The sequence below is a fragment of the Amycolatopsis sp. NPDC004368 genome (assembly GCF_053602515.1).
Genome location: NZ_JBSGDT010000021.1, coordinates 1 through 109733, shown reverse-complemented (window position 1 = coordinate 109733; position 109733 = coordinate 1). Strand labels below are relative to the sequence as shown.

At 71.9% G+C, this 109733-nt stretch carries 117 protein-coding genes and 2 pseudogenes (1 of these 119 running past the window's edge); 48 read left to right on the top strand and 71 right to left on the bottom strand.

What is annotated here, in order from left to right; all coding sequences use genetic code 11:
* On the bottom strand, nucleotides 1-1059 hold the 5' portion of the coding sequence (locus tag ACWEOE_RS26760; RefSeq protein WP_452013740.1) for a polyprenyl synthetase family protein. 36 nt of this gene lie to the left of the window's left edge; 1059 of the gene's 1095 nt are visible here — the first part of the coding sequence; its start codon is at nucleotides 1057-1059; its stop codon lies off the left edge, out of view.
* 83 nt (nucleotides 1060-1142) lie between these two features.
* Here ACWEOE_RS26760 and ACWEOE_RS26755 point away from each other — a divergent pair, with 83 nt between their 5' ends.
* The 4 genes from ACWEOE_RS26755 to ACWEOE_RS26740 all read left to right on the top strand — a co-directional run bounded on the left by ACWEOE_RS26755 (nucleotide 1143) and on the right by ACWEOE_RS26740 (nucleotide 4793).
* Nucleotides 1143-2156 (top strand): DUF5914 domain-containing protein, encoded by a 1014-nt coding sequence (locus ACWEOE_RS26755; RefSeq protein WP_452013738.1) that lies wholly within the window; start codon nucleotides 1143-1145, stop codon nucleotides 2154-2156.
* Between the two features lie 177 nt (nucleotides 2157-2333).
* A complete protein-coding gene (locus ACWEOE_RS26750; protein WP_452013736.1) occupies nucleotides 2334-3323 on the top strand; it encodes a YihY/virulence factor BrkB family protein in 990 nt (329 codons plus the stop codon).
* 128 nt (nucleotides 3324-3451) lie between these two features.
* Entirely contained in the window at nucleotides 3452-3619 is a 168-nt protein-coding gene (locus tag ACWEOE_RS26745; RefSeq protein WP_452013734.1) for a hypothetical protein, read from the top strand.
* Nucleotides 3620-3656: 37 nt separating this feature from the next.
* Nucleotides 3657-4793 (top strand): NUDIX domain-containing protein, encoded by a 1137-nt coding sequence (locus ACWEOE_RS26740; protein WP_452013732.1) that lies wholly within the window; start codon nucleotides 3657-3659, stop codon nucleotides 4791-4793.
* Nucleotides 4794-4887: 94 nt separating this feature from the next.
* Here the strand turns inward: ACWEOE_RS26740 and ACWEOE_RS26735 are convergent, their stop codons facing one another.
* A complete protein-coding gene (locus tag ACWEOE_RS26735) occupies nucleotides 4888-5493 on the bottom strand; it encodes an HSP18 transcriptional regulator (protein WP_452013730.1) in 606 nt (201 codons plus the stop codon).
* Between the two features lie 104 nt (nucleotides 5494-5597).
* Between ACWEOE_RS26735 and ACWEOE_RS26730 the strand changes: the two genes are divergently transcribed.
* The 5 genes from ACWEOE_RS26730 to ACWEOE_RS26710 all read left to right on the top strand — a co-directional run bounded on the left by ACWEOE_RS26730 (nucleotide 5598) and on the right by ACWEOE_RS26710 (nucleotide 11623).
* Nucleotides 5598-6038: an Hsp20/alpha crystallin family protein gene (locus ACWEOE_RS26730; protein ID WP_452013728.1), complete on the top strand. Its 441-nt coding sequence runs from the start codon at nucleotides 5598-5600 to the stop codon at nucleotides 6036-6038.
* A gap of 109 nt (nucleotides 6039-6147) precedes the next feature.
* On the top strand, nucleotides 6148-6576 hold the full coding sequence (locus ACWEOE_RS26725; RefSeq protein ID WP_452013726.1) for a DUF6292 family protein: 429 nt from the start codon (nucleotides 6148-6150) through the stop codon (nucleotides 6574-6576).
* Nucleotides 6573-7046 carry a hypothetical protein gene (locus ACWEOE_RS26720; RefSeq protein ID WP_452013724.1) on the top strand — a complete coding sequence of 158 codons (474 nt, stop codon included), beginning with the start codon at nucleotides 6573-6575 and terminating at the stop codon, nucleotides 7044-7046. Before ACWEOE_RS26725 ends, ACWEOE_RS26720 begins: the two co-directional genes overlap by 4 nt.
* A 491-nt stretch (nucleotides 7047-7537) precedes the next feature.
* Nucleotides 7538-10186 (top strand): bifunctional YncE family protein/alkaline phosphatase family protein, encoded by a 2649-nt coding sequence (locus tag ACWEOE_RS26715; protein ID WP_452013722.1) that lies wholly within the window; start codon nucleotides 7538-7540, stop codon nucleotides 10184-10186.
* A 207-nt stretch (nucleotides 10187-10393) separates the two neighbouring features.
* Complete coding sequence (locus ACWEOE_RS26710) at nucleotides 10394-11623, top strand: PucR family transcriptional regulator (RefSeq protein WP_452013720.1); 1230 nt, start codon at nucleotides 10394-10396, stop codon at nucleotides 11621-11623.
* 262 nt (nucleotides 11624-11885) lie between these two features.
* On the opposite strand, the gene ACWEOE_RS26705 is transcribed toward ACWEOE_RS26710, so the two are convergent.
* The 15 genes from ACWEOE_RS26705 to ACWEOE_RS26635 form a co-directional block, all read right to left on the bottom strand.
* Complete coding sequence (locus ACWEOE_RS26705) at nucleotides 11886-12407, bottom strand: hypothetical protein (protein WP_452013718.1); 522 nt, start codon at nucleotides 12405-12407, stop codon at nucleotides 11886-11888.
* Nucleotides 12404-13108, bottom strand: coding sequence for an SHOCT domain-containing protein (locus tag ACWEOE_RS26700; protein ID WP_452013716.1), 705 nt, complete (start codon nucleotides 13106-13108; stop codon nucleotides 12404-12406). The genes ACWEOE_RS26705 and ACWEOE_RS26700 overlap by 4 nt, the downstream gene beginning before the upstream one ends.
* 431 nt (nucleotides 13109-13539) lie before the next feature.
* Nucleotides 13540-13731 (bottom strand): hypothetical protein, encoded by a 192-nt coding sequence (locus ACWEOE_RS26695; protein WP_452013714.1) that lies wholly within the window; start codon nucleotides 13729-13731, stop codon nucleotides 13540-13542.
* Complete coding sequence (locus tag ACWEOE_RS26690; RefSeq protein WP_452013712.1) at nucleotides 13728-14156, bottom strand: RidA family protein; 429 nt, start codon at nucleotides 14154-14156, stop codon at nucleotides 13728-13730. Before ACWEOE_RS26690 ends, ACWEOE_RS26695 begins: the two co-directional genes overlap by 4 nt.
* A gap of 188 nt (nucleotides 14157-14344) precedes the next feature.
* Nucleotides 14345-16144 carry a complex I subunit 5 family protein gene (locus tag ACWEOE_RS26685; protein ID WP_452013710.1) on the bottom strand — a complete coding sequence of 600 codons (1800 nt, stop codon included), beginning with the start codon at nucleotides 16142-16144 and terminating at the stop codon, nucleotides 14345-14347.
* A gap of 5 nt (nucleotides 16145-16149) precedes the next feature.
* On the bottom strand, nucleotides 16150-16503 hold the full coding sequence (locus ACWEOE_RS26680; RefSeq protein WP_452013708.1) for a sodium:proton antiporter: 354 nt from the start codon (nucleotides 16501-16503) through the stop codon (nucleotides 16150-16152).
* Nucleotides 16500-17234, bottom strand: coding sequence for an MnhB domain-containing protein (locus ACWEOE_RS26675; protein WP_452013706.1), 735 nt, complete (start codon nucleotides 17232-17234; stop codon nucleotides 16500-16502). The genes ACWEOE_RS26680 and ACWEOE_RS26675 overlap by 4 nt, the downstream gene beginning before the upstream one ends.
* Complete coding sequence (locus ACWEOE_RS26670) at nucleotides 17231-17461, bottom strand: hydrogenase subunit MbhD domain-containing protein (protein WP_452013704.1); 231 nt, start codon at nucleotides 17459-17461, stop codon at nucleotides 17231-17233. Before ACWEOE_RS26670 ends, ACWEOE_RS26675 begins: the two co-directional genes overlap by 4 nt.
* Nucleotides 17458-17757, bottom strand: coding sequence for a cation:proton antiporter (locus ACWEOE_RS26665; protein ID WP_452013702.1), 300 nt, complete (start codon nucleotides 17755-17757; stop codon nucleotides 17458-17460). The genes ACWEOE_RS26670 and ACWEOE_RS26665 overlap by 4 nt, the downstream gene beginning before the upstream one ends.
* The gene (locus tag ACWEOE_RS26660; protein ID WP_452013700.1) at nucleotides 17754-18008 is read right to left on the bottom strand and encodes a hypothetical protein; all 255 of its coding nucleotides are present in this window, start codon (nucleotides 18006-18008) and stop codon (nucleotides 17754-17756) included. The genes ACWEOE_RS26665 and ACWEOE_RS26660 overlap by 4 nt, the downstream gene beginning before the upstream one ends.
* Nucleotides 18005-18451 (bottom strand): Na+/H+ antiporter subunit E, encoded by a 447-nt coding sequence (locus tag ACWEOE_RS26655; RefSeq protein ID WP_452013698.1) that lies wholly within the window; start codon nucleotides 18449-18451, stop codon nucleotides 18005-18007. The genes ACWEOE_RS26660 and ACWEOE_RS26655 overlap by 4 nt, the downstream gene beginning before the upstream one ends.
* Nucleotides 18452-18480: 29 nt before the next feature.
* Nucleotides 18481-19542 (bottom strand): acetate/propionate family kinase, encoded by a 1062-nt coding sequence (locus tag ACWEOE_RS26650; RefSeq protein ID WP_452013696.1) that lies wholly within the window; start codon nucleotides 19540-19542, stop codon nucleotides 18481-18483.
* The gene (locus tag ACWEOE_RS26645; protein WP_452013694.1) at nucleotides 19539-21827 is read right to left on the bottom strand and encodes a phosphoketolase family protein; all 2289 of its coding nucleotides are present in this window, start codon (nucleotides 21825-21827) and stop codon (nucleotides 19539-19541) included. Before ACWEOE_RS26645 ends, ACWEOE_RS26650 begins: the two co-directional genes overlap by 4 nt.
* Before the next feature lie 19 nt (nucleotides 21828-21846).
* Nucleotides 21847-22446: a flavodoxin family protein gene (locus ACWEOE_RS26640; RefSeq protein ID WP_452013692.1), complete on the bottom strand. Its 600-nt coding sequence runs from the start codon at nucleotides 22444-22446 to the stop codon at nucleotides 21847-21849.
* A 24-nt stretch (nucleotides 22447-22470) separates the two neighbouring features.
* On the bottom strand, nucleotides 22471-23607 hold the full coding sequence (locus ACWEOE_RS26635) for a glutathione-independent formaldehyde dehydrogenase (RefSeq protein ID WP_452013690.1): 1137 nt from the start codon (nucleotides 23605-23607) through the stop codon (nucleotides 22471-22473).
* An 89-nt stretch (nucleotides 23608-23696) separates the two neighbouring features.
* Between ACWEOE_RS26635 and ACWEOE_RS26630 the strand changes: the two genes are divergently transcribed.
* Together ACWEOE_RS26630 and ACWEOE_RS26625 are read left to right on the top strand one after the other, a co-directional pair.
* The gene (locus tag ACWEOE_RS26630) at nucleotides 23697-24827 is read left to right on the top strand and encodes an FUSC family protein (protein ID WP_452013688.1); all 1131 of its coding nucleotides are present in this window, start codon (nucleotides 23697-23699) and stop codon (nucleotides 24825-24827) included.
* A gap of 97 nt (nucleotides 24828-24924) precedes the next feature.
* Entirely contained in the window at nucleotides 24925-26064 is a 1140-nt protein-coding gene (locus ACWEOE_RS26625; protein ID WP_452013686.1) for a zinc-dependent alcohol dehydrogenase, read from the top strand.
* A 43-nt stretch (nucleotides 26065-26107) separates the two neighbouring features.
* Here ACWEOE_RS26625 and ACWEOE_RS26620 read toward each other — a convergent pair whose 3' ends face one another.
* From ACWEOE_RS26620 to ACWEOE_RS26605, 4 genes are all read right to left on the bottom strand, one after another.
* Nucleotides 26108-27157, bottom strand: coding sequence for an NAD-dependent epimerase/dehydratase family protein (locus tag ACWEOE_RS26620; protein WP_452013684.1), 1050 nt, complete (start codon nucleotides 27155-27157; stop codon nucleotides 26108-26110).
* 29 nt (nucleotides 27158-27186) lie between these two features.
* Complete coding sequence (locus ACWEOE_RS26615; RefSeq protein ID WP_452013682.1) at nucleotides 27187-27600, bottom strand: DUF4383 domain-containing protein; 414 nt, start codon at nucleotides 27598-27600, stop codon at nucleotides 27187-27189.
* A 43-nt stretch (nucleotides 27601-27643) separates the two neighbouring features.
* Complete coding sequence (gene ctaD / locus ACWEOE_RS26610) at nucleotides 27644-29299, bottom strand: aa3-type cytochrome oxidase subunit I (RefSeq protein WP_452013830.1); 1656 nt, start codon at nucleotides 29297-29299, stop codon at nucleotides 27644-27646.
* Nucleotides 29300-29394: 95 nt separating this feature from the next.
* On the bottom strand, nucleotides 29395-30060 hold the full coding sequence (locus tag ACWEOE_RS26605) for a hypothetical protein (RefSeq protein ID WP_452013680.1): 666 nt from the start codon (nucleotides 30058-30060) through the stop codon (nucleotides 29395-29397).
* Between the two features lie 106 nt (nucleotides 30061-30166).
* On the opposite strand from ACWEOE_RS26605, the gene ACWEOE_RS26600 reads away from it, so the two are divergent.
* The gene (locus ACWEOE_RS26600; RefSeq protein WP_452013678.1) at nucleotides 30167-31357 is read left to right on the top strand and encodes a zinc-dependent alcohol dehydrogenase; all 1191 of its coding nucleotides are present in this window, start codon (nucleotides 30167-30169) and stop codon (nucleotides 31355-31357) included.
* A 22-nt stretch (nucleotides 31358-31379) separates the two neighbouring features.
* On the opposite strand, the gene ACWEOE_RS26595 is transcribed toward ACWEOE_RS26600, so the two are convergent.
* The 5 genes and pseudogenes from ACWEOE_RS26595 to ACWEOE_RS26575 all read right to left on the bottom strand — a co-directional run bounded on the left by ACWEOE_RS26595 (nucleotide 31380) and on the right by ACWEOE_RS26575 (nucleotide 36309).
* Entirely contained in the window at nucleotides 31380-32129 is a 750-nt protein-coding gene (locus ACWEOE_RS26595) for a glycoside hydrolase family 15 protein (protein ID WP_452013828.1), read from the bottom strand.
* A 610-nt stretch (nucleotides 32130-32739) separates the two neighbouring features.
* Nucleotides 32740-33141: pseudogene (locus tag ACWEOE_RS26590) on the bottom strand (trehalase-like domain-containing protein); the annotation flags it as partial.
* Entirely contained in the window at nucleotides 33126-34136 is a 1011-nt protein-coding gene (locus ACWEOE_RS26585; RefSeq protein ID WP_452013676.1) for an SDR family oxidoreductase, read from the bottom strand. The pseudogene ACWEOE_RS26590 and the gene ACWEOE_RS26585, both read right to left, overlap by 16 nt.
* A gap of 17 nt (nucleotides 34137-34153) precedes the next feature.
* Entirely contained in the window at nucleotides 34154-34372 is a 219-nt protein-coding gene (locus tag ACWEOE_RS26580; RefSeq protein ID WP_452013674.1) for a hypothetical protein, read from the bottom strand.
* Nucleotides 34373-34512: 140 nt separating this feature from the next.
* The gene (locus tag ACWEOE_RS26575; protein ID WP_452013672.1) at nucleotides 34513-36309 is read right to left on the bottom strand and encodes a thiamine pyrophosphate-requiring protein; all 1797 of its coding nucleotides are present in this window, start codon (nucleotides 36307-36309) and stop codon (nucleotides 34513-34515) included.
* 70 nt (nucleotides 36310-36379) lie between these two features.
* On the opposite strand from ACWEOE_RS26575, the gene ACWEOE_RS26570 reads away from it, so the two are divergent.
* Both ACWEOE_RS26570 and ACWEOE_RS26565 read left to right on the top strand, forming a co-directional pair.
* Nucleotides 36380-36844, top strand: a complete 465-nt coding sequence (locus tag ACWEOE_RS26570; RefSeq protein ID WP_452013670.1) for a MarR family winged helix-turn-helix transcriptional regulator — start codon at nucleotides 36380-36382, stop codon at nucleotides 36842-36844.
* A gap of 12 nt (nucleotides 36845-36856) precedes the next feature.
* Nucleotides 36857-37474, top strand: a complete 618-nt coding sequence (locus ACWEOE_RS26565; RefSeq protein WP_452013668.1) for a hypothetical protein — start codon at nucleotides 36857-36859, stop codon at nucleotides 37472-37474.
* Nucleotides 37475-37523: 49 nt separating this feature from the next.
* Here the strand turns inward: ACWEOE_RS26565 and ACWEOE_RS26560 are convergent, their stop codons facing one another.
* Nucleotides 37524-37877, bottom strand: coding sequence for a hypothetical protein (locus ACWEOE_RS26560; RefSeq protein ID WP_452013666.1), 354 nt, complete (start codon nucleotides 37875-37877; stop codon nucleotides 37524-37526).
* The gene (locus tag ACWEOE_RS26555; RefSeq protein WP_452013665.1) at nucleotides 37864-38016 is read right to left on the bottom strand and encodes a hypothetical protein; all 153 of its coding nucleotides are present in this window, start codon (nucleotides 38014-38016) and stop codon (nucleotides 37864-37866) included. Before ACWEOE_RS26555 ends, ACWEOE_RS26560 begins: the two co-directional genes overlap by 14 nt.
* 131 nt (nucleotides 38017-38147) lie before the next feature.
* Here ACWEOE_RS26555 and ACWEOE_RS26550 point away from each other — a divergent pair, with 131 nt between their 5' ends.
* Both ACWEOE_RS26550 and ACWEOE_RS26545 read left to right on the top strand, forming a co-directional pair.
* Nucleotides 38148-38681, top strand: coding sequence for an STAS domain-containing protein (locus ACWEOE_RS26550; protein WP_452013663.1), 534 nt, complete (start codon nucleotides 38148-38150; stop codon nucleotides 38679-38681).
* Nucleotides 38597-39421, top strand: coding sequence for a GAF and ANTAR domain-containing protein (locus ACWEOE_RS26545; RefSeq protein WP_452013661.1), 825 nt, complete (start codon nucleotides 38597-38599; stop codon nucleotides 39419-39421). The genes ACWEOE_RS26550 and ACWEOE_RS26545 overlap by 85 nt, the downstream gene beginning before the upstream one ends.
* Nucleotides 39422-39437: 16 nt before the next feature.
* Here the strand turns inward: ACWEOE_RS26545 and ACWEOE_RS26540 are convergent, their stop codons facing one another.
* The 3 genes from ACWEOE_RS26540 to ACWEOE_RS26530 all read right to left on the bottom strand — a co-directional run bounded on the left by ACWEOE_RS26540 (nucleotide 39438) and on the right by ACWEOE_RS26530 (nucleotide 41140).
* The gene (locus tag ACWEOE_RS26540) at nucleotides 39438-39857 is read right to left on the bottom strand and encodes an ATP-binding protein (protein ID WP_452013659.1); all 420 of its coding nucleotides are present in this window, start codon (nucleotides 39855-39857) and stop codon (nucleotides 39438-39440) included.
* A gap of 136 nt (nucleotides 39858-39993) precedes the next feature.
* Nucleotides 39994-40677: a DUF6766 family protein gene (locus ACWEOE_RS26535; protein ID WP_452013657.1), complete on the bottom strand. Its 684-nt coding sequence runs from the start codon at nucleotides 40675-40677 to the stop codon at nucleotides 39994-39996.
* Between the two features lie 82 nt (nucleotides 40678-40759).
* Complete coding sequence (locus tag ACWEOE_RS26530) at nucleotides 40760-41140, bottom strand: hypothetical protein (protein WP_452013655.1); 381 nt, start codon at nucleotides 41138-41140, stop codon at nucleotides 40760-40762.
* A gap of 55 nt (nucleotides 41141-41195) precedes the next feature.
* Between ACWEOE_RS26530 and ACWEOE_RS26525 the strand changes: the two are divergent.
* Nucleotides 41196-41836: pseudogene (locus ACWEOE_RS26525) on the top strand (transposase family protein); the annotation flags it as partial.
* Nucleotides 41837-41893: 57 nt separating this feature from the next.
* Here the strand turns inward: ACWEOE_RS26525 and ACWEOE_RS26520 are convergent.
* Entirely contained in the window at nucleotides 41894-43168 is a 1275-nt protein-coding gene (locus ACWEOE_RS26520) for a cytochrome P450 (protein WP_452013826.1), read from the bottom strand.
* A 159-nt stretch (nucleotides 43169-43327) separates the two neighbouring features.
* On the opposite strand from ACWEOE_RS26520, the gene ACWEOE_RS26515 reads away from it, so the two are divergent.
* From ACWEOE_RS26515 to ACWEOE_RS26505, 3 genes are read left to right on the top strand one after another with little or no spacing between them, the layout of a single operon-like run.
* Nucleotides 43328-44608, top strand: a complete 1281-nt coding sequence (locus tag ACWEOE_RS26515; protein ID WP_452013824.1) for a molybdopterin-dependent oxidoreductase — start codon at nucleotides 43328-43330, stop codon at nucleotides 44606-44608.
* 30 nt (nucleotides 44609-44638) lie between these two features.
* Nucleotides 44639-45730, top strand: coding sequence for a molybdopterin oxidoreductase family protein (locus tag ACWEOE_RS26510; protein ID WP_452013653.1), 1092 nt, complete (start codon nucleotides 44639-44641; stop codon nucleotides 45728-45730).
* Nucleotides 45727-46206, top strand: coding sequence for a hypothetical protein (locus ACWEOE_RS26505; protein WP_452013651.1), 480 nt, complete (start codon nucleotides 45727-45729; stop codon nucleotides 46204-46206). Before ACWEOE_RS26510 ends, ACWEOE_RS26505 begins: the two co-directional genes overlap by 4 nt.
* An 84-nt stretch (nucleotides 46207-46290) precedes the next feature.
* Here ACWEOE_RS26505 and ACWEOE_RS26500 read toward each other — a convergent pair whose 3' ends face one another.
* Nucleotides 46291-46614: a plasmid stabilization protein gene (locus tag ACWEOE_RS26500; protein ID WP_452013649.1), complete on the bottom strand. Its 324-nt coding sequence runs from the start codon at nucleotides 46612-46614 to the stop codon at nucleotides 46291-46293.
* Between the two features lie 87 nt (nucleotides 46615-46701).
* Nucleotides 46702-47451, bottom strand: a complete 750-nt coding sequence (locus tag ACWEOE_RS26495) for an ATP-binding protein (RefSeq protein ID WP_452013647.1) — start codon at nucleotides 47449-47451, stop codon at nucleotides 46702-46704.
* A gap of 209 nt (nucleotides 47452-47660) precedes the next feature.
* Between ACWEOE_RS26495 and ACWEOE_RS26490 the strand changes: the two genes are divergently transcribed.
* From ACWEOE_RS26490 to ACWEOE_RS26480, 3 genes are read left to right on the top strand one after another with little or no spacing between them, the layout of a single operon-like run.
* Complete coding sequence (locus tag ACWEOE_RS26490) at nucleotides 47661-48683, top strand: chemotaxis protein CheB (RefSeq protein WP_452013645.1); 1023 nt, start codon at nucleotides 47661-47663, stop codon at nucleotides 48681-48683.
* 47 nt (nucleotides 48684-48730) lie between these two features.
* A complete protein-coding gene (locus ACWEOE_RS26485; RefSeq protein ID WP_452013643.1) occupies nucleotides 48731-49426 on the top strand; it encodes an ATP-binding protein in 696 nt (231 codons plus the stop codon).
* Between the two features lie 28 nt (nucleotides 49427-49454).
* Entirely contained in the window at nucleotides 49455-51317 is a 1863-nt protein-coding gene (locus ACWEOE_RS26480) for a CheR family methyltransferase (RefSeq protein ID WP_452013641.1), read from the top strand.
* A 66-nt stretch (nucleotides 51318-51383) separates the two neighbouring features.
* Here the strand turns inward: ACWEOE_RS26480 and ACWEOE_RS26475 are convergent, their stop codons facing one another.
* Nucleotides 51384-51791 carry a hypothetical protein gene (locus tag ACWEOE_RS26475; RefSeq protein ID WP_452013639.1) on the bottom strand — a complete coding sequence of 136 codons (408 nt, stop codon included), beginning with the start codon at nucleotides 51789-51791 and terminating at the stop codon, nucleotides 51384-51386.
* Between the two features lie 162 nt (nucleotides 51792-51953).
* Between ACWEOE_RS26475 and ACWEOE_RS26470 the strand changes: the two genes are divergently transcribed.
* Nucleotides 51954-53198, top strand: a complete 1245-nt coding sequence (locus tag ACWEOE_RS26470; RefSeq protein WP_452013636.1) for an ANTAR domain-containing protein — start codon at nucleotides 51954-51956, stop codon at nucleotides 53196-53198.
* A gap of 4 nt (nucleotides 53199-53202) precedes the next feature.
* Here ACWEOE_RS26470 and ACWEOE_RS26465 read toward each other — a convergent pair whose 3' ends face one another.
* Nucleotides 53203-53655, bottom strand: a complete 453-nt coding sequence (locus ACWEOE_RS26465; protein ID WP_452013633.1) for a DUF4383 domain-containing protein — start codon at nucleotides 53653-53655, stop codon at nucleotides 53203-53205.
* 159 nt (nucleotides 53656-53814) lie between these two features.
* Here ACWEOE_RS26465 and ACWEOE_RS26460 point away from each other — a divergent pair, with 159 nt between their 5' ends.
* The 3 genes from ACWEOE_RS26460 (at nucleotide 53815) to ACWEOE_RS26450 (ending at nucleotide 56897) form a co-directional block, all read left to right on the top strand.
* Complete coding sequence (locus ACWEOE_RS26460) at nucleotides 53815-54537, top strand: GAF and ANTAR domain-containing protein (protein WP_452013631.1); 723 nt, start codon at nucleotides 53815-53817, stop codon at nucleotides 54535-54537.
* Nucleotide 54538: 1 nt separating this feature from the next.
* Nucleotides 54539-55996: a PP2C family protein-serine/threonine phosphatase gene (locus ACWEOE_RS26455; RefSeq protein ID WP_452013629.1), complete on the top strand. Its 1458-nt coding sequence runs from the start codon at nucleotides 54539-54541 to the stop codon at nucleotides 55994-55996.
* Between the two features lie 109 nt (nucleotides 55997-56105).
* The gene (locus ACWEOE_RS26450) at nucleotides 56106-56897 is read left to right on the top strand and encodes an SDR family oxidoreductase (protein ID WP_452013822.1); all 792 of its coding nucleotides are present in this window, start codon (nucleotides 56106-56108) and stop codon (nucleotides 56895-56897) included.
* Between the two features lie 27 nt (nucleotides 56898-56924).
* On the opposite strand, the gene ACWEOE_RS26445 is transcribed toward ACWEOE_RS26450, so the two are convergent.
* On the bottom strand, nucleotides 56925-57167 hold the full coding sequence (locus ACWEOE_RS26445; RefSeq protein ID WP_452013626.1) for an acyl carrier protein: 243 nt from the start codon (nucleotides 57165-57167) through the stop codon (nucleotides 56925-56927).
* A 164-nt stretch (nucleotides 57168-57331) separates the two neighbouring features.
* On the opposite strand from ACWEOE_RS26445, the gene ACWEOE_RS26440 reads away from it, so the two are divergent.
* A complete protein-coding gene (locus ACWEOE_RS26440; protein WP_452013624.1) occupies nucleotides 57332-57790 on the top strand; it encodes a DUF6098 family protein in 459 nt (152 codons plus the stop codon).
* A gap of 5 nt (nucleotides 57791-57795) precedes the next feature.
* On the opposite strand, the gene ACWEOE_RS26435 is transcribed toward ACWEOE_RS26440, so the two are convergent.
* The 5 genes from ACWEOE_RS26435 to ACWEOE_RS26415 form a co-directional block, all read right to left on the bottom strand.
* Complete coding sequence (locus ACWEOE_RS26435) at nucleotides 57796-58146, bottom strand: STAS domain-containing protein (protein ID WP_452013621.1); 351 nt, start codon at nucleotides 58144-58146, stop codon at nucleotides 57796-57798.
* A gap of 4 nt (nucleotides 58147-58150) precedes the next feature.
* Entirely contained in the window at nucleotides 58151-59404 is a 1254-nt protein-coding gene (locus ACWEOE_RS26430; RefSeq protein WP_452013619.1) for a PP2C family protein-serine/threonine phosphatase, read from the bottom strand.
* A complete protein-coding gene (locus ACWEOE_RS26425; protein WP_452013616.1) occupies nucleotides 59404-60213 on the bottom strand; it encodes an alpha/beta fold hydrolase in 810 nt (269 codons plus the stop codon). Before ACWEOE_RS26425 ends, ACWEOE_RS26430 begins: the two co-directional genes overlap by 1 nt.
* A gap of 80 nt (nucleotides 60214-60293) precedes the next feature.
* Entirely contained in the window at nucleotides 60294-60617 is a 324-nt protein-coding gene (locus ACWEOE_RS26420) for a hypothetical protein (protein ID WP_452013614.1), read from the bottom strand.
* Nucleotides 60618-60702: 85 nt separating this feature from the next.
* Nucleotides 60703-61569: a manganese catalase family protein gene (locus ACWEOE_RS26415; protein ID WP_452013611.1), complete on the bottom strand. Its 867-nt coding sequence runs from the start codon at nucleotides 61567-61569 to the stop codon at nucleotides 60703-60705.
* Nucleotides 61570-61710: 141 nt separating this feature from the next.
* Between ACWEOE_RS26415 and ACWEOE_RS26410 the strand changes: the two genes are divergently transcribed.
* Nucleotides 61711-62277, top strand: coding sequence for a hemerythrin domain-containing protein (locus ACWEOE_RS26410; RefSeq protein ID WP_452013608.1), 567 nt, complete (start codon nucleotides 61711-61713; stop codon nucleotides 62275-62277).
* A gap of 55 nt (nucleotides 62278-62332) precedes the next feature.
* Here ACWEOE_RS26410 and ACWEOE_RS26405 read toward each other — a convergent pair whose 3' ends face one another.
* The gene (locus tag ACWEOE_RS26405) at nucleotides 62333-62473 is read right to left on the bottom strand and encodes a hypothetical protein (protein ID WP_452013605.1); all 141 of its coding nucleotides are present in this window, start codon (nucleotides 62471-62473) and stop codon (nucleotides 62333-62335) included.
* Between the two features lie 82 nt (nucleotides 62474-62555).
* Complete coding sequence (locus tag ACWEOE_RS26400; protein ID WP_452013602.1) at nucleotides 62556-64061, bottom strand: FAD-dependent oxidoreductase; 1506 nt, start codon at nucleotides 64059-64061, stop codon at nucleotides 62556-62558.
* Between the two features lie 104 nt (nucleotides 64062-64165).
* Between ACWEOE_RS26400 and ACWEOE_RS26395 the strand changes: the two genes are divergently transcribed.
* Nucleotides 64166-64903, top strand: coding sequence for a methyltransferase (locus tag ACWEOE_RS26395; RefSeq protein ID WP_452013599.1), 738 nt, complete (start codon nucleotides 64166-64168; stop codon nucleotides 64901-64903).
* Nucleotides 64890-65138: a CDGSH iron-sulfur domain-containing protein gene (locus tag ACWEOE_RS26390; protein WP_452013597.1), complete on the top strand. Its 249-nt coding sequence runs from the start codon at nucleotides 64890-64892 to the stop codon at nucleotides 65136-65138. Before ACWEOE_RS26395 ends, ACWEOE_RS26390 begins: the two co-directional genes overlap by 14 nt.
* Here the strand turns inward: ACWEOE_RS26390 and ACWEOE_RS26385 are convergent.
* From ACWEOE_RS26385 to ACWEOE_RS26375, 3 genes are read right to left on the bottom strand one after another with little or no spacing between them, the layout of a single operon-like run.
* Complete coding sequence (locus tag ACWEOE_RS26385; protein ID WP_452013594.1) at nucleotides 65123-66106, bottom strand: iron-containing redox enzyme family protein; 984 nt, start codon at nucleotides 66104-66106, stop codon at nucleotides 65123-65125. The genes ACWEOE_RS26390 and ACWEOE_RS26385 overlap by 16 nt on opposite strands.
* 9 nt (nucleotides 66107-66115) lie before the next feature.
* Complete coding sequence (locus ACWEOE_RS26380; protein WP_452013591.1) at nucleotides 66116-67252, bottom strand: carboxylate-amine ligase; 1137 nt, start codon at nucleotides 67250-67252, stop codon at nucleotides 66116-66118.
* Between the two features lie 10 nt (nucleotides 67253-67262).
* Nucleotides 67263-68183 (bottom strand): alpha/beta hydrolase fold domain-containing protein, encoded by a 921-nt coding sequence (locus ACWEOE_RS26375; RefSeq protein WP_452013588.1) that lies wholly within the window; start codon nucleotides 68181-68183, stop codon nucleotides 67263-67265.
* Nucleotides 68184-68294: 111 nt separating this feature from the next.
* Here ACWEOE_RS26375 and ACWEOE_RS26370 point away from each other — a divergent pair, with 111 nt between their 5' ends.
* The 3 genes from ACWEOE_RS26370 to ACWEOE_RS26360 are packed head-to-tail and all read left to right on the top strand — an operon-like array spanning nucleotide 68295 to nucleotide 71798.
* Nucleotides 68295-69092, top strand: a complete 798-nt coding sequence (locus ACWEOE_RS26370; RefSeq protein WP_452013585.1) for an SDR family NAD(P)-dependent oxidoreductase — start codon at nucleotides 68295-68297, stop codon at nucleotides 69090-69092.
* A gap of 42 nt (nucleotides 69093-69134) precedes the next feature.
* A complete protein-coding gene (locus tag ACWEOE_RS26365; RefSeq protein ID WP_452013582.1) occupies nucleotides 69135-70205 on the top strand; it encodes an NAD-dependent epimerase/dehydratase family protein in 1071 nt (356 codons plus the stop codon).
* 9 nt (nucleotides 70206-70214) lie between these two features.
* Complete coding sequence (locus ACWEOE_RS26360; RefSeq protein WP_452013580.1) at nucleotides 70215-71798, top strand: phytoene desaturase family protein; 1584 nt, start codon at nucleotides 70215-70217, stop codon at nucleotides 71796-71798.
* Nucleotides 71799-71839: 41 nt separating this feature from the next.
* On the opposite strand, the gene ACWEOE_RS26355 is transcribed toward ACWEOE_RS26360, so the two are convergent.
* Entirely contained in the window at nucleotides 71840-72289 is a 450-nt protein-coding gene (locus tag ACWEOE_RS26355) for an SRPBCC family protein (RefSeq protein ID WP_452013578.1), read from the bottom strand.
* Between the two features lie 86 nt (nucleotides 72290-72375).
* On the opposite strand from ACWEOE_RS26355, the gene ACWEOE_RS26350 reads away from it, so the two are divergent.
* From ACWEOE_RS26350 to ACWEOE_RS26335, 4 genes are all read left to right on the top strand, one after another.
* Entirely contained in the window at nucleotides 72376-72885 is a 510-nt protein-coding gene (locus tag ACWEOE_RS26350) for a DUF6328 family protein (RefSeq protein WP_452013576.1), read from the top strand.
* 90 nt (nucleotides 72886-72975) lie between these two features.
* Nucleotides 72976-73392, top strand: coding sequence for an SPW repeat domain-containing protein (locus tag ACWEOE_RS26345; RefSeq protein WP_452013574.1), 417 nt, complete (start codon nucleotides 72976-72978; stop codon nucleotides 73390-73392).
* A 40-nt stretch (nucleotides 73393-73432) separates the two neighbouring features.
* Nucleotides 73433-75463 (top strand): CocE/NonD family hydrolase, encoded by a 2031-nt coding sequence (locus ACWEOE_RS26340; RefSeq protein ID WP_452013571.1) that lies wholly within the window; start codon nucleotides 73433-73435, stop codon nucleotides 75461-75463.
* A 75-nt stretch (nucleotides 75464-75538) separates the two neighbouring features.
* Entirely contained in the window at nucleotides 75539-76819 is a 1281-nt protein-coding gene (locus ACWEOE_RS26335; protein ID WP_452013568.1) for an ATP-grasp domain-containing protein, read from the top strand.
* Nucleotides 76820-76869: 50 nt separating this feature from the next.
* On the opposite strand, the gene ACWEOE_RS26330 is transcribed toward ACWEOE_RS26335, so the two are convergent.
* The 4 genes from ACWEOE_RS26330 to ACWEOE_RS26315 form a co-directional block, all read right to left on the bottom strand.
* A complete protein-coding gene (locus ACWEOE_RS26330) occupies nucleotides 76870-77091 on the bottom strand; it encodes a DUF6480 family protein (RefSeq protein WP_452013566.1) in 222 nt (73 codons plus the stop codon).
* 70 nt (nucleotides 77092-77161) lie between these two features.
* A complete protein-coding gene (locus ACWEOE_RS26325; RefSeq protein WP_452013564.1) occupies nucleotides 77162-77413 on the bottom strand; it encodes a hypothetical protein in 252 nt (83 codons plus the stop codon).
* An 87-nt stretch (nucleotides 77414-77500) separates the two neighbouring features.
* Entirely contained in the window at nucleotides 77501-78538 is a 1038-nt protein-coding gene (locus ACWEOE_RS26320) for a glycosyltransferase family 9 protein (RefSeq protein ID WP_452013561.1), read from the bottom strand.
* Nucleotides 78535-80022, bottom strand: coding sequence for an HAD-IIIA family hydrolase (locus tag ACWEOE_RS26315; RefSeq protein ID WP_452013558.1), 1488 nt, complete (start codon nucleotides 80020-80022; stop codon nucleotides 78535-78537). The genes ACWEOE_RS26320 and ACWEOE_RS26315 overlap by 4 nt, the downstream gene beginning before the upstream one ends.
* An 87-nt stretch (nucleotides 80023-80109) precedes the next feature.
* Between ACWEOE_RS26315 and ACWEOE_RS26310 the strand changes: the two genes are divergently transcribed.
* Complete coding sequence (locus ACWEOE_RS26310; RefSeq protein WP_452013555.1) at nucleotides 80110-81453, top strand: aldehyde dehydrogenase family protein; 1344 nt, start codon at nucleotides 80110-80112, stop codon at nucleotides 81451-81453.
* Between the two features lie 79 nt (nucleotides 81454-81532).
* Here ACWEOE_RS26310 and ACWEOE_RS26305 read toward each other — a convergent pair whose 3' ends face one another.
* The 8 genes from ACWEOE_RS26305 to ACWEOE_RS26270 all read right to left on the bottom strand — a co-directional run bounded on the left by ACWEOE_RS26305 (nucleotide 81533) and on the right by ACWEOE_RS26270 (nucleotide 89399).
* A complete protein-coding gene (locus tag ACWEOE_RS26305) occupies nucleotides 81533-81697 on the bottom strand; it encodes a hypothetical protein (protein WP_452013553.1) in 165 nt (54 codons plus the stop codon).
* A 75-nt stretch (nucleotides 81698-81772) separates the two neighbouring features.
* Entirely contained in the window at nucleotides 81773-83092 is a 1320-nt protein-coding gene (locus ACWEOE_RS26300; protein ID WP_452013550.1) for a UDP-glucose dehydrogenase family protein, read from the bottom strand.
* Entirely contained in the window at nucleotides 83085-84035 is a 951-nt protein-coding gene (locus ACWEOE_RS26295) for a glycosyltransferase family 9 protein (protein WP_452013548.1), read from the bottom strand. Before ACWEOE_RS26295 ends, ACWEOE_RS26300 begins: the two co-directional genes overlap by 8 nt.
* A complete protein-coding gene (locus ACWEOE_RS26290) occupies nucleotides 84026-84712 on the bottom strand; it encodes an SDR family oxidoreductase (RefSeq protein ID WP_452013545.1) in 687 nt (228 codons plus the stop codon). Before ACWEOE_RS26290 ends, ACWEOE_RS26295 begins: the two co-directional genes overlap by 10 nt.
* 28 nt (nucleotides 84713-84740) lie before the next feature.
* A complete protein-coding gene (locus ACWEOE_RS26285; protein WP_452013542.1) occupies nucleotides 84741-86108 on the bottom strand; it encodes a PfkB family carbohydrate kinase in 1368 nt (455 codons plus the stop codon).
* Complete coding sequence (locus ACWEOE_RS26280) at nucleotides 86105-86665, bottom strand: D-sedoheptulose-7-phosphate isomerase (protein ID WP_452013540.1); 561 nt, start codon at nucleotides 86663-86665, stop codon at nucleotides 86105-86107. The genes ACWEOE_RS26285 and ACWEOE_RS26280 overlap by 4 nt, the downstream gene beginning before the upstream one ends.
* Nucleotides 86665-88332 carry a carbamoyltransferase family protein gene (locus ACWEOE_RS26275; RefSeq protein ID WP_452013537.1) on the bottom strand — a complete coding sequence of 556 codons (1668 nt, stop codon included), beginning with the start codon at nucleotides 88330-88332 and terminating at the stop codon, nucleotides 86665-86667. The genes ACWEOE_RS26280 and ACWEOE_RS26275 overlap by 1 nt, the downstream gene beginning before the upstream one ends.
* A 110-nt stretch (nucleotides 88333-88442) precedes the next feature.
* Entirely contained in the window at nucleotides 88443-89399 is a 957-nt protein-coding gene (locus ACWEOE_RS26270) for an NAD-dependent epimerase/dehydratase family protein (protein WP_452013535.1), read from the bottom strand.
* Between the two features lie 71 nt (nucleotides 89400-89470).
* Here ACWEOE_RS26270 and ACWEOE_RS26265 point away from each other — a divergent pair, with 71 nt between their 5' ends.
* Genes ACWEOE_RS26265 through ACWEOE_RS26255 form a run of 3 tightly spaced genes read left to right on the top strand, consistent with a single transcriptional unit; the run spans nucleotide 89471 to nucleotide 92063 of the window.
* The gene (locus tag ACWEOE_RS26265) at nucleotides 89471-90343 is read left to right on the top strand and encodes a polysaccharide pyruvyl transferase family protein (RefSeq protein WP_452013533.1); all 873 of its coding nucleotides are present in this window, start codon (nucleotides 89471-89473) and stop codon (nucleotides 90341-90343) included.
* Nucleotides 90340-91194 carry a glycosyltransferase family 2 protein gene (locus tag ACWEOE_RS26260; RefSeq protein ID WP_452013531.1) on the top strand — a complete coding sequence of 285 codons (855 nt, stop codon included), beginning with the start codon at nucleotides 90340-90342 and terminating at the stop codon, nucleotides 91192-91194. The genes ACWEOE_RS26265 and ACWEOE_RS26260 overlap by 4 nt, the downstream gene beginning before the upstream one ends.
* Nucleotides 91173-92063 (top strand): glycosyltransferase family 2 protein, encoded by an 891-nt coding sequence (locus tag ACWEOE_RS26255; protein WP_452013529.1) that lies wholly within the window; start codon nucleotides 91173-91175, stop codon nucleotides 92061-92063. The genes ACWEOE_RS26260 and ACWEOE_RS26255 overlap by 22 nt, the downstream gene beginning before the upstream one ends.
* A gap of 7 nt (nucleotides 92064-92070) precedes the next feature.
* Here the strand turns inward: ACWEOE_RS26255 and ACWEOE_RS26250 are convergent, their stop codons facing one another.
* The 3 genes from ACWEOE_RS26250 to ACWEOE_RS26240 form a co-directional block, all read right to left on the bottom strand.
* Entirely contained in the window at nucleotides 92071-93279 is a 1209-nt protein-coding gene (locus tag ACWEOE_RS26250) for a glycosyltransferase (protein ID WP_452013527.1), read from the bottom strand.
* Nucleotides 93280-93299: 20 nt separating this feature from the next.
* Nucleotides 93300-94241, bottom strand: a complete 942-nt coding sequence (locus ACWEOE_RS26245; RefSeq protein WP_452013525.1) for a glycosyltransferase — start codon at nucleotides 94239-94241, stop codon at nucleotides 93300-93302.
* A 120-nt stretch (nucleotides 94242-94361) separates the two neighbouring features.
* Complete coding sequence (locus ACWEOE_RS26240) at nucleotides 94362-95378, bottom strand: DNA topoisomerase IB (RefSeq protein ID WP_452013522.1); 1017 nt, start codon at nucleotides 95376-95378, stop codon at nucleotides 94362-94364.
* A gap of 185 nt (nucleotides 95379-95563) precedes the next feature.
* On the opposite strand from ACWEOE_RS26240, the gene ACWEOE_RS26235 reads away from it, so the two are divergent.
* Both ACWEOE_RS26235 and ACWEOE_RS26230 read left to right on the top strand, forming a co-directional pair.
* Entirely contained in the window at nucleotides 95564-95962 is a 399-nt protein-coding gene (locus tag ACWEOE_RS26235) for an STAS domain-containing protein (protein WP_452013519.1), read from the top strand.
* An 86-nt stretch (nucleotides 95963-96048) separates the two neighbouring features.
* Nucleotides 96049-96282 carry a DUF2188 domain-containing protein gene (locus tag ACWEOE_RS26230; protein WP_452013516.1) on the top strand — a complete coding sequence of 78 codons (234 nt, stop codon included), beginning with the start codon at nucleotides 96049-96051 and terminating at the stop codon, nucleotides 96280-96282.
* Between the two features lie 15 nt (nucleotides 96283-96297).
* On the opposite strand, the gene ACWEOE_RS26225 is transcribed toward ACWEOE_RS26230, so the two are convergent.
* Together ACWEOE_RS26225 and ACWEOE_RS26220 are read right to left on the bottom strand one after the other, a co-directional pair.
* Entirely contained in the window at nucleotides 96298-97473 is a 1176-nt protein-coding gene (locus tag ACWEOE_RS26225; protein ID WP_452013513.1) for an STAS domain-containing protein, read from the bottom strand.
* A 120-nt stretch (nucleotides 97474-97593) separates the two neighbouring features.
* Nucleotides 97594-98916: a helix-turn-helix domain-containing protein gene (locus ACWEOE_RS26220; protein ID WP_452013510.1), complete on the bottom strand. Its 1323-nt coding sequence runs from the start codon at nucleotides 98914-98916 to the stop codon at nucleotides 97594-97596.
* A gap of 234 nt (nucleotides 98917-99150) precedes the next feature.
* On the opposite strand from ACWEOE_RS26220, the gene ACWEOE_RS26215 reads away from it, so the two are divergent.
* Nucleotides 99151-99519 (top strand): STAS domain-containing protein, encoded by a 369-nt coding sequence (locus ACWEOE_RS26215; RefSeq protein WP_452013508.1) that lies wholly within the window; start codon nucleotides 99151-99153, stop codon nucleotides 99517-99519.
* 309 nt (nucleotides 99520-99828) lie between these two features.
* On the opposite strand, the gene ACWEOE_RS26210 is transcribed toward ACWEOE_RS26215, so the two are convergent.
* Nucleotides 99829-100986: a Dyp-type peroxidase gene (locus tag ACWEOE_RS26210; protein ID WP_452013506.1), complete on the bottom strand. Its 1158-nt coding sequence runs from the start codon at nucleotides 100984-100986 to the stop codon at nucleotides 99829-99831.
* Nucleotides 100979-102136 (bottom strand): EfeM/EfeO family lipoprotein, encoded by a 1158-nt coding sequence (locus ACWEOE_RS26205; RefSeq protein WP_452013504.1) that lies wholly within the window; start codon nucleotides 102134-102136, stop codon nucleotides 100979-100981. Before ACWEOE_RS26205 ends, ACWEOE_RS26210 begins: the two co-directional genes overlap by 8 nt.
* Before the next feature lie 204 nt (nucleotides 102137-102340).
* Between ACWEOE_RS26205 and ACWEOE_RS26200 the strand changes: the two genes are divergently transcribed.
* Both ACWEOE_RS26200 and ACWEOE_RS26195 read left to right on the top strand, forming a co-directional pair.
* On the top strand, nucleotides 102341-104500 hold the full coding sequence (locus tag ACWEOE_RS26200; protein WP_452013502.1) for an alkaline phosphatase family protein: 2160 nt from the start codon (nucleotides 102341-102343) through the stop codon (nucleotides 104498-104500).
* A 1072-nt stretch (nucleotides 104501-105572) separates the two neighbouring features.
* A complete protein-coding gene (locus ACWEOE_RS26195; protein ID WP_452013500.1) occupies nucleotides 105573-106631 on the top strand; it encodes a sodium:calcium antiporter in 1059 nt (352 codons plus the stop codon).
* A gap of 7 nt (nucleotides 106632-106638) precedes the next feature.
* Here ACWEOE_RS26195 and pqqE read toward each other — a convergent pair whose 3' ends face one another.
* Genes pqqE through pqqB form a run of 4 tightly spaced genes read right to left on the bottom strand, consistent with a single transcriptional unit; the run spans nucleotide 106639 to nucleotide 109606 of the window.
* Complete coding sequence (pqqE, locus tag ACWEOE_RS26190) at nucleotides 106639-107733, bottom strand: pyrroloquinoline quinone biosynthesis protein PqqE (RefSeq protein WP_452013497.1); 1095 nt, start codon at nucleotides 107731-107733, stop codon at nucleotides 106639-106641.
* The gene (gene pqqD / locus ACWEOE_RS26185; protein WP_452013495.1) at nucleotides 107726-107995 is read right to left on the bottom strand and encodes a pyrroloquinoline quinone biosynthesis peptide chaperone PqqD; all 270 of its coding nucleotides are present in this window, start codon (nucleotides 107993-107995) and stop codon (nucleotides 107726-107728) included. The genes pqqE and pqqD overlap by 8 nt, the downstream gene beginning before the upstream one ends.
* A 29-nt stretch (nucleotides 107996-108024) precedes the next feature.
* The gene (gene pqqC / locus ACWEOE_RS26180) at nucleotides 108025-108711 is read right to left on the bottom strand and encodes a pyrroloquinoline-quinone synthase PqqC (RefSeq protein ID WP_452013492.1); all 687 of its coding nucleotides are present in this window, start codon (nucleotides 108709-108711) and stop codon (nucleotides 108025-108027) included.
* A 4-nt stretch (nucleotides 108712-108715) separates the two neighbouring features.
* Nucleotides 108716-109606 carry a pyrroloquinoline quinone biosynthesis protein PqqB gene (pqqB, locus tag ACWEOE_RS26175; protein ID WP_452013489.1) on the bottom strand — a complete coding sequence of 297 codons (891 nt, stop codon included), beginning with the start codon at nucleotides 109604-109606 and terminating at the stop codon, nucleotides 108716-108718.
* On the opposite strand from pqqB, the gene ACWEOE_RS26170 reads away from it, so the two are divergent.
* The coding region (locus tag ACWEOE_RS26170; protein WP_452013487.1) for a hypothetical protein at nucleotides 109500-109733 on the top strand (234 nt) is incomplete at its 3' end. The two genes, pqqB and ACWEOE_RS26170, sit on opposite strands and share 107 nt — an antisense overlap.

The window sequence follows — 109733 nt, the reverse complement described above, 5'->3', positions numbered from 1 at the left end:
GGCGAGGCTTTCGGTCATCCGGCTCGGCAGGTCCGCACCGTCGATCGCGTCGAGGGCTTTCCCCACCTGCGTGTCGATCAGCTTCTCCAGCTGGTCCGGCGCGCCCGACGCCACGATGGCTTCGCTCAGTTCGGCCACGGCTTCGTCGTCCACGGCCTCGCGGTGGAGCAGCCGCTGCAGTTCTCGCCGCAGGGCGGTGTCGGCCATCGCGAGCGCGAGCGCGACGACACTCGATGCTTTCCGGTCGCGCAGGTCCTGGCCCGCGGGCTTGCCGGTCACGGCCGGGTCGCCGAAGACGCCCAGCACATCGTCGCGGAACTGGAAGGCTTCCCCGACCAGTGCGCCGTAATCGCCGAGCGCTCGGAAGGCTCGCGCGTCGCAGCCGGCCAGCGCGGCACCGAGCTCAAGCGGCCGCCGGACGGTGTAGTTGCCGGACTTGCGGCGGAGCACGTCCAGGACCGACTCCCAGCTGGGCAGGTTGCGGGCGTCGTTCACCAGGTCGGCGAGCTGCCCGGTGGCCAGTTCCGAGCGCATGGCGTCGTAGTGCGGCCAGCCGCGCGCCAGCGTTGCGGCCGGGAGCCCGCTTTCGCGCAGCATCTGCTCGGACCAGACCAGGAACAGGTCGCCGGACAGGATCGCCGCGGACTCGCCGAACCGGGCCGGCGAACCGCTCCAGCCCTGGTCGCGGTGCCAGCGGGCGAACCGGGTGTGCAGGGCCGGCCTGCCGCGGCGCAGGTCCGAGCCGTCCATGACGTCGTCCTGGGCCAGGGCGAAGCAGTGCAGCAGCTCGAGGCTGGCCACCGCGCGCACCGCGGCGTCGTCCTCCGGCGCGCCGCAGCACCACCCCACGTAGGCGAACATCGGCCGCAGGAACTTGCCGCCGCGGACGAACTCCGGCAGGGCCGTGCCGGCGAGCGCCCCTTCACCCCGACCACCGAACTGCTCGGCACAGCGGGCGCCGACGAACTCGTCGACGTGGGTGAAAAGTTCCCCGCCGAGCGCGGTCAGCCAGTCGCCGCGACCGGTCGACGGGGTGAGGCCCTCTGTCGTCGTCGCCATCCGGTTCCTTCCCGTTGCCCACTTGGCTCGTCCGCCGGAGACTCGAGGGGGTTACCCCGCATCGGACCGGGTAAGCCCCTCGAGTGACCTTCGAAGAGCGACTCGGCCGGCGGTGGCCGGCGGACTGGCCGATCCAGCCGTTCGGTGAACCGCGGTGGGCCCGGCAGCGGCCGACCTACGGCGACTGCGACCCGGCCGTCATCGAGGCCGCCGTCAAACGGGCCCAGGGCCGGCCGTCCGGGAACTGGTACGTGCTGGCAGCCAGCCGCGAGGTCGGGCGGGACCGGCCCTTCGGCCGGAGCATTGGCGGGCAGGAGCTGGTCGCGTGGCGCACGCGGTCCGGCGACCTGCGGGTCGGTCCCGGGGCGTGCCCGCACCTGGGCGCGCCGTTGGCCGTGGCCTGCGTCGACCGCGACGAGCTGGTGTGCCGCTGGCACGGCCTGCGGGTCGGCGGCCGGCGGGCGGGCTGGTCGCCAGTCCCGTGCTTCGACGACGGGGTGCTGGTGTGGGCGCGGCTGGACGGGCTCGGCGGCGAACGCCCGACCACGGAACCCGCCGTGCCGGCTCGTCCCGCGCGCGACGGCAGCGTGGCCGCCGTCGCGACCGTGACCGGCGTCTGCGAGCCGGCCGACATCGTCGCGAACCGCCTTGATCCCTGGCACGGCGCGTGGTTCCACCCGTACTCGTTCGCGCGGCTCAAGGTGCTCGACGCACCCGCGGGTACGCACGTCGCCGAAGCGGACGACCGCTTCCTCGTCGAGGTGACCTTCCGGCTGGCGGGGCGGTGGGGAGTACCGGTGGTCGCCGAATTCGGTTGCCCCGGCCCGCGCACCGTGGTGATGCGCATCGTCGAGGGGGAGGGCAGCGGCAGCGTGGTCGAAACCCACGCCACCCCGCTGGGCACCGGGGCCGACGGGCGTCCCCGGACCTCGGTGATCGAAGCGGTCGTCGCGGTGTCCGAGCGTGCCGGTTTCGAGGTCGCGCGCAAGGCCGCGGGGGCGCTCCGGCCGCTGATCCGCCGGACCGCGGCGCGACTGTGGCGGGATGATCTCGCTTACGCCGAGCGCCGCTACCAGGTGCGGACGGCCGCTCGCTGACGCGCCGGCGAGCACGTCGGCCGAGACTCATCGGCACCGTCCTCGCGCAACGCGCACGTTGCAGGGCGGCTACCCGGCGGGCGTTGCGTGCGACACCGGCGACGAGCGTGATCGCACCGGTGAACGCGGTTTGGCCGGTCGGTGGACGGGTATGTCCGCGGCGGCCGAAATGAGGTGGTGGCGGTGGGCACACAGCGCACGGAACCGGAAAGACCGACGAATCTGTCGCGCGGCTCGTGGCGCGGGGTGCTCAAACGCACGGTGCGGCAGTTCGGCAAGGACAACGTCACCGACTGGGCCGCCGCACTCACGTACTACGGCGTGCTGTCCATCTTCCCGGGCCTCGTGGTGCTGATCTCGGTGCTCGGCCTGCTCGGACCGAGCGCCACGCAGACCGTGGTCGACAACGTCAACCAGATCGTGCCGGGGCAAGCCCGGCAGATCATCGTGGGCGCGATTCGCGAGCTGTCCGGTTCCCGCGGGTTCGCCGGACCGCTCGCGGTGATCGGGTTGCTCGGGGCGTTGTGGTCGGCATCGGGCTACCTCGGCGCCTTCATGCGCGCGGGCAACGCGATCTACGGCATGCCCGAAGGCCGGCCACTGTGGAAGGTCGTCCCGCTGCGCGTGGCGCTGACGATCGGCGTCGTGGTGGTCCTGGTGGTCTGCGCGCTCGGAGTCGTGGCGACGGGAACCGTCGCGCGGCGGCTGGGTGAGCTGCTCGGGGTGGGCTCGACCGGAGTCCTGGTGTGGGAGATCGCGAAGTGGCCGGTGATCGCGGTGCTCGTCAGCCTCGTGTTCGCGGTGCTCTACTGGGCCGGACCCAACGTGCGGCAGCCGAGCTTCCGGTGGCTCACGCCGGGCGGGCTGGTCGCCGTCGTGCTGTGGGTGCTCGCCTCGGCGGGCTTCGCGCTCTACGTGGCCAATTTCGGTTCGTACAACAAGACGTACGGGTCGCTCGCCGGGGTCATCGTGTTCCTGGTGTGGCTGTGGATCTCCAACATCGCCCTGCTGCTCGGTGCCGAGCTGGACGCCGAGCTGGCCCGCGCCCGCCGGCTCGAGGCAGGCGGCGAGGGTGGTGAAGCCGAGCCGTTCCTGCCGCCGCGCGACACCGCGGCGATGGACGCCGGCGAAGCGGACGCGGTGGCCGGCGAGGCCACGCGCGAATGAGCGCGGCCCTCGTTCCCCAGGAGCGTTCCGTGGGCTCGCCTCGTTTGGACGGGCGCGAGCGTGGTATTCGCTGTGTCCGGCGCCGGCAGCCATCGGCCGGCGAGGCGTTCACGTTCGTGGAGGAAACCGTGAGCACACCCGAAATCGACCCGGTCACCGCGGAAAGCATGCAAGAAGACGCCGACTTCGGTGAGGAACACACCGAACCGACCTTCCGCGACCAAGTACCGGAGCCGTCGGGCACGACGACGGAGGACGAGGGCCGCAGTGATCACGGCGGAATGGACCCGCGGTAAGGGGTGAGCACGCCGGCCGGACGGGAGTTGAAGCGCTGTGAATCGCCGTGAAGGCGCCGAGGCACGACGTGGTGGCCTGGATTTCGTGCTGTCCCTGACCCAGGACCAGGCAGCCGCACTGGGAACCGACGCGGCGGAGCTGGCAGGGGAGCTGGAGACGGTCCTGGTGGGGCTGGCCGCGCTGCGGACGGGCAGTGCCGCCGAGTGCCCGGGTGAAGCCGGGCTGGCGTGGGATGAGCGCTTGCTGCAGGACGTGTGCCGACTGCTGGCCCATCTCGACGGTGTGCGTTGCGCCGGCATCCGGGCGCACGCGCGCGACGGCGGGTCGGCTCGCCGGCTGGCCGCGGCCATGGGTGTGCCCCTGACCACCGCGCAGCGTCGGCGGGACGACCTCGGGGAGCCGGGGCCGGCCGAATTGTGGGCGACCGGAACCCGCAGCGAGATGAGCCACGCGGGCTCGCAGGTGCCGGACACGATGCGCTCGTGGTCGACGCCGTGGCCGGGGTACATCCCGGTCGACATCACCCCGGCGGAACTCGTGGGCGCCGGACTGGAACGCAGCGTGCGCGCGGGGTGGGCCGATCCCCACGCGACACCGAGCGACGTGCCGGACTGGGCTGACCGGCAGGCTGCCGCCCTGGTGCCGTACCGGCTCGACGAGCGGCGCCGGCCGCTGAACCCCACCGGCCGCACCGGAAGGACGGGCCGGCACCTCGGAAAATGGGGCGAGAACCAGGCCGTGGACCCGATCGTCGTGGCCGGGGCCGGCGGGGCGGCACCACAGGTGCTGCTCATCCTGCGTGAGGACAGCGCGGAGTGGGCCATCCCCGGCGGCATGGTCGACCCGGGCGAGACCGCGGCGCGTGCGCTGGTCCGCGAGCTGCGCGAAGAAACCGGCGTGGACCTCGCCGGGATGGATCCGGAGATCCTGATGCGGACCTACGTGGAGGACTGGCGGAACACCGATCACGCCTGGGCATCGAGCACGGTGGCGCTCTACCGGATCGAGGAACCGGTCCCAGCCACCGCGGGTGATGACGCGGCCGCGGCTCGGTGGTGTCCGTTCGCCGACCTGGACGGCCTCGCGGCAGCCATCGAGGGTGGGGGAGGGAAGCTGTACGAAGGGCACCGGCCGCTGCTGACGGCCGCTCTGGAGCACCTCCGCGACGCTTGATGTGCCTGGGTGCAGGCCTCGGGCCACCACAGGTCCCGACAGCGGAACCCGCGAGCACGGTCGTACCCGTTTTCCTTCCTCGTTCCGGCTTTCGTCAGCCGTGGGTCCGGCGGCGCCGGTCGGAGATCGCGTCGTCGCGCACGCGGCCGGTCTCCTCGCCGAGCTCGCCGACGCGCGCCGCCAGCTCCGCGTGGCCGGCCGCCAGGTGCCGCCGCGTCTCCCCGAGGGGGGCCAGCAAGGCCGACGCGTCGTCCTCCGCCAGGGCTCTCGCCACGCCGGCCGCGGCGCGCCGGCCCGCTGCCGACATCCCTTCCGCGGCGGTGACGTGCGCGGCCAGCTGGCGCAAGGATGCCGCGTTGCCGCGAGCCCACTCGGACACCGCGCGCTCCCCGGCACGCCGGTCGCGCTGCGCGTCGATGCGCTCCTCGCCGGTGGTCTCCCCGGTGGACGAAGGCTGCATGCGCAGGTAACGCCGTTCGGCGGCCTGCCGGCTTGTGACGCCCAGTGCCGGCGCAAGCGCGGCCCAGCTCACTCCGGCCGCACGAGCGGCGGTGATCAGCTCCGGCTCCCACTCGTTCAGCGCCGCCCGCAACGCGTGCAGCGCGCCGAGAGCGGCGAGCAGCCCGTCACCGTCGGTGCGACCGGAGCGCGCGGCGGCGAGGGCCCCGTTGACCAGCGCCAAGGCGTCGACTTCGTCCATGTTGTCAACCTTTCGATGACCCATCACTTGTCAACGTTCCGATGACATGCTAGAACAGATCTGCGCGTTGACAACCCCGAAAACGACCTCAGGAGGTGGAGCCGATGTTGATGCGCACCGACCCGTTCCGCGAGTTCGACCGGTTCACGCAGCAGCTGCTGGGCAGCGCTTCGCCGGGCACGTGGTCCCGGCCTGCCGCGATGCCGATGGACGCCTTCCGCGCCGGCGACGAGTTCGTGGCCTGTTTCGACCTCCCCGGCGTCGACCCCGACGCGATCGAGCTGGAGGTGGAGCGCAACGTGCTGACCGTCAAGGCCGAGCGGCGCCCGCTGCCCACCGGCGACGACGCACGGATGCAGGTCTCCGAGCGGCCCTATGGCGTGTTCTCCCGCCAGCTGCTGCTCGGCGACGGCCTCGACACCACGAAGATCTCCGCGGGGTACGAGGCCGGCGTGCTGACGGTGCGGATCCCCGTCGCCGCGACCGCGCAACCACGCCGCATCACCGTGACCGCCGGCGCCGACCGCAAGGAGATCACGACCTGAACCCGTGCCGGACGCACCGCTGACACCGGCAGGGCCGGGCCGCACGGCCCGGCCCTGCCGGCTCGGTCACTCGTTTCCCGGAGACTCGGAGAGAAAGGAACTGGCTGTCGTGACCGCATCGCTGGACATCCCGACCGGCCACCACCCCGCCGCCCCCGCGCTGATGACCTACCTGCGTGCCGTGACCGCCGAGCTCGGCATCGGTCTCGAGTCCTGCACGCTCGACCACGCGGCGCCCTTGTCGGCCTACCTTGCGCTCGACCACCGCCACCCGGCCTATCCGGACCGCGATTTCGCCTTGCTGTGGGACGAGGAACGCGGCTGGGCCGCCGCTGTCGAAACCCATTCGGGCGAAGACCTCATCGTCGTGCGGTACCTCGGCGGAACGGCCGTGGCGCCGCCGCCGGCCGACGTGGTGCGGTTCGTCGCCGCCGTGCTCGCCGACGACCACACGCTCGGCACACCCGACCCGGTGCGGCTGCGTCGCGCGGGCCACGCCGACGAACTTGCCGCGCTGCTCGACGGGAGCGCACGGTGACGTCCGCGCTGCCCCAAAGTTTCGCACTGCCCGAAAGCTTCGCTCTGACGCTGCGCGGCTACGACCGCGAGCAGGTCGACGACCGGCTCGCGGAGCTGCACGAGGAACTGCGCCTGATCGCCGTCGATCGCGACGCCGCGCAGTCGCAGGCCGAGGTGCTCGCCGACCGGCTGGCGCAGGCTCGCGCCGAGATCTCCGTGCTGCGCAGGCAGATCGACCGGCTGTGCCGCGCTCCCGGCGACCCCACCGTGGTCGGCGACAAGGTGAGCCGTCTGCTCGCCCTCGCACACGCGGAAGCCGACGACGTCGTCCTCGCAGCTCGACGGCGGGCGGCCGCGCTGCGGGCCGAGGCGGACGCGGCGCTGCGGCGGACCGAGGCGCAGTTGCGGGCCGTCGATGCAGTGCTCGCGGAGGCGGCGTCCGTGCTCGACGAGGAACCCCGCGAAGCGCCGCACACCGTCGCCGCTTGAGTGTCCGATGTGGACTTCGGGTGCGCAATTTCAGAGCCGATCGGAAAAGTCCCTCACCGCACTGGGTAATCGGGGGGTTAACCGGGTAATCTGTGAGTTAAGTGGTGGGCTGTGGGGCGGCTACCGGGCAGCTGTCGAGCAACTGGCGGACGGAGTAACGGTAACCGCCGCCAGAACCACTTCGCACCCTCCAGTGTGGACACCGCAGGCCTCGACGATTTGACCGTATTGCTGGGTTTGTCGGCCTTGGGGGTGGCCGGCACTCGTCTGAACCTGTTGCGGTGGTGGACCGTGGCCTCGCCGTAACCAGCCGGTCATCCCTTCACTGTGCGAGAGCAATCGCGCTTTCGGCACCGCGCCGTCTTGGAGTTGTTGAATCCCTTTCCGGAGCTCCCTCCGAGAATTTTCTTTCCGCGAAAGGAACGACGGTGCAAGTTCAAAGACGACGATCTCCCGCTGCGCGCAAGCGCTGGACGATCGCTGGCTCTGCCGTGGCGCTGCTCACAGTCGGCGGCGTCGCGTCCGCCGCGGTGGCCGACGTCCCGGCCAACCCGTTCGGCACGAACATGCTCGGCCAGCACGTCGACGGGCGGATCCTGACGTCGGACAACCGCTGGATTTCCCCGTTCGGGGCGCGGGCGGCCACGTTCTCCGCGCAGTCGATCGGGAGCGCCATCAGCCCGGATGGGGCCAAGGTCGCGGTGCAGACCGGCGGCGACAACTCCGGTAAGCCGTCGATCACCATCCTCGACGCCGCGACCGGTTCCGTGCTGCAGACGTTCGGTGGCACCGGCGTCGCGGCGCCGGTGTACTCACCCGACGGCTCGGCGCTGTACGCCGCCACGACGTCCACCGTCCTGAAGTACGCGGTCGGTCCGGACGGCTTGATCACCAACCCGGCCGCGCCGGCGAAGCTCACGCTGCCGGGCGGTTCGCTGCCCTACTGGCTGGCCCTGTCGGCCGACGGCGCGAAGCTCTACCTCGCGCTGAGCGGCAGCAACAAGCTCGGCGTGGTCGACACGGCCACGAACACGCTCACGGCCCAGGTGGCGGTGGGTAACGGGCCGCAGGCCGTCGCGATCGTCGGCGGCAAGGCGTTCGTGTCCAACCGGGGCGGCCGTACCGCCGTCGCCGGTGACACGACCAACAAGTCCGACGGCACGAACATCGTGTCCGACCCCGTGACCGGTGCGTCGACGACGGGCACGGTCTCGGTCGTGGACCTCGGGACCAACGCCGTGGTCGACACCGTCGACGTCGGTCTGCAGCCGACGTCGCTGACCCAGCACGACGGCTCCGTGTTCGTGACCAACACCAACAGCGACACCGTCTCGGTCATCGACGCGGCCACGCACAAGGTGACGCAGACCATCGACGTCGAGCCGCTGCCCGGCATCCGGGTCGGCGCGTACCCGAACTCGATCGCCTTCACCGACGCGAAGCACATGCTGGTGCGCGTCGGCCGCGACAACGCGATCGCGCAGTTCGAGTACGACGGCCCCCGCGCGCCGGCGAAGTACCAGGGCCTGATCCCGACCGACTGGTACCCCAACGAGGTGCAGTTCGACGCCAAGCTGGGCAGGGTCGTCGTCAGCAACCAGCAGGGCATCGGCACCGACGGCGCCCCGCAGAGCTACGCCTACAAGGGCACGCTGACCTCGTTCGCCATGCCCGAGGCCGCGCAGCTAGCCGACACCACCCGGCAGGTGTTCAGCAACAACGGCTGGGACCACTCGCGGCAGGGTGAGAACGGGCAGGTGCCCGGCAACGGCCGGGGCACGCTGACGGCGATTCCGCGTCAGCGGGGTCAGTCGTCGCCCATCAAGCACGTGTTCATGATCATCAAGGAGAACCGGACCTACGACCAGATCCTCGGCGATCTGGGCAAGGGCAACGGCGACCCGACGCGGACCAACTTCGGCGCGGCCGTCACGCCGAACGAGCACAGCCTGGCGAACACGTTCACGACGTTCGACAACTTCTACGACAACGGCATGCTCTCGGCCGACGGGCACAACTGGCTGACGCAGGCCGAGCCCAACGACTACCTGGCGCAGAACGCGGCCAGCGCGTGGGCACGCAGCTACCCCTACAACGCGCGCGACGCGCTGGCCTACCAGCGCGACGGGTTCATCTGGGACGCCGCCGCTCGCGCCGGCAAGTCGGCCCGCAACTACGGCGAGTACGAGGCCATCGCCAGCGGGAAGGCCGGCTCATGGCAGCAGTACTACGCGGACTCGCAGATCCTCGAAGGCAAGGCCACCGGTGACCTGCCCGTGGCGATGGACGCGTACAAGTCGTACTCCGACGTGCCGTCGAACAACGCCATCAGCAACCCCGACTTCCCGCAATTCAACCTCGCCATTCCCGACCAGTACAAGGTCGACGTGTGGGAGCAGGACTTCAAGAAGGCCGAGCAGACCGGTGACCTGCCGGCGCTGACGACCATGTCGCTGCCCAACGACCACACCGGCGGACCCGCGACCCCGCGGGCCCAGGTCGCCGACAACGACCTGGCCGTCGGCCGGATGATCTCCGACATCTCACACAGCCGGTTCTGGAAGGACTCGGCCGTGTTCGTGTTCGAGGACGACACCCAGGCCGGCACCGACCACGTCGACGGGCACCGCGCGCCGTTCTTCATCGCCAGCCCCTACGCCAAGCGCGGCGTCGTGAACAGCGAGTACTTCACGCAGGTCAACGCGGTGAAGACGGTCGAGCAGATCCTCGGGATGCAGCCGATGAACCAGGAGGACCGCGCCGCGACACCGATGTTCAGCGCGTTCACCGACAAGCCCGACTTCACGCCCTACACCACGGCGCCCAACCAGATCCCGCTCACCGAAGGCGTGAGCAACCTGATCCCGGTCACGCCGGCGTCGGCTCAGGCGAGGGCGGCCCCGGTCGTTCCCGCCGCCCAACAGCAGACGGCCGCCGCCTGGGCCCAGTGGCACCACGACGACGCGCTGCCGAAGCTGACCGGCGCCCACGCTCAGGTCGACGGGGTGAACCAGCCGCAGCTGAGCCGCTACGACTGGTACACCTCCACCGGGTGGACCAAGCCGTTCCCGGGCGAGAACAGGATCCTGCGGCCTGACGAGGTTCCCAGCCGCTTCCTGTTCAGCGACGACAACCAGTAATCACCCTGCTTGCACAGTCGGCCGGGGCCTGTTCTGGGCCCCGGCCGACCGTTCTGCGCAGTGTGCCTGACGTCTCGTCTCGCGAGGCGGCGCCCGAAGCGGCCGCGCGAGACGATCGACGCCGGCAACGAGGAAGGGATCGAACGTACCGTGGGCAGTGCTTGGGGAGAGGCGGACGATCCGGTTCCCGCGACGGGATCCGAGGAGGTGCCTCCGGCGCATCCCGAGCTCTCCCGGCTGGCGAACCGCCTGGCCGGTCGGGCCGATCCGCTGGCGCGGCGGCTGGCCGGCGTGTTCCGCGAAGAGATCCCGTTCTACCGGCCGGAGCAGCAGTTGCTGAATTCGCTGCGCGTCAACCTGCGTAACGTCTTCCTCGCGCTCGGCAGCGGTCGTCCGCCGGAGACGGGCGCGGCCTACGCCGCGGGCCAGGCCCGGGCCCGGGCGGACGTCCCGCTGGCCGCGGTTTTGCAGGCGAGCCTGGTGAGCATGCGCTTCATCTGGCAGGCCCTGGTGGACGAGAACCGCGCCGCCCCCACCGTGCCGGACGGCGAGCTCCTCGAGGCGGGATCGGCCGTGTGGCAGGTCGTGCACCAAATCACCCAGGAGACGATCAAGGGCTACCGCGAACAGCAGACGTCCCGAATCCTCGCGCGTGAGCACGACCGCTCGGACATGCTGCGGGCCCTGCTGGAGGGCAGGCTGTCTGGGCCGATCACCCCGCGGGAAGCGGCCGACATCCTCGGTCTCGGGATCCAGGGGAACTACGTGGTGGTCGCCGCGGGGCTGGCTCAGCTCGGCCGGCGCAGCCTGCCCGGGATCGACGCGACGCTGGCTTCGCGTGGGATCCGGTCGGCGTGGCTGGTCATGCCCGAAGCGCAGGTCGGCATCGTGGCCGTACCGGACGAAACCCACCGGCGCGACCTGGTCGACGCGCTGCGCGCCGAGGCGACCGGCCCGATCGGGGTCTCACCGCTCTTCGACGATCCGGCCGCGGCCGCGCTCGGCTTGCGGCTCGCCAACGTAGCCCTCGCCGCCACCCTCCGGGAACGGGGGCTGGTCACCGTCTTCGACGACGAGGCGTTCGCGGTGACCGCCGTCGCGGCCGCCCCGGTCACGGGCCGGGCGGCCGACCGGGTCCTCGCCGGCCTCGATGGAGCGCGGGCCGAGGAACAGGAGCTGCTCCTGCGCACCTTCCTGGCCTGGGTCGCCCACGACGGCCAAGTCGCGCAGACGGCCGAGGAGCTGTCCTGCCACGCCAACACGGTCCGGCGCCGGCTGCACCGGTTCGAGAGCTACACTGGCAAGAGCCTCGCCAAGCCGCGTGATCTCGCGGAACTCTGCCTCGCCGTCGAGGTCCGCATCCGGCGCGCTCCCGACGCCGGCGGCCGGGCTCATCCGGTGACGCCGGCGGTTCCCGTGGACCGCCTCACCGGATGAGGAGTCCTGGCGGCGGCAGGCGTGCCTGGACAACCGCGGCGGGCGATCCGCGCGGCCGGTCGACCGACCGGAAACCCGTGGTCAAGGCGGGAGGTGGTGCGCGGCCCGCATCGACCACCGCATCGACCACCGAGTCGCCCCGGCCCTGCGCTCGGGGGGGCAGCTGCTGGTGACCGTGGTCCGGCCGGCTCCACCGTCACCGGCGTCTGTCGTGCGCACTCCCGTGTTTCCGAGCCCCGCGGTCGGCCGGACGGACCGGGGATCAGGTCGCGTGCAGGTGCACGAGGACGAAGTTCTTGAGCAGGATCATCACGATCCCGAGCAAGGCCCCGACGCTCGTCAGCGCGAGCAGCGACCATCCTGAGAGGCGCGCCTCCCGCCCGGCCGACCAGGCGTGCCACACGAGCAACACGACGGCCGCGACGAGCCCGGCGTTGGCCGCGGCCACGATCGAGGCGCCGGCCAGGCGCGCCAGCAGCGTCACCACCAGCGGCCCGAACGACGCGCTCACCATCGGCCACGTCGCGGCGAGCTCGGCGCGAATCCGGCGGCGCCCCGGGAGTTTCCCGTCGGCCACGTGTTCGCCGAGCAGCTCCGCGTACTCCTCGGCGATCCAGTACACGAGCAGCGTGACCACCACCGCGACGGTGAGCGCGGCGGTGGGCAGCTGGCTGCCCGCGGCCGTCAGGATCGCGGCGGTCACGATCGCGCCGTAGATGCCGGCCGCGCGGCGCCTGCCTGCGCGCCCGGCCGGGTGCGCCGGACCTTCGTCCTGGTCCGTCACCCGGCGAGCAGCTTCGACTTGGCCTGTTGGTACTCGCCTTCGGTGAGGTCGCCGCTCTTTCGGAGGTCGGCCAGCCGCTCCAGCTCACCGACCTGACCGGGTCCACGGTCCGATGGCGCCGGCTCTCGCGCCACGTCCTGCACGTAGGAGCGGAAGGCCTGCTCCTGGCGCTGTGCGCGATCCTGCGCGCGCTCACCCATGCCCCGGCCGCGGGCGATGAGATACACGAAGATACCGAGGAACGGCAGGATGCAGACGAAGATCGTCCACCCCGCCTTGGCCCAACCGTTGAGGTCATCGTCTCGGAAGATGTCCGCGATCACGCGGAACAGGAGCATGAACCACAAGATCCAGAGGAAGAACCACAACATGGTCCAGAAAAGGTTGAGCAGGGGATAGCTCGACACCGGATGCCTCCGATCTTCAGTCCGCGCGGCAGCGGTACCGATGCCGCCGAAAACCACGCTCGACCGGCCGGGGCGGCCGGCGCACCACCTGGAATGGATGAGGAGTACCGGCCGACCGGCACGCCGGTGATCGGCCACCCGGGCGAGTACCGGTCGGCCCGGTGCGGCGCGGCCGGGGAGACGCAGCGATGGACGTGGTCGGGCCCGGCGCCGGACAGCTTGCCGCTCACGCTCTGCGCGTCGCCGCCCCGGCGCGTGGCTCCCGGCCACCACCGCCGCCTGCAGGAATCGCATCGTCCGTTCCGTTCCCGCCGGGACGACCGTCGGTCTGACGGGGCAATCCGGAGTGCGCGGTGGCGCACACGCGGACCCGCGGCGTCGGGCCCTCGCGGTGGTAGGGCGTTCGGCGCAACGGGCTGGTCGCTTCGGCGGGTCGGCGTTTCCCGAGGTACTCGGTGACCGCCGGTGGTGGTCCGGACCGGGATGGCGACCCGGGCACCGAAGAGTGCCCGTTCGGACACCTTGATCATCTCGCCGGGAGATCAACCTCGGTGCGGGCCGGATCGGTGCCGGCGAGAAACGGGTGGGAACTGTCGTGGAGTTTCGTCGTGCGCAGAGGCGTCTGTCGTGACCGCACGGCCGTCGGTGTCGGCCCGGGGCAGGGACTTCGCGGTGTTGCGCCAGCGTGTCTCCGAAGCCGGCCTGCTGCGGAAGCGGCCCGGTTACTACGCCGTCCTGCTGAGCGCGACCACGTCGAGGATGACCGGGACGGTGGTGCGGCGGGCGGTGCCGACGCCGAAGACGCCGTTGCCACCGGCGACGAGGTCGTTGATGACCGGGCATGAGGTGGACCTCGGCTGGCCGGCGTGGCAGAGCTGGATGCCGGTGACGGTGCTGAGCGGCGGCCGAAGCCTCACGTCTCGCTGCGAAACGCGATGGCCTGGATTTCGATCCGCAACCGCGGGTCGGTCGCGAGCCGGGTGACTTCGACCGAAGTGCTGGTGGGCACGTGGCCGCCGAACCATTCGGTTTGCAAACGATTGACGACGTCCTGGTCGCGATCGACGTCGGTGAAGAACCGGATGAGGTTGACGACGTCGGTGCGCTCGCACCCGGCCGAGGCGAGTGTGCGGTCGAGGTTCGCCAGGAGCAGCGCCATCTGCTCCGCCGCGCCGGTCGGCACGGCATCGAACACCTCGGGCACGTGGGGATGGTCGTGGTACGGCGGCGCCGCGGTGAGCCCGGAGAGGAAGACGAACCCGCCGCGACCTGGCCGGATCGCGGGGACGTAGGGACTTCGGACCGCCGGGTCATGGCCTTCGTGATGTACAACGTTCAACACGGTGTGTCACCGGACCCTTCCAAGTCGTTACCTGGCGCGCTGGACTGCAAACGTTAGCATCTCCCACCGGATTTGAGCTTGCACGATTTCGGGCGCCGGTCGCGGGGGCGAGCAGTGGTTCGAACCCAGGGTTGGCAGTGCATTCACTTCGCAACCCGCGAGAGTGAGCCAGCCGGCACCACCCTCGTTCACCACCAGGTGAGGACACCGAGGGCGGTGACCCCGACCAGCAGCCAGGCCACGTAGTCGCCGACGTGGCCGGAGTGGCCGCGGTGCAGGATGCGGACCGCGGCGGTGGCCGGGCCGGGCCACGACGGCGTTCGCCGGGGCCACAGGGCCGCGGCGGTCAACCCGGCCGTCAGCAGGAGCGTCAGCCCGGCGAACGCCAGGCCGGGCCCGCTCCACGCGACCGTGACCGGCGGGGGCGGCGGTCCGGCGCCCACCGCGGGCAGGACGTCGTGCAGGTAGCCGCCGCGGTCGTACTCTTGGCGCCCGGCCGTGGCGGCGATGTCGTGGAACCACGGCACGACACCCACGGCCAGCGCGCCGGTCAGCAGGAGGCCGACCGCGGCGGTCATGGTGAGCGGGGTGCGGCCGAGGGGAGCACTCGTCTCGGGTTCTTCGTCGCTGCCGGTGGTCTTGTCCGCGGAGTTGTCGGCGGGAGGCGGGCCCAGTCCGAAGTAGACACGCAGGCCGGCGCGCAGGATCGCGGCCGCGGTCACCGCCGAGGCGCCCACGAACACGGCCACCAGCCAGCCGAGCCCGGCGTGGTCGAGGGCGTGTTCGGTGACGTCCTTGCCGAACGCCACGCCGAACGGAGGCAGCCCGGCCAGGACCAGGGCGGCGAGCACGAAAAGGGCTCCTTCGAGACGGGAATGGGTCGCCCGGCCGTGGAGTTCGTCCTCGTCGACGCTGCCGTAGCGGTCCATGAGCACTCCGACCAGCAGGAACAGGGCGGCTTTCGCGCCGGCGTGCCCGGCGACCGCGAGGAGGAACCCGGCGCTCGCCTCGCCGTCCTGGGCGGCCAGGCCGCACAGGAACATGCCGGTGTGCGCGATGGTGGAGTACGCCAACATGCGTTTGAGGTGCCGCTGGGTGAAGCACAGCACGGCGCCGAGCACGGCCCCCGCGACGCCGATCACCAGCAGCACGCGCGTCACCGTGCTGTCGTCGAGCACGCCGCCGAAGACGGTGCGGCGTACGCGCAGGACGCCGTAGACGCCGGCCTCGACCATCACGCCGGAGAACAGCACGCACACCGGGGTCGGCGCGACCGCGTGGGCGTCGGCGAGCCAGAAGTGGAACGGCACCGCCGCGCCCTTGACGAGCAAACCGGTGCACACCAGCACGAACGCCACGATCACCAGCGCGTCGGCCGGGCGGCCGTCGAGCGCGACGCCCAGCTGCGCCAGGCCCAGCTGTCCGCCGCGGGCGTAGAGCAGGCCGATGCCCATCAGCGTGAAGTACGCGCCCAGCGAATTGACCGCGCCGAAGTTCAGCGCGCCCTGCACCGAATCGGCCTCCTCGATCCGGTAGCCCGTGAGCGCGTAGGCGACGCCGCTCATCAATTCGAAGAAGACGAACAGGGTGAACAGATCGCCGGTCAGCAGGAACCCCAGCAAGCCGGTGAGGAACAGCAGCATCATCGCGTGGTAGCGGGCTTCGACCGCGTCGAAGTAGTGCCAGCTGTAGAGCAGCGCGCAGGTGGTCAGGAAAGCCGCGATCAGCGCGAGCGTCGTGCCGAGACCGTCGGCGGTGAACACGATGCCCAGCGAACGCGTGCCGCTCGGTCGGTATCCGCCCAGCCAGGTGAGGACCCGGCCGTGCTGCACGGCGACCAGCAGCACCGCGAGAAGCGCGGTGACCCCGGCGGCCGCGGCGGTGGCGACGACGTCGACCGCGGTCCGGGGCAGCCTGGTGCCGAGGCCGAGCAGCAGGCACGCGACCAGCAGGGGCAGCGCGACGGCGAGGGCGGGCAGTGCGGCCACGGTGCTCAGCCGCGCAGCGCGCGCAGCTCGTCGGGGTCGACGGTGCCGTGGCGTTTCGAGATCTGGATGGTCAGCGCCAGCAGCAGCGCGGTGATCGTCGCCGACACCACGATGTCGGTCAGCGTCATCGCCTGCACCATCGGGTCGACGACCGGCTGGCGCTGCCCCTGGGTGACGATCGGCGCGCCCGCTCCACGCTGATAACCGATCCCGAGCAGGAGCACGTAGGTCCCGGACTGGGCGACCGACAGCGACACGACGGTGTGCACCAGGTGCCGGCTGCGCACGATCCCCGTGCAACCGAGCAGCAGCAGCCAGCCCGCCACGCCGTAGCAGGCCATCGTGACCACGCCGGTCACGAAGCGCGCTCCGGGACGAGACCCTGGTCGAGGAACCGCGCCAGGAGCACGACCAGTCCCGCTGCGACCTCGATCCCGACCAGCACGCTCAGCACCGGTACCGTGCCTGCCGACAGCAGGGAGCCGAATTCGCCCAATGGCAGGACCCCGGCGAGGAACGACCCGCCCACGACGAGCCCGGCGAGGCCGGTCACGACGTAGAGCCCGGTGGCCGCGGCCTCGGCGATCTCGAGCCGGCCGAGGGGGCGCAGGCGGACCAGCGCCGGGTAACTGCCCGAGATGTAGAGCAGGTGCCAGCCCGTGGCGAGCACGACCCCGCCCTGGAAGCCGCCACCGGGTGTCAGGTGGCCGTGCACCACGATGTCGAGGCCGAGCAGGAGCGTGACGGGCAGCAGCAGGTAGCCGGCCAGCTTCACGACCGGCAGGACGTACCCCTGCTGCGGCTCGATCCGGCGCTGTTCGGATTTCGACGGCTCCAGCAGCGAAAGCGCGCCGATCACGGCGGCCGCGACGATCGTCTCCTCGCCGAGGGTGTCCAGCGCCCGCAGGTCGAAGTTGATCGAGGACACCAGGTTCGGTGTGCCGCGCGCGAACCCCGCGGGCAGCACCAGATCGCGGTAGACGTGGCCGGCGTCGCCGACCACCGGCATCCGCAGGAACGCCGTCACGAGCAGGATCGCGACGCCGAGCCCGCCCGCCGCGCAGAGCCAGGTGCGCGTCCGCGGGTTCATCGCACTTTCCGCAGCGTCAGCAGCACCAGCAGCGGCACCACCGCCGAGCCGACGGCGAGCTCGGACAAGGCGACGTCCGGGGCTTGCAGCACCACGAACAGCAGCGTGAGGCACAGGCCGAACACCGAGAGCGTGATGGCTTGGCGCCGCGGGTTCGCCGTCGCCACCACGGCGAACCCGGCGACGGCGACGAACGCCAGCGCGACCAGCAGCACCACGGTCGTCACGACGGCAGGTCCTCGTCGAGCACGCCGTCGCGCCGCGCGACGGCCCGGCCGGTGCCCGACTGCAGGACCGGACCGGTGACGGCCAGCAGCGCGACGGTCAGCAGGATCGCGCCCGAGCCGAGGTTCCAGCCGTTGGCCAGCGCCAGCCCGGCGCCGACGAGTGGGGCCCCGGCCGTGGTCACGGGGGAGAGCAGGTGCAACCGCGCCGGCACGGTCCGGGCCCGCAGCATGCCGATGGCGCACAGCAGCACCACCGCGACCCCGGCGAACACGAGCACGACGGCGACGGTGGTCATCGGGTCGTCCCGAGCAGGCGGATGAACACGAGCGTTCCGGCGAATGCCAGCACGGTCAGGGTGAGGGGCAGGATGATCGCGCTGCTCGGGCCGTAGGCCTGAACCAGCAGGAGCAGGGTGAGCACGGTGACCGCGCCGGCGAGTTCGAGCCCGGCCAGCCGCTCGATCGCGCCACCGCGCGCGGCCAGCCACAACGCCGGCCCGAGGCCGCCCGCCATCAGCACGACGGCCGCGACCAGCCACACCGTCACCGCCGCACCTCCCGCAGCAGCGGCGAGTCCTCGTCGAGCATCCGGTGGACGACCAGACGCCGCTCGCCCGGCGGCGTCGCGACGACCATGGTCCCCGGGGTGCTGCCCACGACCGCGGCCGCGACGGCGAGCCGGGCTTCGTGCACGTTCTCGGATTCCGCGGGCAGCTCGACGTCGTCGAACCGGCCGTCGGGACGGCGGCGCAGGATCCACCCGGTTTCGCGCACGGTGGCGAGGGGGACGTGCCGCAGCCAGCCGGCCCAGGCGAGGCGAGGTCGCCACGCGCCGCCCATCGCGCGGCGGCCGGCCCGGGCCGCGAGCGCGCAGATCAGCCCCGCGACCACCGCGGCGACGAGCTCGGGCAGCGACGGGGTCGACAGCGTGAGCACCCACAGGCCGGTCAGCCCGAGCCACCACACGAGGACTTCCACGGTCGCGCGCACAGCGGACGAGTACCCCGGCGGCGAAGTGATCAACCCACGCCGGCGGCCGCCCTGGTCAGCTCCAGTTCCTCGCGCGAGCGGACGGTGAGCACGGGCACGGCCGCGTCCGGATCGCTGATCACGGCGTCCTCCTCGCGAACTCGGCTGAGGCCGCCGGAAACGCCGAGCACCCCGAGCCCGGCGGCGACGGCCTCGGCCACCTCGGGCTGGTCCCAGCCGATGTCGCCGGTGAACACGAGCGCGTCGACCCGGTCCAGGCTCGCGGCCATCGCCGCCAGTTCACGACGGACGCGGTGCCCGAACACGGCGAGGGCGAACCGGGCCTCGACATCGCCGGCGTGGACCAGGTCCCGTGTGTCGTCGGACGTGCCGGACAGGCCGAGGAGCCCGGAGTGGTGGTAGAGGCCGTCCTCCAGTTCGTCGACGGTCAGCTTGCCCTCGCGCAGCAACCACAGCAGCAGGCCGGGATCGACCGTGCCCGACCGCTTCGCCATCATCGTGCCCTCCAGTGGGGTGAATCCCATGGAGGTGTCGACGCTGCGCCCACCCGACACCGCGCAGACGGAACACCCGCCGGACAGGTGCGCGACGAGCAGCTGCAGATCGGCGACGGGCCGGTGCAGCAGAGCGGCGGCCCGCCGGACCGCCCAGCCGAAGGACAGGCCGTGGAAGCCGTAGCGGCGCAGGTCCCAGCGGGCTCGCCAGCGCTGCGGCAGCGGGTAGGTCCGGGCGATGGCGGGGAGCGTGCGGTGGAACGCGGTGTCCGGGCAGACGACGTGCCGCGCGTCGGGCAGCAGCCGGGTCAGCCGGTCGAGCAGGGCCTCGGTCTTCGGCACGTGCTCGGGGGCGAGGGAGCGGGCCGTGGCGATCGCGGCGCGCACCTTCGGGGTGACCACGGCGGGCTCCACGACGTCCGGGCCGCCGTGCACGAGCCGGTACGCGACCGTGTCGACGGCCCGACACTTGTCCACAAAGGACTCGATCTCCGCGTCCACGGTGCTCGTGGTGGCGTCGAGGACCTCTTCGGTCACCGAGTCCACCAGGTGCAGCCGCAGGCTGGCGGAACCCGGGTTGACCGTCAGCACGTTCATCGCGGCCACCGCCAGCCGGTGATCTCGGGCGGGTCCTCGCCGTCGCGGTAAGCGCTCGTCAGCGCGGCGTCGCGCTCACGGCGGAACCGGCGGGCCAGGTCGCCGCCGGCCGAGGACCAGCCGCGGGCGCGGGTGGCGGCGTCGGCGGCGAGGTCGTGGCGGGTCATCCGGTTGCTCGCGAGCAGGTCGAACGGTGTGGTGGTCGTGCCTTCCTCGAGGTAGCCGTGCACGTGGAAGCGCTGGGCTCCCGGCCGCCCGTGCAGGACCTCGTGCACCGCCGACGGGTACCCGTGGAAGGCGAAGACCACCGGCACGTCGTGACCGAAACACTCGGTGAAGGCTTCCTCGGACAGGCCGTGGGGGTGGCGGTCCGGCGGGCACAGCGAGAGCAGGTCGACGATGTTGACCACCCGCACCCGCAGCTCCGGGGCGGCTTCGCGGAGCAGGTCGGTCGCGGCCAGCGTCTCGACGGTCGGGGTCGTCCCGGCGCACGCGAGCACGACGTCGGCCTCGCCCTCGTGGCTCGCCCACGGCCACACCGCGGCTCCCGCGCGGCAGTGCGCCCGGGCTTCGGCGGGCGAGAGCCACACCGGCCCGCTCTGCTTGCCCGCGACGACGACGTTGATCAGGTCGGTGGAGGACAGGCAGCGGTGCAGGGTTTCCAACAGGGTGTTGGCGTCCGGTGGGAAGTAGATCCTGGTGGTGTCGGCCTTCTTGGTGAGCATCTGGTTGATGAACCCGGGGCCCTGGTGGCTGTAGCCGTTGTGTTCCTGGCGCCAGCCGTCGCTGGTGAGCAGGTAGTTCAGGCTCGCCACGGGGGCGCGCCACGCGACCTCGCCCGACATCTTGAGGAACTTGGCGTACTGGTTCACCATGCTGTCCACAATGGACACGAAGGCTTCGTAGCAGGGGAACAGGCCGTGGCGGCCGGTGAGCAGGTAACCCTGCAGCCAGCCCTGGCACAGGTGTTCCGACAGCACTTCGAGCACGCGGCCGCGGCCGGCGAGGTGCTCGGTGTGGCCGGGGACGTCGCGGTCGAACTGCCGGGCGGTGACGTCCAGCAGCGCGCCGAGGTTGTTGGAGTCCAGCTCGTCCGGGCACACGACCCGGAACGTGTCGGGGGCGTTGCGGACCACCTCGGCGAGCCACGCGCCGGCCACCGCGGTCGGGCCGGCGTCGACCACACCTCGCCCGGTCACGGCGACGGCGTGGTCCTCGACGGCGGGCAGCGGCAGGTCGCGCCGCAGGAGCCCGCCGTTGGCCTGCGGGACGCGCCCGAGCCGCAGCGCCGGCTCCGGCGGCACGGTGAGCAGGTCGGACGCGGGCACGCCATCGGCGTCGAACAGCTCTTCCGGCCGGTAGGAGCGCAGCCAGCTCTCCAGCTCGGCCAGCTGTGCCGGGTCGCGTGCCGCGCCGGGCAGCGGGACCTGGTGGGCGTGGAAGGTGCCCTCCAGCGGTGTGCCGTCAGGGCTGGTGGCGGGCAGGCCGAGACCTTTGGTGTTGCGCAGCACGATCATCGGGGGCGGGCCGGTGTGCCGGGCGTGCGCCTCGTTCAGCGCGTCCGCGAGCGGGACGCCGGGGTCGTCGACGCCGCGGACGTCGACCAGCAGGGGAGTCCAGCCGCAGCCGGTGAAGTAGGCGGTGAGCTCGTCGTCCGACATCGCTTCGTAGATCGTCGGTGAGGCGATCTTGTAGCCGTTGAGGTGCAGGATCGGCAGCACGCGACCGTCGCCGGGGCCGGTGAACTTCGGGCTGTGCCACGAAGCCGCCGTCGGTCCGGTCTCGGCTTCCCCGTCGCCGACGACGCAGGCCACCATCAGGCCGGGGTCGTCGAAGGCGGCGCCGAACGCCGTGGCCAGGGCGTAGCCGAGCTCACCGCCCTCGTGGATCACGCCGGGCACCTCGGGGGAGAGGTGGCTGGGGAACCCACCCGGCCACGAGAACCGCCGGACGAGCTCGGTGAGCCCGGATCCGTCGAGCGCCAGCTTGTCGTCGTACTCGGCGTGGGTGCCTTCGAGCCACAGGTTGGCGTGGATCGCGGGGGCGCCGTGGCCGGGCCCGGTGACCAGCAGCGTGCGCTGGCCGGTCTCGGCGACCAGCCGGTTCAGGCCGGCGTAGACCAGTGTGAGGCCGGGGCAGGTGCCCCAGTGCCCGAGCGGGCGCGGTTTGAGGTGCTCGGGCCGCAGCGGGTCCGTGAGCAACACGTTGTCCTTGAGGTGGATCATCGCCGCGGCGAGGTAGTCGCAGGCCCGGCGGTAGCGGCGCAGTGTGTCGGCGGTGGCCACGACGGTTCCTTCCCTCGGGTCAGGCGGCGGGGTACTGGTCCTTGCCCAGCAGCGTCGCCAGGTGCACGGCGTTGCGGACCAGGGTCGCGTTGGTCGAGGCGACGGCTTCCGGAGTTTCCGGGAGGTCGTTGTAGTCGCCGCCCTTCATCGCTTCGCCGTTCCAGTACGTGGCGCCCTGGGCCGGGACGCTGAAGCCGATGTCGTCGAGCGCCTGGAACAGGTCGGCGATGATCTTGTGCGCGCCGTCCTCGTTGCCGACCACCGCGGCGACGGCCACCTTGCCGTACATCGCGGGCCGCCCCTCACCGTCCGTTTCGGACAGTGCGGCGTCGAGGCGTTCGAGTACCCGCTGGGCGACGCTGGACATGTGCCCGACCCACGTCGGGGTGGCGATCAGCAGGATGTCGGCGTCGCCGATCTTGCGGCGCAGCTCCGGCCACGCGTCGCCGTCGCCCAGGTCGGCCTCGACACCGGGTTTCACGTCGTGGTCGACCACGCGGACAAGCTCACCGGTGGCGCCGCGTTCGGCGAACAGGTCCAGCAGCTGCCTCGCGATGAGGTCGCTGCTGGAGGTGGCGGGCGACGGTTTGAGCGTGCACACCAGGGCGAGAACGCGCATGGGAAATCCTTTCGGCTCGGCGGGTCACGGGCGCAGCAGGACCTTCGTCCAGCCGTCGTCCCGGCGGTCGAACTTCTCGTAGCCCTCGGCGGCCTGGTCCAGGGAAAGCTCGTGCGAGACGAGGAACGAGGGGTTCGCCTTGCCGGTGATGATCAGGTCGCGCAGCTGCCGGTTGTAGCGTTTGACGGGGGCCTGGCCGGTACCCATGTGCTGGCCCTTCATGAAGAAACTGCCGTAGTCCCAAGCGATCCGGCCGTCCTGCGCCTGCTCGGTCGCGGCGCCCGGATCTTCCGGGAGGTACACGCCGACCACGCCGATGCCGCCGGTCGGGCGCACCACCTTCACCAGGTTGTCGAGCACCAGTTCGGGGTGTTCCTGCCCGGTGTGGTCGTGGGCCTGGTAGCCGACGGCCTCGACACCGCAGTCGGTGCCCGCGCCGCCGGTGGCGGCCAGGATCTGCTCGACCGGGTCGGCCTCGGACAGGTCGATCGGGGTCGTGCCGATCTTCTCGGCCATCGCGAGGCGGTCGCGTTCCTTGTCGACGACGTAGACCTCGGACGCGCCGCGGATGACCGCGCTGTGGGCGGCCAGGAGGCCGACCGGGCCGGCGCCGAACACCGCGACGCGGTCACCGGGGCGCATGTTCGCGAGTTCGGTGCCGTGCCAGCCGGTGGGGAAGATGTCCGAGAGCATCGTGAAGTCGTTCTCGTACTCGGTGCCCGGCGGCAGGTCGAGCAGGTTGAAGTCGGCGTAGGGCACCCGCAGGTACTCCGCCTGGCCACCGTCGTAGGGCCCCATGTTGGCGTAACCGTAGGCCGCGCCGACCATGCCCTCGACCGGGTTCACCCGCTCGCAGAACGACGTCCAGCCGGCGCCGCAGTTGCGGCACGTGCCGCAGGCGATGTTGAACGGCACCGAGACGCGGTCGCCCACCTTCACCCGGGTCACGCCGGCGCCGATCTCGGCGACGATCCCCATGTTCTCGTGACCGAGGATCTTGCCCTGTTCGACGTTCGTGCGGCCTTCGTACATGTGCAGGTCGGAACCACAGATGTTCGTCGTGGTGATCCGGACGATCGCGTCGGTCGGCTGGTCGATCTTCGGCTCGGGCACCTCACGCACCTCGACGTCACGCGGTCCCTGGTAGACGACTGCCTTCATGCGGGTCTCTCCGTTTCTCCTCGGTGGTCCCCCTCGGCTACCCGAGATCGCAGTGGCTACACACGCGCCTCGCCGGGTAACCACCGGACGTGGACTCCCCGACTCCCGACACCCCCGCTGCCGAACCGAGACCCCAGGACGTGCTGCGCCAAGGCGTCCGCACACCCGTGGGCTGGCTGACTCGCGCCGTCCGCGTACCGGGCCGGGAACGTCGTGTCCTCGTCCAGGCGGCGAAAGCGGCCTTCGCGGCGACCGGGGCGTGGTTGCTGGCGACGCTCGTGCTGCACCTGCCGCAGCCGTTCCTCGCGCCGTACGCCGCGGTGTTCCTCGTGGAGACGACCGTGTACCGCTCGGTGCGCGGCTGGGTGCAACAGGTGGGCGCGGTGGCCGCCGGGGTCGTGCTCGCGGGGCTGGCCGGGCACGTGATCCCGTGGCCCGCCGTGGCGCTGGGGCTGGCCGTGTTCGTGGGGCTGCTGATCGGGTCGTGGCGGAGGTTCGGCGAGTCGGGGGTGTGGGTCGGCGTCACGGGCATGCTGCTGATCGCCTACGGAACCCCGGCGGCTCTGCTCGGCGACCGGCTCGTGGAAACGGCTCTGGGTGCGGCGATCGGGGCCGCGGTCAACGCGCTGATCTTCCCGCCGCTGTCGGGCCGCCGGCTCGTCGAAGCGGTCGACGCGCTGGCCGGCGCGCTCGGCGACCTCCTCGCCACCACCGCGCGGCTCATCCGCACCGAGGAACCCCCGGAGGACGTCGAAGACTGGCTGGGCGAGGCGCGCGAATTGCGCAGCCTCGTCGCCGTGACGACCGAGGCGGTGCAGCAGACGCGCGAGGAACGCGTGCTCAACCTGCGGCGGCGACGCTCCGGCCCGGTCCTCGACCGCCGCGCCGAACGGCTGATTTCCCTGTGGCCGCCGGTGGAACAGCTGATCGGCGCGGTCCGCACCGCGTCGATGCGCGAGGAGACGTTCACCTACCCGTGGCCCGCGGCGCGTGCCGCGCTGGCCGACATGATCGACTGTCTGAGCGCCGCGGTCCGCACCCCGGACGGCTCGGCGGAACTCGACCGCAGCCGGCGCCTGCTGTCCACTGTGGAGCGCCGGCTGGCCACCCCGGCGGACGGGGTGACCGCGGCGCTGGGCCTGGGGGCGATGACCTTGCCGGTGCGGCACCTGCTGGAACGGCTGGAAGGTCCGGAGCCGGCCGAGGCGGGGAGGCGGTGACCGCCCGGGTGGCAACGCGGCATCCGTGCCGCCGAGGCGTTTCGAGAGCGCTTCAGCGGGTAGGCCGCCGGGACGCGAAAGATCAGGAGGAACGATCGTGAAGGCAGTTGTGTGGCACGGCGTGGGCGACATCCGGCTCGACGACGTGCCCGACCCGAAGATCCTCGAACCCGGCGACGCGATCGTGCGGATCACCCGCAGCGCGATCTGCGGTACCGACCTGCACATGGTTCGCGGCACGATGCCCGGGATGGTCGAGGGCACGATCCTCGGTCACGAAGCCGTCGGTGTCGTCGAGGAGGTCGGGCCCGCGGTGCGGGGCTTTTCGCCGGGTGACCGGGTGGTGATCCCGTCGACCATCGGTTGCGGCACTTGTTCGTACTGCCGCGCGGGGTACTACGCGCAGTGCGACCGGGCGAACCCCAACGGGCCCGCCGCGGGCACCTGCTTCTTCGGCGGTCCGGAAGCGACCGGCCCGGTCGACGGGCTGCAGGCCGAGTACGCACGGGTGCCGTTCGCGATGACCTCGCTCGTGCGGGTTCCCGACGCCGTGTCCGACGACCAGGCGATTCTGCTGTCGGACATCTTCCCGACCGCGTGGTTCGGTGCGCGCCTGGCCGAGGTGTCCCGCGGGGACAGCGTGCTCGTGCTGGGTGCCGGTGTGGTCGGTCAGTTCGCGATCGCGTCGGCCAAGCGGCAGGGCGCGGGGCGGGTGTTCGCCGTGGACCGGGTGCCGTCCCGGTTGGACAAGGCCCGCGGGCAGAACGCCGAGACCGTGAACTTCGACGACGAGGATCCGGTCGCCGTGATCCGGGAGCTCACCGGGGGAATCGGGGTGGATCGGGTGATCGACGCGGTGGGTGTCGACGCGGAAAGCCCCGCGCCGGGCGCCACGCCGCCGGCCGACTGGGTGGCCGGCGATTCGCCCGCGCAGGCGGCCCGCTGGGCCGTGGACGCCGTGGCGAAGGCCGGCAGCATCGGTGTGATCGGGGTCTACCCACCGGGGTTCGACGAGTTCCCGTTCGGCCTGGCGATGAACAAGAACCTCACGCTGCACATGGGCAACTGCAACCACCGCCGCTACCTGCCGGACCTGCTGGACCTCGTGCACACCGGCGTGGTCGACCCGCTGCAGTTCATCACGCAGCACGAGAAGCCGACCGCGGCGATCGAGGCGTACGAGACCTTCGACCGGCGCGAGGACGGCTGGCTGAAGACGGTCCTGGACGTCGCGTGAACCTGCTGCCGGGCGGCCCGTGGGCCGCCCGGCAAGCACCGGATCAGGGGCGTTGGCCGACCCCGGACCCGAACTCGCTCGGCCGCGTCTCGTCACCGGCGAGCTGCGGCGTACCGCCGCCGGTGCCTTCTCGCAGTCCGGTGAGGAACTCGCCCAGCGTCTCTGCGGCGGAGCGGCGCGGGTGCCAGTCCAATGCAGACCTCGCGCGGGTCGTGTCCATGAGGGGCAGCCGCAGCACGGTGTCGAACAGGCCCGGCGTGGCGGGCACGAGGTGCAGCCGCCACGCGGCCGCGAGGGCCGGGCGGACGAGCCAGGGCGGGACCGGCACGAGCCGGGCGTCGAGCAGCCCGGCCAGGAAGGCGGGGTCCACGAGGTCGTCCGTTGCGATGTTGAATGCGCCGTGGACCGGACGCAGCACGCACCGGCGTACGGCGTCGGCGAGGTCGTCGCTGTGCACAACCTGGAACCGCAGCCCCGGCACGTCCGGGACCACCGGCACGAGACCGGGCCGCACCAGCGAGCCGGGCACGAACGGGCCCGCGAACAGCCGCCGTTGCTCCGGTGCGGCCGAGCGCTGGAACACGAAGCCGGGCCGCAGCCGCACGACCCGCGTGGCCGGGTGCTCCCGTTCGAAAGCGTCGAGGCATCGCTCCACGTAGGCCTTTTCCCGCGGATACGCGGCGGTCGGCCAGCCGTGCGTCGGCCAGTCCTCGGCCACGCGCCGGTCGCCTTCCCCCGGGGAGTAGGCGCCGACGGAGGACGCGTAGACGATCGTCGGCACGTCGGCCTCGGCGGCCGCTTCGAAGACGCGCAGCGAACCCCGCACGTTGGTGTCCCAGGTGAGGTCCGGCCGGTGGGTGGGCTGGAAGAGCCAGGCCAGGTGCACCACGGCGTCGGCGCCGCGCATTGCCAGGACCAAGTCGTCGCGGGTCACGTCCAGCGGCACGTACTGGGTCTTCGGTGGCGGGTTTGTCGCGGGCCGGCGTTCGATGCCCACGATCGCCTCCACCCCCGGGTCGGCGGCGAGTGCGCGGACGACGGCGGTACCCAGGTTGCCGGTCGCGCCGGTCACGACGATGCGTTGGCCAGTCATGCCACGGGGATAGCCGTCCCGGGGCCTGGCTAACCCTCGGCGGGTTGCCGCACGCGGCCGGCCATGAGCACCACAGCCAGCGCGACCAGCGAAGTGAGGCCGTGCAGCCAGTTGTCGGCCCAGTTGATGTTGACCGGGTCGTCGTCGACGGTGCCGAACGCGGCCGACAGAATCCCGAACGCGGTCAGACCGGCGAAGGCGACGAAGACGAACCAGCAGTAGCCGATGGCTCCGGACAGCTTCCGCGCGGCCAGCAGACCGAGCAGGCCGACCGCGGTGTGCACGATGTTCAGCACCGTGCTGGCGCCGAAGATCCACACCGTCCGGCTCGGGTCGTGTCCGACGTGGACGGTCTCCGGGACGAAGAATCCCACGACGCCGAGTACCAGGTAGATGACGCCGAGCGCGAGGACCACCAGGCGTGGCCAGGAGCGGGATGCCATGACGCCTCCTTTCCGGTTCCGTGGTTACCCGGTGAGGCGGCGCCTACACCCGGGCTCGGCGCCGGGCGACACGCTGCTCCTCGTTGATGCGGTCGACCATCGCGGGGTAGTGCAGCTCGAACGCCGGGCGTTCGGAGCGGATGCGCGGCAGCTCGTGGAAGTTGTGCCGCGGCGGCGGGCACGTCGTCGCCCACTCCAGGGAATTGCCGAAGCCCCACGGGTCGTCCACCTCCACGACCTCGCCGAAGCGGTAGCTCTTCACCACGTTCCACACGAACGGCAGCATCGAGGCACCGAGCACGAACGACCCGATGGTCGACACGGTGTTGAGCGCGGTGAACCCGTCGGTGGACAGGTAATCGGCGTAACGGCGCGGCATGCCCTCGGCGCCGAGCCAGTGCTGCACGAGGAACGTGGCGTGGAACCCGATGAACGTCAGCCAGAACTGCCACTTGCCCAGGCGTTCGTCGAGCATCCGTCCGGTCATCTTCGGGAACCAGAAGTAGATGCCGGCGAAGGTGGCGAACACGATGGTGCCGAAGAGCACGTAGTGGAAGTGCGCGACGACGAAGTACGTGTCGTGCACGTGGAAATCGAGCGCGGGGGCGGCGAGGATGACCCCGGTGAGCCCGCCGAGCAGGAACGTGACCAGGAACCCGACCGACCACAGCATCGGCGTCTCGAACGACAGCGCGCCCTTCCACATGGTGCCGATCCAGTTGAAGAACTTGATCCCCGTCGGCACGGCGATCAGGAAGGTCAGAATGGAGAAGAACGGCAGCAGCACCGCGCCGGTCGCGAACATGTGGTGCGCCCACACCGTTGCCGACAGCGCGGTGATGCCGATGGTCGCGAACACCATCAGCCGGTAGCCGTAGAGCGGTTTGCGGCTGAACACCGGGATGATCTCCGTGACGATCCCGAAGAACGGCAGCGCCACGATGTAGACCTCGGGGTGGCCAAAGAACCAGAACAGGTGCTGCCACAGGATCGCGCCGCCGTTGGCCGGGTCGAACACGTGCGCGCCGAGCTGCCGGTCGGCTTCCAGGGCGAAGAGCGCGGCGGTGAGGATGGGGAACGCGAGCAGGATCAGGATCGCGGTGAAGAAGATGTTCCAGGTGAACAGCGGCAGCCGGAACATCGTCATGCCGGGCGCACGCAGGCACACGATCGTGGTGATCATGTTGACGGCGCCGAGGATCGTGCCGAGGCCGGAGACGATCAGGCCCATGATCCACAGGTCGCCGCCGATGCCGGGGGAGTGCACGGCGTCCGAGAGCGGGGTGTAGGCGGTCCAGCCGAAGTCCGGCGCGCCGGCGGGGGTGAGGAACGCGCTCAGCACGATCAGGCCACCGAAGAGGTAGAGCCAGTAGGAGAACGCGTTGAGCCGCGGGAACGCGACGTCCGGTGAGCCGATCTGCAGAGGCAGGATGTAGTTGGCGAAGCCGAAGACGATCGGGGTCGCGTAGAGCAGCAGCATGATCGTGCCGTGCATGGTGAACAGCTGGTTGTACTGCTCCTGCGACAGGAACTGCAGGCCGGGTCGGGCGAGCTCACTGCGCATCAGCAGCGCCATGGCGCCGCCGGCGAGGAAGAACCCCGTGGCGGTGGTGAGGTAGAGCAGCCCGATCTTCTTGGGGTCGGTCGTGCGTGCCAGGGCCACCAGCACCCCGCCCCGCGGCGAGTACCGCGGGCTCATCTTGATCGGAGTCGTCCTGATCTTCGCCTCGGTCACCGCCGGCCTCCCGCAGTCGTTCTTCGCGGGTTACCCGTGCGGGTGCCGCGGTACACACCTCAGAGCTGGTTGCGGACCCCGGCTTCGTGCGGCAGCCGGGCGTTTTGCGCCGAAACGTCGCCTTCGACCGCTTGCCGCGCGGCGGCCCGGCGCAGGATCGGGAACGTGGTGCGCTGGCGGACGTCTTCGAGGAGGAACGCCGTGCCCGCGTAGAGCGCCAGGACGAAGAGGGCGAACGCGACCCAGCCACTCGCCCGCTCGATGACCGTCGGCGCGCCGAACTGGTACGCCGCCGAGAGCGCCGAGCGCAGGGCGGACACGGTGAGCACGATCCCGAGCAGCGCCTTGCCCAGGAACGCCACCACGATCAGCGGCACCAGCGCCAGGGCGAACGCCCCGAGGTAGAACCCGAGGGCGACACTCGTCTGCTGCTGCGGCGCCACCACGTGCACGACACCGAGCCCGAGCCACGAAGTGGCGAACAACCCGAGGGCGGCCGCCGCACCGGTGTCGCGGGCGAGGAACGCGATCACCGCCGCCAGGAACTCGAGCGGGAAGACGAATCCGGCCAGCAGGATGCCGGCCGTGCGCACCTGATCACCGACCACGAGCCCGAGGCCGACCCCGCCGAGCAGGGCCATGCCGACGCCGAAGCTGAAGAACCCCAACGGCAGCGGACTCGCGTACGGCCGGACCGTCACCGCGGGGCGCACAGGTTCGCTCATGATCACGGCGTACCCGGGTTCCGGAGCGCGCAACCGCGGAGTTTGCGCCTGCCGCAGGGGGGAAACCGGCTGGTTCGAACACGGACGCACGGAGACGAGGAGCGCCATGAAGGCAGTGACCTGGCACGGCAAGCGCGACGTTCGCGTCGAAGAGGTCCCGGATCCGAAGCTCGAGGAGCCCACTGACGCGATCGTGCGCGTGACGTCCACCGGAATTTGCGGCTCGGACCTGCACCTGTACGAGGTGCTCGGCGCGTTCATGACCGAAGGCGACATCCTCGGCCACGAGCCGATGGGCGTGGTCGAAGAGGTCGGGTCGGGCGTGTCGAACCTCGCGCCCGGAGACCGGGTGGTGGTGCCGTTCAACATCTCTTGCGGGCACTGCTGGATGTGCGAGCGCGGCCTGCAGTCGCAATGCGAGACGACGCAGGTGACCTCGCAGGGGAAGGGCGCGGCGCTGCTGGGCTACACGAAGCTCTACGGCCAGGTCCCCGGCGGGCAGGCAGAGTACCTGCGGGTGCCGCAGGCGCAGTACGGGCCGATCAAGGTGCCGGACGGCCCGCCGGACGAGCGGTTCGTCTACCTGTCCGACGTGGTGCCGACGGCGTGGCAGGCCGTGGACTACGCGAACGTCCCGCCGGACGGCTCCGTCGTGGTGTTCGGCCTCGGCCCGATCGGGCAGATGGCGTGCCGCGTCGCGCGGCTGCGCGGGGCGGGCCAGGTGATCGGCGTCGACCTCGTGCCCGAACGGCTGGCGCGGGCTCGCGACCACGGCGCGACGGCGATCGACACGCGCGACCACAAGGACATCGCCGAGACGGTCCGGCAGCTGACCGCCGGCCGCGGCGCCGACTCGGTGATCGACGCGGTCGGGATGGAAGCCCACGGCGCTCCGGCGGGCCGGCTGGCGCAGAACCTCGTCGGCCTGCTGCCGCAGCCGCTGGCGGCGAAGATCACGGAGAAGGCCGGCCTCGACCGGCTCAGCGTGCTGTACGCGGCCATCGACACGGTCCGCCGTGGCGGCACGATCTCGTTGTCGGGTGTGTACGGCGGCATGGTCGACCCGATGCCCATGTTGGAGCTGTTCGACAAGCAGATCCAGCTGCGCATGGGCCAGGCCAACGTGCGGCACTGGCTCGACGACATCCTGCCGCTCGTGACGGGCGACGGTGACCCGCTGGGCGTCGAAGGGTTCGCCACGCACACCCTGTCGCTGGCCGACGCGCCGCGGGCGTACGACATGTTCCAGAAGAAGCTCCACGGGGCTCAGAAGATCCTGCTGCGACCCGGAGCCTGACGGGCGTTCGCGGCCAGAGGTGTCACGACGGTGGGTCACCCGCGAGCCGGTGGGCGGTTTCGAGCAGGAGAGCGTGCACGAATGCTTGGGGCAGGTTGCCGCGCAGCTGGCGTTGGCGCACGTCGTATTCCTCGGCCAGCAGGCCGGGCGGTCCGCATGCCGTGCGGGTGCGTTCGAACCAGCGGAAGGCCTCCACGCGGTTGCCCTGGTGCCAGCAGGCCAGCGCCATCACGAAGCCGCACAACAGGAACGCGCCCTCGGCTTCGCCGAGTGGGCGGTCGTCCGGGGCGAAGCGGTAGACGTAACCGTCTTCGCACAGGTCGGTGCGCACGGCTGGCAAGGTCGCCGGTGTGCGTGGGTCCGCGGCGGGCAGGGCGCCGCGCACCGGCGGCAGCAGCAGGGCCGCGTCGGTGCCGGGACGGCCCGGCGCGCGCTGCCAGGCGCCGCGGGCGTCGGTGCCGCGGCGGGTCGTTTCGGCGAGCAGCCGGTCGGCGAGGCCGGACAGGCGGGTGGCCGCGGCCGGCGTGCGGTGCGTGGCGATCGCCCGCAGGCCGGCCACGCAGGCGAGCCGCGAATGCGTCCACCAGTCGTCGCCGAGTTCCCCCTCACCGGCCTCGGGTTCGTCCCAGCGCCGGCCGATCAGGTCGACGCAGAGGCCGGCCGCGCGCTCGGCGTCGGGGGTGAGCCCGTCGTGGCGGCCGGCGGCGTAGAGCTGCAGGAGCTCGCCGAGGGTGTCGAGCTGGAACTGGCCGTTGACGTGGTTGCCGGCGATCGGGTTCCCGCCGGGGCAACCCGGCAGCTTGAGCGCGGTCTCGTGGCGGGCGTGGGGGCCGGCCGTCGGTGCAGTAGGCGGGCAGGAGCCGGTCGCCGTGTTCGAGCACGCGCGCGGAGGTGAACGAGACCGCGGCGTCGAGCAGCGGGTTCCCCTCGGCGATGGACGCGGCGAGCCCGGCGTAACACTGGTCGCGCAGCCAGACGTAGCGGTAGTCGTAGTTGCGCCCGGCCTCGGCGCGTTCGGGCAGGCCCAGCGTGGCGGCGGCGACCGTACCGCCGCCGGCCGTGGTCAGGCCGCGCAGCACCGCGTAGGTGTGCCGGGCGTCGCGCGGGGCGACGGTGTTCTCCAGCGGCGGCACGGCTCGGTGCCAGGTGTGTTCGGTGGCGCTCCACAGCTCGGCGGCGGGCGGCGCCGCCGGCAACGGTCCGGCGCTGATCTCGAGCACGAGGTCGCGGCCGGTCCCGCCGCGCAGCGGGAGGTCCAGGACGAGCTGGCCTTCGGCGTCCGGTCGGGCTTCGGCGCCGTCGGTCCAGCGGACGCGCAGGTCACCGGTGCGCGCGGTCCAGACCCCGTCGCCGTCGCGGTTCAGCTCGCGCATCGAGCGGCCGCCGAACCCGTCGCGCAGGTCGAGCTGCACGCGCGCGGCGATGTCGCGTTCGACCGCTTCGACGCGCCGCAGAAGCACGACCCTCGACGGGTCGGCCGGGTAGGCCAGGGCGTCGCGGCATTCGATGACCGTGCGCGAGCTGACCCAGCGGTTGCGCCAGATCAGCGAGCCGGGTTCGTAGTAGCCGCCCCACACGCAGGTTTCGACCGGGCTCACCGAGTAGCTTCCCCGCCCGCCGATCAACGCCGACACCACGGCGCTGTCGGACCAGCCCGGCGCGCACAGCCACGCGAGGGCACCCCGCGGCCCGCTCAAGGCGCCGCGCTCGCCGCCGGCCAGCTGGGCGTATTCGGGCAGGACGTGCGGTGCGAAGTCCTGCCAATCGCTCAGGCCCGCGCCCACCGCCACACCCCGAGTGCGGTCGCGGCGAGTGCGCCGCCCGCCGCGGCGAGGACACCGTGGTGGTGGCTGGCCCACAGCTGGGCACTGCGGGGCGCGGACTTCGCGTCGAACTCCCCGTGGGCGCCGAAGTCGTGGCCCCGAGGGCCGTCGGCGGGGTGCCAGAGGTTCGCGGGCTGGTCGGCCGGGGTCGGCTGGTCCGTCTGCTGCGCCTTGAGCCCGGTCAGCGCGAGGTAGCGGTCGAGGACCCCGGGCGCGAGCGCGTTGGCGACGAGCGTGCCCACCGTGGCGCCCCCGACCCAGTACTCGCGCCGGCGCGGGTGGTCGGCCGCGTAGAGCACGGCCGAAGCCGCCACCTCGGGCTGGTAGATCGGTGGCACGGGTTGTGCGTGCCGTGGCAGCCGCGAGAGCACCCACGAGAACTGCGGTGTGTTGACCGCCGGCATCTGCACCATCGTCACGTGGACACCGCTGTGCTCGGCCAGCAGCTCGCACCGCAGCGCCTCGTTGAACCCCTGGATGGCGTGCTTCGCCCCGCAATAGGCGCTCTGCAACGGAATCCCGCGGTACGCCAGCGCCGACCCGACCTGCACGATCGTCCCCCGGTCGCGTGGTTTCATCCGGCTCAGCGCGGCCATGGTGCCGTGCACGTAGCCGAGGTAGCTGACCTCGGTGACGCGCTTGAACTCCTCCGGCCGGATGTCGCTGAACCGCGCGAACACCGAGGTGAACGCCACGTTCACCCACGTGTCGATCGGGCCCAGCTCCTGTTCGACGCGCGTGGCCGCCCGGTCCACCTGGCCGAAGTCGGCGACGTCGGTTTCCAGCGGCAGCGCGGTGCCGCCCTCCTGCCGGATGTCCTCGGCGGCCGCGCTCAGTCCCTTCCGGCCGCGGGCCAGGAGCGCGACCCGGGCGTGGCGCGCGCCGAACGCCCGGGCGACCGCCCGCCCGATTCCGCCACTGGCACCGGTCACGACCACCACCGGGTTGTCGGTCATGGGAATCCTCCGTTCCGTCACTTGCTCGCGGCCCGGGTCGCGATCGCCCAGACCGCCGCCGTCACCGCCCTGGCCGCGGCCGGTCCACGCCACCGCTTCGAAGCCGCGGCGAGCCCGGCCATGCTCAGGCTGTGCGCGCCGTCGACGAGCCACGCCCGGCGTGCGGCGGCGCTGTGCGGCCACCGCAGGGTCACCGCGGCCTGGACCAGGTGGCGCAACCCCAGCGCGGTGAGCACGACCGCGGCCGCGTCCTCCTCCGCGACCCTCGCCCCGGCGAGCAGCGCCCCGCCCCACCCGGCTCACGCGACCGCCACGGCCCGGGCGTTCACGGCGTCCTCGTCCGACGGGCCACTCTCACCACGGCGACCGCGGCGGGTCACTTGCCTCGCCGGCCCGGCAGGAACTCCTGGACCTTCGTCTTCACGCCCTGCACCACGAGGTGCATCGCGTCGGGGTCGCCCTTGAGCAGGGCCTCGGTGGCGGACTTCATCTGCTCGAACGTGGCGTGCGGTGGGATCGGCGGCACCTCGGGGTCGCAGCGCACGTCGAGGACCGCGGGCTTGTCGGCGGTGAGCACGGTGTCCCACGCGGAGCCCAGCTGTTCGGCCTTGTCGACGGTGACCGCCGTGAGCCCGAGCGACAGCGCGAAACCGGCGTAGTCGACGTCGGGCAGGCTCTGCGACTCCTCGAACTTCGGCGCCCCGCCCATCGCGCGCAGCTCCCACGTGACCTGGTTGAGGTCGTTGTTGTGGAAGACGCAGATCACGCAGCGCGGGTCGGTCCACAGGTGCCGGTAACGGGCGATCGTGATGAGCTCGGCGAGGCCGTTCATCTGCATGGCACCGTCGCCGACCAGGGCGACGACGGGGCGGTCGGGGTGCGCGAACTTCGCACCGATCGCGTACGGCACCCCGGGGCCCATCGTGGCGAGCGTGCCCGACAGCGAACCGCGGATGTCACCGCGGATGCGCAGGTTGCGCGCGTACCAATTGGTCGAGGAGCCGGAGTCGGCGGTGACGATCGTGTTGTCCGGCAGGCGCTGTGACAGCTCGTTGACGATGCTCATCGGGTTCACCGGCTCGGCGGCCACGTCGGCTTCGCGATCGACGGTGTCCCACCAGGAAGCGACGTTCTTTTCGATCTTGTCGCGCCACGAACGGTCTTCCTTGCTCGTCAGGCGCGGGATCAGGGCCCGCAGCGTCGCGCTCGCGTCGCCGACGAGGTTGACCTCGGTGGGGTAGCGCATGCCGATGAACCGGCCGTCGAGGTCGATCTGCACGGCGCGGGCCTGACCGAAGTCGGGCAGGAACTGCGAGTACGGGAAGTTCGAACCGACGATCAGGAGCGTGTCGCAGTCGCGCATCAGCTCGTAGCTGGGCCGGGTTCCGAGCAGGCCGATCGCGCCGGTGACCCACGGGAGGTCGTCGGGCAGGACATCCTTGCCCAGCAACGCCTTCGCCACGCCGGCGCCAGTCAGCTCGGCGACCTCGCGGACCTCGGTGGCCGCGCCGCGCGCGCCCTGCCCGACGAGGATCGCGACCTTTTCACCGGTGTTGAGCACTTCAGCGGCGGCGTCGAGGTCGGCCTCCGGCGGGACCGGTCGCGGCCACGACGTGCTCGGCGGGCTGGAGGGCACCTGCTTGAACGCGTGCTGCGGTGGTGAGTACGGCTCTTCCTGCACGTCGGCCGGGATGATCAGCGCGGTGGGGCAGCGGCCGGCGATCGCCGTGCGGAACGCGCGGTCCAGGGCGTTGGGCAGCTGCTCGGCCACGTTGACCTCGACGAGGTACTCGCTCGCGACGTCCTTGTACAGGGCCTGCAGATCCACTTCCTGCTGGTAGCTGCCGCCCATCGCGCTGCGCGCGGTCTGCCCGACGATCGCGACGACGGGCACGTGGTCGAGTTTGGCGTCGTAGAGACCGTTGAGCAGGTGGATGGCGCCGGGTCCCGACGTCGCCAGGCACACCCCGGGCCGGCCGCTGAACTTCGCGTAGCCGACCGCTTCGAACGCCGCCATCTCCTCGTGGCGGGCCTGCACGAACCTCGGCTTGTTGTCCGCCTTGCCGAACGACGCGACGATGCCGTTGATGCCGTCGCCCGGGTAGGCGAACACTTGCTCGACGTCCCACTCGCGCAGCCGCTGCAGCAGGTAGTCGCCGACGGTCTGGGTCATGACAGCTCCTCGTGCTCCGAAATTCGCCTGCGAGGTGGCTGTACCCGTTCTCCGGCCCTACTATACTTGCGTGCCGCAAATTTCCTCGGGCGATTCCGACGCCGCGCTCGCCGCGCTCGCCGCGCTGCGGGCGATGGTCGCGATCGCCGACTCCAGCGTCGAGCACACGACCGGGCACTTGACGCTCACCCAGTTCCGCGCGCTGCGCGTGGCGGCCGACCGCACGCCGGTCACGATGGGCCGGGTCGCCGACGAGCTGGCCATGAACCCGTCCACGGTCACCCGGGCTTGTGACCGGCTGGTTTCCCTGGGCTTGCTCCAGAAAGCGCAGAACCCGCTGAACAAACGCGAAACACTGCTCGCCCCGACCGGCCCCGGGCGCCGTCTCGTGGACCGCGTGGACGAGGAACGCCGCCACGTCCTGCACAGCGTGCTCGACCGGCTGGGCGACGGCGAGCGGACCGAGGTCGTGACCGCACTGCGGCGCTTCGCCGAGGCAGCGGCCGATGTGGCCACGGTTGCGTCAGGCAAATGAGGTGCGCTTCAGGTGGCGTGGGGACGATCGCTCGATCCGGTGAACCCCGGTCCGCGCGTGATCGTGTCCTCCTTCCGCGGGTACTCCACGCAAAAGGAGGAGGACACGATGCCCGACAACGACCTGCTGGGGTTCCTGGTCATCGGACTGATCCTGGTGGTGGCCGACGGCCAGGTGCTCTACCGCGGTGGCCGCCGGTACCTCCGGGGCTCGGCCGGTGGCGAGGCGCCTGGCTCGATGGCGCGGATGGTGGTGGCGGTCTTCCACCTCGTCGCGATCGGCGTCCTCGCGCTGCTTTCGGTGGTGGGCCCGGCGTGGTCGGGCTCGACGGCGGCCGTGGTCGGCCGCGTGGGTGTCTTTCTCCTGCTGCTGGCGGTCATCCACGGCCTCACGCTGGTCGTGCTGGCCCGCCGGCGGCAGGACGGGCTGGTCGAGAACAGCCTGCAGGAGCGCGACGCCCACCGAGCCGCCCCCGACCCCCAGCCCCGGCCGACGTCCGAACCCGGCCCCGACCCCACGGCGGCGGACGCCGCGTGGCAGCCGACGACCGTCGCCCCGGTACCCGGGCAGGTGGGCCCTTGTCCCCGGGTGAGCCCCGACATCGACGACCAGGGGCCGTACCGGACCTGAGACCGGGACCGTCCGAAGTGGACGTAATAGCTACAGGATTGCGGCCGGTTCAGCCGGTCGTGAAATTCTCGTCCACGCGGTCGGCCAGCCCGTCGAGCAGGCGGTGCGCCGTATCGTCTCCGTTGCCGGGGGTGAGACGCAGGGTCACCCAGCTCGCGCCCGCACCCGAGCCGGTGACGGTGAGCAACGCGCTGCCGCCGGGCCAATCGAGGTGGATGCGCGGGAGATCGGCCTCGCAGCGGACCTCGTCCGCACCGACGCCGACGACCTCGGTCAGCAAGCCCCCGACTCGAGTCAGGTCGGTGGCGGTGTTGGCGACGATCTCCGGCAGCGCACTCATCCCGCGAGCGGCGTCCTCGCCACCGCGATCGTCGGGCTCGCCGGGGCGGTCAGTTGCGCTCACGGCTGACCTCACCCTGACCGGCGGCTTCGCGCTCGGCGAGCTCGCGCTGGTCATCCGGGGTCAGCTCGCCCGAGCCGGTGAGTTCGCGGTCGAGCGTCGCGTCGGCATCGCGTTCGTGATCGCCTTCGTGATCGGTCATGCCCCGACGGCTACCCGCCGTCGACGTGATCAAACGCCGCCGGCCGCCGCCGGGAACGGCGCGATCCTCACTGGTGGGCACTGCACCGCCGATCCGGCCACTGCCCGCACCCGTGACTTCGCGGAACGGCGGTGAACGTCCGCATGGTCACCCAGGGCGCTTTCCCGGGCCAGGTGTGGTGCACTGGTGACGTCATGGGCCCGAGGTCGGCGCACGGACGTTTCGCCGCGAGCGCGTGGCACGGGCCGGCGGAGCAGCGAGAGGCGACGGTGACGAAGTATTCGCAGCTGGGTGGTGTGGTGTCGACCCGCCAGGCGCTGGTCGTGCAGATGTCCGGCGAGCTGACCACCCTGGCCGTGTCCGACGTCGCCGATTCGGTGCGCGCCGCCACGACCGCGGCCGGCGCGCCCGCGGTGGTGGTGCTCGACCTGCGAGGGGTGACGTTGCTGCCGGCCGCCGGGATGCGCGTGCTGTTCGACCTCGTCCGCTCGATCGTCGAACAGCCGTGCCGGTGCCGCCTCGTGATCGACCCGGACAGCCTCGTCGGCTCCGTATGGCCGGCGCCGATCCGGTGGAGGCCGTGCCGCGCTTCGCCGACCTCGACCAGGCGCTGGCGCTCGTCGGCGAACGGTCGGCGGCCACATCGCACGACGGCGACCAGGTGACCGACCGCGACCAGGTGACCGACGGCGAGCTGGACGCCCAGTTCGAGACGTTGACCCGCACGCTGCTCACGGCCACGACGGCCGCGGCGGCGCTGCGGCAGATCGTGGACGCCACTCTTGTGCTGGTTCCGGGCGCGGACCTGGTCAGCGTGACCCTGCGGACGCCGGACGGAGGGTTTTCCACCCCCGTGTCCACCGATCCCGCCGCCGCCGGGCTGGACCAGGTTCAGTACCGGTCCGGCGAAGGACCCTGTGTGGACGCCGCCCTCCCCGATGCGCCGGGATACGTGACCAGCACCGACCTGAACACCGAGCGGCGGTGGCCGGATTTCGCGGCGGCGACCACCGCTCGTGGCTACCAAGCCGTGCTGAGCACCGAACTCTTCGCCGCCGGCGACAAGCCGCAGCCGACCGGCGCCCTGAACATCTACTCCCGCCGGCCGCGGTTGTTCACCGCGGCCGACCGGCACGCCGCTCTGCTGCTGACCACCCACGCCTCGCTGACCCTGGCCCGGACCCGGGCCGTGGAGCTGGCCGACCTGCACGAGCACCACCTGCTTCAGGCGATCGACACCCGCGACGTCATCGGCCAGGCCAAAGGCATCCTGATGAACCGCCAGAACATCACCGCCGAGGAAGCTTTCGCCGTGCTCCGCCGGACTTCCCAGGACCTCAACGTCAAGCTCGTCGAGCTGGCCCACACGCTCGCCGACCGCCACCACGACCTCGACCGGCCGTAGCGCCCCGCGAGCCGCGTCAGCTTTCCGGTACGCGCCAGGTCATCGTGACGGTGGTGCCGTGGGGTGTGGCTGTGACGTCCGCGTGGTCGGCCAGGAGGTGGATCAGGGGGAGACCCCGGCCGTGAAGGTGGTCGTACGGGCGCGAGGGCTGCCATCGGCCGTGGTCGATGACGGCGACGCGGAGGTGACAGTTGTCGTGGGTCGCGCGCAGTCCGAGGGTGCCGGGGTGGTCGTCGGGGTAGGCGTGGGCGGCGACGTTGACCATGGCTTCGTAGGCCGCGAGTTCAAGGTCGCCGATGAGGGTGCGAGGCAGCTCCCGCTCACCGGCCCAGTCGGCGAGGGCGAACCGCATCGCGGTCGCGTCCTCGAGCAGGGCACGCCCGTCGAGGTTCAGCTCGCCGGAGTGGTTGCCTCCCGCGTCACGGGCCGAGCACATGTGTCACCGCTCCCTGTTCGCAGCCGCCGTGTTCACAGCCGCCGTCGCGGCCGAGCTGGCCCGAGTGTTTCCGCCGAAACCCGGCATAAACCCCGCGGCGGACCGGAAGTGGCCGCGCCTGCCGCAATCGCCGCGGTCAGCCGGATTCGTCGGTGACGTGGTGTTCGGCACCGACGGGTTTGGATTCGGGGGAGCCGCGTTGCCGGAGGTAGACGCTGAACACGGCCATGCTGCCGATGGCGAGGAATTCGGACTGCCAGTTCTGCAGAGTCCGGTCCCAGAAGTCGGCGGAGAGCAGGTATTCGCCCCAGCTGAGGGGGTCGCCGAAGTCGGCGAGTTGTTCGGCGTTGTAGGCGCTGACGCCGGCGACGGATTGGGCGAACCAGGACAACAGGAAGATGGTGGCCATGACCAGGCCGAGCGAGCGCGAGAAAACGGCGGTGCGCCAGCCGCCCGTTCTCGCCCAGCGCGGGGACCCTCTGCGGACGTGGTGACCGAGAAGCTGGTCCCGGTCGTTCTCCCGGCCGACCTGACCCATGGCTTTCGACTCGGGGGAGCCGCGTTGCACGAGCCAGACGGTGGCGAAGACGTAGAGGAAGAACTGCAGGTATTCGGATTGCCAGTTCTCGGCGACGTCGACGGCGAACGAGGAGGACGTGAGGTAGTCACCGAGTCCCACGGTCTGGGTGCCGTGGGCGAGCTGCTGGTTGTTGAAGTCGACGAGGCCGGCCCACGCCTGGCCGACGAGGCTGAGCAGGAACAGCGCGCCGAAGGCGAGGGAGAGACCGTTGTTGCGCAGGTGCGTCCGGAAGGTGCTCATCGACCCAGCGCTCCGAGGGTGATGAAGTAGGCCAGGCCCGCCAGGATGAGGACCAGGTAGACGGTGAACACGATGCGGGCTTTCACCGGCCACCCACCGCGCAGTCGTAGACCTGCTCGTTGCGCTGGTGGCAGCCGGCGCCGGTGATGCGCCAGCCGTCGGCGAACTCGTGCAGGAACAGCGTGTCGGCGTCCGAGCGGGCTTGGGCTTCGTCGCCCCAGACGGATGCCGAAAGCACGGGGGCGCGCGGGACGGCGGCGAGCGCCCGCCGGCACCCGCCCGGCCCGAGTGCGTCGTGTGCGCGCGGCGCGAGCAGGGCACACGCCTCGACTGCCGAGCCCGTGGCGGCCGCGGTCACGAAGCGTTGTGCGGTGGCCTGTGCTTCCGGCGCGTCGGCAGCCCCACACGCGGCGGCTGAGACCAGCAGCGCCACCGTGATCAGGCCACCGGCGATTTTCTGCACCGACTGGGTGTACCCGTTCGACGGCGAAGCAATCGCCACCGCCCTGTGCTACGGGATGTCTCGTAACCCGGTCTCGGGCTCGATGGGCCGGCAAGTGATCATGTTGATCGTGGATGGCCGTCCTGGCCGGCAGTGGGCATTGCCGCTGGCAGACCGGGTTCTGCTGGACGCCGCCTATTGGCGGGCGAACCTGACGATGCGCCAGATCGGACCGCTGTTCGGGGTATCGCATTCCTCAGCGCACCGAGGTACGCGACACGATCGGCCCGTGGCCGGCGCCGGCGCCGGTCCGCACACGACGGATCGACGCAGTCGCGATTGTCGACGGTACTCTGGTCCCGACCCGGGATCACCGGCTGGCCACCCCGTCGAAGAACTACCGCTACTCCAGCAACGTGCAGGTCGCGATCGATGCCGACACCCGGCTGGTGATCGCCACGACCGGCCGGTCACGGCTGACGGCGGCTACCAAGGCAACCCCGACGTGGTCATGCCTTATCGCAAACCCCGTGACGGCAGCGAGTTGCCGGACTCGGAGTAAGACCTCAACGCCAACCCACCGCAAGGTCCGAGCCCCGCGTCGAGCACGTGCTTTCCCGGATGAAGAACTTCAAGATCCTTCGCGACTACCGCCGCGCCGCGAGCGCACTCGCCGATACGGTGTCCGCAATCGCGCACCTGCACAACATCATCCTCGCCGTCTGGACCGCAACACCAGTCCCACCAACCACAACACCAGATACGAGACAGCGCTTAGGTCGTGGGCCGGAGGTCGAACGACAGGCCGAAGTTGTCGAGGGTCAGCGGCAGCGCCCCTGGGCCGAGATCGGCGCCGTGGAGGCGGAAGTCGTGGGACTCGAGGAGGTTCGCGAGCATCGTTGCGGTGGTGAACAGCACCAGGTCGCGCCCGGGGCAGGCGCCGGCCCCGCCGCTGAAGGGCACGAGCGCGGGTTCGGCCGCGGCGCGGCCGTCGAGCCAGATGGCGGGTTCGAAGGTGTCGGCGTAGGGCAGCCGGTCGGGGTCGCGGTGGAAGTAGGGCGTGTAGACGAAAAACGTGGTGTCCCGTGGGCCCCACTCGGTGGCGGCGCGGCTTTCGCGCAGCAACGCCGGTGTGGTGGGCCAGAGACGCACGGCCTCCAGCACGGTCGCACGCAGAGCGGGGAGCTGCTGCGGCTGCGTGAGATCGAGACCGGCGAGCTCGCCGCGGACTTCCTCCAGGTGGCCGGGGTGGGCGGCGAGCAGGGCCAGGGCCCGGAAGGTGACCATTCCGGCCGCGTCGAACGCGAACAGCCAGTGGGGCAGCTGGCCCGCCGGGTCGGTCTTCCCGTCGACCGGGGTGCTCGCCAGCGTGGCGGCGAGACTGCCGGGCCGGGCGAGGGCGATCTGCCGGCGCACCAGGTCCAGGAACCGCCGGCGGCTCTCGCGGCGCCGGGGATGCAGGTAGGCCCAGTTGGCGTCGAGGCGCAGGCGGGCCAGCAGGTCGGTGAGCTCGCGGTCTTCGGCGGTGTCGCCACCGAGCGCGATCTGCCGCACGGCGCTCCACCAGTGTCGGTTGAAGGTGTCCCAATCCAGCGTGGTGCGGTGCAGCATCGCGGCCGCCTGCGTGTGGATGTCGTGTGCCCACGGCCCGGCGAGCTCATGGACTTCGCGCCCGGGCTCGAGGACGAACTCGTTGAGCCGCCGCCGTGCGGCTCGCGAGGATCCTTCCGAGATCAGCACGCCGTGCGGCTGGAAGTGCCCGAGCGCCGCGGACTTCTCGATCGTGTCGGGGCTGAAGGGCGACGGGGTCCCGGCCAGCACCGCGCCCACGGTCTCCGGGGCGAGGACGACGTCGATCGACCGGCCCGGCACCCGCAGGCGCAGCGGCCCGTCCCCGTACTTGCGGCGCAGCTCGCGGTGCAGCTCGACCGCCGGCCGGTCGGCGTTCAGCTTCTGGGCCAGTGCCAGAACCCGGGGCCGGCGTTTGATCACGCCCGTGGCCAGCGTCGGCAGCAGCACCCGGCCCACGACGCGGAGCGTGTCGGCCACGCTCGCGCGGGAGAGGGGATCACGGCGCCTGGCCGCGGCGCTGAGCGTCTGCTCGGAGGGGATGGCCCGAGGTCCTTGTCGCGTCACCATGTCCCGGGCTTACCCACTGGGCGAAGGGGGTACTCGTGGCGGGAACCCCACCACTGCGGGAGGTACGGATTGGCTCGGCGCGACGGGATCGAAGAGCCGTGGGGAACGCGGACGCCCTACGGACGCGGTGAGCCGTGGCCGGTGCGGGTGGACAGCCACCTCGCCGACGGGATGCGCCCGGAGGACGTCGAGAGCTGGGCCCGGACCGCGGCCGTGCTGCACTCCAACGGCGACGGACTCGACCTGGCCGTGACCGGCGGCCGCATCGTCGGAGTGCGCGGCCGGGCCGACGACCACGTCAACCGCGGGCGGCTCGACCCCAAGGACCTCTTCGGGTGGCAGGCCAACGCGGCGTCGGACCGGTTGACGACCCCGCTGGTGCGCCGCCACGGCGAGCTGGTGGAGGCGAGCTGGGACGAGGCGATGGACCTCGTCGTCCGCCGCAGCCGTGAACTGCTCGACGAACAGGGCCCGGGCGCGCTGGGGTTCTACACGAGTGGACAGCTCTTCGCCGAGGAGTACTACACGCTCGCGGCGATCGCGCGCGGCGGCATCGGCACGCACCACCTGGACGGCAACACCCGCCTGTGCACGGCGACGGCGGCGGCCGCGCTCAAGGAATCCTTCGGCTGCGACGGGCAGCCCGCCTGCTACGCCGACGTCGACCACGCCGACGTCATCGCGCTGTTCGGGCACAACGTCGCCGAGACGCAAGCGGTGCTGTGGGAGCGGATCCTCGACCGCCTCGCCGGTTCCGAGCCGCCGAAGCTGCTGTGCGTGGACCCCCGCGAAACGCCGGTGGCCCGCGCCGCGACCGTGCACCTCGCGCCGTTGCCGGGCACGAACGTGGCGCTGATGAACGGGTTGCTGCACGAGCTCATCGAGCACGGCTGGGTCGACCGCGACTACGTCGAGCGTTACACGGTCGGTTACGACGAGCTCGCGGCGACCGTCGCGGACTACCCGCCCGAGCGCGTGGCGCAGATCTGCGGGCTCGAACCCGGGGAGATCGGGGAGGCCGCCCAGCTACTCGGCTCGGCCGAGGCACTGCTGTGCACCGTGCTGCAGGGCTTCTACCAGTCCCACCAGGCGTCGGCGGCCGCCGTGCAGGTGAACAACGTCGTGCTGCTGCGGGGAATGCTCGGCAAACCGGGCGCCGGGGTGCTGCAGATGAACGGCCAGCCGACCGCGGAGAACACGCGCGAGTGCGGCGCCGACGGTGACCTGACCGGTTTTCGCAACTGGGCCAACGACGAGCACGTGCGCGAGCTCGCGCGGCTGTGGAACGTCGACGTGGACAAGATCCCGCACTACGGTCCGCCGACGCACCTCATGCAGATGCTGCGCTAGGCGGAGAACGGCAGCCTGCGGTTGTTGTGGGTGTCGGCGACCAACCCGGCCGTGTCGCTGCCGGATCTGCACCGGATCCGCTCGATCCTGGCGCAGGACCGGCTGTTCCTCGTGGTGCAGGACGCCTTCCGGACCGAGACCGCGGAGCTCGCCGACGTCGTGCTGCCCGCGGCGATCTGGGGTGAGAAGACCGGCACGTTCACCAACGCCGACCGCACCGTGCACCTGTCCGAGAAGGCGGTCGAGCCACCCGGGCAGGCACGGGCCGACCTCGACATCTTCCTCGACTACGCCCGGCGGATGGACTTGCGCGACCGTGCCGGCGAGCCATTCCCGGCGTGTACGGACGCGGAATCGGCCTTCGAGGCCTGGAAACGGGCGTCGGCGGGCCGCCCATGTGACTACAGCGGACTGAGCTACGGGAAGCTGCGCGAGGTCAGCGGCGTCCGATGGCCCTGCACCCCCGAGCACCCCGACGGCACCGAACGGCTCTACACCGACGGGAAGTTCTTCGCCCACCCCGATTACTGCGAGAGCTACGGCCGCGACCTCGTCACCGGCGCGCCCACCGAACCCGGCGAATACCGGGCGGCGAACCCGGACGGGAAAGCCATGCTGAAGGCGGCCGGGTACCTCGAACCCCACGAAACGCCCGACGCCGACCACCCGTGGTTCCTCATCAACGGGCGCACGATCCACCACTTCCACACCCGCACGAAAACCGGCCGCACCCCGCAGCTGGACGCGGCCGCTCCCGAGGTGTGGCTGGAGGTGTCCGAAGTGGACGCGGAGGCGGCGGGGCTGTCCGAAGGGGATCTGGCGGAGGTGTCGACACCGCGCGGCGCCGTGCGCGCTCACGTTCGCGTCGGCGGGATCCGGCCCGGGGTGGTGTTCCTGCCGTTCCACTACGGCTACTGGGACGTCGACCACGCCGCGGGCAAGGACGGCGACCGCGCGGCCAACGAGCTGACGTTCACCGACTGGGACCCGGTGTCCAAGCAGCCGCTGTTCAAGGTCGCCGCGGCGGCCTTGCGCAAGGTCGGCGACGAGCCGCCCGCGCCGTCTCCCCGTGCGGCGGACACCGCCGTCCACGAGGAGTTCGAGACGGAGGGCGCGCGATGAAGCTGGGCCTGGCGTTGCGGGAGCTCCACCGTTCGGAGAAGTCGCTCGCCCGCGATCTGCGCAAGACGGCCGACCGGCACGTCGTGGAACACGAGGTGCACCACGTCGCCCGGGACCTGGCCGGCTGGTCGGCCGACCACGTGCGCGAACTCGCGCGGCACGCCCGCCACTACGGCCTGCACCTCGACGAAGACGTGCCAGGTTCCGGACCGCTGGCGTCCGTGCGCAGCGCGCTCTCCGAACTCGGCTCCAGCCGGCCGGAACCGGGACTGCTCCTGCTCGCCGACCTGCGGCGGCTGCATCGCAAGGCGGCCGGTGTCTCGCTGGACTGGGAGCTGCTCGCGCAGGGCGCGCAGGCGGCCAAGGACCCTGAGCTGCTCGCCCTGGCGAGCCGTTGCCACCCGCAGACGCTGCGGCAGATGAAGTGGACCAACGCGATGCTGAAGATCATGTCACCGCAGATCCTCACCAGCTGAACCGGCCGCCGCCGAGATCGACATCCGGCCCCGGCCGGCTTCGGCGAACGCGCTCGCAGGAGGGCGCCGCTCAGGTCGCCGGGGTCATCGACCCAGCGCCTTCTGCAGTTCCTGCTTCGTCATCTTCGAGCGCCCGTCGATGTTGCGCTTCTTCGCTTCGTTGTACAGCTGTTCCCGGGTGGGCCCGCCCGGTCCCTGCCGGTTCCCCGACCGTTTCCCGCCGCGCTTCTGCGGGCTCATGTCGTCGGTCGAGCTCTTGCTGGCCGTCTTCGATTCGCCTGCCTGTGCCCGGTTCTTGTTGACCGTGCGGGCCGCGATCTCTTCGGCCCGTGAGGTGCTCGCCCCGCGCTTCTTCTGTGAATCCTTGATGTGTTCGTACTGGCGTTCGCGTTTCCCGCTTCCCGGCATCGCTCCTCCTTGGTCGTGATCGGCAGATACCCCCGGCGCGGGCGGGCAAACCATTGCCGACCGCGAAGGGATTACCGTCGTCGGCGGTCACGTGAGGGGGCGGTGCTCGTTCGGCACGCGCAAGGTGGCCCAGACGACCTTGCCGCCGTTCCACGTGCGGTTGCACCCCCAGGCGCCGGCGAGCCGCGCCACGATCTTGAGCCCCAGGCCCGGGTCGAGCGGGTTGAGCTGCTCGTGGAGCTCGGCGAGGCGGGGATCGTCGTCGGCGACGGCGATCGTGCAGATCCCGCGGCGCAGGTCCAGCCGCAGCCGCGGTTCGGAACGCGTGTGCTCCAGCGTGTTCGTGACGAGCTCGGTGACGATCGTCCGTGCGTAGTCCGAGATGCCGGGAATGCGCCAGGCGTGCAGAACCTCGTCGGTGAAGCGGCGGGCGAGCTCGCCGGTGGCCTCGCCGCGCGGGAACTCACGCACCGCACGCCGGCGCACCGGGTCCGCGAAGTGGCGTTCCGCCTCGGCCGGGTCACAGTGGATCCGGGCGTAGCGCGCCACTGCGGAACGGTTCAGGAGCGCTTCCTGGTGCGGGTGCCGCGTGACGAGGGCGAACGGCACTCCCGGCCAGTTGCCCAAACGCATCGCCACCAAGGCGAACACGCTCAACCGGGCGTCATCGGCGAAGGCCAGCTCCGACACGTCGGCGATGAGGCCATTTGGTGCTTCGGCGGCGGCCTTGAGCAGCCCGTCGCGCACGGTGCGGTGCGACACCGGGTCCAGCACTCCCTCGAGCGCGAGCACCGTCGAGCGAGCCCGGTGGACGAGCTCCATGCGGATCTCGGACATCGGCCCCCTTCCACGTCCGCGCGGGCACGGGTCGGCGCCTGTCTTCGCGGGCAGGATACCCCGCCGCTGACCTGTCCACTGTGGAAGCGGTGGCGGCTCGGGCCGGGGCCGGGGAAAACCGAGGGTCCGGACGAGGTTTCGCGGCGCCCGCCCGGGGAAACCGAACGGTCAGCGAGCATACTCGAGGGTGAGACGAGGAGGTGCGGGCCGTGTCGGCTGTCCGGCGCGACCTCGTGGTCGTCGGCGCCTCGGCCGGCGGCATCGAGGCACTGCGCACACTGGCGGGGAATCTGCCGCCGGACTTCCCGGCGGCCATCCTGGTGACGGTCCACCTCGGCATCGGAGCACGCAGCGCGCTGCCGTTCATCCTCGATCGGGCCGGACCGCTTCCCGCTCGGGCCGCCGAACAGGGGGCGGAGCTGACCCCCGGCACGATCCAGGTGGCGCCACCCGACCGGCACCTGCTGATCTTCGACGGGAAGATCCTGCTCACCAAGGGGCCCACCGAAAGCGGCCACCGTCCTGCCGTCAACGCGATGTTCCGGTCGGCGGCGCTGACCGCCGGAGCGCGGGTGATCGGTGTCGTGCTCTCGGGCATGCTCGACGACGGCGCCGCGGGTCTGCGCGCGATCGTCGACCGGGGTGGGCTCGCGATCGTGCAGGACCCGGCGGACGCGATGTTCGCCGGCATGCCGACGAACGCGCTGACCGAGGTCGAGACCGAGCACGTGCTGCCCGCCGCCGAGATCGGCCCGGCGCTGGACAAGCTCGTGCGCGCACTGGTGGACCCACGCCCCGTGCCGCCTCCGTCGGAGGCGCTGCTGGCCGAGGACCTGATCGCGCGCGACGGGTTGGCCTTCCAGGCGGTGCGGCCGGGAGAGGACGGCCCGGCCAGCGGGTACACGTGCCCCGACTGCAGCGGGGCGCTGGTCGCGATCGACAGCTCCCTGGAGCGGTTCCGCTGCCGCATCGGCCACGCGTGGTCGGCCGAGGCCCTGCTGAGCGCCCAGGACCACGAGCTCGAGCGCGCGATGTCCACCGCGCTGCGGTCCCTCGACGAAAAAGCCGGCCTCGCGCGGAAGCTGCGGGACCGGTCGCACGACCGAGGCCACACGGCGCTCGCGGAGCTGTACTCCCGGACCGCCGGGGAAGCCGCCGCGGCGGCGGAAACGCTGCGCCGCTTCCTGGTGGACGCCTCGGGCAACGGCACGGACGAGGCAGCCGCACAGTGACCGGTCCGTCACTCGAACTGTCGCGGCACCGTCGACGGAACTCGACGGTGGTGACCGCGACCGGGCACTTGACCCTCGGGGACTACCCCGAGTTGCGGGACTACCTGCTCAAGTCGGCCGTGGAAGCGCCGGACGGTCTCATCGCGGACATCAGCGGGCTCGACGTCCACGATCCGGCTCTGGTGAGCGTGTTCACGCTGGTGGCCATGCGGGTCGGCGAATGGCCGGGGATCCCGTTCGCCGTCGTGTCGGCGCGCGCGGACCACCGGTCGCTGCTGCGCCGTCGCACCGTCGACCGGTACGCCGCCGTCTTCGCCGGTGTCCGCACGGCGGAGGCCCGGTTCGACCGGCCGGTGCGGCTGCGGGACCAGCGCGAGATCGCGCGGTCACCACGGGGGTCTGCGCAGGCGAGGCGGTTCGTAGAGGAGACCTGCGCGCGGTGGCGGGTGCCGGACCTGTGCGACGACGCCTGCCTGGTCGCCACGGAACTGGTGGAGAACACGCTCGCGCACACCGGCTCGGTGCCCCGCGTCCGGCTGGATCTGCGGCGGGGGTTTTTCACCGTCGCCGTGGCCGACGACAGCCCGGTGATGGCGTACGTGCGCGAAGGGCTGGGGTTCGCCGACCCCGGATCGGGGCTGAAGCTCGTCGCCCGGCTCGCCCGCACGTGGGGCAGCAGCCGGACGTGGCAAGGCGGCAAGATCGTCTGGGCGGTCCTCGCCCCGCCCGCCCGGCCGCGGTGACCTGCGCCGGCGAGTAGCGTGTCGGAGCGTGACGGAACCGAAGCACGAGCCCAACGGTGAATTCGAGTCGGTCCTCGCGTACCTCAAAGAGTCGCGGGGTTTCGACTTCACCGGCTACAAGCGCAGCAGCCTGATGCGCCGGGTCCGGCGCCGGATGACGCAGATCGGGATCGAGAGCTACGGCGACTACATCGACCAGCTGCAGGTGAACGCCGAGGAGTTCGTCGCCCTCTTCAACACGATCCTCATCAACGTCACCGGGTTCTTCCGTGATCCCGAGGCCTGGGAGTACCTGCGTGAGCACGTGGTGCCGGCGATCCTCGCCGAGCGCAGCCCCGAGGAGCCGATCCGGGTGTGGAGCGCCGGCTGCGCGGCCGGGCAGGAGGCCTACAGCCTCGCGATGGTCTTCGCCGACGCGATCGGCGTGGAGGCGTTCCGCCAGCGGGTGAAGATCTACGCCACCGACGTCGACGACGAAGCGCTGTCGCAGGCCCGGCACGCGGCCTACACCCCCGCCGAGGTCGAGGGCCTGAACGAGCGGCAGCTGGAGGAGTACTTCGAGCTGCAGAACAGCCGGTACTGCTTCCGCAAGGACCTGCGCCGGTCGGTGATCTTCGGGCGCAACGACCTGGTGCAGGACGCGCCGATCTCACGGATCGACCTGCTGGTCTGCCGCAACACCCTGATGTACTTCAACGCCGAGACGCAGACGAAGATCCTCGAGCGGTTCCACTTCGCCCTGGCGCCGCGGGGACTGCTGTTCCTCGGCAAGGCCGAGATGCTGCTGTCGCACGCGCGCATCTTCGAGCCGCTCGACCTCAAGCGCCGCGTGTTCCGCAAGGCCGCGAACGCGCCGGTCAGCTACAACCACTTCGTCACCCAGGGCTACCCGCAACGCCGGGCCCGGGACATCTCCGGGTTGGAGGAGCTGCGGGAGCACGCGTTCTCCGCGAGTCCGGTGGCGCAGATCGTGGTGACCGCCGATGAGCTCACCGCGCTTGTCAACCAGCAGGCGGAGGTCGCGTTCGGACTGTCCGAACGCGACATCGGCCGGCCGTTGCGCGACTTGGACGTGTCCTACCGTCCGGTCGCACTGCGGGCGTACGTGGAGCAGGCGCGCCTGGAGCGGCGGTCGCTGCGGATCAAGGACGTCGAGTGGCACCGCGCGGGCGAGAGCGTGTGGTACGAGGTGCACATCAACCCGTTGCTGAGCAAGGACAAGAACCTGCTCGGGGTCTCGGTGGTCTTCCACGACGTGAGCTGGGCCCGGCAGCTGCTCACCGAGCTCGAGCACACCAACCGCCAGCTCGAATCCGCCTACGAGGAGCTCCAGTCGACCAACGAGGAGCTGGAGACGACGAACGAGGAGCTCCAGTCGACGGTCGAGGAGCTGGAGACCACCAATGAGGAGCTCCAGTCCACGAACGAGGAGCTGGAGACGACGAACGAGGAGCTCCAGTCGACCAACGACGAGCTCCAGACGATCAACGACGCGTTGCGCGAGCGCAGCCTCGACCTGGACGAGGTGAACGAGTTCCTCGAGTCGATCCTCACCTCGATCCGCGCGGGCATCGTGGTGATCGACACCGAGATGCTGATCAAGGCGTGGAACCGCGGGGCCGAGGACATGTGGGGCCTGCGGCGGGAAGAGGCGGAAGGCTCGCACCTGCTCAACCTCGACATCGGGCTCCCGCTGAACGATCTGCGCCCCGCAGTACGCGAGGCCCTGGTCGACCCCGGCTTCCACACCGAGCTGACGCTGGACGCGATCAACCGCCGGGGCCGCAAGGCCGTGGTGCGGCTGCTGTGCGGCGCGCTGCGTGGTTCGGACGGGCAGAGCCAGGGCGCTTTGATGGTGATGGAAGAGCTCGATCAGGCTTCCGCGACCTGAATGGAAGGCCCGGGTGCCGTGGTGGCCGAGCCGGGGCGGAACCCGCGTCGGGCCCGCGTGCCCGCGTCAAGGTTGCGCCGGGCCGCGGGGGTCCACCGCAGCGGCCCGGCCGCGATCGGCCTCGGCGTCCGCGCGGTGCGTGTCGGCTTTTCGGCGGTGCTCGGCGGCGGAGGCGCCACCGAGACCCGCCACTTCCTCGTGGCGATCGGCGGCGCGATCGTGGGCACGGGCCGCGCGCAGGTAGCCGGACCGAGCGCGGGCGCGGGCGATCTCGGCGCGCGTCCGGGCCTCCGCCAGCGCGGTGTGGGCCAGCTCGACCGCGTCCTCCGGCCCGGGGCCGCTCTCGTCGGACTTCGCCCACGCAGCGGCGTCGGCGCGCAGGACGTTGCGGCGCTTCGCCGCCGTCCGCGCTCGCGCGGCAGCGTGCCGCGCGGCCTGCGCGGCGGCCGCACCGGGATCGTCGGTCGTGCCCACGTGTCCACGGTCCCACGGCGGACGGTGTTGACACCCGTCGATCAGCGGATTGGCGCCCGCGGCAGCTCGGATTTTCGCGCGACAGGCCGTGACCAGGACTACCGTGGTGGTTCGGGCTGGTGCTCCGGAGCGGTCGGGCACCGGAAGAGGGAAGGGACGGCGATGGCCGGCTCCGGTTCCGACACGATTTACGTCCTGCCGCAGGCCCCGGGCTCGCCGGCTGTCCGGGTGGCGGTCCTCGTCGGCGACCTGGCCGGTCCGCGGCTCGCCGAGACCGAGGCCTGGCTGACGGAACTGGTGGGACGTGATCGCTGCCCGGTCGTGCTGGACCTCACCCGCGCCACCCTCGTGAGTGCGGCCGGTGTCCGCATGCTGCTCCGGTCGCTGCGCGCCCTCGCCCGCGCCGGCCGCGACACGCGGGTGGTCGCCGTGGACGGTGTGGTGCGCCAGGCCCTGCACGCGGCTCGCGCCGACGACGTGCTGGTGCTCGACCGCACCGTCGAAGCCGCGGCGGACGTCCTGCTCGCGCGCGACGTTTCCCGCCTCGGCCCGGACGCCCGTACCGAACAGCTCGAAGAGGACGTCGCCGCCCTGCGGGCGAAACTGGCTGTGCGTCCGCTGATCGCGCAGGCCATCGGGCTGCTCCAGGAGCGCTACCGCCTGCCCGATGCCGACGCGGCGCAAGCGCTGCTGCGCACGGCGTCGCAGGATTTCAACGTCCGCATGGTCGATGTCGCCGCGACGGTGCTCCAGGCGCCGCGCCCGTTGTCGGAGAACGGTGACCGCTGGTCCGCGGCGTCACTGCGCACCCGTGAGCCCGACCTCGGGTTCGCCGTGCGGCGAGAGTGCGGGAGCACCACGCCCGCGGACGTGCTCGCCGCGGCGGCGCGCAGGTGCCTGGCCGCCGCCGAGGCCGACGCCGCGGACGCCTGGCTCGTCGAGCCCCAGGGCACGCTGCGGCTCGCGGCGCAGCACGGCCTGCCCCAGGACTACGTCGACCACTTCGACCGGGCCGCGCGCCCGGAGGCGGCCTGCGCGCTCACCCTGCGCACCCGCGGGCGCGTCGTGGTCGCCGACGTCGGCGCCGACCCGGTCTTCACCGGCACCCTCGCCCGCGAGACGGTGCTGGCCGCCGGCTTCCACGCGCTGCACTGCACCCCGGTCACCGATCCCGACGACGGCCGGGTGGTGGCCGTGCTCTCGACCCTGCACCGCACGAGCGGGCACACCCCGACCGCCCTCGAGTGCGCCACCCTCGACCGCATCGCCGACGCCACCGGGCGCTGGCTGCGCTGGCACCACGACGACACCCTGCTCGCCGCGGCGGAGCTGTGCCACACGCTGGCCATCGGCGAAGAGCCTCCGCACGGCGCGAGCCGACGCTCGCGGGGATCCGCTCCACGGTGAACGGTCAGGGCTGCCTGACGGCGCGAGCGCTGCGGCCGGTCACCACGCCCAGCACGATCATCCCGACACCGAGGCCCAGGTGCAGCCAGTTGTCGGCGGTGTTGAAGGGCACGAAGTTGGCGTCGCTGCCGTGGTCGATCAGGAGGCCGTAGAGCCACAGAACGAGGTACACGGCGCCGCCGACGACGAGGTATCCGTAGGCGCCGCGCGGAGTGCGGGCCGTCGCCAGGCCGACGACGCCGAAGAGCAGGTGCACGATGTTGTGCAGGATCGACACCATGAACACGCCCAGCAGCATCGCCATGGAGTCGTGGCCGGCGAAGGCGAGCTGGTCGTAGCCGGTGGTCACGCCGGGGATGAAGCCCAGCACTCCGACCAGCAGGAAGACGACCGAGACGACCGTCGCCACGTGCTGGACGGCCGTGCGGCCGGTGGTGGTGCGGGTACTTGTCGACATGAGGAGCTCCTCCGGGGCTCGAAGCACCGCCCGGGCCGGGCGGTGAGGGCGTGGCGTACCCCTTCCGCGGGTCGCTAACCGCGGGGCTTTTCCTTGGTTAGAACGGCATCGCGAGGGGTACGTGCGTCTCATCCGAGAGCGGGTGGGAAGTGATGCCACATGGAACCGGAGCTTCCGCTGTCGGAGGAGCTGGCGCGGGTGTTCGCGCGGGTGCCGGAGCTGGTGCTGTCAGAGGAGACCGCGGCGTCCGTCCTGCGGGTGGTGGCTCGCCTCGCCCAGGAGATCTGCCCGGGCACCGCGGGCGCCGGGGTGAGTGTCGTCGACCGGGCCGGCAGGTGGCTCACCGTCGCGGCGACCGACGAGCTCGTCGAGCACGCGGACCTCGCCCAGTACCGAGCCGGGGCCGGTCCGTGCCTGGCCGCGTGGTCCACGCGCGCGGCCGTCCGCGTCGACGACCTCTGCCGCGAGCCGCGCTGGCCGCAGTGGTCGCGCCGCGCGCACGAACTGGGGGCGCGGGCGGCGTTGAGCGTGCCCTTGGTCGCCGGGGACTCGGCGGTGGGTGCGGTCACGGTCTACGGCGCGGCCCCCGAGTGCTACGGCACGCGAGAGGAGTCGCTGCTCGGCATGTTCGCGGCGCAGGCCGCGGTGCTGGTGGCGAACACGACCTTCCGGGCCGACGCCGAACGGCTGACCGAGCGGCTTCGCGCGGCGGTGCGGGCCCGGGATGCGGTCAACATCGCGAAAGGCATTCTCATGGCGCGTGACGGAGTCGACGAGGAGGAAGCGTTCCTGCAGCTGGCCGGGCTCGCCCGGGATCGGGGAACCGGATTGCCCGCCGTCGCCGAAGACCTGGTCGCGACGACACGGAAACGGCGGCGGTGACGTGCCGGACGTCGACGCCCAGCAGCAACGGCGCACGACCGCGTCCGCCTTCGCCCGCGCCGACCTGACGGCGGGGGAGCTGTGGCTGCGCTATTTCGCCCTGGGCGGCAGTCTCGGGCTCGCGGACGTCGAGGCATACCTGCGGGGCACCGCTGAGCTTCCCGGCGCCGATCGGGACGTGCTGGCCTGCGCCGTGAACGAGCGGCTCACCGAACTGCGGGGCCGGCCCGCGTCCTACAGCCGCACGCTTCGGGAGACAGTTCCGCGCGGGGCGCCGATGGCCGCGCTGGTCGTCCTCCTCGAAGGCGCCGAGCTGGCCCCACCCGAACGCCTGCCCGGGCTCGTCGCGGCCGCGGGTGAGGTGCTGGGCGTGGACCTCACCGTCCACCTGGTCGACTACGAGCAGCGCGTTCTGCGCCCGGTGCCGCCGCCGGGCCGATCACCGGACGCCACCACGCAGAGCGGGGAATCGACTCTCGCCGGCTGGGCGTACCGGCGGTTGGAGGTGCTCCCCGCCGAGACCGATCCGCCGCGGTTGTGGGTGCCGTTGCTGGACGGGGCCGAACGGCTGGGTGTGCTGGAGGCGAGGGTCGAGCACACCGCGGACCTGCACGACCCCGGGCTTCGCGCCCAGTTGCGCTGGGCTTCCATGCTGATCGGGCACCTGGTCGTGCTGATGACCCACTACGGCGACGGCCTCGACGTCTTCCGGCGGGAGCAGCCGCGCAGCGTCACGGGTGAGCTGATCTGGTCGCTGCTGCCACCGCTGACCTCGGGGGTGGACGGATTCGTCGTGAGCGCTGTCGTCGAACCGCGGCACGCGGTGGCGGGGGACGCGTTCGACTACAGCCTGTCGGAAACCACGGCGCGGTTGCTGATCCTCGACGCCGTGGGCCACGACCTGGGCAGCGGGCTGATCGCCGCCGCGGCCGTGGCGGCCCACCGGTCGGCGCGCCGCTCGGGCGGCGGCCTCTACGAGCAGGCCCGGGTCATGGACGAGACGATCGGCGCCACGTTCGAAGGGGCCTCCTACGCCACGGCTGTGCTCGCGGAGGTGGAGCTGGCGACCGGGCGGCTGCGCTACGTCAACGCCGGCCACCCGCCGCCGCAGATCCTGCGCGGTGGCCGGCTCGTCAAGCCGCTGACCGGCGGCCGGCGGCTGCCCTTGGGCCTCGGGCCCGGGCGCGAGTTCTCGGTCGGCGAGGAGTGGCTCCAGCCCGACGACTGGCTTCTGCTGCACACCGACGGCATCACCGAGGCCCGCAACGCCGCGGGGGACTTCTTCGGTGACGAGCGCCTGGCGGACTTCCTCGAACGCGAAGCCGCCGCGGGGTACCCGCCGCCCGAGACGGTCCGCCGCCTCATCCAGGCCGTGTCGGCGCACCAGGAAGGCCGGTTCACCGACGACGCCACCGTGCTGCTCGCACGGTGGACCGATCCGGCGCGCATGGTGCCCTGATCGCGTGTGAACCGGCGGTGCGCGGGTATCAGGAGGCACACCCTGACGAGAGGAGCCGGTCGTGTCCCAGCCCGCCCAGCAGCAGAGCCCGCCCGGAGCGACCGCGGAGATGACGCCGCGGCCCGACCACGGGGAGCACTCCTACCGCGGTTCCGGGAAGCTGACCGGCAAAGCCGCCCTCATCACCGGAGCGGACAGCGGCATCGGGCGCGCCGTGGCGATCGCGTATGCCCGCGAAGGCGCCGACGTGCTGGTCTCCTACCTGGACGAACACGAGGACGCCGAGGAGACCCGGCGGTGGGTCTCCGACGCCGGCCGCAAAGCGGTGCTCGTGCCCGGTGACGTCGGGGATCCCGGGCACTGCCGCGCGCTGGTCGCCCGCGCGGTCGAGGAATTCGGCCGGCTCGACGTCCTGGTCAACAACGCCGCCTACCAGATGACCCACGAAACGCTGGAGGAGATCTCCGACGAGGAGTGGGACCACACGATCGCGACGAACCTCAGCGCGTTCTTCCACCTCGTCAAGGCCGCCCTGCCCCATCTGGAGCCGGGCGCGGCCATCATCGGCAGCTCTTCGGTCAACTCCGACAACCCGACTCCGCAGCTGCTGCCCTACGACGTGACGAAAGCGGGCGTCGCGAACATGACCGCGGCCTTGGCGCAACTGCTGGGGCCACGGGGGATCCGCGCGAACAGCGTGGCACCCGGTCCCATTTGGACACCGCTGATCCCGTCGACCATGCCGGAGGACAAGGTGGAGTCCTTCGGTGCGCAGGTGCCGCTCGGCCGCGCCGGTCAGCCCGCCGAGCTGGCGCCGGTCTACGTGCTGCTCGCGTCCAACGACGGCAGTTATGTGTCCGGTGCCCGGGTCGCGGTCACGGGCGGTGTGCCGATCCTGTGACCGGCACAACCCCGCCCGCGCCGGACGTCAGGTCAGGGCCGGGCCCGACGCCGGGCTGCCCGAAAGTTCCTTCAGGAACTCGTGGCACTGCTTGCCCCGTGCGGAGTCCTCCTCCATCACGCGGCGGAAGAAGTCGGCGATGTCCTGGCGGTCCGCGTTTTCGGCGTCGCGGACGTACTGGCCGTAGTCGTGGCCGGCCTTGAGTGAGTGGTACTGCACCGAGATCAGGTCGAAGCTGACGTCGTCGAATCCGGTTTCTCCGGTGGCCATGGGCTTTTCCTTTCGCGTTCGGGTAACGGCACTACTCGGCCGCAGCCCAGTGGTGCCCGCGTGGGCGGCGGACAAACATCGGCTCGTGCTTCGCGCGCGAGCCGTGACCGGCGGTGTGGCGAACGACGTGGTTTCGCGGTCACGGCCCCGGGTACCGGAGCGGCATGAGTCGCTTCCGGACGGATCTCGTCACCGTGGAGGACCTCGACGGTCTCGTCCTGCTGTTCGAGAGCGAGGGCGGCGAAGACCTCTACGTGCGCTGGTCACGCGGTCCCGCCGCCGACCGGGCGCAGACGAGCCTCGACGGGCTCACCGGCGTGCCGCTGCCGGGCTTGTCGGCCAACCCGCTGCGCGCCGAGTCGTGGTGGCGTGACCGCTCGATCCGGCTTTGGCTGGCCCGTCGGCTGTACGACTACGAGCACCTGCGCGATCTGCGCGGCCCCGGCGTCCGCCCGTGGGTGTTGCGCGGGCGCGAAATAGCCCGTGGGCCGGACAACGAGCCGCTGGTCGTCGACGTCGTGGCTCTGGCCTGGGTGGCCGACGACGTGCTCAAGGAAGCCCGCCGGCTGGTCGACGAGCAGGGCGCACGGGAATGGGGGCCGATGGACCGCCGCACCCGCTGACCCGGTCAGGTTCGCGCTTCGCGTGCTTGCTCGGCCGTGGCGTAGGTCGGGAACGCGCTCGCCAGCCCGATCAGTCCCAAGGTGCGCGTGAGATGCGCGGGCACCCCGACCAGGGCGATGGCCGCGTCCGCGGCGTGGGCGACGTTGCGGGCGGCCAGGAGCGCCGAAACGCCGCTGGAGTCGCAGAACGTCACCTCGCTCAGGTCGAGGACGAACAACCCGCCGGGCTCGAGCGTGGCCGCCTCGATGTGGGAGACGAACGTGGGCGACGTGGCGATGTCGAGCTCGCCGTGGGGGGCGAGGGTGGCGCCGGAGGGGTCCGAAGAGGCTTGGACGGTGAAGGGACCGGCGGTCATCGGGTCACGCACCTTCCCGGCGGGGAACGCTCAGGGCCAGCAGTGCGGTGTCGTCTTCGACGCCGTCGCCGAAGCCGGCGAGCAGGGCCGTCACGGCGGCGATCACATCCTGCGCGGACGCGGGGGCCAGGCCGGCGAGGTCCGCCTGGAGCTGTTCCTCGCTGTAGCGCGCGCGGCCGTGGGTGCGCGCCTCGATGAGCCCGTCGGTGTAGAGCAGCAGCGCGTCGCCTGGTCCGAGCCGGAGGTCGACGGATGCGAAGCGGGCGTCGGGCAGGGCGCCGACGAGCTGGCCGCCCGGGATTTTCAGGAATTCCGGCGTGCCGTTCGCACGGATGAGCAGCGCCGGCGGGTGGCCGCCGGTCGCGAGGGTCACCTCGGCGCCCTCGGCGTCGGGCCGGACACGACCGTGGAGCACGGTGCAGTACCGCGGGTCGGTGCCGTGGTACTCGTGGTTGAGCACGGTGTTCAGGTTGCCCAGCACGGCTTTCGGGTCCGGGTCGTACACGGCCGCCGCCCGGAGCGTGTAGCGCGCCAGCGACGTCACGACGGCCGCCGCGGCGCCCTTGCCGGACACGTCGCCGAGGAAGAAGCCCCAGGTATCGCCCGTGAGCGGGAACAGGTCGTAGAAGTCGCCGCCGACCTGGTCGGCCGAGGCAGTGTGGTAGTACGCGGCGACTTCGATGCCGGGCACGTCGGACAGCGCCGGCGGCAGCAGGGTCCGCTGCAGCGTTTTCGCCAGGCGCTGCGCGTGGTCGCGTTCGCGTTCGGCTTCGGTGCGTGCCCGCAGCAGTTCCTCTTCGTAGGCCCGGCGGTCCCGTGCGTCGAAGATGGTGGCGCGCACGAGCTGGGGCTCGCCGTCGGAACCGGTTTTCACGGTGGCCGTGACCAGCACCGGCAGCCGGGTGCCGTCGGCCCGCTTCAGGTCGAACGCCACGCCGCCGAGCTCACCCTGCATGCGCAGCAAGGGGGAGAAGTGTGTCTCGTAGTAGATCCGTCCGCCGACGGTGAGCAGGTCGGTGAACCGCAGCCGCCCGACGACGTCCTCGCGCGCGCGGCCGAGCCAGCCCAGCAGAGTGGTGTTGATCTTGGCGATCGTGCCGTCGAGCAACGTCGAGAGGTAACCGCACGGCGCGTTTTCGTACAGGTCCTCGGCGCTGTCCTCGAGCAGGGCCGAGAACGCCGCCTCGTCGTCGTGCCGATTGTCGTCGTGCCCGTTGTCGTCGTGCCCGTTTCCGGTGTGGCGGTCGGCTTCCCGCATCATCGGACGGCCACGAACGCCGTGATCGCCTCGATCGTGGCCTCCGGTGCGCTGAGCTGGGGACAGTGGCCGGTCGCGTCGAGGGTCACCAGCTCGCTGCCGGTGATCTGCTCGTGGACGAACCGGCCGACCTCCGCCGGTGCGATCGCGTCGTGGCGGCACTGCACGATCAGCGTCGGCGCGGTCACCTTCGCCAGGTCGGCGCGGTTGTCCGACAGGAACGTCGCCCGCGCGAACACCCGCGCGATCGCGGGATCCGTGCGGCAGAAGGAGTTCTTCAGCTCCTCGCCCAGCTCCGGGCGGTCGTCGTTGCCCATGATCACCGGTGCCATGGTCGCCGACCAGCCCAGGTAGTTCGCTTCCAGCGCCGCCAGCAGCTCGTCGATGTCGGCTCGGCTGAAGCCACCGTGGTAGTCGCCGTCGTCCAGGTAACACGGCGAAGGCGTGAGGAGCACGAGCTTCGCGAAGCGGTCCGGTTCGGTGTTGGCGGCGAGCACCGCGATCATGGCACTCACGGAGTGTCCGATGAGGACGACGTCACGCAGGTCCAGCTCGTGGCACACCTCGAGCACGTCCTGGGCGTAACCGTCGAGGTTGCCGTAGCGCTCGGGCGTCCAGGCGGACAGGTCGGACCGACCCGAGCCGACGTAGTCGAACAGCACCACGCGGTAGCGCTCGGCCAGCTTCGGGGCTACCAGCCGCCAGAGGTTCTGGTCGCAGCCGAACCCGTGCGCGAGCAGTACGGTCGGCCCGTCCTCGCGTCCGGTGACGACCACGTTGTTGCGGGTTTTCACGGTCACCCCGGTCATCTTGGCACCGGTCCGGGCCCGGCACACGGCGACCGGCGCCCGGCGGAGTGTGTTTGTCCGCACTGCACTCCGGGAGTGCTTTACCTGCTCGACCCGCGCAGCCGGTCGCGAAGCCGGGGGAGGAACGCGGGATCCACCTGGGCGACCGTTTCCAGGTCCGCCTCCGGCGGAACGGCGGCGGCGAACGTGTCCAGCAGCACGCCCGCCGCGCACAGTGCCAGCTGTTCGTCGGTGGTGGGCGGGAGGTCCGTCTCCGCGGGCAGCCACGGAGTGAGCACCACGTCGAACTCCCCGCAGGGGGTGCCCCGGCACCAGAAGCGCACGCGGTAGCGCGCCGGCGCCACTGCGTGGACGTGCCAGACGGACGCGCTGCCGGCAGCCGGCGTCGTGCCGGTATCACTCATGCGGGATTCCTCGTGGTCAGGCGGCTGGTTCCGCGGAGTGGGCAGGGCGGCCCGGCTGCGGGCCGGGCCGGGCCGCCGGAAACCGTCACTTGGCCTTGTTCTTGATGTTCTTCGCCTTGCCCTTCATCGTGCCTTTGGCGTCCTGCAACGGCGAGTAGCTGCCGAAGAGTGCCGGGTCGGGCTTCGGGGCCGTGCCGGGGCCGCCGAGGGGCTTGGGATCCATCAGGTACTCGATGGCCGCCTCGCCGGTGGTCCAGCCGCCCTTGGCGCCGTCCGGGCCGTCGGAGAGGTGCCAGATCGTGTTGTTGTGCACCTGGTCCTCCTCGTCGAACAGCGCGGTCGGCGCGATGTCGCTCTCCAGCCCGTCGGCCCGGAGCTCCTCGATGGCGGCCAGCCACTGCTTCTGGTGCACGGTGTCGCGAGCGAGGTTGAACTGCAGCATGGCTTTCACGCCGGGGTCGTCGGTCATGTTGTAGAGCCGCGCGGTCTGCAACCGCCCCTGAGCTTCGGCGGCGGCGTTCGCGCGGAAGTCCGCGAGCAGATTGCCGGACGCCACGATGTACTTCCCGTTCCACGGCGTGCCGTTGCTGTCGGCGGGCAACGCGCCTCCACCGGCCACGATCGCCTGCTGCGGATCCATGCCCCCGATCACGGCCGCCATCACCGGGTCCTTCACGGCTTCCGCCGTCGCGGTGGCCGGCGCGCCCTCCAGCAGCCGCGCGACCATGGTGGCCAGCATTTCGACGTGGCCGATCTCCTCGGTGGCCGTGTCCATGATGAGGTCCTTGTACTTGCCCTCGATGCGGCAGTTCCAGCCCTGGAACAGGTACTGCATCGTCACGGTCATCTCGCCGTACGCGCCGCCGATGAGCTCTTGCAGCTTGTGCGCGTACACGGGATCCGGCTTCTCGGGCTTGGCTTCGAACTGCAGGAGTTTGGTGTGTCGGAACATCCGAGCGTCCTCTCTTTCCGGGTGGGCCGCCGCCCGGTTGCCCCCGTGCTGCCCGGTTAATCACGGAATCGAGAAGTCGCCGGTTGGCCGGCCGGCCGGGGGGTACCCGGTGCGCTCCGAACGGTCGACCTGAGGAGACTCATGACCACCACGAAGCACGAAAGCGACTTGATCTCGGTGATCGTCGACGATCACCGGGCGGTGGAACGGGTGTTCACCGAACTGGAGTCCGGGGCCGGCGACACCGAGCGCCGCAAGGATCTGGTGGACCACGTGGTCGCCGAGCTGGTGCGGCACTCCGTGGCCGAGGAGCAGCACATGTACCCGGCCGCGCGCAAGCACCTCGACGGCGGCGACGAGCTCGCCGACCACGAGATCGAGGAGCACTCGGAAGCCGAGAAAGTGATGAAGCAGCTAGAGCGGCTCGGTCCGGGTGACGAGGAGTTCGAGCCGCTCCTGGCGAAGCTGATGGCCGACATCCGCCACCACATCAAGGACGAGGAGGAGGACCTCCTGCCGAAGCTGCGTTCCGCGTGCTCGCCGGACGAGCTGCGTGAGCTCGGCGCGAAGGTGCTGGAGGCGAAGGAGAAGGCGCCGACGCGGCCGCACCCGGCCGCACCGGACCGCCCGCCGGCCAACCTCGTGCTCGACCGGGGTGCGGCGTTCGTGGACAAGATCCGCGACGCCCTGTCCGGGCGCAGCGCGTAACCGCGGGGGCCGGGTTCCGCGAGTGCCCGGCGCTCGCGGAACCCGCGCCGGCCGGTCAGTCGCGCCGGCGTTCGCGCTGCTCGCCGATGACCTGCTGCCCGGTGTCCTCGGCGTCGTCGACTCCGTCCGGTGGCTCGCCTTCGCCGTGCCTGTTCCGGGCGGGTTCGGGTTCGGGCTGATCGGGTTCTGGTGTCATGGCGAGGGATTACCCCGCCGAGTCGCGGTTCATCGCGGCGGACACCCGCGCGATCTGCGTGGCCCGGGCCGACGACACCCGGTCAGCGGCGGCGCAGCGGCCGCACCGCCGGCCCTTGGACCACGCCGCCGTCGACGTCGAAGCGGGAGCCGTGGCACGGGCAGTCCCAGGTCTTCTCGGCGTCGTTGAACGCGACCAGGCAGCCGAGGTGCGAACAGTGCGCGCCGACGGTGTGCAGCGTGCCGAGCTCGTCGCGGTAGGCCGCCACGAGTTCGGCCCCCGTGCGCACGACCGCCGCCTGTCCGGGGCCGACCTGGTCCAGCGAACGGTCCTGCCAGAGCGCGGAGAGGTGGTCGCCGATCAGGTGCCGGCCGACGGTCAGGTTGTCCTCGAGCAGGCTCACCGTGGAGCGCAGGTCGAAGCGAGCCGGGTCGAACAGGTCCGCGGCCGGGTGGGCCTCGCCGAGAATCCGGGCGGCCAGCACGTGACCGGCCGCGGTGCCGCCGGTCATGCCCCACTGGCCGAAGCCGGTCGCGACCCACAGGTGCTCCGCGCCCGGCAGGTACCGGCCGACGTACGGTAGTCCGTCCACGGTGGACATGTCGTGGGCGGACCAGCGGTGCGTGACGCGGTGCAGCCCGGCGTGGTCGCCGGCCCACGCGGCGAGGCGCCGGTACCGCCGGTCGACGTCGGTCTCCGCGCCGACGCGGTAGTGCTCGCCGCCGACGACGACCCGCGTCGTGCCGTCGACCGTGGCGGAGCGGACCGAGTGGTGGGTGTCCGCGTCGAGGTACATGCCGGCGGGCGCGGAGTTGCCGGCCGCCGGCCCCGCGACGACGAGGTCGCGGACCGGGTCCAGCCGAGCGAAGTACATCCCGCGGTCGAACACCGGGTAGTGCGTGGCGACCACGATGTCCTCGGCTTCGACGTCACCATCGGCGGTGCGTACGACCCGGCCCCGCAGGTCGAGGCTCAGCGCGCGGGTGTGCTCCAGGATCGTGCCGCCGGCCCGTTCGAGCTCGGTGGCGAGCCCGAGCAGCCAGCGGCGCGGGTGGAAGTGCGCCTGCCCGGTGACGCGGACGGCACCCAGCGCGGCCACGTCGATCTCGACGTCGTCGACGAAGGACGCGGGCAGCCCGGCGCGGGCGGCGGCGTCGGCTTCGGCCTTGAGCGTCTCGACGGTGCCGGCGTGGGTGGTGTGCACGAAGCTGTCGGCGCGGGTGAAGGCGCAGTCGATGCCCGAGCCGGCCGAGGTCGCGGCGATCCACTCCAGCGCGTCGAGCTGCGCCGCGGCGTAGGTCTGCGCGGCCTCGAGGCCGTGGCGGCCTTCGAGCAGGGAGTATTTCACGCCGTGCTGGGCCGAGACCTTCGCCGTCGTGTGCCCGGACACCCCGCCCGCCACCCGCTCGGCTTCCAGCACCACGACCGATCGTCCGGCCCGCGCGAGCACCAGCGCGGTGGTGAGTCCCGCGATTCCGGCGCCGAGCACGACGACATCGGCCTTCGAGGGCAGCGGTGTGGCCGCGCGGTCGGGTGCCGCGGCGGTGTCCAGCCACAGCGAAAGCGGATCGGGCAAAGCCGTCGTCATGTCCGGCGGGTCCCCCGTGGACGCGGTGCCGAAACCCGGGTGAGGCGAAGTTTGCCCGGTCCGGCGCCGGGTAATCGGCGGTGACCCCGAGCCCAGGAGGCCCGATGACCACCATTCCCGCGGAAGAAGCGGACGAGACCGGTGCTGTGACGCTGCGGGAGGTGCTGCCCGCGTTCCCCACGGGATCGGCGCTTCCCGCGCGCGGCCTGCTCCGCTTGCCGGGCGTCTACCGGCCGCAGGCCGACACGTGCCTGCTCGCGTCCGTCGTGCGCCGGGCTCGAGTTCCCGTCGGCGGTCGTGCGCTCGACGTGTGCACCGGCACCGGTGCCCTGGCCATCGAGCTCGCCCGTGCCGGAGCGGGATCCGTGCTGGCCGTGGATCTTTCGCGCCGCGCCCTGGTGTCGACGCGGGTGAACGCGGCCGTGCGCGGACTGCCGGTGCGCGTTCGCCGGGGTGACCTGCTCGCCGCCGCGGCCGGCGGTCCGTACGACGTCGTCGTGGCCAACCCACCGTATGTGCCGGTGTCACCGGACCAGGTGCGCCTCGACCGCCGGTGCGACGCGGGCGAAGACGGGCGCGCGGTGCTGGACCCGTTGTGCGAGGGCGCTTCCGCGCTCGTCGCTCCGGGCGGGTTCCTGCTGCTGGTGCAGTCCGTGATGGCCGATGTGGACCGGTCGGCGCGGCTGCTCACCGACGCGGGGCTGCGGCCGCGGGTCGTCGCCCGGGCGGTGGTCCCGTTCGGACCGGTCCTTTCCGGACGGACGGATTTCCTGGAGCAGGCGGGATTCGTGCCCGCGCGGGTGCGCGAAGAGGAACTGGTGGTGCTCCGTGCCGATCGGTGAGGACCGGACGCCCCGGCGGGTGCGGGTCGTCCCCGGTGGCCCGCTCCTGGTGGAAGGCCCGGTGGAGCTGCAGACTCCCGAGGGCACTGTCGTGCGCTCCGACCGGTTCGTCGTGGCCGTGTGCGCTTGCCGGCGCAGCAAGACGTTCCCGCTGTGCGACACCAGCCACCGCAAGCGGGTCCGCACTCACAGCGCTCAAGACCGCACTCAGGACCGCGCTCAGGACAGGGGCTGAAGCAACGAGGACCGCCCGGCGCGCCAGCATCCCAGCAGGTGCTCGCCGAGGCGGTCCTCGAGGTGGTTGGTGGCCTGCACGCCGAACACGACGTCCGCCGCGAGCGCGGGCTCCTGGTCCAGCAGATCGCCGACGACGTCGTGGCGCATCACCTGCTCGTGCACGGCGTCGGCCTCGACGTGCTCGGTGTAGAAGAACTTGCACTCCTCCGGCGCGCCGAGGCGGGTGAGCGCCTGCACCATGCGCTGCGCCGAGGGCGCGGTGGTGATCTCGGCCGCGGCGAAGTGGCCGACGAGCGCACCCCGCAGCGAGCGGTGCAGCCCGAACAGGGACATGGCGTTGACGATGGCCAGCATCGGCGCCGGCACGTGGTCGAGCAGGGCCAGGTAGCCCGCGGGCAGACCGGCTCCGCGCAGCAGGTCGGCGAACAGTCGCGAGTGGACCTTCTCGGCCCGGCCGCCGCCGAACTCGTCGAACTCCACGGCCACCAGCGCAGCCTTGGCCCGGCCCCGCAGCCGCGGGATGACCCAGGCGTGCGGGTCGGCCTCCTTGAGGTGGTAGATCGAGCGGTGGGCGAACAGCTCACGCACGTGCCACCACTCGCCTTCGTCGCGCAGGAAGTGCGACACCCCGGCCGCGTCGATCGGCTCGACCAGCAGCGCGGCGAACTCGCCGTCGACGTCCTCGCCGCCGGCTGTGGCGGCGCGCAACGCCGTGAGGAAGCGGTCTTCGAGCGCGGCCCGCAGTCGCAGCAGCTCGGGATCCCACTCCCAGCCGGGGTCGACGCCGGGCACGCCCTGGTAGTGCAGCTCGTAACACAGGTGCAGCGCCAGTTGCAGGTCGTCGCCGAACGGGTCGGCGTCGGCGATCGCCTCCAGCGGGAGGACCCGCCCGGACGGGGGAGTGCACAAGGCTTCCGAGACCGTGGCCGAGACCGGCCCCCGCACCGCGGACTGCAGAGTCGTCATGCCCGGGGGTTACCCCGCGGCGGCCGGTTCATGCCCGGACACGGGCACGGTGCGTTCCTCCAGCAGCCGCATCACGGCCGGCAGCCCCTCGGCGGCGGCGGCGCGCTGCGCGGCCGAACCCGTGCCGTCGACGAGCAGCCGTGTCACGAGTGACTCGGCGAGCACGCGGTCGCCGGCTTCCTCCAGCGCGTCGGCGACATGCGCGAGCAGGTCCGCGACGAGATCGTCGGCCGGGCGCCGTCGCTCCAGCCGGGGGTCGACGAGAAACCCCGTGAGGCCGTGGCGCGCGGCGGTCCACACGGCGGCCGCGCACACCTGCGGCGACAGGCGTGGCCCTTCGACGCCGCGGCCCAGGTCGGCCAGCGCCGTGCGCACCAGAGCACGGGACAGCACGGCCTGCAACACGGCGTCGTCGACGGTCGCGGCGGCGTCCGCCACGCGCAGCTCCACAGTCGGCAGCCGCGGCGACGGCCGGGCGAGCCAGAAGCTCTGGTCGGGGTCGACGAGCGCACCGCAGGCGACCAGCGTGTCGACGGCGTTGCGGTACTCGGCGTGGCTGCGGAACCGCGGCGCGACGCCGGAGCCGGGAAATCGGGTCTGCAGAACCATGCGCCAGCTGTGGTAGCCGGTGTCCCGGCCGTCGGAGAACGGCGAATTGGCCGACAGCGCCAGCAGCACCGGCAGCCACGGCGCCAGGTGGTTCACCACCGCGACGGCCGTGTCCGCGTCCTCCACACCGACGTGCACATGACAGCCGCACGCCTCGTAGTCGGCCGCGAGCGGCCCGTAGGCGTCGTGGATTTCGGCGTAGCGGCCCTGGGGTTCGGGTTGTTCGCCCCGGCCGGGCAACGACACCGGCGTCCCGGACGCCACGAGCGCACAGTCCTCGGCGGCCGCGGCCGCGGCGAGCAACCGGCGTCCGGTGGTCAGCTGGACCCTGAGTTCTTCGGCGTCCGTGCAGACGCCGGTGGCCAGCTCCAGCTGCGTGGGGCGCAGTTCCCGTTGCACGACCGCCCCGTCGGGCAGCCGGCCGTGGTGGCCCGAGCGCGCCAGCACGCGATCGGCACACGGTGCTGTGCGGCCCGTGCGCGGGTTCACGAGGAGGAACTCCTCCTCCACGCCGATGGTGACCCCTGCACCGTCCATGGGTGCGTGGTTACCCGTTTTCGGGGGCGTGAACCGGGATCTCGCGCCGCAGGATGCGTTCGAGGTGGTTCATCGCCTCCCGGCCCTCGGGCACGTTCTGCATGACCCAATTGTGGAACATGCCCCGGTACTCGCAGAAGTCCACGTCGATGTCGGCTTCCCGGGCGCGAGCGGCGAACCGGCGCGCGTCCGGCAGCAGGAGGTCGCGGGTGCCGATGAACAAGCTGAACGGGCCCAGCCCGGTGAGGTCCGCGTGCAGCGGGCTGATGCGCGGGTCGTGCGGGTCGGCGCCCTCGGCGTACATCCGGCCGGCTTCGCGCAGGCCGGCGATGCCGAGCATCGGGTCGTGCTCGTCGAGGACCACGGAGATCGGGTCCGCCAGCGTCACGTCGAGCCACGGTGAGATCAGCACGAGCCGGTCGGGCTGCGGCCGGCGCTCGTCGCGCAGCCGTTGGGCGACGGCCAGCGCGAGCGCGGCGCCGGCGGAGTCGCCGGAGACGACTCGGTGCTCCCGGTCGTCGGCGACGAGGTCGTAGGCGGCCTGGACCATGGGGAGCGTGTCGGTGTGGTCGTGGCGGGGGACGAGCGGGTAGATCGGCAGCGTCACCGTGCAGCCGAGCCGGGTGACGAGCCGCGCGGCGAACCGCCAGCGGTGCGTTTCGATCTCCTCGACGTAGCCCCCGCCGTGCAGGTGCAGCACGTGGGGCCCGGAGGCGTTTCCGTCGGGCGGGCGCAGGGTCCAGCACGCGAACCCCTTGGCCTCGCGCCGGTCGACCTCGCACCGGCGCCGCACCTCGCGCGGTGGCCGGGCCATCGACGGTTTCTGGTGCCGGTGCAGCCGGTGGTGCAGGGTGCGTTCGTCGTCGTAGAACCGCTTCTGGCCGGTGGCGCGCAGGTACGCCATGTACAGCCGTGCCTTCGTGCTGACCATGCCCTTCGGTTACCCGAAGCCGCCGCCCCATCAACGCCGGCGCGCAAATCATGGTTGTTCCGGCCCGGGCCGGGTAAGCGAGGGAGACCAGTTTCCGGGAGAGGAGCACGCATGACCACCGCGCAGAAGCCCCTGGCCGTCGTCACCGGCGCGTCGAGCGGGATCGGGCTGGAGCTGGCCAAGCAGTTCGCCCGCCACGACTTCGACCTCGTGCTCACCAGCGAGGACGACGAGCTGGCCGGTGCCGCCGACCAGGTGCGGTCCTGCGGCGCGGCGGTCGAGCAGGTGCAGACCGACCTCGCCCGGTCGGAGGGGGTGGAGGAGCTCGTGGCGCGCGTCGCCGCGACGGGCCGGCCGGTGGAGGCGCTCGCCGTCAACGCGGGGGTCGGGATCAACGGCGAGTTCGCCGGCGACACCCGGCTCGACGACCAGTTGACCGTGGTCGACCTCAACGTGCGCTCGTCGGTGCACCTCGCGAAGCGGCTGGTGCCGGACATGGTGGAGCGCGGACGCGGGCGGGTGCTGTTCACGTCGTCGATCGCGGGGACCGCGCCCGGGCCCTACCAGGTGGTGTATTCGGCGTCGAAAGCGTTCCTCACGTCGTTCTCCGAGGGCCTGCGCGCGGAGGTGAAGGACAAGGGCGTGACGGTGACGGCGCTGCTGCCCGGCCCGACCGACACGGAGTTCTTCGAGCGGGCGGACATGGAGGACACGAAGATCGGCGCGGGCCCGAAGGACAGCGCGGCCGACGTCGCCCAGGCCGGGTTCGACGCGCTCATGGCCGGCGACGACAAGGTCGTGACCGGGGCCAAGAACAAGATGATGGCGGCCGGTGCGCGGATGTTGCCGGACGAGGCCAAGGCCGCGCAGCAGGGGAAGATGATGAAGCCGGGTTCCGCAGAAGAGTGAGCGGGCGGGTTACCGCGCGGCACGGCGGGGTAGTCCTGCCGGGTGCGAATCGTGATCACCGGAGCGAGCGGGAACATCGGGACGGCGCTGCTGCGTGAGCTGGCTCCCTCGTGGGAGGTCACCGGCGTCGCGCGGCGCATCCCCGATGTGGCCGCCGAGCCCTACGCCCGGGCGTCCTGGCTGCAGCTGGACGTGGGGGAGCCCGGCGCCGCGGAGCCGCTGGCGGCCGCGTTCGACGGCGCCGACGCGGTGGTGCACCTGGCGTGGGCGATCTCGCCGGCCTGGGGCGAGCCGGCGATGGGGCGCACCAACGAGGACGGGACCCGGCACGTGCTCGACGCCGCGGCGAAGGCCGGGGTCGGGCACGTGGTGTGTGCGTCGTCGGTCGCCGCGTACGGGCCCGGGCCACGGGAGGAGAAGGTCGCCGAGGGGTTCCCGCGCACGGGGATTTCGGCCAGCGCCTACAGCCGCGGCAAGGCGGAGCTGGAGGAGGTGCTCGACGCGTTCGTCGAGGCGCATCCCGAGATCGAGGTGGCGCGGATCCGGCCGTGCGCGGTGCTGCAGCGGGGCGCGGCGGGGGAGTTCACACGATGGCTGCTGGGTCCGGTGATCCCGCCCGGGTTGCTCGGCGGGCGGCTGTTGCCCGTCCCGCTGTGGAACGGCTTGCGGGTGCAGGCGGTGCACGCCGACGACGTGGCTTCGGCCCTGCGGCTGATCCTCGAGCAGCGCGCGATCGGCCCGTTCAACCTGGCCGCGCCGGACGTACTGGACGCCACCGCGCTGGCTCGGCTCTTCGGTGGCCTGCGCGTACCCCTGCGCAAGTCGGTGGCGCGATGGGTGGCCCGGTTCGCGTGGACGGCCGGGCTCCAGCCGCTGCACCCCGGGTGGCTCGAACTGGCCGACCAGGCGGCGCTCATCGACACGACTCGGGCGGAACTGGTGCTGGGCTGGTCGCCGCGCCACAGCACCGCGGACACGCTCGCGGAGCTGCTCGACGGTCTGCGCGCCAAGGCGACCGGGGCGTCACCGCCGCTGGCGGGCGCGGCGACCGGGCTGCGGTCGCGCGTGCGCGCACTCGGCCGGTTGCGGCCGACTCACCAGTCGCAGGCGTAAGGGGGAGTGGTGGAGACCGTCGACGCGATCGTGGTCGGGGCCGGGCACAACGGGCTGGTCGCCGCGAACCTGCTGGCCGACGCCGGGTGGGACGTCCTGGTGCTGGAGGCCACCGACACGCCGGGCGGGGCCGTGCGCACCGCGGAGGTGACCGCACCGGGCTTCCGCAACGACCTGTGCAGCGCGTTCTTCCCCATGTCGGCTGCCTCGCCGATCGTGCGCGGGCTGGGCCTGGAGGAGCACGGCCTGCGCTGGCGGCACGCTCCCGAAGTGCTGGCGCACGTGCTGCCGGACAACAGCTGCGCCGTGCTGTCCCGCGACGTCGAACGCACGGCGGCGTCCGTCGACCGGTTCGCCGCCGGCGACGGCGAAGCGTGGCAGGCGATGTTCGCGCAGTGGCAGCACCTGCGGGATCGGCTGCTCGACGCGTTGTTCACCCCGTTTCCGCCGGTGCGCCCGGCCGCGCGGCTCCTGCGGCGCACCGGTACCGCCGAGGCCCTGCGGCTGGCGCGGATGCTGACGCTGCCGGTGCGCCGATTCGCCGAGGAACGGTTTTCCGGGGCGGGAGCGCGGTTGCTGCTGGCGGGCAACGCCGCGCACAGCGACCTGTCGGTGGACAACGCCGGCAGCGCGGTGTTCGGGTGGCTGCTGACGATGCTCGCGCAGGACGTCGGCTTCCCGGTGCCCGAAGGCGGTGCGGGGGAGCTGGTGTCGGCGTTGGTGAAGCGCCTGGGCTCGCGCGGATCGGTCCACTGTGGACACGAGGTGACCGAGGTCCTCGTGGCGGGTGGGCGCGCGGTGGGCGTGCGGTGTGCCGATGGCCAGACCGTTCGCGCGCGGCGCGCGGTGCTCGCCGACGTGCCGGCATCCGCCCTGTACGGCAAGCTGGTCGCGCCGGAGTGGCTGCCGGACCGGTTGATCGAGGATCTGCGCGGGTTCGAATGGGACAGTGCGACGGTGAAGGTCGACTGGGCGCTGTCCGGTCCGGTGCCGTGGACCGCGCCCGAGGCCAAGGGCGCCGGGACTGTCCACTTGGGCTGCGACGAGGACGGTCTGGCGGCGTTCGGTGCGGAGCTCGCCCGCGGCCGTGTTCCGCGGCGACCGTTCCTGTTGCTGGGCCAGATGACCACGGCCGACCCGACCCGATCCCCCGCCGGGACCGAAGTGGTGTGGGCCTATACGCACGTGCCCCGCGGCTCGGTCGCGACCCCGTCGGCGCTGGCCCGGCGGGCGGAGGCGATCGAGGACTCGATCGAACGCCAGGCCCCGGGCTTCCGCGAGCTCGTCGTGGAGCGCTACGTCCAGGGGCCGGCGGAGCTGGCCGACCACGACCTGAGCCTGGTCGGCGGAGCCATCAACGGGGGTACGACGGCGATCCACCAGCAGCTGTTCTTCCGTCCGGTGCCCGGTCTGGGCCGTGCCGACACCCCCGTGGACCGCCTCTACCTCGCCGGCGCGTCGGCCCACCCCGGGGGCGCGGTGCACGGCGGCCCCGGCGCGAACGCCGCGCGCGCGGCTCTGGCCCGCAACGGGATCTTCGGCGGTGGGTACGCGGCGCTGATCAAGGCTGCCCATCGCGCGGTGTACGGCTGAGGAGCACGGTCCAGCTCGGGCCGGCTCGGTCCACGCAGGACTCACGCCTCGGTCTTGCGTGCCCGCCCCTGCGCCAGCGCCGCCAGCCGAGCCAGCGACTCGCGGTTGCGCGGGCGCAGGAACACCGCCTGAAGGGCTTCGGGTAGGTATTTCCCCGGTCCCCGCAGGGCGCGTTCGCCCATGCGCACGAGGGTGCCGCCGCCGTGGGGCGTCAGGGTCACCTCGACCTCCGCCGTGCCCAGCGGCCAGCCCTGCGCCTCCATCCGCAGCGATTCGCCCGGCGTGACGGCGAGAACCACCGTGGTGTCCTCGAGCTGCAGCGGCCACGCGCCGACGCTGTGGTGCAGTTTTGCGCCGACCGAGGGCCACCGAGCGTCGACGTCGCGGATGTGCGCGCTGCCGACGACCCAGCCGGAGTAGGTCCAGCCGTCGGCGAGCACGGCGAACACCGCCGACGGCGGCGCGTCGACCACGCGGGTCACTTCGATCATCGGTCCCTCCTCGGTGGCGCGCGGCCGGCCCGGCCGCGGCGGTCGTGGCCGGGTTACCCTGCGCGCGGATCGGGTAACCGGGCCGGATGACGGAGTTCCAGGCCGACCGCCGGACGGCGGGTCCGGCCGACGGGTCGGCGAAGCACACCGGTGAGAGCCGCGAACAACAGCTCGGCCGCAACGTCGGTGAGCTTCTGCAGGAGCTGCGTGTGGCGCAGGCCGGGGTGCAGATCCTGTTCGGCTTCCTGCTGTCGGTGGTGTTCACTTCGCAGTTCCGCGCGGCGAGCGGCTTCGAGAAAGCACTGCACCTGAGCGCGGTCCTGCTCGCCGTCGCGGCGACGGCGTTGCTGGCCGCTCCCGCCGCGTGGCACCGGTTGCTGTTCCGGACGGGCCGGCGCGAGCACATCCTTGCCGTCGGCAACCGGCTGGTGGTCGCGGGGCTGGTGTGCCTGGCGCTGGCGATCACGGCGACCGTCGCGTTGATCGCGAAGGTGGTCTACGGCTCGACCGCGATGGAGGTCGTCGCGGGGCTCGTGCTCGTGCTGTTCGTCGTGGCGTGGGCGGTGGTGCCCGGCACGCTGCGGCGGCGCGGTTGACCCCGGACGCGGGCGGCCCCGCCCGCGGACCGGCCGGGATTGCCCGGCCTCGGCGTGGGTACGCCTCCGCTGACCCGAAAGGAGTGACCGATGAACAGGACGCTCGACCCCGGTGACCGCAAGCTGCGCGAAAGCCGGCTGCCGCTCGCGGCCGAAGGGCTGGCCGGGGTGTGGCTCGTGATCGCCGCTTGTGTGTTCACGTGGGCGTACACCCTGGCGGCCGGCGCGGGGTTCTGGAACACGCTGCTGTGCGGGGTGGTGGTCGTGGTGGTGGCGGCCGTCCGGTTCGCGTTGCCCGGCCGGCTGGGTTTGCTCGGCGTGGTGAACTTCGCGATCGCGTGCTGGCTGATCGTCTCGCCGTTCGCGTTCGGTTATCCGGGTGAGGGACACCGTGACGCGCTGCGGACCAACGCCCTCGTGGTCGGTGTCCTGCTGGCGATCTTCAGCGCCATCTCGGTGACGGTCTTCCTCCGGCGCCGGCACGGGAGTTTCGCGCCGGGCCGGTGATCGCGTTTTCGGCGTGGCGCCCGCGGGTACGCGAAGATCCATGGTCACCCGAGCTCTCGCATCGCTGCCGTACGAGATCATCGAGGACGAGAACGTCCGCATCCCCGTGTCCGACGGACTCCACCTGTCGGCCCGCGTGTGGCGGCCCGCCGGGTCGGAGTCCCTGCCGGTGCCGGGGATCCTCGAATACATCCCGTACCGCCAGCGCGACCTGACCTCGGTGCGCGACTCCGTCCACCACCCCTACCTGGCCGGGCACGGCTACGCCTGCGTGCGCGTGGACATCCGCGGCACCGGCGAGTCGGAAGGCGTGCTGGCCGACGAGTACCTCGAGTCGGAGCAGCGGGACGCCGAGGACGTGCTGGCGTGGCTGGCGGACCAGCCCTGGTGCAGCGGCGTCACGGGCATGATGGGGATCTCGTGGGGCGGGTTCGCCGCGCTGCAGGTGGCCGCGCGCAAACCGCCGAGCCTGCGGGCCATCGTGATCTCCTCGTTCACCGACGACCGCTTCGCCGACGACATGCACTACATGGGCGGCTGCCTGCTCTCGGACAACGTCGCCGAATCCGGCACGATGTTCTCCGACGCCACGCTCCCGCCCGACCCCGCGGTGGTGGGAGACCGGTGGCTGGAGCTGTGGCGCGAACGGCTCGAAGGCTGCAGCCTGTGGGCCGAGCAGTGGCTGCGCCACCAGCGCCGCGACGACTACTGGCGCCACGCGTCGGTCTCGGAGAACTACAGCGACGTGCAGGTGCCCGTGCTCGCTTCCAGCGGCTGGGCCGACGGCTACTCCAACGCCGTCGCGCGCCTGATGGCCCACCTCGACGTGCCGCGGCGCGGGCTCATCGGGCCGTGGTCGCACAAGTACCCGCACCTGGGCGAGCCCGGCCCGGCGATCGGGTACCTGCAGGAAGTCGTGCGGTGGTGGGACCACTGGCTCAAGGACGCGGACAACGGCGCGCTGGACGGGCCGATGGTGCGGACCTGGTTGCAGGAGAGCGTGCCGCCGTCCACCTCGTACGAGGACCGGCCCGGCCGGTGGGTCGGCGAGTCGCACTGGCCCTCACCCCACGTGCGGCCTTCAGAGCACCCGCTGGCGGCGCACCGCATCGCGCGGCCGCAGGAGCAGGTGCCGCGGGAAGTGCTCGAGGTGTCTTCGCCGCTGTCGGTCGGGCAGTTCGCCGGCAAGTGGGCTTCCTACAGCGCCCCGCCCGACCTGCCGTACGACCAGCGCGAGGAGGACGGCGGCTCCCTCGTCTTCGACACCGACGTGCTCACCGAACGCTGCGAGATCCTCGGCGCGCCCCGGGTGCGGCTCGCGGTCTCGGCCGACCGTCCCGTGGCGATGGTCGCGGCACGACTGTCCGACGTGGCACCCGACGGTCGCGCCACCCGCGTGACGTACGGGCTGCTCAACCTGACCCACCGCGACGACCACGAGGAACCGAAACCGATGGAACCGGGGCAGGTGTGCGAGGTCGAGTTCGAGCTCAACGGGGTGGCGCAGGCTTTTCCCGCCGGGCACCGCATCCGGCTGTCACTGTCCACATCGTATTGGCCGCTCGCCTGGCCACCACCGGAACCGGTCACTTTGTCCGTCCACACCGGACGAAGCTCGCTCGTGCTGCCGGTGCGCCCGCTCTCGGAGCCCGACGAGGTGTCCGAGAACCCTTTTGGCGAACCGGAAGGCACGCCGCCGCTGGCCACCACGCAGCTGACGCCGCCCGAGCAGCGCTGGGAGGTCTCGCGCGACCTGGTGGCCTACCACTGCGCGCTGGACATCGTGAAGAACTCCGGCGCGGTGCGCTACGACGACATCGACCTCACCGTGACCCGCGACGTGCACGAGCGCTACACGTGGGTCGCCGACGACTTCTGCTCGCCCGTCGCGGAGACCGAGTGGATCGTCACCTTCGAGCGCGGCGACTGGTCGGCCCGCAGCGAGACGAGCACGCGCGTGTCCTGCACACCCGAGGAGTTCGTTGTCGACGCACGCCTCGACGCCTACCACGGCGACCGCCGGATCGTCTCCCGCAACTGGCACCGCACCGTGCCGCGGGACCTGCTCTGACGCGTTTGCCTTTGTGGTGAAAGGGAATCCGCAAGGGTACGAACCACCTCTACCTGACAGGAGAGCCGCGAACCGATGACGGCCAACATTTTCGTGGTCGGCCTGGACGAGGACAACGCGCGGGTGTTGAGACGGCTGCCCGACGCCGAGCAGTACACCTTCCACGGCCTGCTCACTCCCGATGAGCTGCAGCACGGCGACATCGACTTCGGCGCGCTGCTCGATCAGGCGACGGCCACACTCGACACCTTTGCCGGCCCGATCGACGCGATCGTGAGCTTCTGGGACTTCCCGGCCGCCTCGCTCGTCCCGCTGCTGTGCGAGCGCCACGGCCTCCCGCACGTGCCGCTGGAAGCGATCCTGAAATGCGAACACAAGTACTGGAGCCGCCTGGAACAGCGCGAGGTGATCGACGAACTGCCGAACTTCGGGATCGTCGACCTCGACGACGCCGAGCCGAAGGTGCCCGAGGGTGTGTCCTGCCCGCTGTGGCTGAAGCCGGTGAAGGCGTTCTCCTCCGAACTCGCCTTCCACGTGACGGACGACGACGAGTTCGCCGCCGCGGTCACGAAGATCCGCGAAGGGGTGGGCCGGGTCGGTGACCCGTTCGACGAGGTGCTCGGGAAGGTCGAGTTGCCCCGCGAGATCGCGAAGGTCGGCGGGGCGGCGTGCCTGGCGGAGGAAGAGCTGCACGGAGTGCAGGCGGCCGTCGAGGGATACGTGCACCAGGGCGAAGTGACCGTGTACGCGGCGCTGGACTCGATCGACTACCCGGACAGCCCGTCGTTCCTGCGCCACCAGTACCCCTCGCAGCTGCCGGTCGAGGTGCAGCGGCGCATGGCGGACGTCGCCGAGCGCGTGATGAACCGCATCGGCTTCGACAACGGCACCTTCAGCATCGAGTTCTTCTGCGACCCGCGCTCGGGGCAGGTGTGCCTGCTGGAGATCAACCCACGGCACTCGCAGTCGCACGCGGAGCTGTTCGAGCTCGTCGACGGCCTCGCCAACCACGACCTCATGGTCCGCCTCGGGCTCGGCCGGGCCCCACGCCACCGCACGGGCGCCGGCCCGCACCGCATCGCCGGCCGCTGGTACCTGCGCCGCTTCTCCGGCGACGCCGTGGTGACGCGGGTGCCGACGACCGAGGAGGTCACCGCGCTCCAGGACGAGATCGGGGGCGTCCGGGTCAGCCTCTCGCCGCGAGAGGGTCAGCGGCTCTCGGACCTGCCCGAGCAGGACAGCTACTCCTACGAGCTCGCGCAGTTCCTCATCGGCGCGGACAGCGAGCAGGAGATGGAGCAGAAGTACCAGCGCTGCGTCGATGGCCTGCGGTTCGAGTTCGACGCGGAAGCCTGAGCGGGAAGAGCCGGGAAGGGGAGGGCCGGAGTCAGGCCCTTCCCTTCCGCTCAACCGGCACCGAGTCCGCGCAGGACGAAAAACGCCGCGACCGCGAGCACCAGGATCGCCACGACGACGAGCCAGGCGACGGGGCCCTTGCGTGAGGGCATGGGTTGAGGGTGGGACAGGCCCGAGGTCTGGCCGGCGTCGGGCGGCGTGTCGCCCGGCGGCACCGAGCCTCCCGGCTCCAGGCCGGGGACTTCGTCCGGCTCGGGTCCGGGTGCGGTCATGGGGATCACCTTCCGTCTGCTGAGGTCCGGTTCCTCCGGTTACCGCGCCGGGCGAGTGATAAACAAGCCGTCATCGCTTCATCCGTACCGTGTGCAGCAGCACGAGGGCGCAGCCGGCGAGGAAGCTCGCGAACCCCAGCCCGCCGTTGCCGGCGAACACGCCGGTCGCGAACGCGAGCACGGCGGTGACGTCCGCGAACACCAGCACGGCGAGCCAGGGCACGCGCTCGGCCGCGGCCCGGACGGCGAACGCCCGCGTGGCGAACGACATCGGCAGCAAGTCGGCTTCGAGGTCCCGCAACACGCGCCGGTCGTCCGGCATGACGCCTCCCTGGGTCGACGGATGGATTCGAGCGGGTCGTGATCCGGCGACACGACGCGGTGGCCGAGCGAGCCCTCCCTGCTCGGGTCACTCGGCGGCGGTTACCCGGTGATCCGCGGGGGAAACCGGCCCGGCGAGGTCGGCGACGACGCGGCAGACCTCCGCCGGGTCGATGTGGTTCAGACAAGGGTGGCCGGGCACCGGGCAGGTGCGCGCGCGGCTGTCGCGGCACGGCGCGTGCTGGTCGCCGAGCAGCGCGGCCGGCACGCCGAACGGGGCCCACCGCGCGGCCGGCACCACGGGTGCGAACAGCGACACGACCGGCGTTCCGGCCGCGGCCGCGAGGTGCGCGGCTCCGGTGTTGGGCGCGATCACGACCCGCGCGCCGGTCAGCACCGAGGCCAGTTCGGGCAGGCGCGTGCGGCCGCCGAGGTCCACGGCCGAGCACCCGGCCACCTGCCGGGTCAGGTCTTTTTCGGTGCCGGTGACGACCACGCGGTGACCCCGCGCGGTCAGAGCGCGCACGAGGCCGTGGCTCCACTCGGCCGACGGACGGCGCGCCGGCACCGAAGCGCCGGGGTGGACCACCACGTAGGGGCCACCGCCCGTCAGGCAGGCGGTTTCCGGGAGCGGCCGGCGCACCGCCAGCCCGCCGTGATCCCCGTCGGGCAGCCGGAACCCGGCCGCTTGCGCGAGCGAGAGCATGCGCACGGCTTCCGGCGGGTCACCGTCGACGCGGTGGCGCAGGTCGAGCAGGCTGCCCGGGTAGTCGTCGGAAATCGCGCCGATCCACGGGACCCCGGCCTGCCGCAGCAACAGCGCGAGCGGCAACGGTGACTGGTGGAACGAGGTCAGGATCAGCGCCCGCTCCGGCGCCCGCGCTCGAACCTCCTCGACGAACGCGCCGGTGTCCGTGGCCGTCGTGGGCGGTGGTTCCGGGTCGATCCACGGCGCTCGCCAGGTGAGGTGGTCGTCGACGCCGGGCAGCAGTTCGCCCGCCGCGCGCCCGTTCGGGCCGGTCAGGAGCGTGACCCGCGAAGCTCGGGCGGCGACCGCCCGGACGCACGGGCCGGCGAGCAGGACGTCGCCCAGGTTGTCCTGCCGGGCGACGAGCACGTGGGTCACGAGACGACCCCGGCCAGCCGCAGCGCCGCGGTGAGGTCGTTGGCAACGGCGGCGTGCCGGCGGGCGTGCGCCACCTCGGCGTCGAGGGTGCGGGCCGTCGGTACGAGGACGGCACGCGCCCCGGCCGCGAGGGCGGCGCGGACGTCGGCGCCGGTGTCGCCGATGACCACGCACGACGCCGGGCCGACCCCGAGCTCGGCCGCGGCCCGCAGCACCAGACCGGGCGCGGGTTTGCGGCAGGCGCAGGCGTCGCCGTCGTCGTGCACGCACACCTGCCAGGTGCCGAACGGCCCCAGCAGTTCCTCGACCCGCGCGTTCACCGCCGCCAGCCGTTCGTGCGTGATCAGTCCTTTCGCGACACCCGACTGGTTGCTCACGATCCCGACCGGCACACCCTGGCGCCGCAGCCGTCGGACCACCTCGACGGCTCCGGGCACCGGTTCTACGCCCGCGGGATCGTCGAGATAAGGGACGTCGGTGATCAGCGTGTCGTCGCGGTCGAACAGCACCGCGACCGGCGGCCGGGGCCGACGGGCGACGATTTCTCCGCGCACCCGGTGGTAGCAGGCGACCGGCGGGATGAGCACGCTGGTCACGACCATCCGCGCCACTTCGCCGGCCCGGAGCGGACCCGCCGACACCCGGCGCGCGGCGAACTCCGCGGTCAGTCCCGCCCACACCGCGCCGGCGAACGCGGCCCGGGCCCGCCGCCCGGTCAGGGCGAAGCCGAGTGCGGCCAGACCGGCCACCGTGGACACCGCGTGCTCACCGAGGCGGCCGCGCCCCGCCGCGGTGCGCTGACGCCACAGCGCACCGTGCTTGGCCCGCATCAGCGCGTTGTCGGCGTTGCCCCGCTGGGCTTTCACGCTGGCGAAGAAGCCCGCGGTGCGAGCGGGGTGCGTGGTGAGCCGCCGCCCGTGTTCGATGCGGTGGCCCGCGAGCGTGACCCGCAGGGCGAGGTCGGAGTCCTCGCGGTACGCGCGCGGAAACCGTTCGTCGAACCCGCCGACCGCCTCCAGCACCCCGCGCCGGTAGGCCATGTCGGCGGTGATCCACAACGCGTGCTCGAGTCCGGCGGTGCCGCGCTCGTCGTCGGTCGGGCGCCGGTCCGCGGGCAGCGGCACGGTGATGCGGGCCTGGGACGCGGCGACGTCCGGCGGCAGCCCGGCGAGGTCGTCGGCCAGCCGGCTCGGCCAGTCAGGCGCGAGCACGACGTCGTCGTCGACGAAGGCGATCCACTCGCTCGCCGCACTGCGCCAGCCGAGGTTGCGGGCGGCCGCCGGTCCGCGTCCGCCCGAGCGCAGGACGTGGACCCCGTCGGGGACGGCGAGGTCGGCGAGGTCGGCACCGCCCGGCCGGTCGTCGACGACGAGGATCTCGGCCGGGCGCGGCCCTCGCCCGGCGAGCAGGGTTTCCAGCAGCGGCCGCAGGGTGTCGCGGCCCGTCGTGGGGATGACCACGGTGTAATCGGGCGAGGAAGTCACCGCAGCGGGCTACCCGGTACGGCGCCGGGGAAACGGGTGTCGAACCGTCGCGCGCGGGTAACCGGAGGGCGGGAAAAGGAGGTGCGGATGACGATCGAGATCCGGAACCCGGCCGACGGGAGCGTGGTGGGCGAGGTGCCCGCCGCGGGCGAAGACGAGATCGACGCCGCGCTGGCGCTGGCGAACCGCACGTGGCCCGGCTGGTCACGCACGCCGGCGGCCGAGCGCGGCGAACTGCTGCACGCCGCGGCAGCGCGGCTGCGGACGCACGTGGACGAATTCGCCGCGCGCAACGAAGCCGAGACGGGCCGGCCGTCCGACGAAGCCGCCGAGGGCGTGCTCGCCGGCGCCGGCACCCTCGACCAGTACGCGGAGCTCGGGCCGGTGCACCGCGGCCGCAGCCTGCTCGGCGACTTCGGTGCGACGGACCTGATGGTCCCCGAAGCCCGCGGAGTCGTCGTCGCGCTGACCCCGTGGAACGACCCGATCGCCGTCGCGTGCGGGCTGATCGGGGCGGCCCTGGTGACCGGCAACACCGTGGTGCACAAGCCGAGCGAGCGGGCGCCGCACACCGGTGCGCTGCTCGGCGACGTGCTCACGGGAGTCCTGCCGGCCGGGGTTTTCCAGACGTTGCAAGGTGACGGCGGAGTGGGGGCGTTGCTGGCCATGCGCGACGACGTCGACGTGATCGCGCACGTCGGCAGCACGACGACCGGCCGGTCGATCGCGGCGAGCGCGGCGGCCACCGGCGCCAAAACGCTGCTGGAGAACGGGGGCAACGACCCGGTGGTGATCGACGAGGACGTGGATCCGGAGTGGGCGGCGGAACAGGTCGCGCTCGGCGCGTTCGCCAACTCCGGGCAGATCTGCGTGGCCGTGGAACGGGTCTACGTCCACCAGGCCGTCGCCGAACCGTTCCTGGCCGCGCTGGTGAAGCAAGCCGAGGCACGCACCCTCGCGCCCCTGGTCGACGTTCGCCACCGCGAGCACGTGCACTCGCACGTCGAGGAAGCGCTGGCGCGTGGCGCACGGGCCCTGACCGGGGGAGTGGTGCCGGCGGGGCCGGGTGCTCATTACCCGGCCACCGTGCTCACGGATTGCGCGGCGGACCTGCGCGTGATGGCCGAGGAGACGTTCGGTCCGGTCGCGCCGGTGCGGGTCGTCCCGAGTTTCGAAGACGGGCTCGCCGAAGCCGCGCGCAGCGACTACGGGCTCGCGGCGACCGTGCTCACCGCGTCGATGGCCCACGCCCAGCACGCCTGGCGTGAACTGCCCGCGGGCACGGTGAAGATCAACGCCGTGTTCGGTGGCGCCCCGGGCGGAGCCGCGCACCCGAGGCGGCGCAGCGGGAACGGCTACGGCTACGGACCGGAGCTGCTCGACGAGATGACGCAGACCAAGCTGGTGCACTGGGCGCCACCCGGGCCCTGACCGGCGGCGTTGCCCGACCAGTGGCTCCGGAGCGCGGCGACTGTCCTTCGTGGACGGTCGCCGCGCTGCCCGTCGGCGCTCAGGCCGTCTCCGTCCGGCGGCGCCGGCATTCGGTGCACACCATCGTCTGGCCCAGCAGAGCGCCCTCGCCCGACACGAGCCGGGCGACGTGCAACGTCGGCTGGCCGCAGTTCTCACACGGGATCGGCTGGCTGTCCTGGCTGATCAGCATTCGGTTCGACACGGGATCTCCCTCGGGGGTGAGTGGTCCGGACCGCGTACCCCCCGGCCCGGACCACACTCGGGAAACCACCCGATGTCACTCGAACGGACGAACACCGTCGTGTGGCCGGCCGACCCCGAACCGGCTGAACCCGGCAGCGGTGAGCAGGTCGGCGTCGAGGAGGTTGCGGGTGTCGACGATCACCGGTCGGGCCGTCGCCGCGGCGAGGCGGGCCCAGTCGAGGTCGCGGAACTGCGGCCACTCGGTGAGCACGACCAGCGCGGCGGCGTCCTTCGCCACGAGGTACGGATCGTCGACGACCTGCACCGCGTCGAGCCCGGGCACGGCTTCGACCGCCGGGTCGTGCGCGGTCAGCTCGGCACCGTGGCGGGCCAGCTCGGTGGCGATCGCCAGTGCCGGCGAGTCGCGCAGGTCGCCGGTGCCCGCTTTGAACGCCAGACCCAGCAGGCCGATCCGCGCGCCCGTCAGCGGTCCGGACGGCGAACCGGTCACGGCCTCCCGCACGGTCCGCACCGTGCGAGCGCGCTGGCGGGCGTTCACGCGGATGGCGTCGCGCAGGATGCCGAAGTCGACGCCCGCCGCGTCGGCCGCGTGCAGCAGCGCCGAGGTGTCCTTGGGCAGGCACGAGCCGCCCCAGCCGGGGCCGGGGGCCAGGAACCGCGGGCCGATGCGCGTGTCGAGACCCATCGTGCGGGCGACCTCGCCGACGTCGGCGCCGAACCGCTCGCACAGCTCCGCCAGCACGTTCACGTAGGAGAGCTTCACCGCCAGGAAAGCGTTGCTGGCGTACTTCGCGAGCTCCGCGCTGGCGCTGTCGGTCCGGACCACCGGGGCACCGGTCGGCTCGTAGAGCTTCTCGACCCGGTCCGCTGCCGGAGACCCCGGTGGTTCCGTGCCGATCACGACCCGGTCGGGGTGCAGGAAGTCCTCGACCGAGTGGCCTTCGCGCAGGAACTCCGGGTTGCTCACGACCGGCAGGTCCGCACGGCCCAGCAGCCGCGGCAGGCGTGCGGCGGTGCCGACGGGCACGGTCGATTTCGTGACGACGACGCAGCCCGGCCGCAGCAGCCGCCCGAGTTGCGTCACGACCTGTTCCAGCACATCGAGATCGGGCCGGCCGTCCTCGTCGGGCGGGGTGGGCAGGCACAAGAAAACGAGGTCGGCGCCGTGCAGCTCCGCTTGCGCGGTGGTGAAGACGAGGGTGCCGTCGGCGAGTCCGCCGGCGACGAGTTCGGTCAGGCCGGGCTCGGCGAGAGTGACCTCACCGCGCAGCAGTGAGTTCACTTTGGACGCATCGGTGTCCACGCACGTGACCTGGTGGCCCAGCCGGGCGAAACACGCGGCGCTCGTCAGCCCGACGTACCCGGCGCCGACGACGCCGATGTGCTCAGCCATGCGGCACCGGCGTTTCCAGCGCGGCCCGTGCGGCGGCGAGCACGCGCTCTTCACCGAGCAGCAGCAGCCCGCCGTCGGGCCGTTCGCCGTGCGGATCGCCGACATCACCGGCCCACAGCACGACGTGCTGGCGAGCTTCGCCGGGCGGACCCCACAACCGCGGTGGGGTGGGTCCGAACAGCAGTACCGACGGCGTGCCGAACGCTGTCGCGAGGTGCCCGACGCCGGTGTCCCCGCAGAGCACCAGCTCCGCGTCGGCGATCAGGGACGCCAGCTCCGCGAGCCCGGTGCGTCCGGCGAGCACCGCGTCCTCGGGCAGACCTGCTCCCTCGGCAACGCCCAGTGCCAGCTCGCGCTCGGCCGCGCTGCCCGTGATCACGACGCGGTGGCCGTCACGGGCGAGCTCGCGGGCCACGGCGGCGAACCGGCCGGGTGGCCAGCGCCGGGCCGCGAACGCCGCGCCGGGGTGCACGACGATCGCGCGTGGTGCGGGGCTCGGACCGGGCGGGGCCGGCAGCCGCAGGGCGGTGCGGTCGGCGTCGAGGTGCGCGTACTCCACGAGCCGGCACCAGCGGTCGACCTCGTGGATGTCGGCGCGCCAGTCGAGCCCGGGAACGTCGGGGAAGTCCGGGTGGTGGTGCGTGAGCAGCTCACCCGGGTCGAGGGCGCGCAGGTCGCGGATGCTTTCCGGCCCGCTGCCGTGCAGGTTGACCGCGAGCTTCGGCGGCGGACCCGGCCGCGCGAGCTCGCCTAGCCCGGCGGTGGGCAGGAGCTCGTCGACGGCGTCGACGAGCTCGGCGAGGTCCTGCAGCTCGCGCGGCGCGGCGAGCACGAGGCGCTCGTCGGGGAACGCTTCGCGCAACGCGCGCAGGGCGGGCACCGCGGTGAGCAGGTCTCCGATCCCGAGCGCCCGCAGGACGAGGATCGCCGCGCTCACGGCCACGACCCCTCCTCCGAGGCACACACGACCAGCTCCCGGACCTCCGAACCCGGCGGCTGCTGCAGCGCGAAGACGACCGTGCTCGCCGTGTGCTCCGGTTCGTTGAGCTTCGCGTCCGGCGGCGGCTTGTACTGGTCGGTTCGGTCGTCGAAGAAGTGCGTCCACATCCCGCCGGGGATCAGCAGGGTCACGCCGACGCGCCCGGCCAGCTCCGCCGCCAGTGCCCGCGTGAAGCCGACGACGCCGAACTTCGAGGCGCAGTAGGCGGTCGCGTCGCTCACGGCCTTGATCCCGAGCGTCGAAGCGCAGGTGACGACGGTGCCGCCCGAACGCTCCAGGTACGGCAGGGCGGCGCGGACCACCGCGGCGGTCCCCAGCAGGTTGACCTTCACGACCCGCTCCCAGTTCTCGGTGGACACCGCGGAGAGCGGGCCGCACGCGTCGGTGCCGGCGGCGGTGAACACACCGTCGAGCCCGCCGGCGCGCTCGGCCAGCTCCCGCACGGCCCGCTCGGTCGCGACGGTGTCGGTGAGGTCGGCTTCGACGTACTCGGCCGGGTCCTCGGGGCGGACGCGGTCGAGGACGTACGGGGTGCCGCCGGCCTTGCGCACGGCGTCGACGGTCGCCGCGCCGAGGCCGGAGGCACCGCCGGTGATCAGGATGTTGCCGAGGGGTCGCATCGGTCTCCTTCGCGAGTCGGTTCTCGGATCAGGCACCGGCCGCCGCGGCCACGAGCCGCGACGTCGAGTAGCCCGGAACGGTCGGCACGAGCACGATTTCACCGCCGTGGCGTTCCACGGCTTCGCGCTCGGGCAGGTCTGCGTGGAGGTAGTCGCCGCCCTTGACCCAGACGTGGGGGCGCAGCCGCTCCAGCACGGCGGTCGGCGCGGGTTCGTCGAACACGGCCACGGCGTCCACGAAGGACAGTGCCGCGAGCAGCCGCGCCCGGTCGCGGGCGCGCACGAGCGGCCGGCCGGGTCCCTTGAGGCCACGGACGGACGAGTCGGAGTTGAGGCAGACCACGAGGGCGTCGCCGAGGGCGCGCGCCTGCCGCAGCAGGCTGACGTGCCCGGGGTGCAGCAGGTCGAAGCACCCGCCGGTGGCGACCAGCCGGCCGCCGCCGGCGTGGACCCGCTGCGCGAGCCCGAACGCGTCGGTCGCCGGCTGGGGATCGGGAACCGGGCCGTCCTGAGTGGACAGTGCGGTCGCCCCGCCGTCGGCGACGAACCGGGCCGCCGCCTCGACGGCCGTCGCCACCGCCTTCGCGGTGTCCGTGCCGGTGAGCAGTGCCGCCGTGGCGGCCGCGGCGAACCGGTCGCCGGCGCCGCAGGTGTCGGGCGCGGCGTGCCCCGGCGTGCGCGCGGAGGCGGGGATCGGCACCGGGCTCGCGCCGAACCCGTCGGCCAGCACCGCGCCGCGGGCGCCCGTGGTGACCGCAACGGCGTCGGCGTGCCAGTGGCTGCGCAGCAGTTTCGCCAGCTCGGCCGGATCGTCGTGGCCGGGCAGCGTGGTGCGGGCTTCGGCCAGGTTCGGGGTGACGAGCCGGGCGTGGCGAACCGGGTCCGTGCCGCGCGGGTGCGGGTCCCACACCACCGGCACCTGCCGGGCGAGGTCGCGCAGCAGCTTGCGGACGTGCGGGTTGCGGGTGAGGCCGCGGCCGTAGTCCGCCACGAGCACCGCGCCCGCCTCGGCGAGGACTTCGCGGACCTGGCCGGGCACTGGGTCGCCCGTGGCGGTCCCGTCACCGGAATCCAGGCGCAGCAACGACTGTCCGCCCGCCCGCACCCGTGTCTTGGTCACGGTGGCTCCGCGCAGGGGCAGGGGCCGCACGGTGACGTCCGGTTCCAGCAGCCCGGTGAGCGCGTGGCCGGCTTCGTCGTCGCCGAGCGGCGTGACGAGCACGACCTCGGCCGCCGAGCGCGCGGCCAGCAGCGCGGCGAGCCCCGCTCCGCCCGGGCGGCGCCGGCGCGAGGTCAGGTCCACGACCGGCACGGGCGCCTCCGGGCACAGCCGCTCGGCGGTGCCTTCGGCGTCGACGTCGAGCAGCGTGTCACCGAGCACGACCAGCGGCTTCACGTGGCGACCCCGAGGGCTCGATCCAGTTCCTCGCACAGGGCGTGCACGAGGGCGAGGTGCAGCTCCTGCACGGTGGCGACGGACGGCGCCTCCACGGTCACGGCGTCGTCGCAGAGCGCCGCGAGCGGATTGGGCGCGGGTCCGGTCAGCGCCCACGTGGTGACCCCCCGCTCGTGTGCGGCCTTCGCCGCGGCGACGACGTTCTGGCTGGTACCGCTCGTGGACAGGCAGACCAGCACGTCGCCCGGACGGCCGTGGGCGTGCACCTGGCGGGCGAAGACCTCGTGGTCGCCGTAGTCGTTGACGATGGCGGTGGTCGCGGAGGTGTCCGCGTGCAGCGCGATCGCCGAGAGCGGCCGGCGTTCGGCCCGGAAGCGGCCGACGAGCTCGCCGGTCAGGTGCTGGGCCTCGGCCGCGCTGCCACCGTTGCCGCAGGCGAGCAGACGGCCGCCGGCTTCGAACACGGACGCGAGGTGGCGTCCCCACGCGGCGATCGTGGGGGCGGATCGGCTGGTTCGCGAAGCGGCTGCCCGCAGCGCGGCGAAATGGTCCTGCATCAAGGCACCTCCTTCTCCTCCGGCGTCCCCGCGCCGGTGCGGACGGAGCGCCGGAGCACGAACGGCCCCAGCGCGAGCAGGTCGATCGGCGCGGAGCCGAAGCATTCGAGCGCGTCGCGCGGGGAGTCGACCATCGGCCGGCCCGCGGTGTTGAGGCTCGTGTTGATCACGACCGGCAACCCGGTCCGGCGGTCGAACTCCGCGAGCATCCTGGCGAGCACGGGGTTTTCGTGGTCGTCGACGGTCTGCACGCGGGCTGTGCCGTCCACGTGGGTGACGGCCGGGATGCGGTCGCGCCACCGCGGCGCGACGTCGTGGACGAAGAGCATGTAGGGGCTGGGCAGAGGTCCACGTGAGAAGATCTCGCCGGCGCGTTCGGCGCGGACCATCGGTGCCACCGGGCGGAACTGCTCGCGGCCCTTGACGTCGTTGAGCCGTTCGAGATTGGCCGACCGGCCGGGGTGGGCCAGTAGGGAGCGGTGGCCGAGGGCGCGCGGGCCGAACTCCGCGCGGCCCTGGAACCACGCGACCACCTCGTCGTTCGCCAGCGCTTCGGCGACCGTCTCCGCGAGGTCCGCGGGCCGTTCGTACGGTAGTTTTGCCCGGCGCAGCACGGCTTCCAGCTCGTCGTCGGTCCAGCCGCGGCCAAGGGCGGCCCCGGCCATCGGCGAACCGAGTTCACCCGCTTCGGCGGCGAGGTGCAGCGCCGCGCCGAGCGCGGTACCCGCGTCACCCGCGGCGGGCTGCACCCAAACGCGCTCGAACGGGCCTTCGGCGTACAGGCGGGTGTTGGCGACGCAGTTGAGCGCGATCCCGCCCGCCAGCGCGAGATCACGCTGACCGGTGCGCTCGTGCAGCCAGCCGGCCAGGTCGAGCAGCACCTCCTCCAGGACACTTTGGACACTCGCGGCCAGATCGGCGTGGCGGCGGGTCGGTTCTTCGCCGGCACCGCGCCGCGGCGCGAACCGCGCGAGGTCGACGCCGGCGGCGCGGAACCCGCCGTCGCCGGTCGCGTGCACCTGCTCCCGCAAGGCTTCGAGGTGCTCGGGGGTGCCGTAGGACGCCAGCGCCATCACCTTGTACTCGTCGCTGGAGCGGGCGAACCCGAGGTGCTCGGTGAGATCTTCGTAGAGTAGGCCCAGCGAGTGCGGAAGCCGTTGTGCGGCCAGCTCCTTGAACCGTCCGGCCCGGTACTCGCCGGCCAGGGCCGACGTGCTCTCGCCGCGGCCGTCGGCGACCAGCACCGCGCAGTCGCCGAACGGCGCGGCGAGCGCGGCCGAGGCGGCGTGGGCGACGTGGTGGCGCACGAACCGCACGATCCCGGGATCCAGCCCGGGCAGCGCCGCGGCGAGGAATTTCGGGGCCCGCTCGGCGAACTCGGTGCGCAGCTTCTCACCGCTGGGGTCGTGCCCGGGCAGTCCGGGTTCGACGAGCGCGGGGTCGTAGGAGTAGCCGACGGCGTCGAGATCCTCGGGGGCCAGGCCGGCCTGCTCGAGGCACCACACCGCGGACTGGGCGGGTTGCTCCCAGGTGGAGAACGGCACGGCCTGCTTGCCGTGTTTGCGGCGGCTGAAGCGTTCTTCCTCCGCCGCGGCGATGATCTCACCATCCACGACCAGCGCGGCGGCCGGATCGTGGAAAACGGCGTTGATCCCGAGTGTGCGCATCGACCTGCCTCTGGCGTCCGGGTGGCCCCTTTTCCGGGACCTGCGTTCGTCCGTAGCGCTACCCGGCGAAGTCGGTGATAAACGAATCACGGGAAAACCCCTGGACGTCGCTACTGAGCGCAGCGGTTCTCGCGGAACCAGGCCGCGGTCCGGCGCAGGCCGTCGTCGGCGTCGATCTTCGGTTTCCACGACAGGACTTCGCGCGCGAGCGAGATGTCCGGACAGCGTCGCCGCGGATCGTCGACGACGGCGGCGATGCGTTCGACGGCGGAGCCGGAGCCGGTGATCTCCCGCACGTGCTCGGCGATTTCACGGACGGTCAGCTCGGTGGGGTTGCCGAGGTTGACCGGCCCGGGATGGTCCGAGCGCGCGAGCGCGACGAGCCCGCGGACGGTGTCCTCGACGAAGCAGATCGAGCGCGTCTGCTCGCCGGTCCCGGTGACCGTGAGCGGCTCACCGGCCAGCGCCTGGGTGAAGAACGCGGGGATCATGCGACCGTCGTTCACGCGCATGCCCGGCCCGTAGGTGTTGAAAATCCGCGCGATGCCCGTGTCGACACCGTGCTCGCGGCGATAGGCGGCGGTGAGTGCTTCGGCGTAGCGCTTGGCTTCGTCGTAAACGCTGCGCGGCCCGATCGGGTTGACGTTGCCCCAGTATCCCTCGTGCTGCGGGTGTTCGAGCGGGTCGCCGTAGACCTCGCTGGTGGAGGCCAGCACGAAGCGGGCGCGGTGCCGGCGGGCGAGGTCGAGCGCGTGTTCCGTGCCGTGGGCGCCGGCGCGCAGGGTTTCGATCGGCAGCGCGAGGTAGTCGCGCGGCGAGGCCGCGGACGCCAGGTGGAACACGACGTCCACCGGGTCGTCGAGCGGGATCGGCTCGGTGACGTCGTGGCGCAGGAACCGGAAGCGGTCGTGACCCCGCAGGCCGTCGAGTGCCGTGGGCGACGCCGTCGCGAGGTTGTCCACGGCGGTCACTCCGAGATCTTCGGAAAGCAGCTGTCCGCACAGGTGGGCACCGACGAAGCCGGCGCCCCCGGTCACCACCGCGTGGGTGAATCGCCTGGTCGTCATGCGGTGGCGGCTACCCGGCACCACGGCCCGCGAAACCGTGTGAGGTGATCGTCGGCGGGTACCCGCGGGGTATGCGAGTTCTGCTCACGGGCTGGGCCAGTTTTCTGCACGGAGAAGCGACCGCGGGGGATGTGCTGGGGTTGCGTGCGGCGGGAGCCGCGCTTTCGGCCGCGGGCATCGACCACGACGTCGCGTGGAGCCCGGCGTTCCGCCCGGGCACGCTGCACCTCGGCCAAGCCCCACCCGGTGACTACACGCACGTGGTGTTCGCCTGCGGCCCGGTGCACGGGCCGCAGCTGCGTGAACTGCACGAGCGGTACGCGGCCTGCCGCCGGATCGCGGTCGGCGTGTCCGTGCCCGATCCCGCCGACGCGGCCGTGACCGGGTTCCACCGGATTCTGCCGCGCGACGACGCCGCGACGGCCGCACCGGACTTGTCCCTGAGCGCGGACACATCGGCGGTGCCGGTGCTCGGGGTCGTGCTCGCGCCGCGGCAACCGGAGTACGGTGCGGCGGGCCGCCACGACGAGGTGCACGAAGCCCTCACGGCCTGGCTGGCCGGCCTGGACTGTGCGCGGGTACCGCTGGATTCGCGGCTCGCGCACGAAGACTGGCAGCGCAACGCCACGCCGGACCAGTTCGTCGCCGCACTGTCCAGAGTCGACGCGGTGGTCACGACCCGGCTGCACGGCCTGGTCCTGGCCCGCAAGGCGGGGGTGCCGGTCGTCGCGGTCGACCCCGTGGCGGATGGCGGCAAGGTCACCGCGCAGGGCCGGGCTCTGGGCTGGCCCGTCGCCGCCGCCGCGGACGCGGGGGACCGGACGCTGCTGGACGACCGGCTGGCCTGGTGCCTCTCGAGTGCCGGCCGGGCCCGCGCGGCCGCACGGGCACCGGCGCCGGAATCCGCGTTGGCCGATCTGGTCGGTGAGCTGGTGGGCCGATGAGGGCGCGCACGACGGTGGTCATCGCGACCCGGGACCGGGCTCGGGAACTGGAGCGGACGCTCTCGGAATTGTCCGCGCTCGATCCGGTACCGCCGGTGGTGGTGCTCGACAACGCGTCGGCCGACGACACCGCGGTGGTCGCGCAGCGATACCCGCAGGTGCGCTTGATCCGCTTGCCGCACAACCTCGGCGCCGCGGCGCGCAACCTCGGTGTGCGGGTCGCCGCGACGCCCTACGTGGCGTTCTGCGACGACGACTCGTGGTGGGCCGAGGACGCCCTGCCCCTGGCCGAGCGGCTCTTCGACGAGCACCCGCGCATCGGCCTGCTGGCCGCGCGCACGCTCGTGGGGCCGGAGGACCGCGAGGATCCCGTGACACCGCAGCTGGCGGGCAGCCCGCTCGGCCGGCCCGCCGGCGCGCCCGGGCCGCTCGTGCTCGGCTTCCTGGCCTGTTCGGCGATCGTGCGCCGCGCGGCCTGCCTCGAGGCGGGCGGGTTCAGCCCGCTGCTGCACTTCGGGGCGGAGGAGCAGCTGCTGTCCTACGACCTCACTGCCCGCGGCTGGGTGCTCTGCTACGTCGAAGACGTCCGGGCGCACCACCACCCGTCGCCCACACGGCCGCCGGCGTCGTGGCGCCGGCGCGCCGAAGCCCGCAACCGCCTGCTCATCACCGTGCTGCGCCGGCCGTGGCGGGTGGTGCTGCGCACGGCCTGGACCTCGCCGTCCGCCGTGTGGGGGGCGTTGCGGCGGCTGCCCCGCGCGCTGCGTGAGCGCCACGTGCTGCCCCGCTCCGTCGAACACCAGGTCCGAACTCTGGAAGGAACCGCCCAGTGCCTCGCATCTCCGTCGTGATCATCACCTGCGACCGCCGCGAACAGCTGCGGCGCACGCTGGCGCACATGACGTCCCTGCCCGACCAGGCCCCGATCGTCGTCGCCGACAACGCGTCTTCCGACGGCTCGGCGGCGATGGTGGCACGAGAGTTCCCCGAGGTGCTGCTGCTGCGGCTGACCGAGAACTTCGGCGCGGTCGCCCGCAACTTCGCGGTCGCCGCGGTGACGACGCCGTACGTCGCCTTCTGCGACGACGACACCTGCTGGCAGCCGGGAGCCCTCACCCGCGCCGCCGAGCTGCTCGACGAGCACCCCGGCCTCGGTTCGGTCACGGGCCGCTGCCTCGTCGAGCCCGGTCTGGCGGAGGACCCGATCACGCCCGAGCTGCGGCACTCGCCCGTGCCGGGTCCGGATTGGCTGCCGGGCCCGGCGCTGCTCGGCATCATGGCCGGGCTCACCGCCCTGCGCGTCGACGCGTTCCGCCAGGTCGGCGGCTTTTCACCGCGCATGTGGCTCGGCGGCGAGGAAGAGCTCTTCGCCCTGGATCTCTCCGCGCGCGGCTGGTGGCTGTGCTGGGCCGAGGACGTGGTGATCCACCACGCCCCGTCACCGCTGCGCGACCCGCGTCGCCGGCGTCGGCTGGGCATCCGCAACACGCTGTGGACGCTGCTCCTGCGCCGCCCCTGGTCGGCGGTGGTGCGCCGGGGCGCCGACGTGCTGCGCTCGGCGCCCCTGGACCGCGCGACGTTGGCCGCGCTGGCCGAGGTCACGCGTGGGCTGCCGTGGGTGCTGGCCGAGCGGCGTGTGGTGCCCGCGGGTGTGGAGGAGAGCTTGCGGCTGCTGGAAGGACCGCAGCGCGCGTCGAAGGCCCGCCGTTACGTCGGCTGAGCCCTGCTCACCGGGCTTCGGCCGTCGCGGCGAGCTCAGGCGCGATCTTGTGGTAGGCGCGCGCGGTGTCGGCCGCGACGCGGTCCCACGAGTAGCGCGCCCGTACGCGGTCGAGACCCGCCGTGCCGTAGGCGTGGCACAACGCCGGGTCCCCGATCAGCCGGCGCAGGCGAACGGCGAGCTCATCGGCTCGGCGGGGGCGCACGAGCAGCCCCGTGACGCCGTCGACGACGGTGTCGGTGAGCCCGCCGACGGCCGCGGCCACCACCGGCACGCCACACGCCATCGCCTCCAGCGGGACGATGCCGAACGGCTCGTACCAGGGCGTGCAGACGACGGCGTCGGCCGAGCGCAGGAGCGCCGGCATGTCGGTCCGTGACACCTGCCCGGCGAACCGGACGCGGTCGGCCACCCCGAACCGCTGTGCGAGCTCACGCAGGCGCCGTACCTCCGGGTCGGCCGCGAGCCGGCCCTTCTCGGGACCGCCGGCGATCACGAGCTCGGTTTCGCGCAGCTGGGCGAGTGCGGCGATCGCGGTGTCGAAACCCTTGCGCGGCACCAGCCGGCCGACCGCGACGAGGCGGTGCGCGGCCCGGCGCTTCGCGATCCGGCCGTCCGGGGAGAAGCGCGTGAGGTCGACCCCGCACGGCACCACCGAGATGCTGGTGCGCCGCACGCCCATGCGGGAGAGCTCGAAGACCTCGTCGGAGCAGGTGGCGATCACCCGGTCGGCGCGGCGCCCGACGAGCCGCTCCAGGCGGATCCGGTCGGCGGGGCTCGTGTCCTTCTCGCCCTGGTAACGCTTTTTCACCACACCGAGCGCGTGGAAGGTCTGCGCGACGGGCGTGCCGGTGGCCCCTGCGGCCAGGGAGGCGGCGATCCCAGACATCCAGAAGTGGGCGTGGGCGACGTCGGGCCGCTCGGCGCTCCAGCGGTCGCGCAGGAAGCCGCCGAACTCGCCCATGTGCGCCAGCAGCTGGTCCTTCGGCAGCTTGCGCGCCGGGCCGGCCGGCACGTGCACCACGCGGTAACCCTGGCGGGTGGTGAGTTCCTCATCCTGGCCGGAATCCTCGCGTCGCGTGTAGACCGTGACGTCGTGGCCGGCCCGCACGAGCGCGGCCGACAGCTCGGCGACGTGCACGTTCTGGCCGCCGGCGTCTTCCTCGCCGAGGGCGGCCAGGGGGTTGGCGTGGTCCGACACCATCGCGATCTTCATCGGTGGGGTGTTCCCTTCTGTCAGCGGGTGAGCTCGGCGAGCAGGTGGTCCCAGGAGCCGAGGAAGGCGTCGAGGCCGAAGTTCTTGAGCGCATGCGCACGTGCGTTCTGGCCGGCGAGCGTGGCGAAGTCCGGCTCGTGCAGCAGCTCGCGAAAACCCTGGGCCAGCACGGAGACGTCGGTGGACAGCACGCCGGCCTCGGGCGGCACCGCGGCCAAGGCTTCCGTCGAGGCGAACACGACCACCGGCATCGCCAGGTGCATGGCTTCGAGCAGCGACAAGCCCAGCGACGTCCAGCGCGCGGTGTGCAGGAACACCCGCCGGCTCGCGATCTCGTCGTGCAGAGCCGGGGCCGCGACGTCACCTCGGCCGCGGACGCGCCCGGTCAGCTCCTCGGTCCCCATGCCGAACACGTCGACCGGGGCGACTTCGCCGAACGCCTCCAGCAGGTCGGCCCCGGTCACGCGGCGGCGGCGCACCGGCTCGTTGATCATCGCCGCGCCCGCCTCCAGCTCGCCGGTGTAGCGCGCGCCGGGGTCGGGGATGCCGTGGGGGATGACCTCGGTGCGCGCACTTCCGTTGTCCCACATGGCCTCGTTGAAATGCGTCACGTGCACGAGCGGGATGTCCGCCCGCCCGGCCAGCGGGTGCTCGCTCGACGCGGCGTACGGCCGGGGAGCGTTGTGCTCGACGTACACGGCCGGCACCCCGAGCCGCTCGGCCACCCCCAGCTCCTCCGGCCGCTGCAGCACCACGACGTCGGGTTCGGCTCCGGCCAGCTCGTCCAGCGCCACCTCGCTCGCGGCCGGCCAGTCCCGCCCGGCGAGCCCGAGGCCCCACGGCGTGTTCGCGGGGGAGACCGGCAGCAGGTAGTGGTGCCGGCCGCGGACGAAGGCGTCGGTCCACGAACCGTGCACGTGCCAGAGCAGCACACGCAGACGCCGGGAATCGGGTGCGATCATGGCCCTGTGATTGCCCGCAAACTCCGCGTTAAACGTGCTCCTCACACGGGTACCCCGCGTCTCTTCGGTCGGGGTGGTCGGCGATCCAACGGTGGGTCGGGTGGCGCACCGGCTGCCGGCTCAGCGGAGTTTCGTGAGCAGCCGCACGGTGGCGCGCTCCAGCACCGCCCGCGCTTCGTCACCCTCCAGCTTCGCGGCGCGCTTCACGGCCGGGGCGATGGTCTGCCGCGTGCGGTAGGCCCGAACCAGCCTGGGGTCCACATAGGACGAACGACACACCGCCGGCGTGTTGCCGAGCGCCTCGGACACCTCGCGCATCACGGCGGCCTCGGCGCGCTTGCGGCCGCGCTCGGACCGGGGCGGCTCGGCGGAGGCGAAGGCGGTGGCCGCGAGCACGGTGGCGTTCCACGTGCGCAGGTCCTTGGCGGTGCAATCGTCGCCGGCGAGCTCCTTGAAGCGCTCGTTGATGTCCGCGGCGTGGATCTCGTGCCAGCCCTCGCGGGTGCGGTGCACGAGGAGCCGGTCGCTGCCGGTCCGCGCGCGCAGCAGCGAGCGGACCACCTTCACCAGCTCCGGGTCCTCGATGGACACCGCTCGGTCGAGCCCGCCCTTGGCCGGGTACTCGAACACGCAGGCCCCCGCCTTGACGCAGGCGTGCTCGCGCAGCAGCGTCGCCACGCCGTGTGTGCCGTTCTCCTCCGCGTACTCCTCTCCGCCGGTGCGGAAGATGCCGCGGTCGAGCATTCGCAGCGCGGCACCCAGCACTCGCCGGCGGGTCAGACCGCCCTCGGCGAGATCCTCGGCCACGCTGTCCCGCCACTTTGGCAGCCGGCGGGCCAGGGCGAGCACGCGGTCGTGCTTCTCCTCGTCGCGCCGCCGCCGCCACCGTGAGTGGTAGAGGTACTGGCGGCGCCCGGCCGCGTCGATCCCCACCGCCTGGATGTGCCCGAGGGGCGACGGGCAGATCCACACCTGGCGCCACGCCGGCGGGATCACGAGGTCGGCGATGCGCGCCCGCGTTTCGGCGTCGGTGAGGCGTTCGCCGGACGCGTCGGTGTAGGAGAAGCCACGGCCGCGCCGGTGGCGAAGGATGCCGGGCGTGGCCGGGTCGCTGCGGTGCAGCCTGGTCGAACTCACTCACCGTAGTTACCCCGTCTCTGCGGCAGGAAACCACCACGTGGCGTAGGCTGTGGTCACCGCGGTTCAATGAGAAGCCGTCTTCGTCGTCCATCCCGGACGGACCCCACAGGTCCCGGAGACGTTGCAGGCCGTGCCCGCGGGCCTCGCGCCTCCGTCGACCACGTCGATCGAAGGAGGCCCGAATGGGCAAGCCCGCCCCGAGCACGTCATCCGTTGCGGTGCCGCACACCACGAGCCTGCTCGTGACCACCACAGCCGCCTTCACCACCGTCACCGTTCGTGGTGACATCGACCTCACCGTCACGCCCCGGCTGGCCGAGCTGCTCGCCGTGGAGCTCGAACTCGCCCCGGCCGCGCTGGTCATCGACCTGTCCGAGGTTCCGTTCTGCTCGTCCGCGGGACTGAGCACTCTGGTGGAAGTTCACGAATCGGCTCGGGCCGCCGGCGTGCCGTGCGCCGTGGTCACCGACCAGTACGGCGTGCTGCGCCCGATCCGGCTGCTCGCGCTCGACCGCGTGCTGCGGATCCACCCGACGCTGCGAGCCGCCCGGGACTGGCTCGAGATCGCCGCCCGCCGGTGACCGCCCGGAGTCTCCTGGTCCCGCGGGTGTGACTGCTCCCGCCGTGGGTACCCGGTCCTTTCCGGACGACGGGAGGAGGCCCGCTCATGGACGGCGACGTCGAGACGTTCCACGAAAACGGCTTGTGGAAGAACAAGATCGACGGCCACCAGCGCGCGTCCAACACTTTCAAGGACCACGCGAGCGCGGTGAAGACCGGCCGGCACATGGCCCAGGCACGCCGCGTCGCCCACCGCGTGCGCGACGAACCCGGTTCGCTCGTGAGCCACGACGACTACCGCGACGGCCACCGGGGCGTGCGGGTCGAACCGCTGGAGTGACCGACTGCTGGGAGCTCAGCCGAGCGCGACGTCCGCCCGGCCCGCCGCGGTGTGGCAGTGCGCGGCCGCCGTGAGCAAGGCCATCCGGCGGTGCCAGTGCAGCCAGGACGCCGTGGCCGCTGCGACGAGGTCCAGCGCGGCGCATTCGGTTTCGTCCGGCGTTCGGCCCGATGCCCGGTGCAAAGTGGACAGTACGGCGAGGCAGCCGCCGCCGTGGGGGTCGAGCACCGGTGTGCTCTGCATGGTGGGAAAACCCGCGCCCAGCAACAGCTCCCGGATGAACGTGCCGCTCAGGAGCGGTGCTTCGCCGACGTCGGCGATGACGACTCGCGTGCGGGTTCGCGCGGCTACGGAGCTCGGCATCTCCCGCGCGGTGGTTCCGCTGAGCTGCTCGCGAAGGCCGGGTGCCAGGCCGTGGTGCGCGACCGAGCGCAAGCCCTTGGCGGAAGGAAGCTGCACCAGACCGGCGTCGGCGCCCAAGAGCCGGACCGCGGCCCGGAGCGCGGCCTCCAGTGCCCGGGTGGGGGACAAGCGGTGGCGGCCCGTGGGGAAGGGCAGTCGCGGTTCCCTCGGCAGTGACGAAGCGTCCGGCCAGCGACGCGCGCCGGCTCGCGGCGGCGGTAGTTCCAGCACGGTCCGCGCGAGATCGCGCAGGGGGACGTTGGCGTGCTGCGACGCGGACCGCAACAGTGCGAACGCCCGCCCGTCGTCGGGCAGGTCGTAGCGTTCCCGAAGCACGCCAAGGGCCTGCGCGATCTTCTGGCGGGCGACGAACCGGGCGTGCAGCCGTTCGGCTTTCACTTCGAGGTGTTCGTGCCACGTCGCGCTCGGGGCGGGGTCCTGCCGTGGCGGGAGCGCCGTCTTGAGAGCGCTCTCCCGGGTGGGGTGGACCTCGACGACCTCGGTCAGGTACCCGTCGTCCAGCGCCCGCAGGACCTCGGGGCGCGCGGTGACCAGCACCAGCCGCTGCCCGGCGAGCTCCAGCTCGCGTGCGGTGTGCAGCAGCACGCGGGCACCGCTCGCGCTGAGGAAGTCCGCGCCGTCGAGGTCCACGACCACATCACCGGCGAGGCGCAGCAGGCCGGCGGCGAGATCCGCCACGGACGCGCCGTCGAGCGCGCCGGCCGCTTCGACCACGCGGGGCGGGCGAACGGGCTGCGGCGCGTGCGCGGGGGTTCGGTCTTCGTCCAAGGTCCGGCTCCGGGGTCGGCGAAAGCCGGTGTCCGTCGCACCGGTCCGGAACCCACCCCACCGCCGGACGTAACGGGCCGCTAGCGCGGGAAACGAACGAGTCTGCCCGGAAAACGAACTTCAGTCCTCGTGGAGGGTCTGCGACGGCGACCGCCCGTACGCCGCGCGGTAGTGGGCCGCGAACACCCCGGGCCGCGCGTAACCCCAGCGTGCGGCCACTTGTGTGACGGTGGTGTCGCCGGGAGCGCCGTCCCGGAGTTCGGCGTGGGCGCAGTCGAGCCGGACCCGCCGCAGGTACGCCATCGGCGTGGTGCCCAGGTGCCGGCGGAACGCGAGCTGCACCGCGCGCGCCGAAACGTACGCGGCGCGTGCGATGTCCTGCGTGCTGATGGCGGAGGCGGCGTTGGCTTCCAGGTAGGCGATGGCCCGCCGCAGGGCGTCGGGGTGCCCGTCGCCGTCGGAACCCGCCTGGTCGGCGCCGACGGTGGTCGGGAAGGCGGCGAGCACGGACGCGGCGAGGTAACGCGACGCTTCCGAGACGACCAGCGGGTTTTCCCCGGCCGCGGCCGCGCCGAGGACGTTGTCGCGGACGTGGGTGATCGCCGTGCGCAAGTGCCGGGTGGCGAGCGCGTCGACCGGGCGGTGGTCCAGCAGCCGCACCGGTTTCTCGGCGCCCGCGACCCGGTCGAGCAGGGAGGGGGAGAACATCGTGATGCTGTAGCGCGCTTCCCGGATCCGGCCCGAGTACGCCTGGTCCGGTGGTGAGAACGAGAACAGATCGCCCGCGCCGAACTGCTCGGCCTCGCGCCAGCTGTCGACACGGTGGTCGGCGATCGAGCCGGTTTCGATGTCGCACAGGCAGATCTTGCCGAGCGGGCTCACCTTGTAGCTCATCTCGAACGCCAGGTCGAGCCGGTCCGCGCTCACCGTGCCGGCCGCGACGCGCGTGATGTGCGCGTCGGACCGGCCGGTGGTGCTGCCGATGCGCATCGGGGCGTAGGACGTGCTGAGGAACTCCTCCGTGCGGTCGAGGTCGGTGCTGTCGAACGCCAGCGCGGACGGCTCGGTACCCGCCCGCGGCGCGGGAATCGCCCGGTCGGCTCGCGGCGCGGGGTTCGCGGCCAGCGCGTGCTCGAGGACCGAGAACCGGCGGACCGACACGGTCGGGTCGGCGAGGTCCAGCACCGAATCGGCGGCCTTGCCGGTGCGTCCCATGAGCAGCACGCAGCCGGTGCCGCGCTCGGCGAGCCCGTGCGCGAACCCGATCAGGGCCCGCGCCACGGCCGCCGGCAGCAGGTCGAGGCCCCGCAGGTCCAGCACGACAAGCGCCGGGCTCCCTGTGACGGCGGAGCGCAGCGCGTCGGCCAGCCCGGCCGCGGCGCTCGGCGCCACCAGAACCAGGGCGTCGCCGATTTGTCTGGCCGTGATCGTCGGGCGCTCCACGGTGTCCTCCCTCTGTCGGTCTGTCGATTCTGCTCGCTTCGCCGCCGGGGCGCCGCACGCAGTCGATCTTCCCGGCCCGCCTGTGCTTCCTGATGCAAGTGCACTAGACTCGGCGGCGCAGTTGAAAAGACAGCTGGTCCTGCCAACCCCGCACTCGGGGCATCGGTTGTCGCGCGAGCCGGAACTGCCGCTTCAGCGTTGTACCTAGGGTGTGGCCGACGAAAGTGGGCCACCGTGAGCACTTCTGTCGTCCCAGCTCAGCCGACCACCAACGGCACCTTTCACCCCCTCCGCCTGGCGGTGACCCACCCCGACGCGGATTCGGTCCTCGTGCGGGTCGAGGGCGATCTCGACCACGAGACCTCGCCGCGCCTGCGGGAGCTGCTCCACGAACGGGTTCACGCGGCGATCCGGTCCCTGGAGATCGATCTGACCAGGGTGTCCTTCGTCAGCTCGGCCGGCCTGGGCGCCCTCGAGCGCGCCTACCTGCTGGCCCGGGAACGCGGCATCGACGTCACCGTCCACCCCCCGGCCGCCACCCCGATCCGCCGCCTGATGACCACGTTCCCCCTGCGGTTCGCGGCGGCTTTCGAAGCTGCCTGACCTGGGTTGAGGCAGGTTTGCTCGGTTGAGCCGGCACCCCGGTCACGGCGCCTCGGGGTGCCCGGTGACCTGCCGTCGGAGGCGTCATCAGTGCGGCTTGGTGGATGTCTTCCGGACGAACCTTTCTCCCGGATCATGGTGCGCGGTGACCGGGGGGTGGTCCGCGACTGGTCGGGCGAGCTCGAAGAACAGTTCCCGGCGGCTCATTCCGTTACCTCGACCCGACGTGCTCATCCGGCCGGGTCCGTTAGTGGCCAAGGTCGCATGACGATGACATCGGCCATCCGATGCAGCCCGACCCTCGCCCGTTCAGCCGAGCATCCCGCGACCCAACCAGTCGTCGGCATCCCGCACACCGGGCAGAGCGAAGAAATAGCCGCCGCCGAAGGGGGAGACGTAGTCGACCAGGGGTTCGTCGATGAGGAGGGTCTGGACGGCGACGAACTGCTGGTCGAGGTCGGCGTTGAAGCAGATGAAGATCATGCCCATGTCGAGCTGGCCGTTGCGCTCGATGCCGGCGCTGTAGTTGAAGGCGCGGCGCAGCATGCGGCGGTCGTCGGCGGTGCCGTCGTGGGGGTTGGCGAGGCGGATGTGTGCGTTGAGGGGCACAGTGTTGCCGTGGGCGTCCCTGAAGTAGCTGGGGAGCTGGAACTCCTCCGGGCCGGGGACTCGTTCGCGCCGGCCGGACAGCGGGGCGCCGGTGTCGCGGTCGCGGCCGAAGATCCGCTGCTGCTCGTTGATCGAGATCCGGTCCCAGAACTCCACGAACATCCGGATCAAGCGGACGACGTGGTAGGAACCGCCGGCCACCCAGGCCGGTTCGTCGCCACCGGGCTTGGTCCACACCAGCTGGTCGATGAGCTCGGGGTGGTCGAGGATCTCCTTGTTGGCCGTGCCGTCCTTGAAGCCGAACAGGTTGCGGGGCGTCCCCGTCGGCCGGGGCGGGCTGGTGAAGCCCTCCATGTGCCAGAGCACCTGCAGGTCGGCCCGGGTCGCGCGCATCAGGATGCGCAGCGCGTGCAGCACGGTGTCCTGGTGGTCGGCGCAGATCTGCAGCAGCAGGTCGCCGTCGCAGCGCTCGGGGTCGAGCGCGTCGTTCGGGAACTCGTCCATCGCGCGCAGACGGGCCGGTTTGGCGTCGGCGAGCCCGAACCGGTCGTCGAACAGGCTCGCGCCCACGCTGACCGTGACGGTGAGACCGTCGGTCTCCGTGCCCGGGCCGAGCACGCCGTTCTCGTACGGGGTCGACACGAGCCCGTCGTCGCTGCCGCGCCCCGTCGGTGCATCGCCCTCGCCGACCAGGTAACGGATCGTCGCGGTCAAGGTCTGGAACATCCGCCGCAGCGCCGGCCGGTCGGCGGCGGTCACGAGGAACGCGGCGACGACCGCCGCGCGCTGCGCCGGCTCGAGAATGCCGGCCTGGTGGGCGCCTTCGAACGGCGGCACGGTGGTGTCGTGGTCAGTCATGGGTGATCGGGCCTCGGTCGCGGGTGGCGTTGCGCGGGTCGACGACGACCGCGGAGTGGGAGAGCAGTTCGACGCTGTGCTGCACCGCCGCGTTGACCGCGGCGCGCTGCCGAACGGACAGTGCCGCCAGTCCGACCCAGCCCTCGGCGTGGTGGTGGCTGCGGACCAGTTGCTGGGTGAGCCGCAGCTGCCGGTCGGTCTCGTCCAGGTACGGGTTCTGCTCGCGCAGGATCGGCCGCAGCGGGTCCAGCACCTGCCAGACGCCGGTGATGTTCGCGTCCACGGTTGCCAGCTCCGTCCGGCTGCCGGCGTCGCCGATCCCGTTCAGGTCCCACTGCAGGGCGTCCTCGAGGATTTCGTGAGCCCGCCGGCCCATGTCGATCGGCACGATCGCGTTCGGCTGGGCCAGGTCCTCGGCGAGCTGTCCGATCGCCTCGAGCAGCGCGTCGACGTGCGGCACGATCGTCGCCATAGGACGGTCCTGCCACACCATCGCCTCGATCTTGCGGAAGCCCGCGAAGTCCGCGTCCGGGAGGCGCGCGGGGGCGACGCCGCGCGGCGGGTCGGCGTTGATGTCGTCACCGGTCTCGTCGTACGCGCGGTAGGCGCCGCCCAGCGTCTCGTAGGTGAGGTGGGCGGTCAGCCAGTGGCGTTTGGCGGCCGCCACTTCGCCGGCCACCAGCGCGCCTCGCAGCTGTTCGACCTGTCGGGTGAGCACAGGCAGCTGTCCGGTGATCCAGCCGACGTAGGCGTTGATCGGGAGCCGCAGGTCGAGTCCGGTCACGGGGACGATCCCGTGCACGGCGTAGGGCAACGGGTCACCGGTGACGACGACCGGCCGGCTGTACTTGATCGTGTAGTCGGTGATGCAGACCCAGCGGTACGTCCCCGGTGGCACGGATGCCGTGACCGCGCGGCTGACGCCGCGGCCGAAGTGCTCGACCTCGACGTAGATCCGCTCGGTCTCGGGGTCTTCCAGGTAGACCTCCGCGCCGGCGCCCTCGTTGTTGACGAACACGAAGTCGTAGCGGCCGGCCGGGCCGCCGAGCCAGTCGTCGATGCCGTAGGGCGAGCCGACGACCAGAACAACGCGCTGAGGCCGGCTCGACGGCAGTGGTGGTGCGGCCGCCGAGGCCGTCCTGCTGCTCACCGAGCCCAGCTTGCGGGTCGGTCGTGAACGCATTCGATGCTGCCTCTTACGCACCCGTGAACAGGGAGTGACCGGCCGGGCTGGTCGAGACCCGGGAAGTCCTGAGACTTTCCGGAACGTTCATGACCTGATTCTCGCGGTGTCAAGACCCGCGGCAGTTGACTTTCCTGGACTCCCCACCACGAGAGGCAAGGTACAAGAAGCATGTCTGAAAACGATTCGGCCGGCAACAGAGAGACCACGGAGCGCAACCGGATCAGCCGTCGCCGGCTGATCCAGGCCGCGGGCGCCGCAGGTGCCGCGGGTGCCGCGGTCGCCGCCGGGGGGCTGCTGGCCGTTCCGGCCGAGGCCGCGACGAACGACGTTGCAACGAACGATGTCGCGGCGAAGGGCAAGCAGGGTCAGGGTTCGCGTCGCACCGGCACGATCAAAGACCTCAAGCACGTCGTGATCCTGATGCAGGAGAACCGGTCGTTCGACCACTACTTCGGCACCCTCGACCTGGCCGGCGCGCGCGGCTTCGGTGACAAGCAGATCCTGACCTGGCAGAACGGCCAGACGATCTACTACGACCCCAACTCCCGCGCCGAGGGCTACCTGCTGCCCTACCACGCCGACAGCTTGAAGTACAACGCGCAGAACACCAGCGCGCGCAACCGGTACTTCATGGAAGCCGACGTGCCGTGGCACCACGCGATCGCCAAGGCCTACACCATCGGCGACCACTACTTCTGCTCGCTGGACACCAGTACCAGCCCGAACCGCATCATGATGTGGGCCGGCACCAACGACGCGGCCGGCACGCAGGGTGGTCCGGTCGTCAACAACAACGGCGACTACGGCTACGCCTACAAGTTCAAGACCTACCCGGAAACGCTGCAGGACGCCGGTGTCAGCTGGCAGATCTACGTCAACAACGACACCGACGACAACTTCCTCGGCGACTACACGGACAACACCGTCCGTTCGTTCGCGGCGTTCGACCCGAAGAACGCGACCCCGGAGAACACCCACCCCCGCAAGGGTCTGCTCGCCCGCGGCGGTGTGGTGCACACCCACACCGAGCAGCCCGCCGGCATCAAGAACGACACTTCCAACCTCGACTACGTGCTGCGGGACTTCATCTCCGACTGTGAGACGGGCGAGCTCCCCGAGGTGTCCTGGGTCGTCGCGCCCGCGGCGTGGACCGAGCACCCGACCTACGCCCCGAACAACGGCGCGGTCTACACCGACCGGGTGATCCAGGCGGTGCACGACAACCCCGAGCTGTGGGAGTCGACGCTCATCATCCTGAACTACGACGAGCCCGACCACGCGAACCGCATCGGTGAAGGCGGCTTCTTCGACCACGTCGTGCCGCCGATCCCCGAGGTCGGCACCGCCGGCGAGCGCGCTCCCGGCATCAAGCCGGGCATGGGTGGTCGCGTGCCGTTCGTGCTGGTTTCGCCGTGGACCCGTGGTGGCTTCGTCAACTCCGAGGTCTTCGACCACACCTCGACGATCCAGCTGCTCGAGGAGTGGACCAAGAGCCTCGGCAAGCCGGCGATCTCCAAGAACATCAACGACTGGCGACGCAGCGTCTCCGGCAACCTGCTCTCGGCGATCGACTTCAGCAACTTCGACACGTCGTTCCCGAAGCTGCCGAAGCCGGCCGACCTGCTCAAGTCGGTCGTCGTCGACGCGAGCTTGCCGGCCGTGCCCCAGCCGGCCGTCGGCGCGCAGGTCATGCCGACCCAGAAGATCACCGGCAAGGCGAAGCGGAGCCCGCTGTCGTTCCAGCCCAACGGTGTCCTGGTCGAGAACCACGACAAGGGGACCGCGACCGCGACGTTCAGCGTCGACGGTGGCCCCAGCGGCAAGGCGGTCAGCCTGGTCGGCCTGGCCGACAAGTACGTGCCCGCGCTCGTCGGCGCCGAGCCGCTCGGCATCGGCCAGGACGCGCTGCCGCTGACGGCCAGCAACCACAATGCGAAGTCGTACACCTGGGACACCAAGACGACGAACGGAAAGTACGCGTTCACCTTCCACGGGCCCGACCACTTCATCCGGTCCTTCGCCGGCACCGTCGTCCCGGCCAATGACCGGACCTCGGCCCAGCCGCGGGTCGACGTCCGGCTGGTCAAGGGGCACGGGCGGTCGGCCGCGACCGTCGAGTTCACCCTGGCCGCCGACGGCCGCAAGGCGGTGACCTACACGCTGGTCGCGAACGACTTCGCCGGCCGGAAGACGACCATCCAGGTGCCCGCCGGCAAGAAGGACGTCATCAGCTGGCCGACCGAGGACGGCTACTACGACGTGATCATCACCGCGAAGGAGTCCCCCGACTTCCAGCAGCGGTACGCCGGTCGCGCCGCGGAGAAGTAGGCCTCGCGTCCACTGTGGTGAGTTGGTCGCGAAGTGGGCACACCCGCCCATGACGTGACGCAGCACAAAGGAAGGGCCATCCCCGACCAGGGGGTGGCCCTTCCTTTGTGCTGTGGGCGCCGGCCGGGTGCCGCTTCGTCGACGGCCGGCTGCCAGGTGGCGGCGGGGACGGTCGGGTCGGCGGCGAGCTGATCGAGGGCGTAGTCGTACACCCGGTACGCGTCCCCGTCCGGTTCCAGCAGCGACACGGCGGGGTTGATCTCCCGGCAGGACCTCGCCGACGGGCACCGCGGCCAGCCGGGTCCTGCCGACCGTGGCGGGCCCCACGATCAGCACCGCCCGGCGCGCACGCAAGTGCTCGGCGACTTCGTGTTCCTTGCCCGGCCACGGCAGATACGGGAGGTCGACGGCCGCGGAATGGACACCCAGCTCGGCCGCACTCACCTCGGCCACGGTCCTGCCGCGCGGTCCCGGCGATCGAAACCAGCGCCTCACCACGCCACCCGGCCACGGCGGTCGACCTCGGCGGCAACCCATGCCGCGCGGCAGATGCTCCCCACCTCGATCGCAAACTGCACCCGCCCGGAGCCGGCGGCAGCGCCGGCCGCAGGAGCGACCCGCGCAATCGCGATAGTTCCTTGAGGACGGTGCATCGCGGTGATCGGACCGTCCACAGTCGCGAGAAGCGGCCTACTCGGCCGGGATCGGTCGGTGGGGCATGACCGGTACCGCGGCAGCAGCCGTGACCACCGCCTCCGGTCCAGGCGCAGCGCGACATCGACGCCCTCGAGGTCCTGTTGGACCGCGCCGCGAAACCTGGCGTGACGATCGCGCTCGCGACCCCTTACCCACGGGTACCTGGAGTGGACGTCGGCGTTGCGGCGCTCCACAGTGGAAATCGTCGAATTCCGACCGGGAATGGGGTGTTTGTTTCTCCAGGACGACACGTGGGTGAGTGAGTGTAGCCGAATCGGCATCGACCTGCGAAGATCGGAGGTGGGGGACGGCAGCCGGCTGTCGGCCGACCCGAGTACTGACCTTTTCGGCCTCCTCGGAAAGGAACGCGGGATCCATGTCGATAGTGATTTTCGTCTTAGGTGCGGCGCTGCTGATCTACAGTGCCGAAAAATTGATCATTTACGTTGTAGGAGCGGCGGCGGGGCTGCGGATCTCCGTATTTCTCCTCGCGATCATCTTCACCGGAATAGAGTTCGATGACGTGGCGCTCGGCGTCGCGCTCAACGTCGAAGACCTCAGTGAGGTCGCGCTCGGGACGGTTTTCGGGACGGCGATCTCGATGATCGGAATAGTGCTCGCCCTGGCGGCGATCATTTCCCCGACGAAGGTGAACATTCCACGGCCCTACCTCGCGCTGTTCGTGGCCGCGCCGGTGGTTCTGGTCCCGTTCGTCGTCTTCGGGCCGCTGACCCCGGTCTACGGCGTGGTGCTCGTGCTGCTGTTCGTGATTTTCATCGGCTACGTCGCCACCCGGGAACTCAAGCGCGGCACGCCGGTCTTCCGCAACGCGGAGATCCTGGAGAAGCTGGAGGTCGGCGGATCCGGAGCCGGCCAGACCGGCCGGCACGACCTCGCCGGCGCGCCCACGGACGAGCCGCCGTTCGTCGTCACGATGCCGTTCGACAAGAACCGTCCGATCCCCGGGTCGGCGGCGGTCGGGCTCGCGGTCGTCGCGCTCGTGGGCGTCGTGGCCGGCGCGGCCGTGACCAGTTACGGCACGAAGGGCATCCTGGAGGACTACCACATCCAGGGAGCCCTCTTCGGCGCCACCATCGCCACCCTCGTGCTGACTCTCGAAGACGTTTTCCTCACCGTGGAACCCACCCGCAAGGGCGCGCCGGAACTCGGCGTCGGCAACGTCATCGGCAGCGTGGTGTTCGGTGTGACCGCGAAGCTCGGCATCATCCTGCTCGCGGGCGGCAGCATCGTCGTCGACGGGAACGTGCTCTCCTGGCACCTCCCGGTCCTGGTCGGCATGACCGCCCTGGCGGCGTACTTCCTCTTCACCCGCAGCCTCAAGCGCTGGCACGGGTTCGTGCTGCTCGCCCTTTACATCGCCTACTGGGCGGTGAGCTTCGCCGTCTTCGGCGGCGCGCCGATCGAGACGGACTGAACCGCGATCAGCGCGCCGGCGAAACCCGGTGCGGGCGGGGGACCAGGGGGAGGTCGACGGCGGTCGAGCCGGTGTTCGCGGCCTCCACCGCCCGCGCGACGAGGTGGTGGTCGGGCGAGAGCCGGCACACCGGGTCGGTGCGCGCTGCGTCGCCGGTCAGCTGGAACGCCTGGCAGCGGCAGCCGCCGAAGTCGACCTCCCGCCGGTCGCAGCTGCGGCACGGGTCCGGCATCCAGTCCGTCCCGCGGAACGCCGTCATCACCGGTGCCTCGGCCCAGATCCGCTCCAGCGTCGCCTCCCGCACGCTGGCCCGGGGCAACGGCAGGGACTGCGCGGCCGGGCAGGGCAGCACGTCGCCGTTCGGCGTCACGGTCAGCTGCCGTGACGCCCAGCCGCCCATGCAGGGCTTCGGGTAGCGGCTGGAGTAGTCGGGCAGGACGTAGATCACGTCCATGCGGTCCCGCAGCCGCTCGCGGGCGGCCCGGACGACAACCTCGGCCGCGTCGAGCTGCTCGCGGCTCGGCAGCAACGCGTCGCGGTTTCGCCACGCCCAGCCGTAGTACTGGGTGTTGGCCAGCTCCACCCGGTCGGCGCCGGCCTCCTCGGCCAGCTCGAGCAGCTCGGCGACGCGGTCGATGTTCTGCCGGTGCAGCACCACGTTCAGGGTGAGCGGCCAGCCCAGTTCCTTGACCACGGCCATGGCCTCGATCTTGCGCCGGAAGGACGGGGTCCCGGCGATCCGGTCGGACACCACGGGTTGGTCGGCCTGGATGCTCACCTGCACGTGGTCCAGACCCGCGGCCCGCAACTGCTCCGCCCTCGGCCGCGAGAGCCCGAGGGCGCTGGTCACGAGGTTGGTGTACAGACCCAGCTCGTGGGCCTCCGCCACGAGCTGAACCAGGTCGCGCCGCAGCAGCGGTTCCCCGCCGGACAGGTGGCACTGCAGGATCCCCAGGTCGCGGGCCTCGACCAGCACCCGCCGCCACTCGTCGGTGCCCAGTTCGTCGGTGTAGTCGCCGAGATTCAGCGGGTTGGAGCAGTACGCGCAGGCCAGCGGGCACCGGTAGGTGAGCTCGGCCAGCAGTCCGAAGGGGCTATCCATGGGCCAGCTCCACGCAGCGCCGGGCGACGAGCCGGGTCAGGAACTCGCACACCTCGTCGCCGGGCACGCTCCGGTAGCGCGCACCCAGGTCGGCCACGATCTCGGCCACGGTGCGCTGCCCGTCGCACAGCTCGAGGATGTCCGCCCCGCTGCGGTTGAGCACCACCACCGTCTCGGGGTGCAGCAGCACGTGCCGGCCCCGCGCCGGGTTGAACGTGAGCCGCACGTGGCGTGCGAGCCGCGGGCGGTCCGATGTGGACACTGCGGGTCGGGTCGTCGAGTCCATGGCGCTCACTCCGGGTAGGTTCGATCGATCGCGTCCATCAGGCTCCACAGCACATCGCACTTGAACGAAAGCGCGTCGACGGCGCGCTGCCGGGCCTCGGCGGACCGGCAGTGCGTGGTGACCACCTCGAGGGCGTGCTCGCAGTCGCGGGGTGCCTGATCGAGGCGGGCGCGGAAGTAGGCGAGGCCCTCGGGGGCGATCCACGGGTACCACCGCTCGAACGCGGCCAGCCGCTCGGCCATCAGGTCGGGCGCGAACAGCTCGGTGAGCGACGACGCGACCGCCTCCACCCACGGGCGGGTCCTGGTGAAGTTCACGTAGGCGTCGACGGCGAACCGCACTCCCGGGGCCAGGTGCCGGTGATCGGTCACTTCCTCGCGAGTCAGCCCGGCGGCCTCGGCCAGGCGCAACCACGCCTCGATGCCGCCCTCTCCGGCGTGGCGGCCGTCGTGGTCGAGGATCCGGCGGATCCAGCGCCGGCGGACCTCGAGGTCCGGACAGTTGGAGAGGATCGCCGCGTCTTTGCGGGGGATGTTCTCCTGGTAGTAGAAGCGGTTGGCCACCCAGCCCCGGACCTGGGCGCGGCTCAGCCGGCCGGCGTTCATCCGCACGTGGAACGGGTGCTGGTCGTGGTAGCGGCGCGAGTGCGCGCGCAACGTCTCGACGAACTCGTCGGTCCCGGTCGTCGTCACGGCATCACACCTCGACCTCGAGGCCGTCCATCGCCACCTCCGCACCGCGGGCCTCCACGAGGCGCCGCTCGGGTGAATCCTTGAGCAGGATCGGATTGGTGTTGTTCAGGTGCACGAAGATCACCCGCCCGGCCTCCAGCGACGGGAGCATGGCCAGCGTGCCGTCCGGGCCGTCGAGGGGCTGGTGGCCCATCTCGCGCGCCGTCTTGCCGGCCAGGCCGAGCCGGACCAGCTCGTCGTCACGCCAGCAGGTGCCGTCGATCAGCAGGCAGTCGCAGCGCGTGATCTCCGCCCGCAGCGCTCGCGTCAGCGCCTGCATCCCCGGCAGGTACACCAGCGTGCCCCCGCTGCGCTCGTCGGTGAGCCGGTAACCCACCACGCGGCCGTGGTCCTCGCCGGGGCCGAACCGGGCCCGTTTGGTGGTGGGCACGTCGAACGCCCGGCAGGACAACCCATCGGCCAGCTGCACGTCCGCTCCGGCGACAACCGCGTGCCACTCCACCGGGCAGTAGCGTTCGAGCGTGCGCAGGATTCCCGAGCCGTCACACAGCGTCTTGTGCACCGCCGGTGTCGTGTACAGCCGCAGATCGCGGACCTCGCGCAGCAGGAGCAGGCCCAGCGTGTGGTCGAGCTCGGCATCGGTGAGCAGCACCGCCTCCAGCGGCGTCGTCCGGTCGCCGTCGTCGGGCCGCAGGCCGCGAAACGCCTCGATCTGGGCGCGGACGTCGGGGGAGGCGTTGATCAGGAACCACCGTCGCCGGTCGGCGCTCACCGCGACCGAGGACTGCGTGCGCGCGGGTTCCGCCCCGGACCGGACGGCAGCGCAGACCGGGCAGCCGCAGTTCCACTGCGGGGAGCCACCTCCCGCAGCCGAGCCCAGCACTCGCAGCCACATCGCGGCACTCCGTCCGTGGTCGTCCCGAGGTTCGGGGTCTCCGGGCAACCAGCTGTTGCAGGGGCTCAAGGGCAAGGACGTGCTGCTGACCTTTGTGGAGAGTTACGGCCGCTTCGCGATCGAGGGC

Excerpts from the sequence above, each read along its gene's own strand:
- ctaD (WP_452013830.1), bottom strand. The coding sequence starts at position 29,299 with ATGAGCCCGCGGTACTCGCCGCGGGGCGGGGTGCTGGTGGCCCTGGCA.
- ACWEOE_RS26505 (WP_452013651.1), top strand. The coding sequence starts at position 45,727 with ATGAAGCTGGGCCTGGCGTTGCGGGAGCTCCACCGTTCGGAGAAGTCG.
- pqqE (WP_452013497.1), bottom strand. The coding sequence starts at position 107,733 with ATGGATAGCCCCTTCGGACTGCTGGCCGAGCTCACCTACCGGTGCCCG.
- ACWEOE_RS26730 (WP_452013728.1), top strand. The coding sequence starts at position 5,598 with ATGTTGATGCGCACCGACCCGTTCCGCGAGTTCGACCGGTTCACGCAG.
- ACWEOE_RS26735 (WP_452013730.1), bottom strand. The coding sequence starts at position 5,493 with ATGGACGAAGTCGACGCCTTGGCGCTGGTCAACGGGGCCCTCGCCGCC.
- ACWEOE_RS26195 (WP_452013500.1), top strand. The coding sequence starts at position 105,573 with ATGTCGATAGTGATTTTCGTCTTAGGTGCGGCGCTGCTGATCTACAGT.
- ACWEOE_RS26635 (WP_452013690.1), bottom strand. The coding sequence starts at position 23,607 with ATGAAGGCAGTCGTCTACCAGGGACCGCGTGACGTCGAGGTGCGTGAG.
- ACWEOE_RS26245 (WP_452013525.1), bottom strand. The coding sequence starts at position 94,241 with ATGATCGCACCCGATTCCCGGCGTCTGCGTGTGCTGCTCTGGCACGTG.
- ACWEOE_RS26260 (WP_452013531.1), top strand. The coding sequence starts at position 90,340 with ATGAGGGCGCGCACGACGGTGGTCATCGCGACCCGGGACCGGGCTCGG.
- ACWEOE_RS26385 (WP_452013594.1), bottom strand. The coding sequence starts at position 66,106 with ATGACGACTCTGCAGTCCGCGGTGCGGGGGCCGGTCTCGGCCACGGTC.
- ACWEOE_RS26650 (WP_452013696.1), bottom strand. The coding sequence starts at position 19,542 with ATGAACGTGCTGACGGTCAACCCGGGTTCCGCCAGCCTGCGGCTGCAC.
- ACWEOE_RS26400 (WP_452013602.1), bottom strand. The coding sequence starts at position 64,061 with ATGACGACGGCTTTGCCCGATCCGCTTTCGCTGTGGCTGGACACCGCC.
- ACWEOE_RS26465 (WP_452013633.1), bottom strand. The coding sequence starts at position 53,655 with ATGTCGACAAGTACCCGCACCACCACCGGCCGCACGGCCGTCCAGCAC.
- ACWEOE_RS26415 (WP_452013611.1), bottom strand. The coding sequence starts at position 61,569 with ATGTTCCGACACACCAAACTCCTGCAGTTCGAAGCCAAGCCCGAGAAG.
- ACWEOE_RS26370 (WP_452013585.1), top strand. The coding sequence starts at position 68,295 with ATGACCACCGCGCAGAAGCCCCTGGCCGTCGTCACCGGCGCGTCGAGC.
- ACWEOE_RS26410 (WP_452013608.1), top strand. The coding sequence starts at position 61,711 with ATGACCACCACGAAGCACGAAAGCGACTTGATCTCGGTGATCGTCGAC.
- ACWEOE_RS26500 (WP_452013649.1), bottom strand. The coding sequence starts at position 46,614 with ATGCCGGGAAGCGGGAAACGCGAACGCCAGTACGAACACATCAAGGAT.
- ACWEOE_RS26200 (WP_452013502.1), top strand. The coding sequence starts at position 102,341 with ATGTCTGAAAACGATTCGGCCGGCAACAGAGAGACCACGGAGCGCAAC.
- ACWEOE_RS26420 (WP_452013614.1), bottom strand. The coding sequence starts at position 60,617 with ATGAGTGATACCGGCACGACGCCGGCTGCCGGCAGCGCGTCCGTCTGG.
- ACWEOE_RS26495 (WP_452013647.1), bottom strand. The coding sequence starts at position 47,451 with ATGTCCGAGATCCGCATGGAGCTCGTCCACCGGGCTCGCTCGACGGTG.
- ACWEOE_RS26675 (WP_452013706.1), bottom strand. The coding sequence starts at position 17,234 with ATGAACCCGCGGACGCGCACCTGGCTCTGCGCGGCGGGCGGGCTCGGC.
- ACWEOE_RS26575 (WP_452013672.1), bottom strand. The coding sequence starts at position 36,309 with ATGACCCAGACCGTCGGCGACTACCTGCTGCAGCGGCTGCGCGAGTGG.
- ACWEOE_RS26450 (WP_452013822.1), top strand. The coding sequence starts at position 56,106 with ATGACGCCGCGGCCCGACCACGGGGAGCACTCCTACCGCGGTTCCGGG.
- ACWEOE_RS26345 (WP_452013574.1), top strand. The coding sequence starts at position 72,976 with ATGAACAGGACGCTCGACCCCGGTGACCGCAAGCTGCGCGAAAGCCGG.
- ACWEOE_RS26665 (WP_452013702.1), bottom strand. The coding sequence starts at position 17,757 with ATGACCACCGTCGCCGTCGTGCTCGTGTTCGCCGGGGTCGCGGTGGTG.
- ACWEOE_RS26270 (WP_452013535.1), bottom strand. The coding sequence starts at position 89,399 with ATGACGACCAGGCGATTCACCCACGCGGTGGTGACCGGGGGCGCCGGC.
- ACWEOE_RS26605 (WP_452013680.1), bottom strand. The coding sequence starts at position 30,060 with ATGAGCGAACCTGTGCGCCCCGCGGTGACGGTCCGGCCGTACGCGAGT.
- ACWEOE_RS26700 (WP_452013716.1), bottom strand. The coding sequence starts at position 13,108 with ATGCGATTCCTGCAGGCGGCGGTGGTGGCCGGGAGCCACGCGCCGGGG.
- ACWEOE_RS26300 (WP_452013550.1), bottom strand. The coding sequence starts at position 83,092 with ATGGCTGAGCACATCGGCGTCGTCGGCGCCGGGTACGTCGGGCTGACG.
- ACWEOE_RS26310 (WP_452013555.1), top strand. The coding sequence starts at position 80,110 with ATGACGATCGAGATCCGGAACCCGGCCGACGGGAGCGTGGTGGGCGAG.
- ACWEOE_RS26280 (WP_452013540.1), bottom strand. The coding sequence starts at position 86,665 with ATGCAGGACCATTTCGCCGCGCTGCGGGCAGCCGCTTCGCGAACCAGC.
- ACWEOE_RS26250 (WP_452013527.1), bottom strand. The coding sequence starts at position 93,279 with ATGAAGATCGCGATGGTGTCGGACCACGCCAACCCCCTGGCCGCCCTC.
- ACWEOE_RS26330 (WP_452013566.1), bottom strand. The coding sequence starts at position 77,091 with ATGACCGCACCCGGACCCGAGCCGGACGAAGTCCCCGGCCTGGAGCCG.
- ACWEOE_RS26430 (WP_452013619.1), bottom strand. The coding sequence starts at position 59,404 with ATGCGGGAAGCCGACCGCCACACCGGAAACGGGCACGACGACAACGGG.
- ACWEOE_RS26620 (WP_452013684.1), bottom strand. The coding sequence starts at position 27,157 with ATGACTGGCCAACGCATCGTCGTGACCGGCGCGACCGGCAACCTGGGT.
- ACWEOE_RS26555 (WP_452013665.1), bottom strand. The coding sequence starts at position 38,016 with ATGACCGATCACGAAGGCGATCACGAACGCGATGCCGACGCGACGCTC.
- ACWEOE_RS26600 (WP_452013678.1), top strand. The coding sequence starts at position 30,167 with ATGAAGGCAGTGACCTGGCACGGCAAGCGCGACGTTCGCGTCGAAGAG.
- ACWEOE_RS26290 (WP_452013545.1), bottom strand. The coding sequence starts at position 84,712 with ATGCGACCCCTCGGCAACATCCTGATCACCGGCGGTGCCTCCGGCCTC.
- ACWEOE_RS26615 (WP_452013682.1), bottom strand. The coding sequence starts at position 27,600 with ATGGCATCCCGCTCCTGGCCACGCCTGGTGGTCCTCGCGCTCGGCGTC.
- ACWEOE_RS26425 (WP_452013616.1), bottom strand. The coding sequence starts at position 60,213 with ATGACCGGGGTGACCGTGAAAACCCGCAACAACGTGGTCGTCACCGGA.
- ACWEOE_RS26275 (WP_452013537.1), bottom strand. The coding sequence starts at position 88,332 with ATGCGCACACTCGGGATCAACGCCGTTTTCCACGATCCGGCCGCCGCG.
- ACWEOE_RS26375 (WP_452013588.1), bottom strand. The coding sequence starts at position 68,183 with ATGGTCAGCACGAAGGCACGGCTGTACATGGCGTACCTGCGCGCCACC.
- ACWEOE_RS26355 (WP_452013578.1), bottom strand. The coding sequence starts at position 72,289 with ATGATCGAAGTGACCCGCGTGGTCGACGCGCCGCCGTCGGCGGTGTTC.
- ACWEOE_RS26350 (WP_452013576.1), top strand. The coding sequence starts at position 72,376 with ATGACGGAGTTCCAGGCCGACCGCCGGACGGCGGGTCCGGCCGACGGG.
- ACWEOE_RS26340 (WP_452013571.1), top strand. The coding sequence starts at position 73,433 with ATGGTCACCCGAGCTCTCGCATCGCTGCCGTACGAGATCATCGAGGAC.
- ACWEOE_RS26440 (WP_452013624.1), top strand. The coding sequence starts at position 57,332 with ATGAGTCGCTTCCGGACGGATCTCGTCACCGTGGAGGACCTCGACGGT.
- ACWEOE_RS26460 (WP_452013631.1), top strand. The coding sequence starts at position 53,815 with ATGGAACCGGAGCTTCCGCTGTCGGAGGAGCTGGCGCGGGTGTTCGCG.
- ACWEOE_RS26535 (WP_452013657.1), bottom strand. The coding sequence starts at position 40,677 with ATGAGCACCTTCCGGACGCACCTGCGCAACAACGGTCTCTCCCTCGCC.
- ACWEOE_RS26405 (WP_452013605.1), bottom strand. The coding sequence starts at position 62,473 with ATGACACCAGAACCCGATCAGCCCGAACCCGAACCCGCCCGGAACAGG.
- ACWEOE_RS26235 (WP_452013519.1), top strand. The coding sequence starts at position 95,564 with ATGGGCAAGCCCGCCCCGAGCACGTCATCCGTTGCGGTGCCGCACACC.
- ACWEOE_RS26265 (WP_452013533.1), top strand. The coding sequence starts at position 89,471 with ATGCGAGTTCTGCTCACGGGCTGGGCCAGTTTTCTGCACGGAGAAGCG.
- ACWEOE_RS26380 (WP_452013591.1), bottom strand. The coding sequence starts at position 67,252 with ATGGACGGTGCAGGGGTCACCATCGGCGTGGAGGAGGAGTTCCTCCTC.
- ACWEOE_RS26540 (WP_452013659.1), bottom strand. The coding sequence starts at position 39,857 with ATGTGCTCGGCCCGTGACGCGGGAGGCAACCACTCCGGCGAGCTGAAC.
- ACWEOE_RS26230 (WP_452013516.1), top strand. The coding sequence starts at position 96,049 with ATGGACGGCGACGTCGAGACGTTCCACGAAAACGGCTTGTGGAAGAAC.
- ACWEOE_RS26435 (WP_452013621.1), bottom strand. The coding sequence starts at position 58,146 with ATGACCGCCGGTCCCTTCACCGTCCAAGCCTCTTCGGACCCCTCCGGC.
- ACWEOE_RS26335 (WP_452013568.1), top strand. The coding sequence starts at position 75,539 with ATGACGGCCAACATTTTCGTGGTCGGCCTGGACGAGGACAACGCGCGG.
- ACWEOE_RS26470 (WP_452013636.1), top strand. The coding sequence starts at position 51,954 with ATGGCCGGCTCCGGTTCCGACACGATTTACGTCCTGCCGCAGGCCCCG.
- ACWEOE_RS26445 (WP_452013626.1), bottom strand. The coding sequence starts at position 57,167 with ATGGCCACCGGAGAAACCGGATTCGACGACGTCAGCTTCGACCTGATC.
- ACWEOE_RS26640 (WP_452013692.1), bottom strand. The coding sequence starts at position 22,446 with ATGCGCGTTCTCGCCCTGGTGTGCACGCTCAAACCGTCGCCCGCCACC.
- ACWEOE_RS26210 (WP_452013506.1), bottom strand. The coding sequence starts at position 100,986 with ATGACTGACCACGACACCACCGTGCCGCCGTTCGAAGGCGCCCACCAG.
- ACWEOE_RS26585 (WP_452013676.1), bottom strand. The coding sequence starts at position 34,136 with ATGACCGACAACCCGGTGGTGGTCGTGACCGGTGCCAGTGGCGGAATC.
- ACWEOE_RS26325 (WP_452013564.1), bottom strand. The coding sequence starts at position 77,413 with ATGCCGGACGACCGGCGCGTGTTGCGGGACCTCGAAGCCGACTTGCTG.
- ACWEOE_RS26395 (WP_452013599.1), top strand. The coding sequence starts at position 64,166 with ATGACCACCATTCCCGCGGAAGAAGCGGACGAGACCGGTGCTGTGACG.
- pqqB (WP_452013489.1), bottom strand. The coding sequence starts at position 109,606 with ATGTGGCTGCGAGTGCTGGGCTCGGCTGCGGGAGGTGGCTCCCCGCAG.